The organism is Olsenella sp. An290 (genome assembly GCF_002159535.1).
In the GTDB taxonomy this organism is placed as follows: domain Bacteria; phylum Actinomycetota; class Coriobacteriia; order Coriobacteriales; family Atopobiaceae; genus Thermophilibacter.
In genome coordinates, this window is the sequence record NZ_NFIU01000001.1 from 57,672 (window position 1) to 169,459 (window position 111,788).

The 111,788-nt window shown below is 67.3% G+C and carries 112 protein-coding genes and 5 tRNA genes (2 of these 117 cut by a window edge); 106 read left to right on the top strand and 11 right to left on the bottom strand.

Translation table 11 applies throughout. The features are described 5' to 3' along the window. The 20 genes from ispD to B5F84_RS00345 form a co-directional block, all read left to right on the top strand. Positions 1-305, top strand: partial view of a 2-C-methyl-D-erythritol 4-phosphate cytidylyltransferase gene (gene ispD, locus B5F84_RS00250; protein ID WP_087319538.1) — the 3' portion only. The gene continues 466 nt to the left of window position 1, outside the view; only the last 305 of its 771 coding nucleotides appear in the window; the start codon falls outside the window, past its left edge; it ends in the stop codon at positions 303-305. A gap of 13 nt (positions 306-318) precedes the next feature. Beyond that, positions 319-795, top strand: a complete 477-nt coding sequence (gene ispF / locus B5F84_RS00255) for a 2-C-methyl-D-erythritol 2,4-cyclodiphosphate synthase (RefSeq protein WP_087319540.1) — start codon at positions 319-321, stop codon at positions 793-795. A gap of 131 nt (positions 796-926) precedes the next feature. Beyond that, positions 927-2,405 (top strand): cysteine--tRNA ligase, encoded by a 1,479-nt coding sequence (gene cysS / locus B5F84_RS00260; RefSeq protein WP_087319542.1) that lies wholly within the window; start codon positions 927-929, stop codon positions 2,403-2,405. A 2-nt stretch (positions 2,406-2,407) separates the two neighbouring features. Then, positions 2,408-3,337 carry a 23S rRNA (guanosine(2251)-2'-O)-methyltransferase RlmB gene (rlmB, locus tag B5F84_RS00265; protein ID WP_087319543.1) on the top strand — a complete coding sequence of 310 codons (930 nt, stop codon included), beginning with the start codon at positions 2,408-2,410 and terminating at the stop codon, positions 3,335-3,337. Next, positions 3,330-3,875 (top strand): NYN domain-containing protein, encoded by a 546-nt coding sequence (locus tag B5F84_RS00270; protein WP_087319545.1) that lies wholly within the window; start codon positions 3,330-3,332, stop codon positions 3,873-3,875. The genes rlmB and B5F84_RS00270 overlap by 8 nt, the downstream gene beginning before the upstream one ends. Before the next feature lie 106 nt (positions 3,876-3,981). After that, positions 3,982-4,056, top strand: a tRNA-Thr gene (locus B5F84_RS00275). Positions 4,057-4,276: 220 nt separating this feature from the next. Beyond that, positions 4,277-4,360 (top strand) — tRNA-Tyr (locus B5F84_RS00280). Positions 4,361-4,363: 3 nt separating this feature from the next. Continuing rightward, positions 4,364-4,439: transfer RNA gene (locus B5F84_RS00285), tRNA-Thr, on the top strand. A gap of 27 nt (positions 4,440-4,466) precedes the next feature. Continuing rightward, positions 4,467-4,543: transfer RNA gene (locus tag B5F84_RS00290), tRNA-Met, on the top strand. A gap of 92 nt (positions 4,544-4,635) precedes the next feature. Continuing rightward, positions 4,636-5,841: an elongation factor Tu gene (tuf, locus tag B5F84_RS00295; RefSeq protein ID WP_087319547.1), complete on the top strand. Its 1,206-nt coding sequence runs from the start codon at positions 4,636-4,638 to the stop codon at positions 5,839-5,841. Between the two features lie 207 nt (positions 5,842-6,048). Further along, positions 6,049-6,198, top strand: a complete 150-nt coding sequence (rpmG, locus tag B5F84_RS00300; protein WP_072374082.1) for a 50S ribosomal protein L33 — start codon at positions 6,049-6,051, stop codon at positions 6,196-6,198. A 20-nt stretch (positions 6,199-6,218) separates the two neighbouring features. Beyond that, positions 6,219-6,294: transfer RNA gene (locus B5F84_RS00305), tRNA-Trp, on the top strand. Between the two features lie 70 nt (positions 6,295-6,364). Beyond that, positions 6,365-6,730 carry a preprotein translocase subunit SecE gene (secE, locus tag B5F84_RS00310; RefSeq protein ID WP_087319549.1) on the top strand — a complete coding sequence of 122 codons (366 nt, stop codon included), beginning with the start codon at positions 6,365-6,367 and terminating at the stop codon, positions 6,728-6,730. Between the two features lie 3 nt (positions 6,731-6,733). After that, positions 6,734-7,282, top strand: a complete 549-nt coding sequence (gene nusG, locus B5F84_RS00315; RefSeq protein ID WP_087319551.1) for a transcription termination/antitermination protein NusG — start codon at positions 6,734-6,736, stop codon at positions 7,280-7,282. A gap of 92 nt (positions 7,283-7,374) precedes the next feature. Beyond that, on the top strand, positions 7,375-7,803 hold the full coding sequence (gene rplK, locus B5F84_RS00320) for a 50S ribosomal protein L11 (RefSeq protein ID WP_087319553.1): 429 nt from the start codon (positions 7,375-7,377) through the stop codon (positions 7,801-7,803). A 119-nt stretch (positions 7,804-7,922) separates the two neighbouring features. Further along, complete coding sequence (gene rplA / locus B5F84_RS00325; RefSeq protein ID WP_087319555.1) at positions 7,923-8,630, top strand: 50S ribosomal protein L1; 708 nt, start codon at positions 7,923-7,925, stop codon at positions 8,628-8,630. Positions 8,631-9,017: 387 nt separating this feature from the next. After that, the gene (gene rplJ / locus B5F84_RS00330; protein WP_087319557.1) at positions 9,018-9,539 is read left to right on the top strand and encodes a 50S ribosomal protein L10; all 522 of its coding nucleotides are present in this window, start codon (positions 9,018-9,020) and stop codon (positions 9,537-9,539) included. Positions 9,540-9,638: 99 nt separating this feature from the next. Beyond that, a complete protein-coding gene (gene rplL / locus B5F84_RS00335) occupies positions 9,639-10,019 on the top strand; it encodes a 50S ribosomal protein L7/L12 (RefSeq protein ID WP_087319559.1) in 381 nt (126 codons plus the stop codon). Positions 10,020-10,558: 539 nt separating this feature from the next. Then, the gene (locus tag B5F84_RS00340; RefSeq protein ID WP_204205471.1) at positions 10,559-14,080 is read left to right on the top strand and encodes a DNA-directed RNA polymerase subunit beta; all 3,522 of its coding nucleotides are present in this window, start codon (positions 10,559-10,561) and stop codon (positions 14,078-14,080) included. Between the two features lie 5 nt (positions 14,081-14,085). Continuing rightward, positions 14,086-18,525, top strand: a complete 4,440-nt coding sequence (locus tag B5F84_RS00345; RefSeq protein WP_087319563.1) for a DNA-directed RNA polymerase subunit beta' — start codon at positions 14,086-14,088, stop codon at positions 18,523-18,525. 98 nt (positions 18,526-18,623) lie between these two features. On the opposite strand, the gene B5F84_RS00350 is transcribed toward B5F84_RS00345, so the two are convergent. Continuing rightward, on the bottom strand, positions 18,624-19,385 hold the full coding sequence (locus B5F84_RS00350; protein ID WP_087319565.1) for a biotin--[acetyl-CoA-carboxylase] ligase: 762 nt from the start codon (positions 19,383-19,385) through the stop codon (positions 18,624-18,626). A 180-nt stretch (positions 19,386-19,565) separates the two neighbouring features. Here B5F84_RS00350 and B5F84_RS00355 point away from each other — a divergent pair, with 180 nt between their 5' ends. The 52 genes from B5F84_RS00355 to B5F84_RS00610 all read left to right on the top strand — a co-directional run bounded on the left by B5F84_RS00355 (position 19,566) and on the right by B5F84_RS00610 (position 56,536). Beyond that, positions 19,566-20,525: a beta-ketoacyl-ACP synthase III gene (locus B5F84_RS00355; RefSeq protein ID WP_087319566.1), complete on the top strand. Its 960-nt coding sequence runs from the start codon at positions 19,566-19,568 to the stop codon at positions 20,523-20,525. 52 nt (positions 20,526-20,577) lie between these two features. Continuing rightward, positions 20,578-20,814 carry a phosphopantetheine-binding protein gene (locus B5F84_RS00360; protein ID WP_087319568.1) on the top strand — a complete coding sequence of 79 codons (237 nt, stop codon included), beginning with the start codon at positions 20,578-20,580 and terminating at the stop codon, positions 20,812-20,814. Positions 20,815-20,816: 2 nt separating this feature from the next. Then, positions 20,817-21,761 (top strand): enoyl-[acyl-carrier-protein] reductase FabK, encoded by a 945-nt coding sequence (fabK, locus tag B5F84_RS00365; protein WP_087319569.1) that lies wholly within the window; start codon positions 20,817-20,819, stop codon positions 21,759-21,761. Beyond that, positions 21,749-22,684, top strand: coding sequence for an ACP S-malonyltransferase (locus B5F84_RS00370; RefSeq protein ID WP_087319571.1), 936 nt, complete (start codon positions 21,749-21,751; stop codon positions 22,682-22,684). The genes fabK and B5F84_RS00370 overlap by 13 nt, the downstream gene beginning before the upstream one ends. Before the next feature lie 2 nt (positions 22,685-22,686). Next, positions 22,687-23,466: a 3-oxoacyl-[acyl-carrier-protein] reductase gene (gene fabG, locus B5F84_RS00375; RefSeq protein WP_087319572.1), complete on the top strand. Its 780-nt coding sequence runs from the start codon at positions 22,687-22,689 to the stop codon at positions 23,464-23,466. 88 nt (positions 23,467-23,554) lie between these two features. Beyond that, entirely contained in the window at positions 23,555-24,802 is a 1,248-nt protein-coding gene (fabF, locus tag B5F84_RS00380; protein WP_087319574.1) for a beta-ketoacyl-ACP synthase II, read from the top strand. 2 nt (positions 24,803-24,804) lie between these two features. After that, a complete protein-coding gene (gene accB, locus B5F84_RS00385) occupies positions 24,805-25,272 on the top strand; it encodes an acetyl-CoA carboxylase biotin carboxyl carrier protein (protein ID WP_087319576.1) in 468 nt (155 codons plus the stop codon). Between the two features lie 10 nt (positions 25,273-25,282). After that, positions 25,283-25,696: a 3-hydroxyacyl-ACP dehydratase FabZ gene (fabZ, locus tag B5F84_RS00390; protein WP_087319578.1), complete on the top strand. Its 414-nt coding sequence runs from the start codon at positions 25,283-25,285 to the stop codon at positions 25,694-25,696. A 108-nt stretch (positions 25,697-25,804) separates the two neighbouring features. Then, positions 25,805-27,142, top strand: coding sequence for an acetyl-CoA carboxylase biotin carboxylase subunit (gene accC, locus B5F84_RS00395; protein WP_087319579.1), 1,338 nt, complete (start codon positions 25,805-25,807; stop codon positions 27,140-27,142). Beyond that, positions 27,135-28,859 carry an acetyl-CoA carboxylase, carboxyltransferase subunit beta gene (gene accD, locus B5F84_RS00400; protein WP_087319580.1) on the top strand — a complete coding sequence of 575 codons (1,725 nt, stop codon included), beginning with the start codon at positions 27,135-27,137 and terminating at the stop codon, positions 28,857-28,859. The genes accC and accD overlap by 8 nt, the downstream gene beginning before the upstream one ends. Beyond that, the gene (locus B5F84_RS00405; protein ID WP_087319582.1) at positions 28,844-29,668 is read left to right on the top strand and encodes a DegV family protein; all 825 of its coding nucleotides are present in this window, start codon (positions 28,844-28,846) and stop codon (positions 29,666-29,668) included. The genes accD and B5F84_RS00405 overlap by 16 nt, the downstream gene beginning before the upstream one ends. A gap of 425 nt (positions 29,669-30,093) precedes the next feature. Continuing rightward, the gene (gene rpsL, locus B5F84_RS00410) at positions 30,094-30,465 is read left to right on the top strand and encodes a 30S ribosomal protein S12 (RefSeq protein ID WP_072374142.1); all 372 of its coding nucleotides are present in this window, start codon (positions 30,094-30,096) and stop codon (positions 30,463-30,465) included. Between the two features lie 43 nt (positions 30,466-30,508). Continuing rightward, positions 30,509-30,979 (top strand): 30S ribosomal protein S7, encoded by a 471-nt coding sequence (gene rpsG / locus B5F84_RS00415; RefSeq protein ID WP_087319584.1) that lies wholly within the window; start codon positions 30,509-30,511, stop codon positions 30,977-30,979. A gap of 24 nt (positions 30,980-31,003) precedes the next feature. Continuing rightward, positions 31,004-33,100: an elongation factor G gene (gene fusA, locus B5F84_RS00420; protein ID WP_087319586.1), complete on the top strand. Its 2,097-nt coding sequence runs from the start codon at positions 31,004-31,006 to the stop codon at positions 33,098-33,100. 37 nt (positions 33,101-33,137) lie between these two features. Continuing rightward, positions 33,138-33,446: a 30S ribosomal protein S10 gene (gene rpsJ, locus B5F84_RS00425; protein WP_075575844.1), complete on the top strand. Its 309-nt coding sequence runs from the start codon at positions 33,138-33,140 to the stop codon at positions 33,444-33,446. A gap of 120 nt (positions 33,447-33,566) precedes the next feature. Then, entirely contained in the window at positions 33,567-34,184 is a 618-nt protein-coding gene (locus B5F84_RS00430; protein ID WP_087319587.1) for a histidine phosphatase family protein, read from the top strand. 222 nt (positions 34,185-34,406) lie between these two features. Then, a complete protein-coding gene (rplC, locus tag B5F84_RS00435) occupies positions 34,407-35,027 on the top strand; it encodes a 50S ribosomal protein L3 (RefSeq protein WP_087319589.1) in 621 nt (206 codons plus the stop codon). 37 nt (positions 35,028-35,064) lie between these two features. After that, on the top strand, positions 35,065-35,691 hold the full coding sequence (gene rplD, locus B5F84_RS00440) for a 50S ribosomal protein L4 (RefSeq protein ID WP_087319591.1): 627 nt from the start codon (positions 35,065-35,067) through the stop codon (positions 35,689-35,691). Beyond that, entirely contained in the window at positions 35,691-35,993 is a 303-nt protein-coding gene (gene rplW, locus B5F84_RS00445; RefSeq protein ID WP_087319592.1) for a 50S ribosomal protein L23, read from the top strand. The genes rplD and rplW overlap by 1 nt, the downstream gene beginning before the upstream one ends. A 138-nt stretch (positions 35,994-36,131) precedes the next feature. Further along, positions 36,132-36,968, top strand: a complete 837-nt coding sequence (gene rplB / locus B5F84_RS00450) for a 50S ribosomal protein L2 (protein ID WP_087319594.1) — start codon at positions 36,132-36,134, stop codon at positions 36,966-36,968. 30 nt (positions 36,969-36,998) lie between these two features. Further along, entirely contained in the window at positions 36,999-37,259 is a 261-nt protein-coding gene (gene rpsS, locus B5F84_RS00455) for a 30S ribosomal protein S19 (protein ID WP_072374173.1), read from the top strand. Between the two features lie 16 nt (positions 37,260-37,275). Next, positions 37,276-37,638 carry a 50S ribosomal protein L22 gene (gene rplV, locus B5F84_RS00460; RefSeq protein ID WP_087319597.1) on the top strand — a complete coding sequence of 121 codons (363 nt, stop codon included), beginning with the start codon at positions 37,276-37,278 and terminating at the stop codon, positions 37,636-37,638. A gap of 6 nt (positions 37,639-37,644) precedes the next feature. Then, positions 37,645-38,355 carry a 30S ribosomal protein S3 gene (rpsC, locus tag B5F84_RS00465; protein WP_087319599.1) on the top strand — a complete coding sequence of 237 codons (711 nt, stop codon included), beginning with the start codon at positions 37,645-37,647 and terminating at the stop codon, positions 38,353-38,355. Continuing rightward, a complete protein-coding gene (rplP, locus tag B5F84_RS00470; protein ID WP_072374182.1) occupies positions 38,355-38,780 on the top strand; it encodes a 50S ribosomal protein L16 in 426 nt (141 codons plus the stop codon). The genes rpsC and rplP overlap by 1 nt, the downstream gene beginning before the upstream one ends. Positions 38,781-38,783: 3 nt before the next feature. Further along, positions 38,784-38,999: a 50S ribosomal protein L29 gene (gene rpmC, locus B5F84_RS00475; protein WP_087319600.1), complete on the top strand. Its 216-nt coding sequence runs from the start codon at positions 38,784-38,786 to the stop codon at positions 38,997-38,999. A 17-nt stretch (positions 39,000-39,016) separates the two neighbouring features. Continuing rightward, positions 39,017-39,283 carry a 30S ribosomal protein S17 gene (rpsQ, locus tag B5F84_RS00480; RefSeq protein ID WP_087319602.1) on the top strand — a complete coding sequence of 89 codons (267 nt, stop codon included), beginning with the start codon at positions 39,017-39,019 and terminating at the stop codon, positions 39,281-39,283. 76 nt (positions 39,284-39,359) lie between these two features. Beyond that, positions 39,360-39,728, top strand: a complete 369-nt coding sequence (gene rplN, locus B5F84_RS00485; protein WP_087319604.1) for a 50S ribosomal protein L14 — start codon at positions 39,360-39,362, stop codon at positions 39,726-39,728. A 13-nt stretch (positions 39,729-39,741) separates the two neighbouring features. Continuing rightward, positions 39,742-40,059 carry a 50S ribosomal protein L24 gene (gene rplX / locus B5F84_RS00490; RefSeq protein WP_087319606.1) on the top strand — a complete coding sequence of 106 codons (318 nt, stop codon included), beginning with the start codon at positions 39,742-39,744 and terminating at the stop codon, positions 40,057-40,059. A 605-nt stretch (positions 40,060-40,664) separates the two neighbouring features. Then, complete coding sequence (rplE, locus tag B5F84_RS00495) at positions 40,665-41,225, top strand: 50S ribosomal protein L5 (RefSeq protein WP_087319608.1); 561 nt, start codon at positions 40,665-40,667, stop codon at positions 41,223-41,225. A gap of 64 nt (positions 41,226-41,289) precedes the next feature. Continuing rightward, positions 41,290-41,475: a type Z 30S ribosomal protein S14 gene (locus B5F84_RS00500; RefSeq protein WP_087319609.1), complete on the top strand. Its 186-nt coding sequence runs from the start codon at positions 41,290-41,292 to the stop codon at positions 41,473-41,475. A gap of 88 nt (positions 41,476-41,563) precedes the next feature. Continuing rightward, on the top strand, positions 41,564-41,962 hold the full coding sequence (gene rpsH / locus B5F84_RS00505; protein WP_087319611.1) for a 30S ribosomal protein S8: 399 nt from the start codon (positions 41,564-41,566) through the stop codon (positions 41,960-41,962). Between the two features lie 28 nt (positions 41,963-41,990). After that, a complete protein-coding gene (gene rplF, locus B5F84_RS00510) occupies positions 41,991-42,527 on the top strand; it encodes a 50S ribosomal protein L6 (protein WP_087319613.1) in 537 nt (178 codons plus the stop codon). Between the two features lie 59 nt (positions 42,528-42,586). Further along, a complete protein-coding gene (gene rplR, locus B5F84_RS00515; protein WP_087319616.1) occupies positions 42,587-42,955 on the top strand; it encodes a 50S ribosomal protein L18 in 369 nt (122 codons plus the stop codon). A gap of 9 nt (positions 42,956-42,964) precedes the next feature. Beyond that, a complete protein-coding gene (gene rpsE / locus B5F84_RS00520; RefSeq protein ID WP_087319618.1) occupies positions 42,965-43,486 on the top strand; it encodes a 30S ribosomal protein S5 in 522 nt (173 codons plus the stop codon). A gap of 2 nt (positions 43,487-43,488) precedes the next feature. Then, a complete protein-coding gene (rpmD, locus tag B5F84_RS00525) occupies positions 43,489-43,674 on the top strand; it encodes a 50S ribosomal protein L30 (protein ID WP_087319621.1) in 186 nt (61 codons plus the stop codon). A gap of 9 nt (positions 43,675-43,683) precedes the next feature. Beyond that, positions 43,684-44,133 carry a 50S ribosomal protein L15 gene (rplO, locus tag B5F84_RS00530; protein WP_087319623.1) on the top strand — a complete coding sequence of 150 codons (450 nt, stop codon included), beginning with the start codon at positions 43,684-43,686 and terminating at the stop codon, positions 44,131-44,133. Beyond that, positions 44,127-45,404 carry a preprotein translocase subunit SecY gene (secY, locus tag B5F84_RS00535; protein WP_087319625.1) on the top strand — a complete coding sequence of 426 codons (1,278 nt, stop codon included), beginning with the start codon at positions 44,127-44,129 and terminating at the stop codon, positions 45,402-45,404. Before rplO ends, secY begins: the two co-directional genes overlap by 7 nt. 50 nt (positions 45,405-45,454) lie before the next feature. After that, positions 45,455-46,081 carry an adenylate kinase gene (locus B5F84_RS00540; protein ID WP_087319627.1) on the top strand — a complete coding sequence of 209 codons (627 nt, stop codon included), beginning with the start codon at positions 45,455-45,457 and terminating at the stop codon, positions 46,079-46,081. Then, on the top strand, positions 46,078-46,869 hold the full coding sequence (gene map / locus B5F84_RS00545; RefSeq protein ID WP_087319629.1) for a type I methionyl aminopeptidase: 792 nt from the start codon (positions 46,078-46,080) through the stop codon (positions 46,867-46,869). Before B5F84_RS00540 ends, map begins: the two co-directional genes overlap by 4 nt. Positions 46,870-46,975: 106 nt before the next feature. Then, positions 46,976-47,194 (top strand): translation initiation factor IF-1, encoded by a 219-nt coding sequence (gene infA / locus B5F84_RS00550; RefSeq protein WP_059052948.1) that lies wholly within the window; start codon positions 46,976-46,978, stop codon positions 47,192-47,194. 84 nt (positions 47,195-47,278) lie between these two features. Further along, the gene (gene rpmJ, locus B5F84_RS00555; protein WP_002563183.1) at positions 47,279-47,392 is read left to right on the top strand and encodes a 50S ribosomal protein L36; all 114 of its coding nucleotides are present in this window, start codon (positions 47,279-47,281) and stop codon (positions 47,390-47,392) included. Positions 47,393-47,407: 15 nt separating this feature from the next. After that, positions 47,408-47,779, top strand: coding sequence for a 30S ribosomal protein S13 (gene rpsM / locus B5F84_RS00560; protein WP_087319631.1), 372 nt, complete (start codon positions 47,408-47,410; stop codon positions 47,777-47,779). A gap of 10 nt (positions 47,780-47,789) precedes the next feature. Next, the gene (gene rpsK / locus B5F84_RS00565) at positions 47,790-48,191 is read left to right on the top strand and encodes a 30S ribosomal protein S11 (protein WP_075279274.1); all 402 of its coding nucleotides are present in this window, start codon (positions 47,790-47,792) and stop codon (positions 48,189-48,191) included. A gap of 15 nt (positions 48,192-48,206) precedes the next feature. After that, entirely contained in the window at positions 48,207-48,800 is a 594-nt protein-coding gene (gene rpsD, locus B5F84_RS00570) for a 30S ribosomal protein S4 (RefSeq protein WP_087319633.1), read from the top strand. 24 nt (positions 48,801-48,824) lie between these two features. Continuing rightward, positions 48,825-49,769 carry a DNA-directed RNA polymerase subunit alpha gene (gene rpoA / locus B5F84_RS00575; protein ID WP_087319635.1) on the top strand — a complete coding sequence of 315 codons (945 nt, stop codon included), beginning with the start codon at positions 48,825-48,827 and terminating at the stop codon, positions 49,767-49,769. A gap of 30 nt (positions 49,770-49,799) precedes the next feature. Then, positions 49,800-50,282, top strand: a complete 483-nt coding sequence (rplQ, locus tag B5F84_RS00580) for a 50S ribosomal protein L17 (protein WP_087319638.1) — start codon at positions 49,800-49,802, stop codon at positions 50,280-50,282. A gap of 71 nt (positions 50,283-50,353) precedes the next feature. Continuing rightward, on the top strand, positions 50,354-51,943 hold the full coding sequence (locus tag B5F84_RS00585) for an ABC transporter ATP-binding protein (RefSeq protein WP_087319640.1): 1,590 nt from the start codon (positions 50,354-50,356) through the stop codon (positions 51,941-51,943). Further along, the gene (locus B5F84_RS00590) at positions 51,936-52,697 is read left to right on the top strand and encodes an energy-coupling factor transporter transmembrane protein EcfT (protein ID WP_158094448.1); all 762 of its coding nucleotides are present in this window, start codon (positions 51,936-51,938) and stop codon (positions 52,695-52,697) included. The genes B5F84_RS00585 and B5F84_RS00590 overlap by 8 nt, the downstream gene beginning before the upstream one ends. Before the next feature lie 37 nt (positions 52,698-52,734). Beyond that, a complete protein-coding gene (gene truA / locus B5F84_RS00595) occupies positions 52,735-53,529 on the top strand; it encodes a tRNA pseudouridine(38-40) synthase TruA (RefSeq protein ID WP_087319642.1) in 795 nt (264 codons plus the stop codon). Between the two features lie 31 nt (positions 53,530-53,560). Then, a complete protein-coding gene (locus B5F84_RS00600) occupies positions 53,561-54,490 on the top strand; it encodes a putative manganese transporter (protein ID WP_087319644.1) in 930 nt (309 codons plus the stop codon). 25 nt (positions 54,491-54,515) lie between these two features. After that, positions 54,516-55,304 (top strand): hypothetical protein, encoded by a 789-nt coding sequence (locus B5F84_RS00605; protein ID WP_087319645.1) that lies wholly within the window; start codon positions 54,516-54,518, stop codon positions 55,302-55,304. A gap of 164 nt (positions 55,305-55,468) precedes the next feature. Beyond that, a complete protein-coding gene (locus B5F84_RS00610) occupies positions 55,469-56,536 on the top strand; it encodes a glycosyltransferase family 2 protein (RefSeq protein ID WP_087319647.1) in 1,068 nt (355 codons plus the stop codon). A gap of 40 nt (positions 56,537-56,576) precedes the next feature. Here B5F84_RS00610 and B5F84_RS00615 read toward each other — a convergent pair whose 3' ends face one another. Then, positions 56,577-57,701 carry a glycosyltransferase gene (locus tag B5F84_RS00615; protein ID WP_087319648.1) on the bottom strand — a complete coding sequence of 375 codons (1,125 nt, stop codon included), beginning with the start codon at positions 57,699-57,701 and terminating at the stop codon, positions 56,577-56,579. Between the two features lie 80 nt (positions 57,702-57,781). On the opposite strand from B5F84_RS00615, the gene B5F84_RS00620 reads away from it, so the two are divergent. The 8 genes from B5F84_RS00620 to B5F84_RS00650 all read left to right on the top strand — a co-directional run bounded on the left by B5F84_RS00620 (position 57,782) and on the right by B5F84_RS00650 (position 68,559). Then, positions 57,782-58,774 (top strand): glycosyltransferase, encoded by a 993-nt coding sequence (locus B5F84_RS00620; protein ID WP_087319650.1) that lies wholly within the window; start codon positions 57,782-57,784, stop codon positions 58,772-58,774. 99 nt (positions 58,775-58,873) lie between these two features. Then, on the top strand, positions 58,874-60,211 hold the full coding sequence (locus tag B5F84_RS00625) for a 4Fe-4S dicluster domain-containing protein (RefSeq protein WP_143786018.1): 1,338 nt from the start codon (positions 58,874-58,876) through the stop codon (positions 60,209-60,211). A 10-nt stretch (positions 60,212-60,221) separates the two neighbouring features. Further along, complete coding sequence (gene ychF / locus B5F84_RS00630) at positions 60,222-61,298, top strand: redox-regulated ATPase YchF (RefSeq protein WP_087319651.1); 1,077 nt, start codon at positions 60,222-60,224, stop codon at positions 61,296-61,298. A 12-nt stretch (positions 61,299-61,310) separates the two neighbouring features. Beyond that, positions 61,311-62,732, top strand: a complete 1,422-nt coding sequence (locus B5F84_RS00635) for a toll/interleukin-1 receptor domain-containing protein (RefSeq protein ID WP_087319653.1) — start codon at positions 61,311-61,313, stop codon at positions 62,730-62,732. Next, a complete protein-coding gene (locus tag B5F84_RS00640) occupies positions 62,722-63,399 on the top strand; it encodes a YdcF family protein (RefSeq protein WP_158094449.1) in 678 nt (225 codons plus the stop codon). The genes B5F84_RS00635 and B5F84_RS00640 overlap by 11 nt, the downstream gene beginning before the upstream one ends. A gap of 290 nt (positions 63,400-63,689) precedes the next feature. Then, positions 63,690-67,757, top strand: coding sequence for a DUF4062 domain-containing protein (locus B5F84_RS00645; RefSeq protein WP_087319657.1), 4,068 nt, complete (start codon positions 63,690-63,692; stop codon positions 67,755-67,757). A 146-nt stretch (positions 67,758-67,903) separates the two neighbouring features. Beyond that, positions 67,904-68,026, top strand: a complete 123-nt coding sequence (locus B5F84_RS09720; RefSeq protein WP_255375228.1) for a hypothetical protein — start codon at positions 67,904-67,906, stop codon at positions 68,024-68,026. Positions 68,027-68,220: 194 nt separating this feature from the next. Beyond that, the gene (locus tag B5F84_RS00650; RefSeq protein ID WP_087319658.1) at positions 68,221-68,559 is read left to right on the top strand and encodes a hypothetical protein; all 339 of its coding nucleotides are present in this window, start codon (positions 68,221-68,223) and stop codon (positions 68,557-68,559) included. Between the two features lie 89 nt (positions 68,560-68,648). Here the strand turns inward: B5F84_RS00650 and B5F84_RS00655 are convergent, their stop codons facing one another. Next, complete coding sequence (locus B5F84_RS00655) at positions 68,649-69,146, bottom strand: toll/interleukin-1 receptor domain-containing protein (RefSeq protein ID WP_087319660.1); 498 nt, start codon at positions 69,144-69,146, stop codon at positions 68,649-68,651. Between the two features lie 221 nt (positions 69,147-69,367). Here B5F84_RS00655 and B5F84_RS00660 point away from each other — a divergent pair, with 221 nt between their 5' ends. Then, a complete protein-coding gene (locus B5F84_RS00660; protein WP_158094450.1) occupies positions 69,368-70,528 on the top strand; it encodes an AAA family ATPase in 1,161 nt (386 codons plus the stop codon). A 1,049-nt stretch (positions 70,529-71,577) separates the two neighbouring features. Here the strand turns inward: B5F84_RS00660 and B5F84_RS00670 are convergent. Further along, positions 71,578-72,846 (bottom strand): hypothetical protein, encoded by a 1,269-nt coding sequence (locus tag B5F84_RS00670; protein ID WP_087319667.1) that lies wholly within the window; start codon positions 72,844-72,846, stop codon positions 71,578-71,580. Between the two features lie 144 nt (positions 72,847-72,990). Here B5F84_RS00670 and B5F84_RS00675 point away from each other — a divergent pair, with 144 nt between their 5' ends. The 13 genes from B5F84_RS00675 (at position 72,991) to B5F84_RS00735 (ending at position 94,322) form a co-directional block, all read left to right on the top strand. Further along, positions 72,991-73,725, top strand: a complete 735-nt coding sequence (locus tag B5F84_RS00675) for a VWA domain-containing protein (RefSeq protein ID WP_087319669.1) — start codon at positions 72,991-72,993, stop codon at positions 73,723-73,725. A 62-nt stretch (positions 73,726-73,787) separates the two neighbouring features. Then, positions 73,788-75,041: a PP2C family serine/threonine-protein phosphatase gene (locus B5F84_RS00680; protein WP_087319671.1), complete on the top strand. Its 1,254-nt coding sequence runs from the start codon at positions 73,788-73,790 to the stop codon at positions 75,039-75,041. Between the two features lie 92 nt (positions 75,042-75,133). After that, positions 75,134-76,633: a hypothetical protein gene (locus B5F84_RS00685; RefSeq protein WP_087319673.1), complete on the top strand. Its 1,500-nt coding sequence runs from the start codon at positions 75,134-75,136 to the stop codon at positions 76,631-76,633. A 55-nt stretch (positions 76,634-76,688) separates the two neighbouring features. After that, complete coding sequence (locus tag B5F84_RS00690) at positions 76,689-76,997, top strand: hypothetical protein (protein ID WP_087319674.1); 309 nt, start codon at positions 76,689-76,691, stop codon at positions 76,995-76,997. 5 nt (positions 76,998-77,002) lie between these two features. Next, entirely contained in the window at positions 77,003-77,779 is a 777-nt protein-coding gene (locus B5F84_RS00695) for a hypothetical protein (RefSeq protein ID WP_087319675.1), read from the top strand. 25 nt (positions 77,780-77,804) lie between these two features. Further along, positions 77,805-79,088, top strand: coding sequence for a type IV secretion system DNA-binding domain-containing protein (locus B5F84_RS00700; protein ID WP_087319677.1), 1,284 nt, complete (start codon positions 77,805-77,807; stop codon positions 79,086-79,088). Position 79,089: 1 nt separating this feature from the next. Then, entirely contained in the window at positions 79,090-80,361 is a 1,272-nt protein-coding gene (locus tag B5F84_RS00705; protein ID WP_087319679.1) for a hypothetical protein, read from the top strand. A gap of 6 nt (positions 80,362-80,367) precedes the next feature. Beyond that, positions 80,368-81,435, top strand: coding sequence for a transglutaminase domain-containing protein (locus B5F84_RS00710; protein WP_087319681.1), 1,068 nt, complete (start codon positions 80,368-80,370; stop codon positions 81,433-81,435). Then, positions 81,432-82,124 (top strand): hypothetical protein, encoded by a 693-nt coding sequence (locus tag B5F84_RS00715; RefSeq protein WP_087319683.1) that lies wholly within the window; start codon positions 81,432-81,434, stop codon positions 82,122-82,124. Before B5F84_RS00710 ends, B5F84_RS00715 begins: the two co-directional genes overlap by 4 nt. Positions 82,125-82,171: 47 nt before the next feature. Continuing rightward, complete coding sequence (locus B5F84_RS00720; protein ID WP_143786019.1) at positions 82,172-84,613, top strand: FHA domain-containing protein; 2,442 nt, start codon at positions 82,172-82,174, stop codon at positions 84,611-84,613. Then, positions 84,610-86,136, top strand: coding sequence for a RyR domain-containing protein (locus B5F84_RS00725; protein WP_087319687.1), 1,527 nt, complete (start codon positions 84,610-84,612; stop codon positions 86,134-86,136). Before B5F84_RS00720 ends, B5F84_RS00725 begins: the two co-directional genes overlap by 4 nt. 63 nt (positions 86,137-86,199) lie before the next feature. Further along, the gene (locus B5F84_RS00730) at positions 86,200-93,060 is read left to right on the top strand and encodes a hypothetical protein (RefSeq protein ID WP_087319689.1); all 6,861 of its coding nucleotides are present in this window, start codon (positions 86,200-86,202) and stop codon (positions 93,058-93,060) included. Further along, positions 93,057-94,322 carry a hypothetical protein gene (locus B5F84_RS00735; RefSeq protein WP_087319691.1) on the top strand — a complete coding sequence of 422 codons (1,266 nt, stop codon included), beginning with the start codon at positions 93,057-93,059 and terminating at the stop codon, positions 94,320-94,322. Before B5F84_RS00730 ends, B5F84_RS00735 begins: the two co-directional genes overlap by 4 nt. 188 nt (positions 94,323-94,510) lie before the next feature. On the opposite strand, the gene B5F84_RS00740 is transcribed toward B5F84_RS00735, so the two are convergent. Beyond that, entirely contained in the window at positions 94,511-96,034 is a 1,524-nt protein-coding gene (locus tag B5F84_RS00740; RefSeq protein ID WP_143786020.1) for an LCP family protein, read from the bottom strand. 187 nt (positions 96,035-96,221) lie between these two features. On the opposite strand from B5F84_RS00740, the gene guaA (B5F84_RS00745) reads away from it, so the two are divergent. Beyond that, positions 96,222-97,811 carry a glutamine-hydrolyzing GMP synthase gene (gene guaA, locus B5F84_RS00745; RefSeq protein WP_087319695.1) on the top strand — a complete coding sequence of 530 codons (1,590 nt, stop codon included), beginning with the start codon at positions 96,222-96,224 and terminating at the stop codon, positions 97,809-97,811. Between the two features lie 94 nt (positions 97,812-97,905). Here guaA (B5F84_RS00745) and B5F84_RS00750 read toward each other — a convergent pair whose 3' ends face one another. Both B5F84_RS00750 and B5F84_RS00755 read right to left on the bottom strand, forming a co-directional pair. Then, a complete protein-coding gene (locus tag B5F84_RS00750) occupies positions 97,906-98,682 on the bottom strand; it encodes a tyrosine-protein phosphatase (RefSeq protein ID WP_087319697.1) in 777 nt (258 codons plus the stop codon). 79 nt (positions 98,683-98,761) lie between these two features. Continuing rightward, positions 98,762-100,135: a hypothetical protein gene (locus B5F84_RS00755; protein ID WP_239378151.1), complete on the bottom strand. Its 1,374-nt coding sequence runs from the start codon at positions 100,133-100,135 to the stop codon at positions 98,762-98,764. A gap of 165 nt (positions 100,136-100,300) precedes the next feature. Here B5F84_RS00755 and B5F84_RS00760 point away from each other — a divergent pair, with 165 nt between their 5' ends. The 4 genes from B5F84_RS00760 to B5F84_RS00775 all read left to right on the top strand — a co-directional run bounded on the left by B5F84_RS00760 (position 100,301) and on the right by B5F84_RS00775 (position 103,802). Continuing rightward, positions 100,301-102,469, top strand: coding sequence for a Tex family protein (locus B5F84_RS00760; protein WP_087319699.1), 2,169 nt, complete (start codon positions 100,301-100,303; stop codon positions 102,467-102,469). Next, positions 102,466-102,807: an ArsC/Spx/MgsR family protein gene (locus B5F84_RS00765; protein ID WP_087319700.1), complete on the top strand. Its 342-nt coding sequence runs from the start codon at positions 102,466-102,468 to the stop codon at positions 102,805-102,807. The genes B5F84_RS00760 and B5F84_RS00765 overlap by 4 nt, the downstream gene beginning before the upstream one ends. A gap of 96 nt (positions 102,808-102,903) precedes the next feature. Beyond that, positions 102,904-103,197 carry a LysO family transporter gene (locus tag B5F84_RS00770; RefSeq protein WP_087319701.1) on the top strand — a complete coding sequence of 98 codons (294 nt, stop codon included), beginning with the start codon at positions 102,904-102,906 and terminating at the stop codon, positions 103,195-103,197. Between the two features lie 2 nt (positions 103,198-103,199). Then, complete coding sequence (locus B5F84_RS00775) at positions 103,200-103,802, top strand: lysine exporter LysO family protein (RefSeq protein ID WP_087319703.1); 603 nt, start codon at positions 103,200-103,202, stop codon at positions 103,800-103,802. Here B5F84_RS00775 and B5F84_RS00780 read toward each other — a convergent pair. Then, positions 103,799-104,491: a YoaK family protein gene (locus B5F84_RS00780; protein WP_087319705.1), complete on the bottom strand. Its 693-nt coding sequence runs from the start codon at positions 104,489-104,491 to the stop codon at positions 103,799-103,801. The genes B5F84_RS00775 and B5F84_RS00780 overlap by 4 nt on opposite strands. 69 nt (positions 104,492-104,560) lie before the next feature. Here B5F84_RS00780 and B5F84_RS00785 point away from each other — a divergent pair, with 69 nt between their 5' ends. The 6 genes from B5F84_RS00785 to B5F84_RS00810 all read left to right on the top strand — a co-directional run bounded on the left by B5F84_RS00785 (position 104,561) and on the right by B5F84_RS00810 (position 108,825). After that, positions 104,561-105,271: a class I SAM-dependent methyltransferase gene (locus tag B5F84_RS00785; RefSeq protein WP_239378153.1), complete on the top strand. Its 711-nt coding sequence runs from the start codon at positions 104,561-104,563 to the stop codon at positions 105,269-105,271. A 37-nt stretch (positions 105,272-105,308) separates the two neighbouring features. Beyond that, positions 105,309-106,295, top strand: a complete 987-nt coding sequence (gene guaA, locus B5F84_RS00790) for a glutamine-hydrolyzing GMP synthase (protein WP_087319708.1) — start codon at positions 105,309-105,311, stop codon at positions 106,293-106,295. A gap of 78 nt (positions 106,296-106,373) precedes the next feature. Continuing rightward, positions 106,374-107,000 carry a sugar O-acetyltransferase gene (locus B5F84_RS00795; RefSeq protein WP_087319710.1) on the top strand — a complete coding sequence of 209 codons (627 nt, stop codon included), beginning with the start codon at positions 106,374-106,376 and terminating at the stop codon, positions 106,998-107,000. After that, a complete protein-coding gene (locus B5F84_RS00800; RefSeq protein WP_239378154.1) occupies positions 106,993-107,574 on the top strand; it encodes a class I SAM-dependent methyltransferase in 582 nt (193 codons plus the stop codon). Before B5F84_RS00795 ends, B5F84_RS00800 begins: the two co-directional genes overlap by 8 nt. A gap of 376 nt (positions 107,575-107,950) precedes the next feature. Then, complete coding sequence (locus B5F84_RS00805; protein WP_087319713.1) at positions 107,951-108,397, top strand: Rrf2 family transcriptional regulator; 447 nt, start codon at positions 107,951-107,953, stop codon at positions 108,395-108,397. A 77-nt stretch (positions 108,398-108,474) separates the two neighbouring features. Continuing rightward, a complete protein-coding gene (locus B5F84_RS00810) occupies positions 108,475-108,825 on the top strand; it encodes a cupin domain-containing protein (protein ID WP_087319716.1) in 351 nt (116 codons plus the stop codon). Between the two features lie 81 nt (positions 108,826-108,906). On the opposite strand, the gene B5F84_RS00815 is transcribed toward B5F84_RS00810, so the two are convergent. Next, entirely contained in the window at positions 108,907-109,818 is a 912-nt protein-coding gene (locus B5F84_RS00815; RefSeq protein WP_087319718.1) for a LysR family transcriptional regulator, read from the bottom strand. A 110-nt stretch (positions 109,819-109,928) separates the two neighbouring features. On the opposite strand from B5F84_RS00815, the gene B5F84_RS00820 reads away from it, so the two are divergent. Then, complete coding sequence (locus B5F84_RS00820) at positions 109,929-110,963, top strand: YeiH family protein (RefSeq protein ID WP_087319720.1); 1,035 nt, start codon at positions 109,929-109,931, stop codon at positions 110,961-110,963. 119 nt (positions 110,964-111,082) lie between these two features. On the opposite strand, the gene B5F84_RS00825 is transcribed toward B5F84_RS00820, so the two are convergent. Beyond that, complete coding sequence (locus B5F84_RS00825) at positions 111,083-111,781, bottom strand: DUF6198 family protein (protein ID WP_239378155.1); 699 nt, start codon at positions 111,779-111,781, stop codon at positions 111,083-111,085. Beyond that, a protein-coding gene (locus tag B5F84_RS00830) for a MarR family transcriptional regulator (RefSeq protein WP_087319722.1) crosses the window boundary here: on the bottom strand, positions 111,774-111,788 show its end. Its footprint extends 429 nt past the window's final position; the window shows 15 of its 444 coding nt (coding positions 430-444); the start codon falls outside the window, past its right edge; the stop codon is at positions 111,774-111,776. Before B5F84_RS00830 ends, B5F84_RS00825 begins: the two co-directional genes overlap by 8 nt.

Genomic DNA, 111,788 nt, shown 5'->3' on the forward strand with positions numbered 1-111,788 from the left:
CCATCCTGGCCACGCGCTGCACCGATACGCTCAAGCTCGTCGAGGGCGACACGATCGTCGCCACGCCGGACCGCTCCTTCTACTGGGCGGCCCAGACGCCGCAGGTCTTCCGCCGGCGCACGCTGCTCGCCGCGCACAAGGCCGCCGCGCATGACGAGTACCAGGGCACCGACGACGCCTCGCTCGTGGAGCGCGTGGGCGGGCGCGTCCGCGTGGTGGAGTCCACGCGCGACAACATCAAGGTGACCCTGCCCGAGGACCTGGCCCTTGCCGAGGCCACCCTCGAGCGGCGTCTGCTCGGCTGAGAAGGGACCCCGCATGCTAAGAATTGGACACGGCTTTGACGTGCACGCCTTTGCGGAGGGGCGCCGGCTCGTTCTGGGCGGCGTCGACGTGCCGAGCGAGCGCGGCCTCGCGGGCCACTCGGACGCGGACGTCGTCGCGCACGCGCTCATGGACGCCGTGCTCGGTGCCCTGCGCGAGGGGGACATCGGCAGGCTCTTCCCGGACACCGACCCCGCCTACGAGGGCGCCGACTCGCTCGCGCTGATGCGCCGCGTGGCGGGGCTCGCCTGCGAGCGCGGCTGGCGCGTGGCAGACGCCGACTGCACCATCGCCGCGCAGGCGCCCAAGCTCGCGCCGTACCGCGAGGAGATGCGCGCCAACATGGCCGCGGCCCTCGGCGTCCCCGTCGAGGCGGTGGGCGTCAAGGCCACCACCACGGAGCGCCTCGGCTTCGTGGGCCGCGAGGAGGGCATCGCCGCCTGGGCCGTGGTCCTGCTGGAGCGCGCGTAGGGCGCCCCCGCGCGACCTCGCGTCCCGCGGGCCGGCCCGGGGTCCCGCGCCGCGGCGACCCGACGGTTCTTGTCGCCCGCCGGCGCTATACTGGTCGGACGACACGACACCAGAGACGCCAAGGAGCACCCATGCTCGTCTACAACAGTCAGACGCACAAGAAGGAGGAGCTCGAGCCCATCGAGCCCGGCAAGATCCGGATGTACGTCTGCGGCCCCACGGTCTATGACCAGATTCACATTGGCAACGCGCGGACGTTCCTTGCGTTCGACGTGATTCGTCGCTACCTCATGTACAAGGGCTACGCCGTCACGTTTGCCCAGAACCTCACGGACGTGGACGACAAGATCATCAACCGCGCCAACGAGGAGGGCAAGACCGCGGCCGAGGTGGCCGAGGAGTGCTCGGCCGCGTTCATCGAGCAGATGCACCGCTTCGGCGTGCTCGACCCGGACATCCGCCCGCGCGCCACGCGCGAGATCGAGGCCATGCAGGAGATGATCTCCCTGCTCATCGAGGGCGGCCACGCCTACCCGGTCCCCTCCGGCGACGTCTACTTCTCCGTGCGCTCCGACACGAGCTACGGCATCCTCTCCGGCCGCGACCTCGACCAGATGCGCGCCGGCGAGCGCGTTGAGGTCAACGACGAGAAGCGCGACCCCTTTGACTTTGCGCTCTGGAAGGCCGCCAAGCCCGGCGAGCCGAGCTGGCCCTCCCCGTGGGGAGACGGCCGCCCCGGCTGGCACACCGAGTGCTGCGCGATGATCCACCGCTACCTGGGCACCCCGATCGACATCCACGGCGGCGGCGCCGACCTCGTCTTCCCGCACCACGAGAACGAGACCGCCCAGGCCATGTGCGCCTGGGACACGGCGCTCGCCAACACCTGGATGCACACCGGGATGCTTCGCGTGGACGGCGAGAAGATGTCCAAGAGCCTCGGCAACTTCTACACGCTCAAGGAGGTGCTCGACAAGTACCCCGCCGACGCCGTGCGCCTGCTCATGCTGCAGACGCACTACCGCGCGCCGCTCGACTTCTCCTTCGAGCGCCTGGAGGGCGTGCGCGGCACGCTCGAGCGCCTGGTCACCTGCGTCAAGAACCTTCGCTGGGCCGCCGAGCGCGCCCCGCAGGACGGCGAGCTCAACGACGCCGACCGCACGCTCGGCCACCAGATCGACGAGGCGCGCGCCGAGTTCTGCCGCCAGATGGACGACGACTTCAACACCGCCGGCGGCCTCGCCGCGATCTTTGGCCTGGTGACGGCCTCCAACACCTATCTCGCCGACGCGGCCGACGACACCTCGACCCCGGTCACGCTGCGCGCGGCGGACATGCTGTGCGAGCTCGCCGAGGTCATGGGCATCTCGCTGCCGCGAACCGCAGACGCCGACGAGCTTCCCGCGGGCCTCGTCGACCTGGCGCGCGAGCACGCGGGCCTTGCGGACGGGACGCCCGCCGAGGCCGCCGAGGTCCTTCTCGCCGCGCGCCAGCAGGCCCGTGCCGAGAAGAACTGGGCGGTCGCCGACGCCATCCGTGACGGCATCGCCGCGCTCGGCCTGGTGCTCGAGGACACGGCCGCGGGCGCACGCCTGCGCCGCAAGGAGTAGCCATGGCGCGCAACCAGTCACGCACGCCCGGGCGCGACCCGCGCCCGGGGAAGGGACGCGCCGCCCGTCCGGCCACGGGAAGGGGCGCGCGGGGCACTAAGGGCCGTGCGGTCGGGCCCCGCCCGGGCGGTCGGGGCGGAGCGCGTCCCGGCGCCGCCCCGCGCCGCGACGCCCGCGAGCGCGGCGACCTCATCGAGGGGCGTCGCGCCGTCGAGGAGGCGCTGGCCTGCGGGATGCCGCTGCGCTCGGCGCTCGTGCAGGAGCGCTCCGGCGAGCGCGACCAGACGCTCGAGGCCCTGGCCCGTCGCCTCGACGAGGCCGGGGTGCCCGTGGAGCGCGTGCCGCGCGCCCGTCTTGACGCGCTCTCGAGCCATGGCGCCCACCAGGGCGTGGTCGTGCGCACGCGCCCGTTCGAGTACGCCGAGCTCTCCGACGTGATCGCCGCGGCGGGAGAGGGGCCGGCCCTCGTGGTGGTGCTCGATCACGTGACCGATCAGGGAAACTTTGGCGCCATCGTGCGCACGGCCGAGGTCGTGGGCGCGGCGGGCGTCGTCGTGGCCAAGGCGCGCTCGGCCTCGGTGGGGGCGGGCGCGTACAAGACCTCCGCAGGTGCTGTCATGCACCTGCCCATCGCCCAGGTGCCCAACCTTGCCCGGGCGCTCGAGCAGCTCAAGCAGGCGGGGTTTTGGGCCTGCGCCGCCACGGAGCACGCGCGCGAGGACGTCTGGCACGCGCCTCTGGGCGGGCGCCTGGCGCTTGTGATGGGCTCGGAGGGGGAGGGCATCTCGCGCCTTGTGGCCGAGACCTGCGACTTCTCGTGCCGCCTGCCGCAGCGTGGGCGGGTGGAGTCGCTCAACGTGGCCCAGGCCACGACGGTGCTCTGCTACGAGTGGCTGCGCCGCGTCGAGCTGGGGGACGGAAGCGATGCCTAGCGCCCCCTCGACGCGCGAGCTTCTGGTGGTGGACGGCTACAACGTGCTCCACAAGTCCGCGCGCTACCTTGCCCGCGCGGACGAGACCTCCGAGGGCGACCCCTTCGAGCAGGCTCGCGAGCTCCTGATCTCCGACGTGGCGGCCTATGCCAAGGGGCGGTTCAACCCGGTCGTCGTCTTTGACGCGGCGGGAAACGTCTCCCCGGAGCGCCCCGACCTCTCGCGGGCGGGCGTGCGCGTGATCTTCTCGGCGGCCGGCGAGTCAGCCGACGCGGTGATCGAGCGCCTGGTGACCGAGGCGCGCCTGGCCCCTCGGGCCGTGACCGTGGTGACCTCGGACCGCACCATCCGGGCCACGGTGGGCGGCGTGCCCGTGACGCGCGTCTCGAGCGACGTGCTCGTGGCGGATGTGGGCGCGCTCGCCGCGGAGTACGAGCGAGAGAACGCCGCGCGGCAGACGCAGCACATGCGTCTTGAGGACCGCATCGACCCCGCCGCCCGCGAGAGGCTCTGGAAGATTCTTCGCGGCGAGTCCTGACGGGGCAAGGGCGGCCGTTACCTTTGCCGGTCCTGTCGGCCCCGCCAAAGAGGGCGGGCGATCGTGCTTCTCGCCCGACGCGGGACACGCTATGATGGGACGACCCGCCGGTATGGCTCAATGGCAGAGCAACGGTTTTGTAAACCGTGGGTTGGGGGTTCGACTCCCTCTACCGGCTCCAGAGGCTTAAGCGAGGCCGCGGCGATGTCGTCGCGGCCTCGCTCTTAGGCCTCCAACTGTCATCCTGCCGAGTTTTACCCCCTGTGAGCTGGGAATGTGTTGGACTCGTGATGATGGATACGCCCGGCGACGGGGTATACGTTGACAAGTTTTTTGACACGTCGTAATCTGTTTTCCGCCCGCGAGGGAGTACGAGCTTCGCAGGTGTCTGAAAACGGAATGGGGATGTGGCACAGCGGCAACTGCGGCGGACTGTAAATCCGCTCCCTCTGGGTTCCTTGGTTCGAGTCCAAGCATCCCCACCATTCGCCCGTGTAGCTCAGTCGGTAGAGCACTTCGTTGGTAACGAAGAGGTCACCGGTTCAAATCCGGTCGCGGGCTCCATCTTCCGTTTCAGGCGCAAGGCACCATGCCGGTGTAGCTCAGTTGGTTAGAGCACGCGGCTCATACCCGCGATGTCACTGGTTCGAGTCCAGTCACCGGTACCAGAGTTCTTGGCGGCGCTTCGGCGCCGCTTGGCATAAGAACGAAGTAAGTCTATGGGTCGGCCGAACAGGTTGGTTCCAAAAGGAGGATGGCAATGGCCAAGGAGAAGTTCGATCGCTCTAAGCCCCACGTAAACATCGGTACGATTGGTCACGTCGACCACGGCAAGACCACCACGACGGCCGCTATCACCAAGGTCCTCTCCGAGACCGAGGGCTGCAAGGCTGACTACACCGCCTTCGAGAACATCGACAAGGCTCCCGAGGAGCGTCAGCGCGGCATTACCATCAACGTTGCCCACATCGAGTACGAGACCTGGGAGCGTCACTACGCTCACGTCGACTGCCCCGGTCACGCCGACTACATCAAGAACATGATTTCCGGCGCGGCTCAGATGGACGGTGCCATCCTCGTCATCGCCGCCACCGACGGCCCCATGGCCCAGACTCGTGAGCACATCCTGCTCGCCCGTCAGGTCGGCGTCCCCTACATCATCGTCTTCCTGAACAAGTGCGACATGGTTGACGACGACGAGCTCATCGACCTCGTCGAGATGGAGACCCGTGACCTCCTCTCCGAGTACGACTTCCCCGGCGACGACCTGCCGATCATCCGCGGCTCCGCCCTCGGCGCCCTCAACGGCGAGCAGAAGTGGGTCGACTCCATCCTCGAGCTCATGCACGCCGTCGACTCCTACATCCCGACGCCGCCGCGTGACAACGACAAGCCCTTCCTCATGGCCATCGAGGACGTCATGACCATCTCCGGTCGTGGTACCGTCGCCACCGGCCGTGTCGAGCGCGGCGAGCTCAAGCTCAACGAGCCGGTCGAGATCATCGGCATCCGTGAGAAGCAGACCTCCGTTGCCACCGGCATCGAGATGTTCCGCAAGACCATGGACTTCTGCGAGGCTGGCGACAACGTCGGCATCCTTCTCCGCGGCATCAAGCGCGAGGACATCGAGCGCGGCCAGGTCATCTGCAAGCCCGGCTCCGTCACCCCGCACCAGAAGTTCACCGGTGAGATCTACGTTCTCACCAAGGAGGAGGGCGGCCGTCACACCCCGTTCTTCGCCGGCTACCGTCCGCAGTTCTACTTCCGCACCACGGACATCACCGGTGACATCTCCGAGCTCACCGACTCCAACGGCAACAAGGTCGAGATGGCCATGCCGGGCGACCACGTGACGGTCACCTGCGAGCTCATCCACGCCATCGCCATGGAGCAGGGCGACAAGTTCGCCATCCGTGAGGGCGGCCACACCGTCGGCGACGGCCGTATCTCCACCATCCTCGACTAACTTCTCCAGAAGCTAGTTTCGGACCCGGCGTCCCCAGGGCGTCGGGTCTTTTTTCTCGCCGGATCCCTTTTGAGACTTTTGGCGATTCTGTGATACTGTCCGAGAGCGAGCGCGGAGGTTGACAAGGCCCAGGGAGGCTGGTAGCGTATACCACCGCGCCACGTTTGAGGGAAACTCCCTCCAACGAGATGTTCTTCAGGAGGATTGATGCGTACTCTAGTTACCCTCGCGTGCACCGAGTGCAAGCGCCGCAACTACACCACGGACAAGAACAAGTCCAACAACCCCGATCGCATGGAGTTGAAGAAGTACTGCCCGTGGTGCCGTAAGCACACGCTTCACAGGGAGACCCGCTAACCAAGGTGGGTTTTCATCACAGGCCAGTAGCTCCAATGGTAGAGCGGCGGTCTCCAAAACCGTTTGTTGAGGGTTCGAGTCCTTCCTGGCCTGCCAGATTTCACCACCGGCTTTCCCTTCGGGGTTAGCCGGTTTCCATGTAAGGGACGTTTTTAGGGAGTCAGGGATGCCGAACAAGGACCGTAACAAGAGGAGCGTCCGCAAGGCACGCGCCGAGGAGCGCGCCCGCGTGGAGGCCGCCCAGGCCGCTTCTGCACCTGCGGGCTCCCCGGAGGCCGCCAAGGCGGTCGCCAAGGCCGAGAAGAAGCCCGAGAAGGCTTCCAACAAGAAGCCCAACGTCTTCCGCTGCCTTGCCAACTATCTCGGCGACGTCCGCTCCGAGATGCGTCGCGTCGTGTGGCCGTCCAAGGGCGAGCTCAAGAGCTACTCCGTTGCCATCGTGGCGATGCTCATCGTCTTTGGCGTCGTGATCTGGCTCCTCGACTCCGGCATTGTTGCCGCGCTCATCGGCTACACGGGTCTCAGGGGGTAGGAGATGGCTAAGCGCTGGTACGTCATCCACACCTACTCCGGCTACGAGAACAAGGTCAAGGCGGACCTCGAGCACCGCATCGAGACCTATGGCCTTGAGGACAAGGTCGTGGACATCCAGATCCCGACCGAGGAGGTCACCGAGCTCAAGGACGGGGGCAAGCGCGAGACCAAGGAGTCCAAGGTCTTCCCGAGCTACGTCCTCGTGCGCATGGAGGTCGACGACAACACCTGGGCCGTCGTGCGCAACACGCCGGGCGTCACCGGCTTCGTGGGCCTTGACGGCAAGCCGACGCCGCTTCGCCGTGACGAGTTCGACAAGATCATGCGTCGTACCGGCACCCGCGGCGGCACCGTCGCCGTTCCCAAGCGCACCGCGACCAACGTCGAGGTCGGCCAGGCCGTCCGCGTGCTCTCCGGCCCGCTTGCGGACTTCGACGGGCAGGTCTCCGAGGTCATGCCCGACTCCGGCAAGGTGAAGGTCATGCTCACCATCTTCGGTCGCGAGACCCCGGTGGAGCTCACCTTGGACCAGATCTCGGTCATCAGCTAGCAGAAACCCCGCCCGCCCGTCATCGGTGAGGATAGCTTCTCGGGTGCGGCGCTTCGATACGTTCACGCTCACGTTTCCCAAAGGAGAGAACCATGGCCAAGAAGAAGGTCACTGCCTTCATCAAGCTTCAGATTCCGGCCGGCGCCGCCAACCCCGCGCCTCCCGTCGGCCCCGCCCTCGGTGCCGCCCAGGTCAACATCATGCAGTTCTGCCAGGCGTTCAACGCCGCCACGGCGGACAAGCAGGGCGACATCATCCCCGTTGAGATCTCCGTCTACGAGGACCGCTCCTTTGACTTCGTCTGCAAGACCCCGCCCGCGGCCCAGCTCATCAAGAAGGAGCTCGGCCTCAAGAGCGGCTCCGCGGTGCCCCAGCGCGACAAGGTCGGCCAGCTGACCCAGGAGCAGCTCACCAAGATCGCCGAGATCAAGCTCCCCGACCTCAACGCCAACGACATCGAGGCCGCCAAGAAGATCGTCGCCGGCACCGCCCGCTCCATGGGCGTCACCATCGCCGAGTAACGCGTACTGTGTGCAAAGGGGACTGTCCCCTTTGCACGTGAGGATGTGCAAAGGGGACAGTCCCCTTTGCACGCGATGTGGGAGGGCGAGAAGCCCGCTGACCACAGGAGGTAAGGCACATGCCCAAGCACGGTAAGAACTACAAGGCCGCGGCCGCCAAGGTCGACAGCACCAAGCTCTACTCCCCGAAGGCCGCCATGGAGCTCGCCAAGGAGCTCGCCCCGGCCAAGTTTGACGAGACCGTCGAGGTCGCCGTCCGTCTGGGCGTCGACACCCGCAAGGCCGACCAGAACGTCCGTGGCTCCATCTCCCTGCCCCACGGCACCGGCAAGACCGTCCGCGTGGCCGTCTTCGCCGAGGGCGAGAAGGCCCGCGAGGCCGAGGCCGCCGGCGCTGACGTCGTGGGCTCCGATGACCTCGTCGCCCAGATTCAGGCCGGCGAGCTGAACTTCGACGCCGCCATCGCCACGCCCAACATGATGGGCAAGGTCGGCCGCCTCGGCAAGATCCTCGGCCCCCGTGGCCTCATGCCCAACCCCAAGCTCGGCACCGTCACCATGGACGTCGCCAAGATGGTCGGCGAGCTCAAGGCCGGCCGCGTCGAGTACCGCGCCGACCGCTACGGCATCTGCCACGTTCCCATGGGCAAGGTCTCCTTTGACACCGAGAAGCTCGTCGAGAACTACGGCGCGCTCCTCACCGAGCTCATCCGCGTGAAGCCGTCCTCCGCGAAGGGCAAGTACGTCAAGTCCGTCGTCGTCTCCACCACGATGGGCCCGGGCGTCAAGGTCGACCCGACCAAGACCCGCAACTTCATGGAGGACTAGGCCCTCGGCCTGCTCCCAAGCGTGAGACAGTCGGCGGGGTCGCACCTCTTGGTGCGGCCCCGCTTTTGCGTGCGGTGCGCCCGTTTGGCCGCACCGTCGCCCCTGTGCAGGTTCTGCGCAGAGGAAAAAGGGATTGACGGCGCCTGCGGCCCGTGACACAATGACCAAGCGCGAGACGTCCGTCTCGTGATACTGATCGCTGCACGTCCGCTGCCAAAGACAGCCGGTGCCGAGAGGCTCAAAGGGGAAACCCGCCTGCCGAGGTGGTCTCAGAGATTGCATCTTCGAGGACCCCGCTTTGGCTGTGCCGAGCGGGGTCTTCTGTGCGAAGGCCCGCCGCGTCGGTGGTTCGTGCCTGTCGCATAGCAAGGGAGGTGTACCGAACACATGCCATCCAAGTCCAATGTCGAGATGCTGGAGAAGGTCGCGAGCTCGCTCGAGGCCTCTGCCGGTGTCTTTGTCGTCGACTACCGCGGCCTCTCCGTCAAGGAGACCCAGCAGGTGCGTCGCGCTCTGCGCGAGGCTGGTGCCGAGATGAAGGTCTACAAGAACAACATCGTCAAGATCGCTCTTGAGAACGCTGGTCTCCCCAGCATCGACGACATGCTCGCCGGCACCTGCGCCTACGTCTTCTACGAGAAGGACCCCGTCGATGCCGCCAAGGTCATCAAGGAGCAGTCCGAGAAGCTCAAGAAGATGCAGTTCGTCGGCGCCATCGCCGACGGCAAGGCCCTCGCGGCCGACGAGGCCAAGGCCTACGCCGACCTGCCCAACCGCGAGCAGCTCATGGGCCAGATCGCCGGCCTCATCAGCGGCTTCGCCCGTGGCATCGCCGTGTGCGTCAACGAGGTCCCGTCGGGTCTCGCCCGCACCATCAGCGCTGTCTCCGAGCAGAAGCCGGCTGCCTAGCAGCCGCCCGCGGACGCGTCCGCACACCCTGGGGCCTCGCGGGCCCCGCACACGAAAACCAGTCCGTGCGCACCGCACGGGACCGAAAGGAAGCACAACATGGCTAAGCTTACCACCGAGGAGATCATTGACGCCCTCAAGGAGATGACCCTTCTCGAGGCCTCCGAGCTCGTGAAGGCCATCGAGGACACCTTCGGCGTCTCCGCCGCCGCCCCCGTCGCCGCCGTGGCCGCCGCTCCCGCCGCTGCCGCCGCCGAGGAGGAGGAGAAGACCAACTTCGACGTCGTGCTCGAGGGCTTCGGCGACAACAAGATCGCCGTCATCAAGGTCGTCCGCGCCCTGACCAGCCTCGGCCTCAAGGAGGCCAAGGAGGTCGTCGAGGGTGCCCCCAAGGCCGTCCTCGAGGGCGCCAAGAAGGAGGACGCCGAGGCCGCCAAGAAGCAGCTCGAGGAGGCCGGCGCCACCGTCACCCTCAAGTAAGTTCGCTTGCTCGGGTAACGCGCTCAGCGCAGACAGGGGTCGGGCCCAAGGGCCCGGCCCCTTTTTCCATGCCGAGAAGATCGAGGTTCTCGGCCGGGGCCTGGCGGTTCTGGCGCCTGCGCCTGATTCGGGGGATGTGTGCGTTCCGCAGCGCACACATCCCCCGAATCAGGCGGCATTTGCGCACACATCCCCGGATTCTGGCGGCCCAAACGCACATATGCGCGCTTTTGGCGCAGCGCGCAGCCGGCATTGGCACGGCGTGAGGCCAGCTTTGGCGCCGGGCGCGGCCGGCCACGACGGCACCGGCCGCGGCTCCGAAAGGCTTGGGCGGCAGGCGAGAAGGACCATGCAACATCGAACCTTCACATCAAGGTTCTTCTTGCGCTTGCATTTATGCAGGTAGATGGGGTGAGCGAGAAAACATACTCGAAACGGAGGTCTAAGTCAAGACTTTTCGTTGACCAAAAGAGGGTGTTTCGGTAACTTATTACGTTGCGACAATTGCCGCCTTCCACCCTTTTTGAAGGAGGAAAAGCCTGGTGTCTACCGTAAAGACTGCTCTTACCAAACCACAAGGCACGACCGGACGCAAGACCTTCAGCAAGATCGACCCCGTGATGGAGCTCCCCAACCTGATCTCCGTCCAGAAGGAGTCTTTCGAGCGGTTCATGGGCGAGGGGCTGCAGGAGTCCTTTGCCGAGTTCTCTCCCATCGAGAACTCCGCCCACACCCTTCAGGTCACCTTTGGGGACCACCAGTTCGGCGACCCGGCGCACACGATCGCCGAGTGCCGTGCCAAGGACATCTCCTACCAGGCCCCCCTCTTCGTTGACGTGCGCTTTGTCAACAAGGAGACCGGCGAGATGAAGGAGCAGCTCGTCTTCATGGGCGACTTCCCGCTCATGACCGAGCGCGGCACCTTCATCATCAACGGCACCGAGCGCGTCGTGGTCTCCCAGCTCGTCCGCTCCCCGGGCGTGTACTTCTCCACGGAGATGGACAACGGCGTGCAGGTCTTCAAGGCGCAGTTCATTCCCGCGCGCGGCGCCTGGCTCGAGTTCGAGGTCGACAAGCGCGGCCACCTCGTGGTCTCGATCGACCGCAAGCGTCGCCAGTCCGCGACGATGTTCCTGCGCGCCCTTGGCATCGCCGAGACGGACGACGAGATCCTCTCGCTCCTCGGCGACTCCGACGTCGTGCGCAACACGCTCGAGCGCGACACCGCCACCACCCGCGAGGACGCCCTGCTCGAGATCTACCGTCGCCAGCGCCCCGGCGAGCCCCCCACCGTGGACTCGGCCCGCTCGCTCATCGACGGCCTCTACTTCAACGAGCAGCGCTACGACCTCGCCCGCGTGGGCCGCTACAAGGTCAACAAGAAGCTCGGCAGCGAGGTCGAGGCCGACGCCCGCGTGCTCACGCACGAGGACATCATCGACGCCCTGCGCTACCTCCTGGCCCTGCACGCCGGCGACGACACCAAGCGCCTCGACGACATCGACCACTTTGGCAACCGTCGCGTCCGCACCGTGGGCGAGCTCGTCCAGAACCAGTTCCGCATCGGCATGAGCCGCATGGAGCGCGTGGTCCGCGAGCGCATGGCCTCCCAGGACGTGGACGACATCACCCCGCAGACGCTCATCAACATTCGCCCGATCGTGGCCGCGATCAAGGAGTTCTTCGGGTCCTCCCAGCTCTCGCAGTTCATGGACCAGGCGAACCCGCTTGCCGGCCTCACCCACAAGCGCCGTCTCTCCGCGCTCGGCCCGGGCGGCCTTGCCGGCCACAAGTCCGGCTCCAGCCGCCGCACCAACGTGCCGACCGCGGTCCGCGACGTCCACAACTCGCACTACTCCCGCATGTGCCCGATCGAGACGCCCGAGGGCCCCAACATCGGCCTCATCGGCTCGCTCGCGCTCTACGCGCACGTGAACGAGTACGGCTTCATCGAGTCCCCCTACCGTCGCGTCGTCGACGGCAAGGTGACCGACCAGATCGACTGGATGACGGCCGACGAGGAGGAGACGCACAACATCGCCCCCGCGAACACGCCGTTTGACCCCAAGACCGGCCGCTTCGTGGAGCTCGACCACAACGGCGAGATCACGCACCCCGAGCGCATCATCGCCCGCACGCGCGACTTTGACGGCTCCTTCGGCGCGCCCGCCCAGGTCAACGTCGAGGACGTCGACTACATGGACGTCTCGCCGCGCCAGCTGCTCTCCGTGGCCGCCAACCTCATCCCGTTCCTCGAGCACGACGACGCCAAGCGTACCCTCATGGGCGCCAACATGCAGCGCCAGGCCGTGCCGCTGATCCGCGCGCACGCCCCCTTCGTGGGCACCGGCATGGAGGAGCGCGCCGCGCTCGACTCCGGCGAGCTCATCTGCGCCGCGCACGCCGGCGTGGTCACCGAGGTCGACGCCGCGCACGTGGTCGTCTACTCCGACGAGCACGGCTCCGAGCGCTACGACCTCCCCAAGTACGAGCGCTCCAACCAGTCCACCTGCATCAACCACCGTCCGATCGTCCACGCGGGCGACAAGGTCGAGGCCGGCCAGCCGCTCGCCGACGGCACCTCGATCGACCACTCCGAGCTCGCCCTTGGTGCCAACCTCACCGTGGCCTACATGCCGTGGGAGGGCTTCAACTACGAGGACGGCATCATCGTCTCCGAGCGCGTGGTGCAGGAGGACCTCCTCACGTCCATCAACATCTCCCGCCACGAGATCGACGCCCGCGACACCAAGCTCGGTCCCGAGGAGATCACCCGCGAGATTCCGAACCTCTCCGAGGACATGCTCGCCAACCTCGACGATGACGGCATCATCCGCATCGGCGCCGAGGTGGGCCCCGGCGACATCCTCGTGGGCAAGGTCACGCCCAAGGGCGAGACGGCCCTCACCGCCGAGGAGCGGCTGCTCCGCGCCATCTTCGGCGCCAAGGCCCACGACGTCCGCGACACGTCCCTCAAGATGCCCCACGGCTCCTACGGCCGCGTCGTCGACGTGGTGCGCTTCAGCCGCGAGGCCGGCGACGACCTGCCCCCGGGCGTCAACGAGCTCGTCCGCGTGTTCGTCGCGCAGCGCCGCAAGATCCAGCAGGGCGACAAGATCGCCGGCCGCCACGGCAACAAGGGCGTCGTCTGCAACGTCCTGCCCGTCGAGGACATGCCCTACATGGCCGACGGCACGCCGGTCGACGTCCTTCTCGACCCCCTGGGCGTCCCCTCGCGTATGAACGTCGGCCAGCTCCTCGAGTGCCACCTCGGCTGGGGCGCCTCCCACGGCTGGGACGACGAGTCGGAGAACTCCGAGCGCTACGTGCCCGGCCCCATCAACGTGGCCACGCCCGTCTTTGACGGCGCCACCGACGAGGAGGTCGCCGAGATTCTGCGCCGCACGAACATCAACCTCATGAACAAGGCCCGCCAGGACTACGGCGAGCACATGCGCGAGGAGTTCGTCCCGCAGCTCAACGAGCTCGGCAAGACCACGCTCTACGACGGCCGTACCGGCGAGGCCTTCAAGAGCCCGATTACCGTGGGCACCTCCTACATCCTGAAGCTCGGCCACATGGTCGACGACAAGATCCACGCCCGCTCGACCGGCCCCTACAGCCTCGTCACCCAGCAGCCGCTCGGCGGCAAGGCCCAGTTCGGCGGCCAGCGCTTCGGCGAGATGGAGGTGTGGGCCCTCTACGCCTACGGCGCGGCCAACGTCCTCCAGGAGATTCTCACGGTCAAGTCCGACGACACTAACGGCCGCGTGAAGACCTACGAGTCCATCGTCAAGGGCGAGAACGTCCCCGCCGCCGGCATCCCCGAGTCCTTCAAGGTCCTCGTCAAGGAGATTCGCTCCCTCGCGCTCGACATCGAGCCGATCTCCTACAAGAAGCGCGCCGAGCGCGTGGCCGACGAGTCCAAGGACGCCGCCGAGAGCGCCGTGGACGTCTTTGCCGACATGCCCGCCGTGGACGACCTCATCGGCTCCGCCGCCGACGAGGCCGCAAACGCCGACGTCGCCCTTGCCGGTGACGTGAAGAGCGAGAAGGAGTAGCGACTGTGGCAGATTTCGACACCACTGACTTCGACGCGATCAAGATCTCCCTTGCCTCCGCCGACCGCATCCGCAGCTGGTCGTGCGGCGAGGTCAAGAAGCCGGAGACCATCAACTACCGCACCCTGAAGCCCGAGAAGGACGGCCTGTTCTGCGAGAAGATCTTTGGCCCGCAGAAGGACTGGGAGTGCGCCTGCGGCAAGTACAAGGGCATCCGCTTCCGCGGCATCGTCTGCGAGCGCTGCGGCGTCGAGGTGACCACCGCCAAGGTGCGCCGCGAGCGCATGGGCCACATCGAGCTCGCCGCGCCCGTGAGCCACATCTGGTACTTCAAGAGCCCGACGAGCTTCCCGCTCGCCCGCCTGCTCGACATCAAGAGCAAGGACCTCGAGAAGGTCCTCTACTTCGCCAGCTACATCATCACCAACGTCGACACCGAGGCCCGCGAGGCCGACGCCGACGACCTCAAGGAGGAGCTGGCCGCCGACCTCGAGGAGCTCGACGCCGAGCGCGACGAGCAGATCGAGCGCCTGAAGGAGCAGGGCGAGGCCTCGGGCGACGAGTTCAGCGACATCGAGCCGCTCTCCGCCGAGGAGATCCGCGCCGGCATCGCCGACCTCGAGGAGGAGTACGAGGAGGAGAAGGCGCTGCGCCGCGACGCCTACGAGAAGTTCATGCAGCTCGAGGAGCGCGAGCTCATCTCCGACGAGGGGCTCTTCTCCGAGCTCAAGCGCTACTACGGCATCTACTTCAAGGGCGGCATGGGCGCCGAGGCCGTGCGCGAGCTGCTGCGCGGCATCGACCTCGAGTCCGAGGCCCAGAGCCTGCGCCAGGTCATCGCCTCCGAGGACGCCCAGAAGCAGAAGCGCGAGAAGGCCATCAAGCGCCTGGAGATCGTCGACGCCTTCCTCAAGGGCGGCAACGACCCGGCCAACATGATCCTCGACGTCATCCCGGTCATCCCGCCCGACCTGCGCCCGATGGTGCAGCTCGACGGCGGCCGCTTCGCCGCGTCGGACCTGAACGACCTCTACCGTCGCGTGATCAACCGCAACAACCGCCTGAAGCGCCTGCTCGACCTCGACGCCCCGGCGATCATCGTCAACAACGAGAAGCGCATGCTCCAGGAGTCCGTGGACGCCCTCTTTGACAACGGCCGCCGCGGCCGTCCCGTCACGGGGCGCGGCGGGCGTCCGCTGAAGTCCCTCGCCGAGGCCCTCAAGGGCAAGCAGGGCCGCTTCCGCCAGAACCTGCTCGGCAAGCGCGTCGACTACTCCGGCCGCTCGGTCATCGTCGTCGACCCGAAGCTCAAGCTCCACCAGTGCGGCCTGCCGTCGCAGATGGCGCTCGAGCTCTTCAAGCCCTTCGTGATGCGCCGCCTCGTCGAGCTCGGCAAGGTGGAGAACATCAAGGGCGCCAAGCGCGCGATCGACCGTCAGATGGCGGCCGTGTGGGACGTGCTCGAGGAGGTCATCCAGGACCGCCTGGTCCTTCTCAACCGCGCACCCACCCTGCACCGCCTCTCCATCCAGGCCTTCGAGCCGGTCCTCGTGGAGGGCAAGGCCATCCACCTGCACCCGCTCGTGTGCGCGCCCTTCAACGCGGACTTCGACGGCGACCAGATGTCGGTGCACGTGCCGCTGTCCACGCAGGCCCAGACCGAGGCCCGCGTGCTCATGCTGTCGTCCAACAACCTGCGCTCGCCTGCCTCCGGCAAGGTGCTGACGGTCCCCTCCCAGGACATGGTCTTCGGCGCCTACTTCCTCACCACCGAGAAGGGCGGCGCCTCCGAGCCCACCGCCGAGATGCCGGTCTACGCCGACTTCGACAGCGCGCTGCTCGCCATTGACATGGACACGACCCTGAGCCTCCAGGAGCCGGTCATCGTGCGCGTCTCCGCCGCCGATGCCAACGTCGTCGAGGGCGGCCGCAAGATCTTCCGCATCCTCACCGCCAAGGGCCAGACCGAGGACCTCGACGTCACCGAGCGCCCCGCGCGCTTTGAGACCACGCCGGGCCGCATCATCTTCAACCGCCAGTGCCTGCCCGCCGACTACCCCTTCATCAACTACAAGATGGTGAAGAGCGACATCAGCGCGCTCGTCAACGACTGCTGCGACCGCTACACCACGGCCGAGGTCGAGCCGATTCTCGACGCCATCAAGTCCACGGGCTTCCACTACGCGACCCTCGCGGGCCTGACCGTCTCCGTCTGGGACGCCGTCATTCCCGAGGACAAGCCGCAGCTGCTCGAGGAGGCGCAGGGCCGCGTCGACGAGATCAACGAGTACTACGAGGACGGCTTCCTGTCCGAGCGCGAGCGTCACGTCGAGGTCGTCAACGCCTGGACCGAGTGCACCGACCTCCTGGCCTCCGAGATGCTCGAGGGCTTTGCCGAGGACAACCCCATCTACATGATGGCCGACTCCGGCGCCCGTGGCTCCAAGACGCAGCTCCGTCAGCTGGCCGGCATGCGAGGCCTCATGGCCGACATGTCCGGCGAGACGATCGACCTGCCGATCAAGGCCAACTTCCGCGAGGGCCTCGAGCCGCTCGAGTACTTCATCTCCACCTACGGCGCCCGCAAGGGCCTCGTCGACACCGCGTCGCACACCTCCGACTCCGGCTACCTGACGCGCCGTCTCGTCGACGTGGCGCAGGACGTCATCGTGCGCGAGGCCGACTGCGGCACCGACGAGGGCGTGACCTACCCGCTCATCAAGCCGGGCCAGACCTCCGTGGACACCGACCTCGTGGGCCGCTGCGCGCTCAACGACATCGTCGACCCCGCCACGGGCGAGGTCCTCATCGCCAAGGACGCCTACGTGGAGTCCAAGGCCGACCTCGAGATGCTCGTCGCGCACGGCCTCAAGAAGGTCGAGCTGCGCGCCCTGCTCACCTGCAAGTCCAAGTACGGCGTCTGCCAGAAGTGCTACGGCTGGGACCTCTCCACGCGTCGTCCGGTCAACATCGGCACGGCCGTCGGCATCATCGCCGCCCAGTCCATCGGCGAGCCGGGCACCCAGCTCACGATGCGCACCATTCACTCCGGCGGCGTCGCCGGCGCCGACGACATCACGCAGGGCCTCCCCACGGTCGCCCGCATGTTCGACGTCGTCGGCAACGTGAACGAGAAGATCCTCGGGCGCGAGGCCGACCTGGCCCCCGTCTCCGGCCTCCTGCGCATCACCCCCGAGCAGGCCGAGTACCTCCTGCGCATCTACGATGCCGAGGACACGACCCGCATCATCGAGGAGTGGCGCGTCCCCGCGTCCGTGCGCTTCATGCCGGGCATCGAGGACAACGTCGAGGTGCGCGCCGGCGACCAGATCACCCGCGGCTTCGTCAACTTCCGCAAGCTCCGTCGCCTCACCGACATCGAGTCGACGATGCACACCTTCGTCGAGTCGGTCAAGGACGTCTACACCTCCCAGGGCGTCGACCTCAACGACAAGCACATCGAGGTCATCGCCCGCCAGATGCTGCGTCGCGTCCAGGTGACCAACCCCGGCGACTCCCAGTACCTGCTCGGCCAGTACGTCGACCGCTACGTCTTCGCGGACACCGTCCGCAACGTGGCGCTCGCTGGCGGCACGCCGCCCGAGGCCGAGCCCGTCATCCTGGGCACGCTCAAGGTGGCAAGCTCCATTGACTCCTGGCTCTCGAGCGCGTCGTTCATCCGCACCGCCGGCGTCCTCACCGAGGCCGCCATCGAGGGCGACGTGGACCACCTGCTCGACCTCAAGTCCAACGTCATCGTGGGCAAGCAGATCCCGGCCGGCACGGGCCTCCCCGCCTACCACGACGTGGAGCTCACCTACCACGGGACCAAGATCGACGGTCCCACGTCGCCGCTCGCCAAGAGCCTGCCCGAGTGGGCGCCCGACGAGCTCAAGGGCATCGAGGAGCAGCTTCCCAAGCAGCTCGACTGGGTCGGCGACGACTACGGCTTCGGTGGCGTGTACTCCAAGAACGGCCGCACGCTCTCCAGCGAGGACGCCAAGCTCTACCTCTTCGACGATCTCGGCGTCTCGCAGCGCTGGACCAACAAGTTCAGCGAGGTGGGCATCGAGACCGTGGGCGACCTTATCGGCAAGACCGAGGACGACCTGCTGCGCATCGACGGCATCGGCGCCAAGGCGATCGAGGAGCTCCGCGACGGCCTCGAGGCCCGCGGCCTGCTCTACATCCTGGAGCCCGACGACTCCGAGGCCGACAGCGAGGACCTCTCCCAGCTCCTGAACATGGTCTTCTCGCCGGACGCCGACGCCGACATCATGCTCGGCACCGCCGCGCCGGCCACGCACCACTTCGACGACGACGAGCTCATCGGCGGCACCGAGAAGCCGTCCGACGACTCCGACGTCATCAACGAGGACCTCGGCTCCCTCGACGACCTCCTCTCCCAGGTGGTCCGCCAGGAGTCCGAGAGCGACGACGAGTAGACGCGCCTCACGCGCGTAGGACGGGCGCCGGCCCCGCAGCTGCGGGGCCGGCGCCCGTTTGTGACAAGGAGGGGCGCTTCTCGCCCGTGGCGAGGGGGCTAGACGGGGCGAAGGGAGGCCTCCTCGGCCGAGAAGAGCCTGGGGCCGCGCGGCGTCTCCAGGCACGCGCGGCCCCAAGCGTCCACGCCGGAGAGCTGCCCGCGGCAGAGCTCGTCGCCCGCGGGCGTGCGGGCGACGACCTTCGAGCCCAGCCAGGCGAGATGCGCGTGATAGTCGGCGAGGATCGGCGCCAGCGGGCCGTCCTGTTTGGGAAGCGCCGCCACGGAGCGGGCCCAGGCGTCCACGCTGGAAACGATCTGATCGCGAAGGGGCTCGGCGAGCGCGGCGGGGGAGGGGGCCGTGGGGTCGAGCTCGGCAAGGGAGACGGCGCCGAGCTCGCGCGGGGCGTGCGCCGCGTTGACGCCGATGCCGCAGACGGCAAAGGTCTCCCCGGCCTCGTCGCGCGCCGCCTCGACGAGGATGCCGGCGAGCTTGCGCCCGCGCGCAAGAAGGTCGTTGGGCCACTTGAGGCTCACCTCACCCGCAAGGCCCGCGGCGGCCAGGCCGCGCACGGCGCCCAGGCCGCAGGCGGCCGCGAGCCCGGCGAGGCGCTCCGGCGCCACAGGGGGGCGCAGCAGCACGGAGAGGTAGAGGTTGCCCGCGGGCGAGGTCCAGGAGTGCCCGCGCCGCCCGCGCCCGGCAACCTGTCGCTCGGCGCGCAGGGCGGCCCCGTGAGGCGCGCCCGCGCGGCCCCACGCCAGGACGTCCTCGTTGGTGGAGCCTGCCGTGGGGACCACGGCGATGGGTGGGAGCGGTGCCATGGTGCCCTCTCTTCCGACGCTGGTCCCCCGATTGTAGGCGAGCCACCGAACGTCGGGTGCGGGTGTGGAGGTGTCGTGGCAAAATGGGACGCGCGGTCAATGACGACGCACCGTCGTTTCCCTTTGACTACGCTACTATGAGATGTTGACGCGTTAACAAGCGACGACGAGAGGGGTTGCGTGGGATTCCGGATTCTGGGAACGGGCTCTGCGCTGCCGGCGCGCTCGGTGGCCAACGACGAGTTCTCGTCCTTCCTCGACACGTCCGACGAGTGGATCTTTCCGCGCACGGGCATCAAGAGCCGCCGCCTGTGCACCACGGAGACCCTGGACGAGCTTGCCAACGCGGCCGCCGAGCGGGCGCTCGCCGCGGCCGGCGTGGACCCCTCGGAGCTTGACCTCATCATCTGCTCAACCACGAGCGGCGACCATCTGATGCCGGCCCAGGCCTGCGCCATCGCCGAGGGAATCGGGGCGAGCTGCCCCGCCTTTGACGTCTCGGCGGCCTGCGCGGGCTTTGTCTTTGCGCTGGACGTGGCGGACGGCTACTTCGCCCGTGGCCGCGTGCGCACGGTCCTTGTGGTCGCGGCGGAGAAGGTGAGCCGCCTTCTCGACTGGACGGACCGCGCCACCTGCGTCCTGTTTGGCGATGGCGCCGCGGCCGCGGTGCTCGGCGCGGACGGCGCCAACCCGCTCGCCGTGAGCGTCTCCACCGAGCCCGGCGTCGACGTCCTCCATGTCCCCGGCGTCCCCGGGACCTCCCCCTACGACGAGACCGAGCGCCCGGAGCCGCACCTCGCCATGGAGGGGCGCCGCGTCTTCAAGTTTGCGGTCGGCACCATCTGCTCCTCCGTGATCGAGCTCGCCCAGCAGGCGGGCGTGAGCGTGGAGGACATCGACCACTTCGTGTTCCACCAGGCCAACGAGCGCATCCTGTCCTCGGCCGTCGCCCGACTCGGCATCGACGACGCCAAGGTGGTCCGCTCGCTCGCCGAGACCGGCAACATCTCGAGCGCCTGCATCCCGCTCGCGCTCGACAGGCTCGCGCGCTCCGGCGGCCTCGCCGAGGGCGACCTCGTGGCCCTCGTGGGCTTTGGGGCGGGCCTCGACACCGGGGCGTGCCTGCTACGCTGGGGCTAGCCCACCCGTCCATTGGCGCGCCCCTCGGGGCGCACGGATAAAGGAGAACATCATGGCAGATCAGAGCACCTTCGACCGCGTCTGCGCGATCGTCCGCGAGCAGGGCGGCCTCGACGACGTCGAGATGACCCCCGAGACCACCCTCGCCGAGGTCGGCCTCGACAGCCTGGCCACCGTTGAGGCCGTCATGGCCTGCGAGGACGAGTTCGGCATCGAGATCGACGCCGAGTCCAACCCCACCACCATCGGCGAGTTCGTCGAGATGGTCGAGTCCCTCCTGGAGAACTAGTCATGCTGCGCACCCCCATCTGCGACCTTCTCGGCATCGAGAAGCCCGTCTTCCAGGGCGGGATGGCCTGGATCGCCGACGCGTCCCTCGCCGCGGCGGTCTCCGAGGCCGGCGGCCTCGGCATCATCGCGGCCATGAACGCCAACGCCGACTGGCTGCGCGAGCAGATTCACGAGCTCCGCAGCAAGACCGACAAGCCCTTCGGCGTGAACGTCATGCTCATGAGCCCGTTTGCCGACGAGGTGGCCCAGGTCGTCATCGACGAGCACGTCCCCGTGGTCGTGACCGGCGCCGGCAACCCGACCAAGTACATGAAGGCCTGGAACGCCGCGGGCATCAAGGTCATCCCCGTGGTGGCCTCCGTTGCCATGGCCAAGCTCGTGCAGCGCGCCGGCGCCGTGGCCGTGGTGGCCGAGGGCACCGAGTCCGGCGGCCACATCGGCGAGACCACCACGATGGCGCTCGTGCCGCAGGTCGTGGACGCCGTGAAGATCCCCGTCATCGCCGCCGGCGGCATCGCCGACGGGCGCGGGGTCGCCGCCGCCCTCATGCTCGGCGCCGTGGGGGTCCAGGTGGGGACGCGCTTCCTCGTGGCCGACGAGTGCACCGTGTCCGAGAAGTACAAGGACATGGTCCTCAAGGCTAACGACATCGCCACGCGCGCCACGGGCCGCTCGACCGGCCACCCGGTCCGCGCCCTCAAGAACCCGTTCTCCAACAAGTACTACCAGCTGGAGTCCGCGGGCGCCTCCGAGGACGAGCTCAACGCCCTCGGCACGGGCGCCCTGCGCAAGGCGGCCAAGGAGGGCGACTACGAGAACGGCAGCTTCCTCTGCGGCCAGATCGCCGGCATGGTGAAGGAGCGCCAGAGCGCGCTCGAGATCGTGGACGACCTCGTGAACGGGGCCGAGAAGGTCCTGGCAGGAGCTATGCAATGGGTAAGGTAGCGTTTCTCTTCGCCGGCCAGGGAGCCCAGCACCCCGGCATGTGCGCCGACCTCATCGAGTCCGAGCCCGCGGCCAAGGCCGTCTTCGACGCCGCCGACGCCGTGCGCCCCGGCACCACCGAGCAGTGCCTCACCGGCACCAAGGAGGAGCTCTCGCAGACCATCAACACGCAGCCCTGCGTGTTTGCCGCCGACCTCGCGTGCGCCCGCGCGCTCGCCGCGCACGGCGTCGCGCCGGACGTGGTGGCGGGCTTCTCGCTCGGCGAGGTCGCCGCGCTCACCTTTGCCGGCGCCTACACCGACGAGCAGGGCTTCGAGCTCGTGTGCCACCGCGCCGAGCTCATGGCCGACGCCGCCGAGAAGAACCCCGGCGCCATGCGCGCCGTCGTGAAGCTCGACGCCGCCACCGTGGAGCGCCTCGCCGCCGAGGCGGGCGACGCCTGGCCCGTGAACTACAACAGCCCGCTCCAGACCGTCGTGGCCGGTACCGAGGAGGCCTGCGAGAAGCTCGATCTTCTCGTCAAGGAGGCCAAGGGCCGCGCGATGAAGGTCGCCGTCTCGGGCGCCTTCCACAGCCCGTTCATGGCCGAGGCCGAGCGCGGCCTTGCGGCCTACCTCGCGGACGGCCACGCCCCTGCCGAGCCCGCCGTCCCCGTGCTCGCCAACCGCACGGGCGAGCCCTACCCGGCCGACGAGGCCGAGCGGGCGACGCTGCTCTCCAGCCAGGTGGCCAACCCCGTGCAGTGGGTCCGCACCCTTGAGAGCATGGCCGCCGACGGCGTGGACACCTTCATCGAGGTGGGCCCGGGCAAGACCCTCACCGGCCTTGTGGGCCGCACCCTCGAGGGCGTCACCGCGCTGCCGTGCGAGACCGCAGATCAGCTCGAGGCGGTTCTCGCCGCCCTTTCCGAGAAGGGGGAGTAGCCATGGCCGAGAAGAACGTGAAGACCGGCACCCTCGAGCGCAGCGCCGAGCGCCGCGTGGCCCTTGTCACCGGCGCGTCGCGCGGCATCGGCCGCGCCGTTGCCGAGGGGCTTGCCGCCGACGGCTTTGACCTCGCGCTCGTCTACGCGGGCAACGAGGCCGCGGCCGCCGAGGCCGTGGCCGCCTGCGAGGCCGCCGGCGCCACCGCGCGGGCCTACCGCTGCGACGTCTCCTCTGCCGACGAGGTCAAGGCGACCGTGGACGCGGTGCTCGCCGACTTCGGGAGCGTCTGGGCGCTCGTCAACAACGCGGGCGTCACGCGCGACGGCCTGCTCGTGCGCATGAGCGACGAGGACTTCTCCCGCGTGATCGACGTCAACCTCAAGGGTGCGTTCCACACCACGCGCGCCCTCGCCCGCGCCTTCATGCGCCAGCGCGGGGGGCGCATCGTCAACATGGCCTCCGTCGTGGGCCTCATGGGCAACGCGGGCCAGGCCAACTATGCCGCCTCCAAGGCGGGCCTGATCGGCCTCACCAAGTCCGTGGCGCGCGAGCTCGCGCCGCGCGGCGTCACGGTGAACGCGATCGCGCCCGGCTTCGTGGAGACGGACATGACGGCCGTCCTCTCCGAGGGCGTGCGCGAGAACTACGAGAAGGAGATTCCGCTCGGCCGCCTGGCGGTGGCCGACGAGGTGGCGTCCGTGGTGCGCTTCCTCGTGAGCGACGGGGCCTCCTACGTGACGGGCGAGGTCATCCGCGTCGACGGCGGCATGGCGATGTAGCGAGCCATGTGGAAAGGGGACCGTCCCCTTTCCACATAAGGAATACGTGGAAAGGGGACGGTCCCCTTTCCACATGTTGGGAGACGAGATGGAACACAGGGTTGCAATCACGGGTATGGGTGCCGTCACGCCGCTCGGCAACAACGCGCGCGATACGTGGGAGGCCATGAAGGAGGGCGTCTGCGGCATCGGCCCCATCACCCACTTCGACACCGAGGCCTTCAAGGTGAAGGTCGCCGCCGAGGTCAAGGGCTTTGACGCGGTGGAGCTCCTCGGCAAGCAGGACGCCGCCCACCAGGACCCCTACGTGCAGTTTGCGCTCGTTGCCTCCGACGAGGCCATGGCCGACTCCGGCCTTGACGCCGAGGGTGCCATCGACCACGAGCGCCTGGGCGTCTACGTGGGTTCGGGCGTGGGCGGCATCCAGGCCTACACCGACAACGTCCACACCATCGCCGCGCGCGGCCCGCGCCGGGCGTCCCCGTTCATGATCACCATGATGATCGCGAACATGGCCTCCGGCTCCATCGCCATCCGTCACAAGGCCCTCGGCCCCACGCTGCCCGTCGTGACCGCGTGCGCGACCTCCGCCCACGCCGTGGGCGAGGCCTTCCGCGCCATCAAGCACGGCTATGCCGACGCGATCCTTGCCGGCGGCGCCGAGGCGGCGATCATGCCCGACTCCATCGCCGGCTTCACGAGCTGCCGCGCCCTCACTACCAACCCCGACCCGGCCACGGCCTGCCGCCCGTTCGACGCGGACCGCGACGGCTTTGTCATGGGCGAGGGCGCCTGCGTGCTCGTCCTCGAGGAGTGGGAGCACGCCGTCGCGCGCGGCGCCCACATCTACGCCGAGGTCGTGGGCTATGGCAACACCGACGACGCCTACCACATCACCTCGCCCGACCCGGAGGCCGGCGGCATCACCCGCGCCATCCGCCAGGCGGTGGAGGAGGGCGGCGTGAGGCCCGAGGAGGGGCTCTACATCAACGCCCACGGCACCTCCACCAAGCTCAACGACGCCACGGAGACCCGCGGCTTCAAGATGGCCCTCGGCGAGGAGGCGGCCCGTGCGGCGCACATCTCCTCGACGAAGTCGATGACCGGTCACATGATCGGTGCCACGGGCGCCGTCGAGGCCATGGCCTGCGCGCTCGCCCTCCAGGAGGGCGTCGTGCCGCCCACCATCAACTACCGCACGCCCGACGAGGCGTGCGACCTCGACTACACGCCCAACGAGGCCGTGGAGTGCCCGCTTGCGTGGGCCCTCTCCACCAACCTCGGCTTTGGCGGACACAACGCGGCGCTCGCCTTCCGCGCCGTCGAGAGGAGCTAGCAATGGACGCTGCGAAGATCTCTGAGATCGCCGACATCATGAGGAGCCACGGGCTCTCGCGCGTGCGCGTGGAGGAGCCTGACGGGTCCGCCGTCGAGCTCGAGTGCGGTGGGACGGCCGCCCCCGCGCCCGCCCCGGTGGCCGCCGCGCCGGCTGCGCCGAGCGCGCCCGTGCCCGCCCCCGCACCGGCGCCTGCGCCGGCACCTGCGCAGGACGAGCCGCTCGACATGTCGCACACCACGGCCGTGCGCGCCCCCATGGTCGGCGTCTTCTACGCCGCCCCCTCGCCCGGCGCCGAGCCCTTCGTGCGCGTGGGCTCCAAGGTGAAGAAGGGCGAGACGCTCTGCGTCATCGAGGCCATGAAGGTCATGAACGAGGTCACGGCCGAGGAGGACGGCGAGATCGTGGACATCTGCGTGCACGACGGCGATCTCGTCGAGTACGGCTGCTGCCTCATGAAGATGTACTAGGGAGGACGCCATGGACAAGGAGGCGCTCAAGGAGCTCCTGCCCCACCGCGAGCCCATGCTCTTGCTCGACGAGGCCGAGGTCGTTGACGGCGAGGCCCACGGCAAGATCACCATCACCGGCGACGAGTTCTTCGTGCAGGGCCACTTCCCCGGCAATCCCGTGGTCCCCGGCGTGATCCAGTGCGAGATGCTCGCGCAGAACTGCTGCGTCCTTCTCGCCGACGACCTGGCGGCCAAGGGGGCGACGCCCTTCTACACGAGCCTCGACAAGGTGCGCTTCAAGCATCCCGTGCACCCCGGCGACACCATCGAGCTCACGTGCCGCATCACCAGGAGCCGCGGGCCCTTCCGCTTTGCCACGGGCGAGGCGCGCGTGAACGGTGAGCTCTGCTGCCAGGCCGAGATGTCCTTCGCCCTCATGTAACGGCGGGCCGTGCAAAGGGGACAGTCACTTTTGCACGGTGCTGGGCATTAGGAGAGAGCGGCGTGCAAAAGCGACTGTCCCCTTTGCACGGCGCGCCAGGAGGCGACGATGTTCGACAAGATCCTCATTGCGAACCGCGGCGAGATCGCGGTCCGCGTGATCAGGGCGTGCAAGGAGATGGGCGTCAAGACCGTCGCCGTCTTCTCGACGGCCGACGCCGAGGCCCTGCACGTGGCCCTCGCCGACGAGGCCTACTGCATCGGTGGCCCGCGTCCCGCGGACAGCTACCTCAACGAGGACGCCATCATCACGGTGGCCCTCCAGTCGGGCGCCAAGGCCATCCACCCCGGCTACGGGTTCTTCTCGGAGAACGCGCACTTCGCGCGCGAGTGCCAGGAGTGCGGCCTCGTCTTCGTGGGCCCCTCGCCCGAGGTCATCGAGCGCATGGGCGACAAGGACAACGCGCGCCGCACCGCGCGCGAGGCCGGCGTGCCCGTGGTCCCGGGCTGCGACCTGCTCAAGGACGCCGACGAGGCGGTGCGCGAGGCCGAGCGCATCGGCTGCCCGGTGCTCATCAAGGCCCGCTCGGGCGGCGGCGGCCGTGGCATCCGCAAGGTGGAGCGCGCCGAGGACGCCGGCCGCGCCTTCACCGAGGCCCACGCCGAGGCCGAGGCCGCCTTCGGCGACGGCGAGTGCTACATGGAGAAGTTCGTCTCGCCCGCGCACCACGTGGAGGTCCAGGTCCTGGCCGACGCCCAGGGCCACGTGGTCTCCCTCGGCGAGCGCGAGTGCTCGGTCCAGCGCCGCAACCAGAAGCTCATCGAGGAGAGCCCGGCGCCGTGCCTGGACGCCCACCCCGGCGTCCGCGAGCGCATGCACAAGGCGGCGCGCGACCTCACGGCCGCCGTGGGCTACGTGGGCGTGGGCACGATCGAGTTCCTCTTTGCCGACGACGGCAGCTTCTACTTCATGGAGATGAACACCCGCCTGCAGGTCGAGCACCCCGTCACGGAGTTCGTGAGCGGCGTGGACCTCGTCAAGTGGCAGCTGCGCGTGGCCGCCGGCGCCGAGCTGCCGTTCACGCAGGACGACATCACGATCCAGAACCACGCGATCGAGTGCCGCATCAACGCGGAGACCCCCGAGTTCCTCCCGTCCTGCGGCGAGGTCACGATGCTCCACGTCCCCGGCGGCCCGCAGGTGCGCTTTGACTCGGCGCTCTACGTGGGCGCCGTGGTGCCGCCCTACTACGACTCGCTCCTCGGCAAGCTCATCGTGTGCTCCTCCACGCGCGAGGAGGCCATCCGCAAGATGCGCTCGGCGCTCGGCGAGCTCGTCGTGGAGGGCGTGGCCGAGAACAGCGAGCTGCACCTCGACATCCTGTCCAACCCCGAGTTCGTCTCCGGCAACTACCACACCAACCTGATGGAGCACCTCTATGAGTAAGCGGGAGAAGAGCGTCAACGCCCTCGAGAGCCCGGTGACCGAGGTCGCCGCGGAGTTTCCCGAGCGCCACGTGCTGATCAAGTGCCCCGGGTGCCGTCGCGTGATCGACCAGTCCAAGCTGGAGGAGAACCTCGACGTGTGCCCGCGCTGCGGCCGTCACCTGCGCGTCTCCGGGCGCAAGCGCATGCGCATCACGGTGGACGCCGGCAGCTTCGAGGAATGGGACCGCGAGCTCGCGGCCACGGACTTCCTGGAGTTCCCCGGCTACCCGGAGAAGCTCGACGCCGCGCGCGAGAAGAGCCACGAGAACGACGCCGTGCTCTGCGGCCGCGGCAGGATCGGCGGGCGCGACTGCGCCCTCTTCTTCATGAACGCCGAGTTCATGATGGGCTCGATGGGTGCGGTCGTGGGCGAGAAGATCACGCGTACCTTTGAGCGCGCGACCGAGCTTGGCCTGCCCGTCGTGGGCTTCACCGTCTCCGGCGGTGCCCGCATGCAGGAGGGTACGACCTCGCTCATGCAGATGGCCAAGATCTCCGCGGCGGTGCGCCGCCACGCCGAGGCGGGGCTCCTCTACCTGACGGTGCTCACCGACCCCACCACGGGCGGCGTCACCGCGAGCTTTGCCATGGAGGGCGACGTCATTCTCGCCGAGCCGGGCGCGCTCGTGGGCTTTGCCGGGCCGCGCGTGGTGGAGCAGACCACCCACAAGAAGCTCCCCGCGGGGTTCCAGCGCTCCGAGTTCCTGCTCGAGCACGGCTTCTGCGACCTCATCGTCGAGCGCTCCCAGATGGCGGCGACGATCGCCGAGCTCCTGGCGCTGCACGCCGGCGAGGCCCCTGCCCCGGGCGCCCCGCACGCGCTTGCGTACGAGGAGCCGCGCGGCAAGCGCGGCGGCCGGCCCAGGCGCGCGGTCGAGCCCCAGGGCGCCTACGACATCGTCAAGCTCACCCGCTCGGCCGACCGCGCCACGGCGCTCGAGCTCATCGAGCGCTCGCTCGACGGCTTCGTCGAGCTCCACGGAGACCGCCTCTTCGCCGACGACGCTGCCGTGGTGGCGGGCATCGGCTGGCGCGGCGGCCGCGTGCTCACGGTGATCGCCATCGAGCGCGGCCACACCACCAAGGAGCGCATGCGCCGCAACTTTGGCATGGCGCACCCGGAGGGGTACCGCAAGGCGCTGCGCCTCATGCGCCAGGCCGAGAAGTTCGGCCGTCCCGTGCTCTGCCTCGTGGACACCTCCGGCGCCTACTGCGGCATCGGGGCGGAGGAGCGCGGCCAGGGCGAGGCCATCGCCACCAACCTCGTGGAGATGAGCGGCCTGACCGTCCCCGTCGTGAGCGCCATCGTGGGCGAGGGCGGCTCGGGCGGCGCGCTCGGCCTTGCCGTCGCCGACCGAGTCCTCATGCTCGGGAGCTCCGCCTACTCGGTGGTGAGCCCGGAGGGCTGCGCCTCGATTCTCTGGAAGGACCCCAAGCGCGCGGCGGACGCGGCCGAGGCGCTGCACATCACCGCGGAGGACCTCCGCGCGCTCGGCCTTGTCGACGCCGTCGTGCCGGACGCCGGGCTCTCCGCCACCGAGGTCGCCCACGACCTCATGCGCGAGGTCGAGCTCTGCCTTGACGAGCTTGAGGGCCTCAGCGCCGAGGAGCTCGTGGGCCGCCGCTACGACAAGTTCCGTGCGATGGGAGGCGACCACCTATGCTCGCGCTTGTAACCGATTCCACCTGCGGCCTTACCAAGGTCGAGGCCGAGGAGCTGGGCGTCGAGACGGTCCCTGTCGCCTACGTCGTGGACGGCGTGCGCCGCGAGGAGGGCTTTGTGGGGCAGAACGGCGAGTACGCCCGCGACCTGCTGGCCTGCCGGCGCGCCGAGACCGAGGCCGCCCACCCGAGCGCCTTCGAGCGCGCGTTCCGCGCCCGCAGGGCGCAGGGCGAGGACGTGCTCTGCCTCACGATCTCCTCTCGCCTCTCCGGGACCTTCCGCAGCGCCGAGGAGGCCGCGCGGGCCGTTGACCCGACCGGCGAGCACGTGCGCGTCGTGGACTCCTGGGCCACGGCCGGCGCGCTCGAGTTTCTCGTGCGCCGTGCCCACGCGCTCGCCGAGAGCGGCGCGACCCTCGACGAGGCCGCGCGTGCGCTCACGCAGGCCCGCGCGGACCAGCGCATCCTCTTCACGGTGCCCGACGTGCGCGTCCTCCACCGAAGCGGTCGGCTGGGTGCCTTCAGTCGCGCGGTCATGAGCAAGCTCAACCGCTACCCGGTGATGGAGCTCTCCGAGGGGGCCATCGTCGAGGTGGGGCAGGGCCGCGGCGCCCACGGCATGGCGCGCGCCCTCGTGGCCGAGGTGCCGGCCGGCGCGCGGGAGTTCGTGCTCTCGCACTTCGGCCCGCGCGGCTCCGAGGCCCGCGAGGTTTTTCTCGCCGTGCGCAAGCGCTTCCCCGACGCCCGCGTCCGCGTGAAGGACGGCGGCCCCGTCCTCGCGCAGAACCTCGGCATGGGATCTGTGGGGCTCTCCTGGGCCTAGGGCCCGCTCCGCGTCCCGCGCGCGGGGACGCGTAATCTCAGATTTCGGAAATCCGGGTTTGCGCGTCGTAAAAGTGAAACTATCGGATACGTAGCTCGGGGATTGCCGTCCATTTGGTCGGTAATCCCCGAATACGTATGGCGAGAAGAACGCGCAAAGCGGGATTTCCGAAAAAGCGGAGTTACGCATGGGGGTCGGGGCCGGCGGCCGTGCCGGCCCGCGAAGCTGCACCGACCTGCGACGCCCCGGCCACCGCCCCCGGCCGTGAACATCCCGTGAAGGATGGATACGCCCGGCTCCGTGGCGTTTTGACAACAGCGGAGGCCCGGCGTAAAGTTCATCGTCGCGTCAATCCGGGGCAGAGGTGCTGCTCGGCCCTTGAATACAACAAACAGGCACGTCGATAGGTATAGAAGGAGAGAGCTTTGCCTACTATCAACCAGCTCGTTCGCAACGGGCGCGTGAGCGTCAAGTCGAAGTCCAAGAACGCAGCCCTGCAGCACAACCCCCAGAAGCGCGGCGTGTGCACCCGCGTCTTCACCACCACCCCCAAGAAGCCGAACTCCGCCCTTCGTAAGGTCGCCCGTGTGCGCCTCGTGAACGGCATCGAGGTCACCGCCTACATCCCCGGCGAGGGCCACAACCTCCAGGAGCACTCCATCGTCCTCATCCGCGGCGGCCGCGTGCGCGACCTCCCCGGTGTTCGCTACAAGATCATCCGTGGCGCCTACGACTGCGCGGCCGTCCAGAACCGCCAGAAGGCGCGCTCCCGCTACGGCACCAAGCGCCCGAAGTAGTTCCAACGCCACGTAATCGTCACCAGTTCTGAGGAGATACAACATGCCGCGTCGTGCAGCAGCCGTGCGTCGTGAGGTCCAGCCTGACGCCGTCTACAACAACCGTCTCGTGACCCAGCTCATCAACAAGGTCCTTCTCGATGGCAAGAAGGCCACCGCCGAGCGCATCGTCTACGGTGCCTTCGACCTCGTGGCCCAGAAGTCCGGCGAGGACGCCCTCTCCGTCTTCAAGAAGGCCATGGACAACATCCGCCCGACCCTCGAGGTCAAGCCCAAGCGCGTCGGTGGCGCCACCTACCAGGTGCCCATGGAGGTCAACTCCCGTCGCGCCACCACCCTTGCCATCCGCTGGATGGTCAACTTCTCCCGCGCCCGCAAGGAGAAGACCATGGCCGAGCGTCTCGCCAACGAGATCCTCGACGCCTCCAACGGCGTCGGCGCCTCCGTCAAGCGTCGTGAGGACCTCTTCAAGATGGCCGAGGCCAACCGCGCGTTCTCTCACTACCGCTTCTAGTTCGCCGGATCGAGGAGAAGCCACATGGCAAAGGTTAAGTACAAGCTCGAGGACCTCCGCAACATCGGCATCATGGCTCACATCGACGCCGGCAAGACCACCACGACGGAGCGCATCCTCTACTACACCGGCAAGACCCACAAGATCGGCGAGGTGCACGACGGCGCCGCCACCATGGACTGGATGGTCCAGGAGCAGGAGCGCGGCGTGACCATCACCTCCGCGGCCACCACGTGCTTCTGGAAGGACCACGTCATCCAGATCATCGACACCCCGGGCCACGTTGACTTCACGTCCGAGGTCGAGCGGTGCCTGCGCGTCCTCGACGGTGCCGTCGCGGTCTTCGACGCCGTCGCCGGCGTCCAGCCGCAGTCCGAGACCGTCTGGCGTCAGGCCACCACGTACGGCGTCCCCCGTATCGCGTTCATCAACAAGTATGACCGCATCGGCGCCGACTTCTTCCACGCCATCGACACCATGAAGGACCGCCTGCACGCCAACGCCGTCGCGGCCCAGATCCCGATGGGCGCGGAGAACAACTTCTGGGGTCTCGTGGACCTGGTCACCATGACCGCCTGGGACTTCAAGGAGGACGCCAAGGGCATGATCTACCCCGAGCCCATGGACGCCATCCCCGCCGAGTTCGTCGAGCTCGCCCAGGAGAAGCGCGAGGAGCTGCTCGACGCCGCCTCCAACTTCTCCGACGAGATCATGGAGGCCGTCCTCGAGGAGGCCGAGATCGACGTCGACGTCCTCAAGGCGGCCCTGCGCAAGGGCGTCATCGACGGCGAGCTCAACCTCGTCTTCGTGGGCTCCGCCTACAAGAACAAGGGCATCCAGGAGCTCCTCGACGCCGTCGTGGACTACCTGCCGAGCCCGCTCGACGTCACCGAGATCGACGGCACCAACCTCAAGGGTGAGCCCGAGGTCCGTCACGCCGACCCGAAGGAGCCCTTCGCGGCCCTCGCCTTCAAGATCATGACCGACCCCTACGTGGGCAAGCTCACCTACATCCGCGTGTACTCCGGCCAGGCCGAGGCGGGCTCCTACGTCTACAACTCGGTCAAGGACAACCGCGAGCGTCTCGGCCGCATCCTCGAGATGAACGCCAACGAGCGCGTCGACCGTGACAACTGCTCCGCCGGCGACATCGTCGCCTGCGTCGGCCTCAAGAACACCACCACGGGCGAGACCCTCTGCGACGAGAAGCACCCGATCATCCTCGAGTCCATCGAGTTCGCGACCCCGGTCATCTCCGTCGCCGTTGAGCCCAAGACCAAGGCCGAGCAGGACAAGATGTCCGTGGGCCTGGCCAAGCTCGCCGAGGAGGACCCGACCTTCCAGGTCCACACCGACCACGAGACCGGCCAGACCATCATCTCCGGCATGGGCGAGCTGCACCTCGAGATCATCGTCGACCGCCTGCGCCGCGAGTTCAAGGTCGACGCCAACGTCGGCAAGCCGCAGGTCGCCTACCGTGAGACCGCCGGCAAGGCCGTCTCGCACGCCGAGGGCAAGTTCGTCCGCCAGTCCGGTGGCCGCGGCCAGTACGGCCACGCCATCATCGACATGGAGCCCAACGAGGAGGGCAAGGGCTACGAGTTCGAGAACGCCATCGTCGGTGGCGTCATCCCGAAGGAGTACATCCCCTCGATCGACAAGGGCATCCAGGAGGCGCTCGAGAGCGGCGTGATCGCCGGCTACCCGGTCGTCGACATCAAGGTCAAGCTCATCGACGGCTCCTACCACGAGGTCGACTCCTCCGAGGCCGCCTTCAAGATCGCCGGCTCCATGGCCATCAAGGACGCCCTCAAGAAGTCCAACCCCGTCCTTCTTGAGCCCGTCGAGGCCGTCGAGGTCGAGACCCCCGAGCAGTACATGGGCGACGTCATGGGCAACCTCTCCTCCCGCCGCGGCAAGATCGAGGGCATGGAGGACCGTCGCGACACCAAGGTCATTCGCGCCAAGGTGCCCCTGGGCGAGATGTTCGGCTACGCCACCGACCTTCGCTCCCAGACCCAGGGCCGTGCGTCCTACACCATGCAGTTTGACTCGTACGAGCCCGTGCCGAAGGCCGTCCGTGACGAGATCGTCGCCAAGAACGGCGGCAACGCTTCCTAGTTAACGACCCGAGCTCGAGCTCATTGGAGGTACCACAGTGTCAAGCCAGAAGATCAGGATTCGCCTCAAGGGCTACGACCACGAGGTCGTCGACCAGTCCGCGAAGCTCATCGTGGACACCGCCCAGAAGACGGGCGCCCGCGTGTCCGGCCCCATCCCCCTGCCCACCGAGCGCAACCTCTACACGGTCATCCGCTCGCCGCACAAGGACAAGGACTCTCGCGAGCAGTTCGAGATGCGCACCCACAAGCGCCTCATCGACATCCTCGACCCCGCCGCCGCGACCGTCGACTCGCTCATGCGCCTCGACCTCCCCGCGGGCGTCGACATCGAGATCAAGCTCTAGTCCGAGCTGACCTGACTCATCTGGCCCCCGCTCTCCCCTTGGGAGGGCGGGGGTCGTCGCGTGCCGTGGGCACGCCCGGCGGGAGGGGTCGTATCATGGGTGGGGGAGAAGGGAGTGCCAATGGCGACGCTCTACCTCATGCGTCACGGGCAGACCGCGTACAACCTGGAGCATCGCGTGCAGGGGCGCTGCGACTCGCCGCTCACGCCGCTGGGCGTCGAGCAGGCGCGCGTCGCGGGGCGCTGGCTTGCCGCACGTGGCGTGCGCTTTGACCGGCTGTGCTCGTCTCCGCTCGGTCGTGCCGCCTCGACCCTTGCGCTCGTCCGCGAGGAGCTTGCCGCCACGGGCGAGAAGGACCTGCCCTCGATCGAGCTCATCGACGGCCTTGTCGAGCGCAGCTACGGCCCCTTTGAGGGCGGCCCCGTCGCCGACGTGCCGGCCGAGCTCTGGGACCCCGGGGAGGCGCTCGTCCCCTTTGGCGGGGAGGGGAGCGCGGCGCTGCGCCGTCGCATGGTGGCAACGCTCACGGAGCTCATGGAGGCCCCCGGCGCAGGGACGGTGCTCGCGGTAAGCCACGGGTCGGCGTCGCTTCAGTTCAAGCGTGCCTGGGAGGATCGCGCCCGCTGCCCGCAGGACGTCGCGCTGGGCAACTGCTGCGTGCTCGTGTACGAGTTCGACCGTTCTTCTCGTGCGTTCTTCTGCCAGAGCATCTGGAACCCCTGCGAGGCCGCCCTATAGATACGCCCGGCGGCGCGGAAAACGCAGCCGCAGCTCAGAGGGCACGAGAATTTTACGGAGACCTTGTGAAGCCCCGGTCACGCGTGTAGACTAGACAGGCTGCTCAAATGGGGACACGTGTGTCGCGCCCCCACAAGAGCGCAGATACAGGACGTGGTCCGCTGGGGACGGGCGCAAGGGGCGCCCGACGTAGCCCATGACCACCGGAGGTTAGGAAAGAGCATGGTCAGCACGATCCTTGGCCGCAAGCTTGGGATGACGCAGATCTGGGACGAGAACGACAACGTCGTGCCCGTCACCGTCATCCAGGCTGGCCCCTGCACCGTCTCGCAGGTCAAGACGAAGGCGACCGACGGCTACGACGCCGTCCAGATCGGCTTCGGAGACATCTCCGCCAAGCACGTCAACAAGCCCATGGCCGGCCACTTCAAGGCCGCCGGCGTCGAGCCGATGCGCTACCTGCGCGAGGTTCGCGTTGAGAACGGCGAGGAGCACAAGACCGGCGACGTCGTCACCGTTGCCGACTTCGCCGAGGTCAAGGCCGTCGACGTCATCGGCACCTCCAAGGGCAAGGGCTTCCAGGGCACCGTCAAGCGCTGGAACTTCTCCCGCGGCCCCATGACCCACGGCTCCCGCAACCAGCGTCGCCCGGGCTCCATCGGCCAGTGCGCCTACCCCGCGCGCGTCCGCAAGGGCCTGCACATGTACGGTCACATGGGCGACGAGCGCGTGACGGTCAAGAACCTCAAGCTCGTCCGCATTGACGCCGAGCAGAACCTCATGCTCGTCAAGGGCGCTGTCCCCGGCGGCAAGAACGCCCTCGTCCAGGTCCGCATGGCCTAAGTGCCAGGAAATCTCTTAGGCTAACAAGGAGGACAGAATGTCCAAGTACGCTATCAAGAACGTCGAGGGGGCTCAGGTCGCAGAGGCCGAGCTCGCCGACGGCGTCTTCGGCATCGAGCCGAACATCCCCGTCATCCACCAGGTCGTGGTCTGCCAGGACGCCTGCAGGCGCCAGGGCACCCACTCCGTGAAGAACCGTCACGAGGTCTCCGGCGGCGGCATCAAGCCGTACCGTCAGAAGGGCACCGGCCGCGCCCGCCAGGGCTCCATCCGCGCCGCCCAGTGGACCGGCGGCGGCGTCGTCTTTGGCCCCACCCCGCGCAGCCACGCCAAGCGCATCAACAGCAAGATGGTCAAGCTCGCCATGCGCTCCGTGCTCTCCGGCAAGGTCGCTGACAACGAGCTCGTCCTCGTCGAGGCCCTCTCCTTTGAGAAGCCCTCCACCAAGCAGGCCAAGGCCGTTCTCGGCGCTCTTGGCATCGAGGGCAAGCGCGTGACCATCGTGGTCCCCGACGACGACGTCAACACCTACCTCTCCTTCCGCAACCTCTCGACGGTCAACGTGATCGGCGTCTCCGAGGCCTCCACCCGCACCCTCATCGATAACGGCGCGCTCGTCATGACCGCCGAGATCGCCAAGCAGCTCGAGGAGGTGCTCGCATAATGAACTCCGTCTACAACGTCATCATTCGCCCCGTTGTCTCCGAGCGTTCCTTCGACCTCATGGAGCAGGGCAAGTACACGTTCGAGGTCGCCAAGGCCGCTCCCAAGGAGGAGATCGCCGCTGCCGTCGAGAAGCTCTTCGGCGTGCACGTGGTCAAGGTCAACACCATGAACGTCTCCGGCAAGAAGAAGCGCGTTCGCTACCAGACCCCTGGCACCACGCGCTCCTGGAAGAAGGCCGTCGTGACCCTCGCCGCCGGCGAGACGATCGAGATCTTCGGCGCCCAGCAGGCCGCCGAGTAGCAGGTACCCCGCCCGCGCCCCCTCGGGGGCCGGGCTTTCATGCCGCACGTGATGGATACGCGCGGTACCGTGGTAATCCGGTGTCGCCCCGCCACTCCCTGAGCGGGACGGCCAACGGAAGAAGAAGGGAAAGAGTCAATGGCAGTCAAGCACCTCAAGCCTACGAGCGCAGGCCGGCGTTTCCAGACGGTCTCGGACTTCGCCGAGATCACCTGCACCACGCCCGAGAAGTCGCTTCTCGAGCCCCTGCCCAAGAAGGCCGGCCGCAACAACAACGGCCGCATCACCACCCGTCACCAGGGTGGCGGCCACAAGCGCCAGTACCGCAAGATCGACTTCAAGCGCCGCAAGGACGACGTGCCGGCCAAGGTCGCCACGATCGAGTACGACCCCAACCGCTCCGCCCGCATTGCGCTGCTCCACTACGTTGACGGCGCCAAGGCCTACATCCTGTGCCCCGAGGGCCTGCACGTGGGCGACATGGTCGTCTCCGGCGTGAAGGACGTCGACATCAAGCCCGGCAACTGCATGCCGCTCTCCGAGATTCCCGTCGGTACGCTCGTGCACGCCGTCGAGTTCCAGCCGGGCAAGGGCGCCGCTATGGCCCGTGCCGCCGGCACCTCCGTCCAGCTCATGGGCAAGGACAACGGCTACGCCGTCCTGCGCATGCCCTCCTCCGAGCTGCGTCGCGTTCTGCTCACCTGCCGCGCCACGATCGGTGAGGTCGGCAACGCCGAGCACTCCAACATCGTGATCGGCAAGGCCGGCCGCAGCCGCTGGGCCGGCGTCCGCCCGACCGTCCGTGGTACCGTTATGAACCCGGTCGACCACCCGCACGGCGGCGGCGAGGGCAAGAACCACACCTCCGGCCGTCCGTCCGTGACGCCGTGGGGCAAGCCGACGAAGGGTTACAAGACGCGCGACCCGAAGAAGGCCTCCAACCGCCTCATCATCCGTCGTCGCAAGTCCAAGTAGTCGGAACACGAGTAGTAGGAGATAGAAAGCATGAGCAGAAGTCTCAAGAAGGGCCCGTTCGTGGAGACTCGCCTCCTCGCGCGTGTCGCCGCTCAGAACGAGGCCGGCACCAAGGAGGTCATCAAGACCTGGTCGCGCTCCTCGACCATCTTCCCCGAGATGGTCGGTCACACGATCGCCGTCCACGACGGCCGCAAGCACGTGCCCGTGTACGTCACCGAGTCCATGGTCGGGCACAAGCTGGGCGAGTTCGCCCCCACCCGCACGTTCCGTGGCCACAAGGAAAAGTAGGGGGTAGGTAGTTAACATGCCTCAGAACACCAACACCAACGAGGTCCGCGCGACGGCCAAGTACGTCCGCATCGCCCCGCGCAAGGCCCGCGCCGTCGTTGCGCTGATCCGCAACCTCCCCGTGGCCAAGGCCCTCGAGGTCCTGCAGTTCTCGACCCGCGCCGCCTCCGTCGACGTGGCCAAGGTCCTGCGCTCCGCGATCGCCAACGCCGAGAACAACAACGGCCTGCGTGGCGACAACCTCTACGTCAAGCTTGCCTACGTTGACGAGGGCCCCACGCTCAAGCGCATCCGCCCGCGCGCCAAGGGCTCCGCGTCGCGCATCAACAAGCGCATGAGCCACATCACCGTCGTCGTCGCTCCGCGAAAGGAGGCGTAAGCGAGCATGGGTCACAAGGTTCAGCCGACTGGCTTCCGTCTCGGCATCACCGAGGATTGGCGCTCCCGCTGGTACGCCGATAAGAACTACGCCGAGAACCTCGGCAACGATCTCGCCATCCGCTCCTTCCTCGAGAAGCGCCTCGCCAAGGCGGCGCTCTCCCGCGTTGACATCGAGCGCGCCGGCGACAAGGTGAAGGTCACCATCTACACCGCCCGCCCCGGCATCGTGATCGGCAAGAAGGGCGCCGACATCGACGTCCTGCGCTCCGACCTCGAGAAGGTCGCCAAGGTCGGCAAGGGCCAGATCGCCGTCGACGTCGTCGAGATCAAGCGCCCCGAGCTCGACGCCAACCTCGTCGCGCAGTCCGTCGCCGAGCAGCTCGAGCAGCGCGTCGCCTTCCGTCGCGCCATGCGCAAGGCCGTCCAGTCCGCCCGCAAGGCCGGCGCCAAGGGCATCCGCATCCAGTGCTCCGGCCGCCTCAACGGCGCCGAGATGGGCCGTCGCGAGTGGTACCGCGAGGGTCGCGTGCCCCTGCACACCCTTCGTGCCGTGATCGACTACGGCCAGTCCACCGCCCGCACCACCATGGGTGCCTGCGGCATCAAGGTTTGGATCTACTTCGGCGAGAAGCTGCCCGGCCAGGCCACGCCCCGTCCGGCGCTCGAGGGCTCCTCGCGTCCTCGCCGCGGTCGCAATGAGAGGAGGGCTCGCTAATGCTCGCTCCTAAGCGCGTTCTTCACCGCAAGGTTCAGCGCGGCTCCATGAAGGGCCACGCCAAGGGCAACACCGAGCTGCACTTTGGTTCCTATGGCATCCAGGCGCTCGAGGCCCACTGGATCACCAACCGCCAGATCGAGGCCTGCCGTGTCGCCATGACCCGCTACATGAAGCGTGGCGGCAAGGTCTGGATCACCATCTTCCCGGACAAGCCCATCACCAAGAAGCCGGCCGAGACCCGCATGGGCTCCGGCAAGGGCAACCCCGAGGAGTGGGTGGCCGTCGTCAAGCCGGGCCGCATCATGTTCGAGATCGACGGCGTCGCCGACGAGATCGCCCGTGAGGCCCTCCGTCTTGCCCAGCACAAGCTGCCCATCAAGACCAAGATCGTCACCCGCACCGAGCAGGACGGGGAGGAATAGTCAATGAAGTACACCGAGATCAAGGCCATGAGCGACGCCGAGCTCGCCAAGAAGCTGGAGGAGGGCCGCGCCGAGCTCTTCAACCTCCGCTTCCAGATGGCCACGAGCCAGCTTGACAACACGGCCCGCGTCAAGACCGTCAAGAAGGACATCGCGCGCGTTCTCACCGAGCAGCGCGCCCGCCAGATCGCCGCGGAGAAGTCCGCCGCGCAGAACTAGACCGCAGGAGAATGACAATGGCTGAGACCGAGAAGAGGAACGCGCGCAAGGTCGTCACCGGGACCGTCGTCTCCATTTCTGGCGACAAGTCCATCACGGTGAAGATCGACTACCGCAAGCGCCACCCCAAGTACGGCAAGATGATGACCATCTCGAAGAAGCTGCACGCCCACGACGAGAAGAACGAGTCTGGCGTCGGCGACCTCGTGACCATCATGGAGACTCGCCCGCTCTCCAAGACCAAGCGCTGGCGCCTGGTCGAGATCGTCGAGCGCGCCAAGTAAGCAACCATGACCCGTCCTCCCATGTGCGCCGCGCGTGTGGGCGCACCTCTGGAGGGACAGCAACGGAGGAGCAAAAATGATTCAGATGCAGACCATGCTCACCGTCGCCGACAACTCCGGCGCCAAGACGGTGAGGTGCATCAAGGTCCTGGGTGGCTCCAAGCGCCGCTACGCGGGCCTCGGTGATGTGATCATCGGCGCGGTCCAGGAGGCCACTCCTGGTGCCGGCGTCAAGAAGAAGGACGTCGTGCGCTGCGTCATCGTTCGTACCAAGAAGGAGACGCGCCGCAAGGACGGCAGCTACATTCGCTTTGACCAGAACGCCTGCGTCATCGTGAACAAGGAGGGCGAGCCCAAGGGCACCCGTATCTTCGGGCCCGTCGCCCGCGAGCTGCGCGACCGCAAGTACATGAAGATCGTCTCGCTCGCGCCTGAGACGCTCTAGGGAGTGAGGACGAATGGCTAAGATGCATGTGAAGAAGGGCGACAAGGTCGTCGTTCTCTCCGGTAAGGACAAGGGCAAGGAGGGCACCATCCTTCGCGCCAAGCCCGCCGAGGGCAAGGTCGTCGTGGAGGGTGTCGCCATCGCCAAGAAGGCCGTGCGCCCCAACGCCCAGAACCAGCAGGGTGGCATCGTCGAGCAGGAGGCCGCCATCGACGCCTCCAACGTGATGGTCGTCTGCCCCAAGTGCGGCAAGCCCACGCGCGTCGGCCACGGCGTTGACGACAAGGGCAAGAAGGTCCGCGTGTGCAAGAAGTGCGGCGCCCAGTTCTAGGAGCCTGACCGCACCTGCATGGGGGAGCCCCCGGCATTCCATGGAGTAGAGCGCAACGCAGCGTTCTCTCCCCGGAGTGCCGGGGGCTCCTCTTGTGCCGAGGAACGCCCGCGCGAAGGGGCTCTTCTCGGCAATCTAGTCTTGGTAGCTCGTCATATGTCACGCTTTGGGCGGCCGTTGCGTGACTTTGAGCGAGCTAACTCTTGTGACTCACCCGAAGTCACGGTAATCGCCTGGAAGCGTGACTTTCAACGAGCTTTCTTGATCACCTCACGCTAAGTCACGGAAACCCCGCCGAAAACGTTACTTATGATGAGCTGTCGCGCTTATCTCGCTCATAGTCACGCGACGGCGCATGTTTCGTGACTTCAAGTGAGCTCAGAAGCGGGCGAGAAGAACCCGCGTCCCTGACGAATGTGCAGGAACGGTGCCGGATAGTTCCTCGTTTCCTTTTGTGGAGAAAGGGCGTAATATGTTTCCTTGCGTCTCTAGATAGGGAGAGTTCTATCTCGGGCGCAGGACATATGGCTCCCGGCCGTGCCAGGGCTGGGAGGTACGAGGTTGGAAACCCCGTGCTGAGAACCCCATGAGTTGAAGGAGTGAACATGGCAGACAAGAGCTACACCCCGCGTCTCAAGGAGCAGTACTTCGCCACCGTGCGTGACGAGCTCCAGAAGCAGTTCGGGTACAAGAACGTGCACCAGATTCCGAAGATCGAGAAGATCGTCGTGAACATGGGCGTCGGCGAGGCCGCCACGGACGCCAAGGCCATCGACGGCGCCGTGGCCGACCTGCGCGCCATCACTGGCCAGCAGCCGCTCGTGACCCACGCCCGCAAGTCCATCGCCACCTTCCACCTGCGTGCCGGCATGCCGATCGGCGCCAAGGTGACCCTGCGCGGCGACCGCATGTGGGAGTTCCTGGACCGCCTCATCGCCGTGGCCATCCCGCGCATCCGCGACTTCCGCGGCATCTCCCCGAAGAGCTTTGACGGCCGTGGCAACTTCTCCATGGGCGTCACCGAGCAGCTCATCTTCCCCGAGATCGACTACGACAAGATCGACCACACCCGCGGCATGGACATCACCATCGTGACCACCGCTCAGACCGACGAGGAGGGCAAGGCGCTGCTCAAGGCCTTCCACTTCCCGTTCAAGGCTGAGTAGGTCGAATACCAACAAGGACCGACCGGGCCATCCGGCGGCCGAGATGCACTTTGAAGGAGGATTTGTGGCTAAGACTTCGATGATCGTCAAGGCTTCGCGCGAGCCGAAGTTCTCGACGCGCAAGCAGAACCGCTGCCAGCGTTGTGGGCGTCCCCACTCCGTCTATCGCAAGTTCGGCCTGTGCCGCGTCTGCTTCCGCGAGCTTGCGAGCAAGGGCGAGCTTCCTGGCGTCCGCAAGGCGAGCTGGTAGGACCCAGGGCTCTGGCGTCCAGGCGCTTGTGCCATGGGTGCAGGCGAACCGGACACGCAGGTTCATCATTACCTAAGGAGAAGAATCAATGAAGATTACTGATCCCATCTCTGACATGCTGACGCGCATCCGCAACGCGAACGCCGCCAACAAGGCCGAGGTCTCCATGCCCTCGACCAAGGTGCTCGTTGAGGTTGCCCGCGTCATCTGCGAGGAGGGCTACATCGCAGGGTACGAGGTCGAGGACACGACCCCGCAGAAGACCCTGCACATCACCCTCAAGTACGGCGCTCGTCACGCCAAGGTGATTCGCGGCATTCGCCGCATCTCCAAGCCGGGCCTTCGCATCTACTCCACCGCGGACAAGCTCCCGCGCGTGCTCGGTGGCCTCGGCACCGCCGTCATCTCCACCTCCAAGGGCATGATGTGCGACCGCGACGCCCGCAAGCTCGGCGTCGGCGGCGAGGTCATCGCCTACATCTGGTAACTCTCGACAGGAATGAAAGGAGACAACCGTGTCTCGAATTGGTAAGCAGCCTGTCCAGGTTCCCGCCGGAGTCACTGTGACAGTTGATGGCACCACCGTTACCGTCAAGGGCGGCAAGGGCGAGCTCACCCGCACCTTCTCCGATCTGATCACGATCGAGCATGAGGGCGAGGAGCTCCGCGTCGTGCGCAACGACGAGTCCACCGCCTCCAACGCCCAGCAGGGCCTCACCCGCACCCTTCTCCACAACATGGTCATCGGCGTCTCCGAGGGCTTCGAGAAGAAGCTCGAGCTCACCGGCGTCGGCTACCGTGCTGCGCTCAAGGGCAAGGATCTTGATCTCTCCCTTGGCTACTCCCACCCCGTGATCTACGTCGCTCCCGAGAACATCACGTTCGAGGTGCCCGACAACACGCACATCAACGTCAAGGGCATCTCCAAGGAGCAGGTCGGCCAGGTTGCCGCCGAGATCCGCATGAAGCGTCCTCCCGAGCCGTACAAGGGCAAGGGCATCCACTACGTGGGCGAGCACATCCGCAGGAAGCTCGGCAAGGCTGCCAAGTAGCCATAAGGCCAGCGAAAGACCATCACCCCGTCAGGTGATGGCACGTCTAAGGAGAAGGAATGAACAAGCAGCAGGCGAAGAAGGCCGGTCTCAAGCGCCGCGAGCGCCGCGTCCGCGCCAAGATCTTCGGTACCGCTGAGCGTCCCCGCCTCAGCGTGCACCGCACGAACGCCAACATCTACGCCCAGGTCATCGACGATGCCGACGGCAAGACCATCTGCTCTGCCTCGACCCTCGACCCTGAGTTCCGCGCCACGGGCAAGCTCGGCTCCAACAAGGAGGCCGCCGCGTTCGTGGGCGAGCTCGTGGGCAAGCGCGCCGTCGAGAAGGGCGTCACCACGGTCACCTTTGACCGCGGCGGTCGCATCTATCACGGCCGTGTCAAGGCTCTGGCAGACGGTGCCCGCAACGCGGGCCTGAAGTTCTAGGAGGATTCAATGGCACGTGATCGTAAGCGCCAGCAGGACACGGATCTTCAGGAGCGCGTCGTCTACATCCACCGCGTCTCCAAGACCGTCAAGGGCGGCCGTCGCATGTCCCTCGTGGCCCTCGTGGTCGTCGGTGACGGCAAGGGCAACGTTGGCCTCGGCATGGGCAAGTCCGCCGAGGTGCCCCTGGCCATCCAGAAGGGCGTCGAGGACGCCAAGAAGAACATGTTCAAGGTGCCCGTGACCGAGCACGGCACCGTTCCGCACGCCGTCGAGGGCCACTACGGCGCCGGCCGCGTTCTCATCATGCCGGCCATCGAGGGTACCGGCGTCATCGCCGGCGGCCCCGTGCGCCCGCTCTTCGAGCTTGCCGGCATCACCAACGTGCTTTCCAAGTCTCTCGGCACCAACAACGCGATGAACATCATCAAGGCCGCCGCCGAGGGCTTGAAGCAGCTCTCCAGCCCCGCTGAGACCGCCGAGCGTCGCGGCATGACCGTGGGCGAGATGTTCTGCGGGAAGGAGAACTAACCATGGCCCAGTCCCTCAAGATCAAGCTCGTGCGCAGCGCCGTTGCCTCCGTCAAGAAGGACCAGACGGCCACCTGCCGAGCCCTCGGCCTCCGCAAGATCGGCGATATCGTCGAGCGCCCGGACAACCCGAGCATCCGTGGAATGATCTTCAAGGTCAAGCACCTTGTTGTCGTGGAAGAGAACTAGGAGTCACTCATGCAGCTCAACGATCTGCGTCCCGCCGAGGGCTCGCGTAAGAACCGCAAGCGCATCGGCCGCGGCAACTCGTCCGGCCACGGCACCACGGCCGGCCGCGGCACCAAGGGCCAGCTCTCCCGCTCCGGCGGCGGCAAGGGCAAGGGCTTCGAGGGCGGCCAGCAGCCGCTCGCGATGCGCCTCCCCAAGCTCCCTGGCTTCACCAACCACAACCGCGTCGAGTACGCCCCGGTGAACGTTGCCCGTCTCGACGTGCTGTTCGCCGACGGGGAGACCGTCGACGCCGATTCCCTGGTTGCCAAGGGCGTCATCAAGCACAACTATATTCCCGTGAAGGTCCTCGGCGACGGTGAGCTCACCAAGAAGCTCACGGTCAAGGTGGACAAGGTCTCCGCCTCTGCCAAGGCTAAGATCGAGGCGGCCGGAGGAAAGGTCGAGCAGGCGTGCTAAAGGGAATCGCCAATGCGTTTCGCATTCCGGAGCTGAGGCATAAGCTGCTGCTGACGGCAGGCATTCTCCTGCTGTACCGCATCGGCGCCTATCTGCCCGTTCCGGGCGCTCCGTTCCAGGACCTGCTCGGTGCCTACCAGAGCGGTCTCTCCTCGAACGGCGCCATGGCCGTGCTCAACCTGTTCTCGGGCGGAGCTCTTTCCCGCATGTCTGTCTTCAGCCTCGGAATCATGCCCTACATCACGGCGCAGATCATCATGCAGCTGCTCCAGGCCGTGATTCCGACGCTCGGCGAGCTTGCCAAGGAGGGCGAGGCCGGTCAGCGCAAGGTCACGCAGTACACGCGCTACCTCACGATCGGCCTTGCCCTGCTCAACGCCATCGGCTACCTGTTCCTCTTCAGGACCTATGGCGTGAGCTTTGCCAACATCGCTGCTCCCGAGCTGCTGATCGACGTGCTCGTCGTGTTCACCATGGTGGTCGGTGCGATGGTCATCATGTGGCTCGGCGAGATCATCACCCAGAACGGCGTGGGCAACGGCATGTCGCTCATCATCTTTACGAACATTATGTCCGGCATCCCCACCGCGCTCATCTCGTCCGTCACGAGCGCCGGGAACATCATCCTCACCGTGATCACGCTCCTCGTGGTCATTGTGATCATCCCGATCATCGTGTACGTGGAGCGCGGTCAGAGGCGCATTCCGATTCAGTACGCGAAGCGCGTCGTGGGTCGTCGCATGATGGGCGGTCAGTCCACCTATCTTCCGATCAAGGTGAACACCGCCGGCGTCGTGCCGATCATCTTTGCCTCGGCCATCCTTTACCTTCCCGCCCAGCTTGCCGTCTTCTTCCCGACGGTTGACTGGGTCCAGGCGGTCGCCTCGGCGCTCTCCTCGGGCTGGCTCAACTGGGTCCTGTCCGTCCTGCTGATCGTGGCCTTTGCCTACTTCTACTCCTCGATGGTCTTCAACCCCACCGAGACGGCCGACCAGCTGCGCAAGCAGGGTGGCTTCATCCCGGGCGTTCGTCCGGGCGCCGCCACGGCCGCGTTCATCAAGAGCACGATCGACCACGTCACGCTTCCGGGCGCCCTGTTCATGGCCGTCCTCGCGGTCGTGCCGACGATTATCTTCTCCTTCACCAACAACCCGCTCATCCAGGCGTTTGGCGGGACGTCGGTGCTCATCATGGTCAGCGTTGCCATGGACACGCTCTCCTCCATCGAGAGCCAGCTCAAGATGCACAACTACGATGGCTTCTTCAAGTAGGGGCCTCGTAGCAGGGTAGGAGTAACGGTTAGGGAAAGGCGGTCGGCATCATGAACATCGTTCTTCTCGGCGCCCCGGGCGCTGGTAAGGGGACGCAGGCCCAGAAGCTTGTTGCCGAGTTCGGGTTTGCCCACATCTCCACGGGCGATCTGCTCCGTGCGGCGATCAAGGCGGGCACCAAGCTCGGAAAGAAGGCCAAGGGATACATGGATGCCGGCAAGCTCGTTCCCGACGAGCTCGTCATTGACCTGGTGAAGGAGCGTCTCGAGTCCGACGACGCCCAGGCGGGCTTCATTCTCGACGGGTTCCCCCGCAACACGGCACAGGCGGTCACGCTCGACTCCGAGCTCGCCGCCATGGGTCGCACGCTTGACGCGGCCCTGCTGGTTGCGGTGGAGCCCGCCGTCATCGTGGAGCGCCTGAGCTCGCGCCGCACCTGCCGCTCCTGCGGCTACACCGCCCCGGCCGGCGTGGACGTGTGCCCGCGCTGCGGCGGCGAGATGTACCAGCGTGACGACGACAGGCCGGACACCATCCAGCACCGCCTCGACGTCTACGAGACCCAGACGGCTCCGCTCGTCGAGTACTACAAGGGACACTCCATTCTCAGGGAGGTAGACGGAGATCGTCCGGTCGACGAGGTCTACGCCGACGTCAAGACGCTCCTCAATCTATGATTAACATCAAGTCACCCATTGAGATCGAGCAGATGAAGGCCGCCGGGGCTCTGTCCAAGGCGGCCCTTCGTCGTGCCGGGGCCCAGGTTCGCCCCGGCGTCACCACAAAGGAGATCGACCAGGTCGTGGAGGGCTTCATCCGCCTTCACGGCGCCACGCCCACCTTCAAGGGCTACGGCGGCTTCCCGGCAAGCATCTGCTCCTCGGTCAACGAGCAGGTGGTCCACGGCATCCCGTCGCCGGTCACCGTCCTCCAGGAGGGCGACATCATCTCCATTGACACCGGCGCCACCTACCGCGGCTGGGTCGGGGACAACGCCTGGACGTTCTACGTGGGCGAGCCCCCCGAGGCCTGGCGCGCGCTCTGCGAGTGCACGCGCGACTGCCTCAAGGCCGCGATCGAGCAGGCCGTCCCCGGCAACCACCTCGGCGACATCGGCGCCGCGGTGCAGGAGCTCGCCGAGGGCAACGGCTACGGCGTGGTCCGCGACTACGTGGGCCACGGCGTCGGTCGCGTCATGCACGAGGACCCCGAGGTCAGAAACTACGGGCGTCGCGGCCGTGGCGTGAAGCTCCAGGCCGGCATGGTCATCGCCATCGAGCCCATGATCACCCTCGGCACCTATGAGTGCCGCACGCTGCCCAACGGCTGGACCGTCGTCACCCGCGACGGCCTTCCCGCCGCGCACTACGAGAACACCGTTGCCGTCACCGAGGACGGCCCGGTGATTCTCACCCAGGACGAGAAGGGCCCCTGGTGCCCCATGCAGGGCGGCTCCGAGGCGTAGCTGCCAGGGAGGTCCACGCTGCTTTGTGTTTGTCTGGTGCAGCGTGGACCTCTCTGTGTGTTTTAGGTATGATTATTGGTCGCTGTCTAAGAGTGGAGGATGAGCTTTGAGCAAGCAGGACGCAATCGAGCTGGAGGGCAAGGTCATCGAGCCCCTGCCCAACGCAATGTTCAATGTTGAGCTTGAGAACGGCAAGACCATCCTCTGCACCATCTCCGGCAAGATCAGGATGAACTACATCCGCATCCTGCCGGGCGACAAGGTCGTGGTGGAGATTTCCCCGTACGACCTGACCAGGGGTCGCATCACCTACCGCTACAAGTAGGGAGCGACCCTCAGCTGTGGATATTCACGCCAGCGGCTGGGCGAGTAGATAGGTTCGTGTCAGAGCTACCGGAAGGAAAGACTCATGAAGGTACGTCCTTCGGTCAAGAAGATGTGCGACAAGTGCAAGGTCATTCGTCGCCACGGCAAGGTCTACGTCATTTGCGAGAACCCGCGCCACAAGCAGCGTCAGGGCTAAGGAAGGAGCTTCAAGTTGGCCCGTATCAACGGCGTCGACCTGCCGCGCGAGAAGCGCGTTGAGGTCGGACTCACCTACATCTACGGCATCGGTCAGACCAGCGCCACCAAGATCTGCGCTGAGACCGGTGTTAACCCGGACACCCGCGTCAAGGATCTGACCGAGGACGAGGTCACCAAGATCCGCGACTTCATTGACGCCAACTTCACCACCGAGGGCGACCTCCGTCGTGAGGTTCGTCAGAACACCGCCCGCCTGATGGAGATCGGCTGCTACCGCGGCCTCCGTCACCGCAAGGGCCTCCCTGTCCACGGCCAGCGCACCCACACCAACGCTCGCACCCGCAAGGGCAAGAAGCGTCAGATCGGTGCCAAGAAGAGGGGCTAGGGAGTAAACAATGCCGCAGAAGAAGAACCAGCGCACCACCCGCGTGCGCCGCTCCGAGCGCAAGAACATCGCCGTGGGCCAGGCCCACATCAAGAGCACGTTCAACAACACGATCGTGTCCATCACCGACCCGCAGGGCAACGTCATCTCCTGGCAGTCCGGTGGCACCGTCGGCTTCAAGGGCTCCCGTAAGTCCACCCCCTTCGCGGCCCAGCTCGCCGCGGAGGCCGCCGCTAAGGCGGCCATGGAGCACGGCCTGCACAAGGTGGCCGTCTTCGTGAAGGGTCCCGGCTCCGGCCGTGAGACCGCCATCCGTTCCCTCCAGGCCGCCGGCCTCGAGGTTTCGGGCATTCAGGACAAGACCCCCATCGCGCACAACGGTTGCCGTCTGAGCAAGCGTCGCCGCGTGTAGCTAGGAGGAGTATCAATGGCTATCGATAGGACCCCGGTCCTCAAGAGGTGCCGTCAGCTCGGCATCGACCCCGTTGTGATGGGCATCAACAAGACTTCCAACCGCGAGCCCAAGCGTCGTCGTCGCCAGGAGAGCGAGTACGGCATGCAGCTCCGCGAGAAGCAGAAGGCCAAGTTCATCTACGGCGTTCTCGAGAAGCAGTTCCACGGCTACTACGAGAAGGCCATGAAGTACGAGGGCATCACCGGTGACATCCTGATGTCGCTGCTCGAGCGTCGCCTCGACAACGTCGTCTTCCGTCTCGGCTTTGCCCGCACCCGCAAGGAGGCCCGCCAGACCGTCCGTCACGGCCACATCACCGTGAACGGCAAGCGCGTCGACATCCCCTCCTTCCAGGTGAAGGCCGGCGACGTCGTCGCCGTGGCCGACAAGGCCAAAGATCTCCTCCCCATCAAGGAGGCCCTCATCTCCTCCGAGCACATGGCCGTTCCCGCCTGGCTCGAGGTTGACATTGAGAAGCTCAAGGGCACCGTCCTCCAGCTCCCGACGCGCGATCAGATCGACCTCGACATCGACGCGCAGCTGATCGTCGAGCTCTACTCCAAGTAAGCCCGACTAGGTTTGGAGGTAGCAATGTCCGAATTCATCCGTCCGCAGGTGTCGGTCGAGGAGATCAGCGACACGCTCGCCCGTGTGAGCGCCGAGCCCCTCGAGCGCGGCTACGGCGACACGCTGGGTAACTCCCTGCGTCGCGTGCTGCTGTCCTCCCTGTCCGGCGCGGCCGTCGAGGCCATCCAGATCGATGGCGTCCAGGACGAGTTCACGACCGTCGAGGGCGTCTATGAGGATGTCACCGACATCGTCCTGAACGTGAAGGGCCTGGTGTACCGCTCGCTCGGCACCGCCGACGAGGCCGAGGTCCGCGTCAACATTGACGGCCCCGCCACGGTCACCGGCAAGGACTTCGAGGGTGCCGAGGGCGAGTTCGAGCTCGTCAACCCCGAGCACCACATCTGCACGCTCGGCGCCGGCGCCCACCTCACCATGAGGATGCGCATCGGCGTGGGCCGCGGGTACGTCTCCGGTGACGACAACGAGCGCGAGGGCGATCCCATCGGGATCATCCACGTGGACTCCCTCTACTCGCCCGTCCGTCGCTGCGCCAAGGCCGTCGAGGCCTGCCGCGTCGGCCGTCACACGGACTATGATCGTCTCGTTCTCGAGGTCGAGACCAACGGCGCGATCGCCCCGCGCGACGCCGTGGTGGAGGCCGCCAACATCATCAACCAGCACATGGCCGCGTTCATGAGCCTGGCCGATGAGGACGAGCCCGCCGAGGATGCCTCCATCTTCGCCACGGGCACGGTGGAGGACAACGTCGAGCTCGACAAGCAGATCGAGGACCTGGACCTCTCCGTCCGCTCCTACAACTGCCTCAAGCGCGCCGGCATCCACTCCGTGCGCCAGCTCGTCGAGTTCTCCGAGAACGACCTGCTCAACATCAGAAACTTTGGCGTCAAGTCCATCGAGGAAGTCAAGGACAAGCTCGAGACCATGGGCCTGTCCCTCAAGGCCTAGGCGCGCCGCCGGATTTAGGAGTAGCAAGAAATGCGACACAACAAGAAGAGGGGCATGAAGCTTGGCACCGATGCCAGCCACACCAAGGCCATGAAGAAGAGCCTTATCCGTGCCCTGTTTGAGAACGACCGCATCAAGACCCTCGACTCCCGCGCCAAGGCCGTCCGCGGCGAGGTCGACCGTGTCATCACCTGGGCCAAGAAGGGCGACCTCGCGAGCCGCCGTCTGGCCATCGCCAAGGTGGGCGACAAGGAGCTCGTCCGCGAGGTCTTCGAGAAGGCCGCGCAGGGCATGTGGGCCGACCGCAACGGCGGCTACACCCGCACCATGAAGCTCGGCCCCCGCAAGGGCGACGCCGCCGAGGTGGTCATTCTCGAGCTCGTGACCGAGCCCGTGGCCCCCAAGGCCAAGAAGGCCGCCCCGAAGGCCAAGGTCACCAAGGTCGAGGCCGCTCCCGTCGAGGAGCCCAAGGCGGACGAGCCCGCCGCCGAGGCCGAGAAGGACGCCGAGTAGCACGTCTTCTCGCACCGTACGTACCGAGCCCCGGACCCCCGGGGCTCTTTCTTTTTTTGGAGGTGGGACGCATGCTCGAGGCGCGCGGGGTCTGGGCGGGCTATGGTGCCGAGCCCGTAGTGCGCGGGGCCTCCCTCTGCGTGGCGCCGGGCGAGCGCGTGGTGCTCGTGGGCAGGAACGGCTCGGGCAAGTCCACGCTCGCACGGGTCCTCAACGGCTCGGTGCGCCCGCGACGGGGGACGCTCGTCCTTGACGGCGCGGCAGGACCCGTCCGCACGGAGCTGGCTCGCGCCGTGGGGTTCGTCCGTCAGGACCCCCGCAACCAGATCGTGAGCGCGCTCGTCGAGGACGAGGTCGCCTTTGGCCCGCGCAACCTCGGCCTTGCCCGCGAGGAGGTCTCAGAGCGCGTCCGCGAGGCACTCGCGGCAACGGGCCTCTCGTCTCTTGGGGGCCGGATGACCTCGGAGCTCTCCGGCGGGCAGCAGCAGCTCCTTGCCGTGGCCGGCGTCCTTGCCATGCGCCCGCGCTACCTCGTCCTCGACGAGGCGGGCTCGCAGCTTGACGAGGCCACGCGCGCCCGTCTTGCCGACATCGTCGATGCGCTGCTTGCCCGGGGGGTGGGCGTGCTCGAGGTGGCGCACGCCCCGGAGGCGGTCTTCGGCGCGACCCGCGTGCTCGTCATGAGCGAGGGGACGCCCGTCTGCGCGGGCGCCCCCCGGGACTTCCTGGGGTCCGAGGAGTTGCTCGTGCGCTCCGGCCTGTCCGATGACGCGCTTGCGTGGGCCGTCCACGAGGGCGTGCGCTCGGGCTACGTCCCCGGGCGCCGCCTCGATGCCGGGGCCCTTGCCGAGCACCTTTCGGGTGAGGCAGATCTGGAGGGGCGCGACGGCTTCTTTGCGCCTCGCGCCGTCGCGTGCGCGCCGGCGGGCCCCTCCGTTGACCTGCGCGACGTCTCTGTCACGTACGGGGACGTTCGGGCGCTCGCGGACGTGAGCCTTGCCGTCTCGGGCGTCACGCTCCTTCTGGGGGTATCCGGCTCGGGCAAGACGACGGCGGGGCGCGTGCTGGCGGGCGTGCAGGAGCCCGACGAGGGCGAGGCGGCCCTTGACGGGCGCCCCGTCGTGCCCGGGGACGTGGGTCTTGCCTTCCAGCGCCCTGAGGACCAGCTCTTTGCGGACACGGTCCTTGACGACATAGCCTATGGCCCCCTCATGCGCACGGGAGACGCCGAGCGGGCGCATGAGGCGGCACGCCGCGCCGCCGAGACGCTCGGCGTGGGGGAGGAGCTCTTCGAGCAATCGCCCTTCGAGCTCTCGGGCGGCCAGATGCGCCGCGTCGCCCTTGCGGGGGTCGCGGCGGCGGAACCCGCCGCCTACGTCTTCGACGAGCCGACGGCGGGCCTCGACGCGCCTTCGCGCCGGGCGCTTCTCGAGCTGGTGCGCGCCCTTGCGTCAGGTGGCGCCGCGGTCGCCGTGATCACGCACGACGCGGGCGAGTGGCTGAGCGCCGCGGACCGCGTGGTCTTTCTGCGGCAGGGCTCGGTCACCGCCGAGGCGCCCGCTGCACGGGCGCTTGCCGCCCCCGAGCTCTTTCGCGAGACGGGGCTCCGCCCTCCCGCGCTCGTTGAGCTGCGCGCCCTGGTGGGGAGGGACCGTGACTAGGCCGGGCGCGCTGGGCGGCTACGTGCGCGGGGACACCCCCGTCCACGCGCTCGACGCCCGGGCAAAGGTGGCGGCCCTCATCCTGGCTACGGTCGGCTCCTTTGGCGCCCGCTCGTGGGCGGGGCTTGCCCTGATGGGGCTTCTGCTTGCCGGCGCGCTCGCGGCAAGCCGCACGACGCCGCGAGCGGTCCTGCGCGGGCTGAGGCCGGCCCTCGTGATCTTGTCCTTCTCGCTTCTTGCCAACGCCGTCGTCCTGGTGGGGCAGCCGGGGATCTCGTGGGAGGGGCTCCTGCGGGGCGCCCGCGCCGTCGTGCGCATTGCGCTGGTCGTGGGCCTTGCGCTCGTGGTCTCCTCCACGACGACGCCCCCGGCCCTGGCGGAGGGCCTCGCCGCCGTGATGGCGCCGCTGCGCGTCGTGGGGGTGCCCGTGGGCGGGGTGTCCACGGCGCTCTCCGTGGCGCTGCGCTCCATCCCGCTCACCATGGAGGAGATAGAGCGCATCAGGTGCGCGCAGCTCGCGCGCGGCGCGCGCCTTGACGCGGGGGGCGTCGTGGGGCGCCTCAGGGGCTGGGGCCAGGTGCTCGTGCCGCTCATCGTGGGGCTCTTCCGCCGCGCCGACGAGCTCGCTCGGGCCATGTCCGACCGCTGCTACACGGGCGAGCAGACCTCGATGGCGGGCCCGCTCGCGCTGCGCGACGGCCTCGTGATCGCGCTCTTTGCCGTGGGCGCGGCCCTTGCCCTCGTCCTTTGGTGAGGGCACCATGGTAGGCACGAACGACGAAGGAGGAGGCATGTCGGAGAGCGGAACGCTCGTCATCAGGCTGGGGTATCGCGGCGCGGGGTTCGCCGGGTTCGCGGAGCAGCCCGGCACGCGCACCGTGGCCGGCGAGCTCCGCCGCGCGCTGGAGACGGCGCTGCGCCGCCCCTGCGAGCTCACCTGCGCCGGCCGCACGGACGCGGGCGTCCACGCCATCGCGCAGTACGTGAGCGTGCCCGTGGAGGGAGACGAGCTCCGGCTCCCTGCGCGCCGCCTCATGCGAAGCCTTGTGGCGCTCACCCCCGACGACCTCTCCGTGCAGGCGCTCTACCGCGCCCCCGCGGGCTTCTCGGCCCGCTTTGACGCAATCTCACGCAGCTATCGCTACCGCATCGTCGCCTCCGACGCCCGCCCGGTCCTCTCCTGGGACCACGCCTGGTGGTATCGGGGCGACCTCGACGTCAGGGCCATGGACGAGGCCGCCCGCGCGCTGATCGGCGAGCATGACTTCAAGAGCTTCTGCAAGGCCTCCTCGGCGGTCGACAAGCCGACCTGCCGCTTCGTGGGCTCCCTTGGGGTGTCGCGCGTCGTCGAGGCGGGGGAGGAGCTCGTGGCGATCGACGTGACGGGCAACGCCTTCCTGCACAACATGGTGCGCACCATCGCGGGCACGCTGGTCGAGGTGGGACGCGGCCACCGCAAGCCCGCGTGGGTGGCGGACGTCCTCGCGGCGCGCGACCGGACCGCCGCGGGCCCGTGCGCCCCCGCGAAAGGCCTCACCTTCGTCGGGGTAGAATACCCTAGGCTAACTCTTGCCCCCTGGGAATAGACGCCGAGAAGAACCTCTGGGAGGATGATTCGTGGAACTCCTGCTCCACGTCCTCGAGCACAGCCTCGAGGACACGATCAAGCTCGTGCCCTTTCTATTTGTGACCTACCTGGCCATGGAGGCGCTCGAGCATTCGGCGGGCGAGCGCGTGCAGGCCGTCGTCGAGCGCTCGGGCAAGGCGGGGCCCGTGGTGGGGTCCCTGCTCGGGGCGCTGCCGCAGTGTGGCTTCTCCGCCATGGCCGCGACCCTTTACGCGGGGCGCGTGGTCACCGTGGGCACGCTCGTGGCGGTGATCCTCTCCACCTCCGACGAGATGGTGCCGGTCTTCCTGGCGCACCAGGAGCCGCCCGCGCACCTGCTCGCCATCATGGCGGTGAAGATCGTGGTGGGCGTGGCCGTGGGCTTTGCCGTGGACGCCGCCCTGCGCGCCGCGCGCCGCGCGGGCGACGGCCGGGTGCACATCCACGAGCTCTGCGAGCGAGCCCACTGCCACTGTGACGACGAGCCGGCCGATCACGGCCATGGGCACGGCCACGACCACTCCCACGCCCACGGGCGCTGGGCGATCGTGCGCTCGGCCGCGGTCCATACCGTCCAGGTGGGCGTCTGGATCCTTGCGATCACCTTTGCCTTTGGCCTCCTGATAGAGCTCGTGGGCACCGAGGCCCTCGCCGCCGCGCTGGCCAACCACCCGGTGCGCGCCACCTTCGTCGCGGCCCTCGTGGGGCTCATCCCCAACTGCGGCGCGAGCGTCGCCATCACCGAGCTCTACCTCGAGGGCGTCCTCACGACGGGCCCCATGCTCGCGGGCCTGCTCGCCTCGGGCGGCGTGGGCCTGCTCGTCCTGTGGCGCACCAACGCCAGCGCCCGCCAGAACGTCGCGATCACCGGCTTTGTCTATGCCGTCGCCGTGGCGGTGGGGCTTGTCTTTGCCGCCCTCGGTGTGGGACAGTTGGGCTGAGGGTAACGGGCGTGCTTGGGAGGCGATGGCGGTGCGGCAGCGCGAGAGGTTCGAGCGGATCGACGTTCCCAGGGAGACCCCGTACCGCAACGTGATCGGCGGGGTCGTCTGCGCGGTGGTCCTGGTGATTGCGGCCATCGTGGTGGGCGCCGTGTGGAACCGCGTGCAGCTGGAGAGCCGCCTGGGCGACACGGGCCTCACGGGCGCGCTCGAGGGCCAGGGGGCGACGGGCCTCGCCGAGGGCGGCGGGTACGTGGCCTCGGCCGACGAGCACACGACCGTGCTCTTTCTCACCGCGCAGAGCCTCGACGCCGGCGCGGCCCTCGACGAGGCGCGCGTGCTCTCCCTCAACACGACCCAGGGCACGGCGGCCCTCGTCAGCATTTCCCCCACGGTCCGGCTGACCGTTGACGACGCGCCCACGACGCTGGCCGACCTCTATGCCGCCCAGGGCTCCGCGGCCTGCGTGGCGCCCCTCGCGGCCGCGGCGGGCGTCACCTTTGACCACGTGGTCGTGGCGACCGGCGACGTGATCGAGGAGGCCGCCGCGCTCTCCGGCTCGGACGTCTCGACGCTCGCGGCGTCGGCCTCGGACCTGCTCTCCAAGATTCGCACGGACATGGATCCCCAGGAGCTCCTCTCCCTTGCCGAGGCACTCTCCTCCGTGGGCCTTGCCAACCTTGCCGTGTCCGAGGCCCCGACCCAGGCGGAGACCGTCACGGACGAGTCCGGCGCCGTCTCCGAGACGGGCCATGTCCTTCTCGACGCCGTCCAGCTCAACGTTGCGCTGGGGCTTCTGGTCCCGGCCGCGTAGCGTTCGAGCGAGGCTTGTGGGGCGCCCCGTCCCGCTTGGCGCGGGCCTGGCCACTGTGCGCATTTTGCCAAGAGCGACCCTCTGGCCCCGGGGGTCCCGGCGCTGCTGATACCCTAGTCAGCAGATAATCCGCGTGTTGCCGGGGTAGGAGAGGAACGCGGGGCATGCCGCACTACACGCCCACATCGCCCGTCGTATCGGTGCTCATGGCCGTCCATGACGCCGAGAAGACCGTGCGGCGCGCCGTGGAGAGCCTCCAGAACCAGACCCTCGCAAACTTTGAGCTCATCGTCGTGGACAGGGGCTCGGCGGATGGCACGACCCGCGCCCTCGACGCCCTGGCCGAGCGCGACATGCGCCTCGAGCTGCTCCGCGCGGAGCGCTGCGGGCGGCAGGAGGCCCTGAACCTCGCCCTTGCCCGGGCCCGGGGCACCTACCTGACCGTCATGGACGCCGACGCCTGGGCCGACCCCACCCTGCTCGCCCGCCTTGTGGGGGCTGCCGATCAGGGGGCCCTCGAGCTTGTGGTCGGCGGCTTCTCCCTTGCCCTCGTGAGCGGGAGCGGTCGGGTCACCCAGTCCGACGTCTCCTCGGCGCCCATGCGCTACCCCACCCAGCATGACTTCCGCGCGGATGCCTGGCGGCTGCTGGCCTCCGGCCAGCTGCTCCCCACGGGCGGCAAGCTCTTCTCGCGCTCGCGCGTCGAGGAGCTGGGCCTGCGCTTCTCGCCCGCGCGCGGCACGGACCACTCCTTCGTGATGGACTACCTCGCGGACGTGGAGCGCGTGGCCGTGCTCGAGGGGGTGGGCTACCACGTGATGCGGCCCGTCTCCACGACGCGCCGGACGGCGGCCCTCGAGAACTACGCCGTTCTCGAGGAGGAGCACGCGGAGCTCCTGGCGCTCTTCCGCCACTGGGGGCTCGACGGCGACGCCGCGAGCGTCGAGGCGCTCCAGGGCCGCTACCTCGAGCAGCTCGTGGAGTGCGTTGACGAGGTCTGCGGCTGGCGAAGCCGGCTCCCCTCCTCCGAGCAGCGTCGCATCGTGGCCAAGATGATCGACACCGACCGCGCCCAGCTTGCCGCCAGCGTGGCGCATCCGCAGGGCAACGCCGCGCGCAGCCTGCTCGCGCCCATCCGCGCGCGCAACGCCGCGCTCGTGTGCGTGCAGACGAGGCTCGTCTCGCTCTTCCGGCGCGGCGTCGCCGACCTTGCCCCGGACGCCTTCATCTGAGACGGCCCGGCCGGCCTTTTGGCCCTTCTCGCGAGAGGGCCTAGACGCGCCCGCCCGCGCGACGGCTCCGCAGGGTCTCCAGCGTAAAGCGGAGCCCGTTGGTGCGCGCGCGGTAGAGCGCCTCGCGAGCGAGGTGCAGGTAGTAGGGGGCGGCCGAGACCTTGGGCTCGCCAAGGCCGCGCGCCCGCGCAAAGAGGCGCTTGCCCGCCGGGCTGATGGCGGGGCTGCCCATGACGAGGTCCTCGTCAAGCCGCTCCATGGAGCTCCTCACGAGCTCCTGGACGCCCGGGGCGTCCGGCCCCGCGGCGCCCACGGTGATGAGGGCGTAGGTGACGCCGCGCACGGCGAGGGCCGAGCGCACGCGCTCGTCCTCCACCCCGGCGAGGGCCGCGGCGTCCATCATGTCGTTCCAGCGCTCGAGCGGGGTGAGCGGCGAGCGCGCGGCGAAGGACTCCGCCTCGTTGAGGTCGCGCTCGCGGTAGCAGTAGCCCGGCTCGTCCGTGTAGACGATGCGCTCCGTGCGGCAGAGGGTCTCCACCATGAAGGGGTTGTCGGTCCAGCCCGCGCCCGGGACCTCGAGGAAGCGGATGCGCCTGTCCTGGAGGTAGCCGCGACGGTAGAGCGCCGACCAGATGGCGGGGTGGTGCAGCATGAGCTCGATGCCCTCGCCCACGGGGAAGGGCTGGCGGCGCGGCCGGACGCGGCCCCGGTACGGGCAGCTCACGCGCTGCGTCCCGCCGCCTTGCGCGGGCAGGATGCGCCAGTAGGGCGCCTTGACCACGTCGACGCCCGCGGCGCCCCCGTAGCGCGCGGCACAGGACAGGAGACCCTCGATCCAGCGGGGCTCCACCACGTCGTCGGGCTCGACGATGGCGACCCAGGTCCCCCGGGCGAGCGCGATGCCGCGGTTGCAGGTGGCCCCATAGCCCTCGTTGGCCTTCTCGACCACGATGACGCGCCCGTCGCGGGCCGCGTGGGCGCGCGCGATGGCGGAGGTCCCGTCCGTCGGGCCGTCGAGCAGGCAGATGACCTCAAGGGCGCGATGGGTCTGCGCCTCGATGCTGCGGAGGCACTCGTCGAGCGTGGCCTCCACGTTGTACGCGGGCACGACAACGGAGACGAGGTCGCCCGTCGCGTCCTGGGCAGCTGTGGTGGATTCGCTCATGCGCCCCTCCCTTTGGGCTTGGTGAGAACGTACCCTATACTATACGGCGCTGGGCGGAGGCTCGAGACAGGGGGGCGGGAATGAGGCGACCGGCAATCGTCATCGTGACGTTCAAGCGGCAGCAGATGCTCGCCGACCTGCTCGACTCGATCCTCTCCCTCACGGTGGCGCCCTGGCGCGTCGTGGTGGTGGACAACGAGAACTCCCCGCAGACGGCCTCGATCGTGGAGGGCTTTGCCGCGCGCGCTCGCGCGCTCTGGGGCCCGACGGACGACGACCCCGACGCGGAGGGCGGCACGGAGCGTGCCGTCTACGATCCCATGGCGGAGAACACGGGCGGCTCGGGCGGCTTTTCCGAGGGCGTGCGCCGCGCCTTCGAGCTGGGCGCGGAGTGGTTCTGGGTCATGGACGATGACGTGGCGGTGGCCCCGGACGGCCTTGAGGTGCTCGGGCGCTGGTCGCAGGAGGCCGAGGCCGTGATGGGGCAGCGCCGGGACTTTGACGGGGGGCACTTCTTCTGGCAGCATCGCTTCTGGCCGCGCCTGGCCATCTACAACCCGCTCTCGCGCGACGGCTGGCGTGCGGGCGAGCGCTACAAGCTCTGCAACGCCCTCTGCTTTGAGGGCGGCTTCTTCAGCCGGCACGTGGTGGAGCGGATCGGCCTGCCCGACGCGCGCTTCTTCATCTATCTGGACGACGCCCTCTACGGGTACCTTGCGAGCAAGGTCACGGACGTCTACTACGTCCCGGACTACGTGCTCTCGCGCCGCCGCGAGGTGGCAAACCAGGGAATCGGCTCGGTCCGTCAGCTCAACTCGACCTCTGACATGACGCGCTACTACATCACGCGCAACCGCGGCTACCTGGCCCGCTACTTCATGCTCTACGGGGAGTACAGCCCGGTGGGCTTTGCCGTGGGCACGGCGCTCACCTTTGCCAAGGAGCTCTGCCGCATCCTCGTGGTGGACCGCGCGCACCTCTCCTCGGGCATGCGCCGGCTTGTCGCGGGGCACCGTGACGCGAGGAGGATCCTCCACGACCCCTCCTGGGAGCCGATGCCGCCGCTCGCGTAGACGGCCCGCGGCCCCGTGCTTCGGCCCGCGGCCCGAGGTCCTTCTCGGCCGCGCGCGGTACAATGGGAGGTCGCCGAACTAGAGGAGAGGGGTTGGCACGTGGCTGAGAAGCGCGACTTCCTGGATGAGCTCATTGACCTGCAGAGTGACTGGCGGGCCCTTTCCGACCTGCCGAGCTCCATGGTGAGCTCGCTCACCGGTGACGAGGTCAAGGTATTCAATCCGGCGGACTACAAGGAGAAGCCCTTTGCCAACTCCAACCGCTGCCTGCGCGGGGCGTCGGGGCGCGCGGACGTGTGCTCGCGGTGCCTGGACGTCTGCCCGGTGAACGCCATCACCATCCACAACCAGTCGGTGCTGGTGGGGGAGGACTGCCGCAAGTGCGGCCTGTGCGCCGCGGTGTGCCCAACCGAGACCTTCTCCACGCGCCGCCACACCCCGCGCCAGCTCTACGACCGGATCGCCCGTGCCGCCTCGGCCTACGAGCAGTGCTACGTCACGTGCACCCGCGCCCTGAAGCGCCTGCCCAAGGACAACGAGATCGTCCTGGCGTGCGTGGGGGCAATCTCGCGCGACCTCTGGTTCTCCCTCATGGCCGACTATGACAACATCAGCGTGTACCTGCCGCTGGGCATCTGCGACCGCTGCCGCACCACGACGGGCGAGCAGGCCTACACCGACGCCATCGCGGAGGCCGAGGAGTGGGCCGACGCCGCCTTGGGCCTTGAGGTCGACCAGGCGGACCTGACCCACGAGCTCACGCGTGCCTACAAGCGCAGCCAGTTTGTGAGCGGGGCCATCCACTCCGCGGAGCGCCTGGTGAGCCGTACCAACCCGGCGCTCGCCGGCGCCCAGGCCGTGGCCAAGAAGATCTCCGACCACACCAAGCGCCTCGACCAGCTGCAGCGCGACCTCGAGGCGGCGGTGGGCGGGCGCACCTCCACGAGCCGCCAGCGCCTGCTCACGCAGGGGCGCAAGCTCATGATGGGCGCGCTCCAGCACGCCGAGGACCTTGCGGACAACGTCAGGCTCGAGGTGCCCGTCTGCGACTCCGCGCTCTGCACCATGTGCGGGGACTGCGCGCGGGCCTGCACCACCCGCGCGCTCGAGCTTGACCGCGCGGGGCACGTCACGGTGCGCAGCGCCTACTGCGTGAGCTGCGGCGCCTGTGCGAAGGTCTGCGGGGAGGGCGCCCTTGCCATGGAGCCCATGGACGTGCGCGAGCTCATCGTCCCCGACAAGGCCGCCGAGGAGCTCGCGCGCAAGAAGGCCGAGGCCAAGGCGCGCGCCGCCGAATACGTGGAGAAGGGCAAGCAGCAGCTGGGTCGCGTGGCGGACGCGCTCGAGAGGCTGGACGACGAGGGCGCCGACGCGCCCGGCCCCGCCGCGCGGCCCGCGCGCGAGGAATCCACCACCGCAAAGCCCACACGGAAGTAAGGAGAAGAACGTGTCGCTTTCCATTGGCATCGTGGGCCTGCCCAACGTGGGCAAGTCGACGCTTTTCACCGCGCTCACCAAGAAGGGTGGCCTCGCGGCCAACTACCCCTTCGCCACGATCGACCCCAACGTGGGAATTGTGGACGTGCCGGACGAGCGTCTCGGCAAGCTGGCCGAGATCGTGCACCCCGGGCGCATCGTGCCGGCGACGGTCGAGTTCGTGGACATCGCAGGCCTGGTCAAGGGTGCCAACGAGGGCGAGGGCCTCGGCAACCAGTTTTTGGCCAACATCCGCGAGACGGACGCCATCTGCGAGGTGGTGCGCTACTTCACCGACCCCAACGTCATGCGCGAGGTGGGTCGCGTGGGCGAGTTCGTGGACCCCGCGGGCGACGCCGACACCATCATGACCGAGCTCATCCTCGCGGACATCCAGAGCCTGGAGAAGCAGCTCCCGCGCCTGGAGAAGGACGCCAAGCGCGACAAGGAGCTCGCGGCCAAGGCCGACGTGGCGCGCCGCCTTCTGGCATGGCTGAACGAGGGCAACCGCGCCGCCACGATGGAGATGACCGACGAGGAGCGCGCCGAGGCCAAGGGCCTCTTCCTTCTCACGATGAAGCCGATTCTCTACGTGGCCAACGTGGACGAGGACGACCTGGGGGCCGAGCTTGCCCCCATCGACGGCGTGACGCCGATTCCCATCTGCGCCAAGGTCGAGGCCGAGCTCTCCGAGCTGGACCCCGAGGAGGCGGCCGAGTACCTGGCGGACCTGGGCCTTGAGAAGAGCGGCCTGGAGACGCTCGCGCAGGCGGCCTACCGCCTGCTGGGCCTCCAGAGCTACTTCACGGCGGGTGAGATGGAGGTCAAGGCCTGGACCGTGCGCATTGGCGCCAAGGCCCCCGAGGCCGCGGGCGTGATTCACTCCGACTTCGAGCGCGGCTTCATCAAGGCCGAGGTCGCGAGCTACGAGGACTACGTCGCGCTGGGCGGCGAGGCTGGCTGCAAGAACGCGGGCAAGCTCCGCATCGAGGGCAAGGACTACGTGGTGCAGGACGGCGACGTCATGCACTTCCGGTTCAACGTGTAGGACGGGGCAACAATGAACCATCTCGTCTTCATTAGCCATAGCAGCAGGGATGATGACCTCGCCTTACGAATTTGCGATCGCCTTGAGGCGATGGGAGTTCGCTGCTGGCTCGATCGCAAGGACCTTGATGGTAACGCACTCGAGGGGGTTGACTATGCGCGCGCCATCGTGCGGGCCATCGACCATTCCTCGATTTTCGTCTCGATTCTCACGGATACCGCCGAACTTTCAGAGAACGTTAAAAACGAAACCGAGCTCGCTCATCGCAAACGGGCTCAGGGGATGGTCATCCTTCCCTTGCGTCTCTCACAAGAGGATCTTGCCGAGGAGTTCAGGTACTACTTTTGTCGGACCAACATGTTCGACGGAACTCTTCCACCACTTGAAGAGCGCATCCGCGCCTTTTGCGAGGTTGTGAAGAGCGCGGTCGATAACCTCATCGGGTTCGAGCATACTCCCGCGGCCGACCAGGCTCGACTCAAGCTGCTTGACAGGGGAGCTTCCCTTGAGGAACGAGCGATTGTTGATAACTTTATTGCACGGACTAGTCCCGTCAGGATAAGCAGAGTGCTGGCGCATTGTGTCAAAGACCTTGACACGCACTACCGGGATATCGTCGATCCCTACGAGCATTATCGCTTCTACAACACGTACGAGACCGAAGGCTGTCGGCTTAGGGTGCTTGTCGACACGCTCTATGCGCGCGGAATCTTCTCCATTGCCTTGGGTGACGTATACGAGAACGTGAGTTACGCGCTTATCAACAGTGGAAAGATAGCCTACGTTCAGGATGCGCGTCGCTTCCTTGATTGTGCGCTGAGCGTTTACGAGCACATGATGGACAAAAGCCCAGATAGCGCGGAACGTCTGACTGAGAGCATCATTCTTTGCCAGTGGCTTCTCTCTATCACGCATAAGATTGAGCGAAACTACGGCATGAGCGAACAAATTCTCCTGGGTCTTCTTAGGTACGCCGAGGAGCAGCGCGAGGAGCTCGGTTTGCCCTACGCAAAGAGCGTTCTGCTTCCCAAGCGTGAGCTAGCAATCATCAACGAAGATCGAGAGGCGTTCATCTCGTTGGTGAACGAGATGGGACTTATCGAGGACTCAAAGGAGCTGTTTTACACGTACCGTCGTGCCTTTGAGTTCTTCTGCTCGGAGGATGACGAGGAGTGGGCGGATGCCCTGCGCGACCCGATGATTGATGCCTTCAATGCCTGTCGTGACGAGCTATATGGCGTCTACTATTACGCGATGATGTACAACGTCTATCTCTTCTACGCCCGCTTTGGTCGCGTCGAGGAAGCCGTGAAGCTCTACGACGAGTTGATGCCAGAGCTCGAGAATAACCATTTCGAGCGCTATGCGACCCACCTTAAGGCGGCACACAAGCGTTTACTTGCGGGAAGAAAGGTGGCTGGGTATGTCCGATAGCACGCTCGATGGCGCTGTTCTTGCCGACGCCAAGACGCTCTTCTCGTACGAGAGGGTCGACGACAGCCTGGAGCGCAGAGAGATTGCCATCGGCTTTGGCAACCATAGTGAGTACGTGGCGCGCCGAGCGGCGGAGCTCTATCTAGATGGTTGGGTTCAGAAGGTTCTCTTTACGGGCGGATTTGGTCGCATCACCAAGGGGATTTGGAATGTGCCCGAGGCGGAACAGTTCGCTCGGATCGCACAGGGACTTGGGGTTCCCGAGCGAGACATCCTGCTCGACGTTACGGCGACGAATACGGGAGAGAACATCGCCCACTCAAGGCGGCTGCTTGCTGGGGCGGGGATGACCGGCGTGCGAGCCATTGTGGTTGAGGTCCCTTTTAGGGGGAGAAGAACGCGCTCTGCGCTTGAGGTGCAGTGGCCCGAGCTGGATTTCATCATGACCTCTCCGACGCTCTCCTTTGAGGAGTTTGTTGCGGTCTATGGAAATGAGGGCCCGATAACCGTTGAGGAGTTCTTCTCGGTGCTCGTGGGGGACATCCAGCGTATCGTTGAATATGGACGTCGTGGTTGGCAGACGCCGCAGGACGTTCCCGCGGACGTGACGGCAGCATTCGAGCGGCTCGTTGAACGCGGCTTTACCTCTCAGATGATTAACGGTTAAGGCCTCTCTGGTCGGGGCCCCACCTTTCCGCAGGGCGGGGCAAGCCCGACTCGTACGTCGCGCCATTTTCAACATCCTCTTCCTTTTTCGCGATGGCTAGAATCCTTCAGTCGAGACGCCCATACTGCCTTGGATAGGCGTTTCGGGGCGCTTGGGCAAGGCGCCGACATTGCGACGGGGGGCGCCCTGGGGCCTCCAGTTGAGTGATGCGGGCCATACGGTGAAGCCGAATCTACGCCCGCCGATTATCCCCGCGCCTGCGTGCGTGATGATGTTAGCGTCTTCATCGGATGCCCCTTGAGTATGTGGAGGCGTTTATGAGCGATTGTGCCGTTATTGAGCCAGGAGCTCGTCTTCCCAAGATTCCGGCCGACGTCTCAGTATTTGTGTCGAGCACGTTCAGGGATATGCAGGACGAGCGTGACGCACTGCGGGACCTGGTGCTTCCGGGTCTGCGCGAGACCGTCAGCGAATATGGCGTCGGGGCGGACTTCGTGGACCTTCGCTGGGGAGTGGACACGAGCGACGTCTCGGAGAGCGAGCAGGATGCCAAGGTTCTCAAGACATGCTTTGAGGAGATAGACCGATGCGAGCCCTTCTTCCTCCTTCTGTTGGGGGATCGTTATGGCTACGTCCCCGGCGACGGCGGCCCGAGTGTGACCGGGCGAGAAGTCGAGTACGCTCTCTCGCACGCGAAGGCTGGAAGGCTACTCTTCTGCTTCCGCTCCATTGAAAACAAGGGCTCTCTGACTCCTGAGCAGCGAAAGGCATTTCTTGACCCCTCAGGCGAGCAGGCGCTGCAAGCGCTCAAAATGCGCCTTCGTTCAACTTACCCAGACTCGGTCTTAGACTATCGTGTGCGTATATTGGAAGACGGCTCCTACGATCTTGCTGAGTTCTGCGCGGGTGCGCTCTCCGCACTACGCGAGCTTGTCCACAAGGAGCTGGGAGAGCCTCCCGCAAGACGGTTTTCTCCGCTTGACGTTGAGCGGGCATACCACAGACGATACGCCCACGAGCTTTCCTCCTCCTTCGTGGGGCGAGAGGCGATTGTTGCCAATCTGGCCGAGTTCTGCATGAGGAGGGAACCGCGCCTCCTCCTCATCCAGGGAGAGCCGGGCGTGGGAAAGACCGCCCTTCTCGCTCGCGTTGCCTGTCAACTTGAGGCGAGCTGTCTCACGGTGCCCGTGTTCTGCGGAATGGGACTAGAGACAGCGGATGACCTTGGCGTTCTTCGCTACCTCGTCCGCTCGCTCGACGCGGGGGTTGACCTCAATGCCCTTTACCGCATGGACTACCCCTCACTCTGCGAAGCCTTTTCCATTGCCCTGAGGAATCGAGCAACTGAGGGTCAAGTAGCGGTGATCGTGGACGGGCTCGATCAGCTGCTCTGCTCCGGGCACGAGCCGTTGGGCTGGGTTCCCGACCCGCTCCCTGAGGGCTGTCGGATTCTATGCACTTCCATTCCCGTGGAGCGCGGCGTAGACGCGGGGCGTGTTGACTGGAGAACGCGGTCCCTGGAGGGGATGAGCGAGCGCGACGCGAGGCGGGTGGTCACCGCCATCTGCACCGCGAGCCATAAGCCAGAGCTTCCCGAACCGGTCGTTGCGCTCCTTATGGCAAAGGCACTGCGCTCGGAATTGGCGAGTCCGCTGTACCTCTCCCTAGTGGTGCGGTACCTGCTCACTTTGAGCAAGAGAGACTACGACGAGATCGAGAGGGAGAGGAGCCTCATGGGCAGCTCCCCCATGCAGGCCCAGATCTCCGTGATGACTTCGCTTCTTGCCGAGCTTCCCGTTGACTGCGAGGGAATGTACGAGGAACTCGTTCGCAGGATATCAGAGGCAATGAGGCTAAGCGGCTATCCGCAGTTTCTTTTTGCCTTGGCGGCGAGCCGCCATGGCCTGCGCATTGAGGACCTGGCGGGCACGCTTGGGAACTCCTTTGACCCTGCGACATTTGCACGTTTTCGCCAGATGCTCCCCGGCAACTTCATTCAGCGCACAAGGATGGAGTGGGACTTCGCGCACCAGAGCTTCCGCAGAATGCTTTGGGCTCGTCACCGTGACGAGGTACTCTCGATGAATCGCAACGTGTTGGCACCATACCTATTCCGTCGAGCTTGGTTTGTCGGAGAGCCTCTTCCCGGATGCGGGGCCCCAGTTTACGCAGCTTCATCTCGAGATGCCTTCATCGACGATGAGGTCATGTATCACCTTTATCTTGCTGACGACGCCGGGACGGCAGCTGACTTGCTGTGCAGGAGAGACTTGGTGGAGAGACCGAGCGGTCGGCGGAAAGTGGACGTGTTCCATGATGAGATCGGCTGGTTGCCAGTTGCCAGGTGCATTCTTGAGGGATTTGCGGACATCTACTCTCTTGAGGCAAAGAAGCCTTTTGAGGACACCTTTGCGTACAAAACAATTTGTGCGATGCGTGGACGTTCGCCCGAGGACTGGTACATGCTGTGCCTCATGGTTGATCGAACCGGACTCTATTGGTTTCCCCAGACGCATGGAGTCAACCCGGGGCGCGCCTTGCAACTCTATGAGGTGATGCTGGCAGAGGTTGAGTCGAGTCTGCCGCAGAGCGACACGGGTCTGGCGGTTCGAGCAATGCTCTATTGTGAGGCTGCGAACATTCTTAACATGAATCCGGAGGCGCTCGGAAGGGATGTTCCTGACCGCCAGCAGAAGACTATTGCGTATGCCGAGAGGGCCCTGCGGCTATGGCGAAGCTACGATCAGCATGTCGTGACGGAGCGGCTCGGGGGGTTTGGGGTCAACATTTCCCCGCGCGCCAGCCACACTCTTTCTAGCATGTACCTCGAGGTGTGCCGCTATGAGGATGCGCTCAGGTGTGCGAAGGACTACCTCACATATACGCTCAACGACGAGAGGCGTGACCAGACGTCTCTTGGGTATCGCATGGATCTTATCTCGGGGTATTCCGTGGCGTGCGATGCCCTTCTGCGTGCAGGAAGAGGGAAAGAGGCCGCAGGATATCGAGATGAACTGACGAGAATCCTTCTCGATATTGACGGGGCAGAGCTAACAGACGCGTTTTGCATGTCAAACGTTCAAGCCGGCTGGTATGTGGCCTTTGCAACTAGTGAGACAATTGGAGAATTGGCAGAAGCGCGAGCGTATGGATACAAATCATTCCAGCTTTTAATGAAAATCCATCGTCTTTGGCCAAACTACCTGGAACCTTCTCAACTGATGCTTCGCGCGCTTTCAGTAACTGGTGCATTTGGCGCGATTGTGGAGCTCGATAAGGAAAGCAGAAAGCAGCTGGAGAGATGCTACCTGTCCTACGTGGCCAACATGGGCGAGGCTATTCGTAACGCACGCTTCCTCCTTGGAGGACAAGCTCTGACGGAGCGATTCATCGAACTTGGTCTGTCCGAGGATGTCGTCGGAATTGCATACCGGAGCGAGTGCTTCATGCCGTCCGCCCACAAGCATGTGATCGGAGAAGACGTCGACAGGCTCGAAAAGAGGGACCATCTGGACCTTCTCTATGCCTCCTACGAGGAGTTTAGGAGCCGATACGAGGTAAGTGACGAGATTCTTGGCAGCCTGGAGAGAAGCCTGGAGTATCGCATCGACTCTCCTATGGGAAGCATCGTGAATTATCGCCTCCCATGGGAGGAGCGCCTGAAGATGGTAAGGGAGGTAAAGCCGGCAAGAGCGCATGCAATCGAGGTTGGTGTTTTTGATGATGAGACACCGGTGGAAGACAGAACGGATGCCAGACTTGCTGAGATTGCCGCCGCCAACAAGGAGCTAAGGCGCGTTTATGCCAACTTGACCGGGCGCTATGACTATCTTGAGGAGCGTGAGACCGGTCTCCTGAAGAGGTACCTGCGCGTTTCTCGCGAGCTCAAGAAGAGGTCTTCCCAATACTTTGATGCCAGAGAGCATGCACGTGCCTGCCTACTCATCGGCTCACAGGACCAGAGAAGAGTGTGCGAAGTCGAAACGTATAAGGCATTGCTGAGGGGTCATGAGATTCTTCCTGTCAACAAGGAGCTTGCAGAGGACATGAAGCTGCTTGCGGAGGGGGAGGAGGCCGCCCGAATGATGGAGGAGGGTGATGAACGGAACAGGCTGAGAGCGCTATGCTATGGATGCATAGCGGATATATGTAGCGTGTTCCCCCTTGAGGACAACCCGGAGAAGAAGAGGTTCGTGCTTGATACCTTGGGACGCGCCATGGTGGGAATTCACCTGATCAAAGAGAAAACCGACGAGGACAGGAAGTTCTCTCGTCGTGTCGAGAGTCGCTATCGTCAGCTGAAGGGACATTCTGGTGCAGAGGTGCAAGCCGTCGATGGTTCTTGCAATCAGGGATAGGCTGTCGGTCAGCGATAGGTATGTTGTGCGGTCCGTTACGCCCGCCTCTTCCGGCGACCGCTCCGTTGCGCAACGTGCGCACGCCTGACAGGGCACCCTTCAATCAAGCGCCTGAGAGGGCGAAGCCCCAAGGAAGGGAGAGTGCCATGGCGGAGGACAAGCAGGGCGAGCGCGTGGAGATCGACTGCCCGGAGTGCGGCTCGAAGGCATACTACGGGAACGGCGGCATAGCCTGCACCAACCCGGACTGCAAGCACTACGGCGCCTAGCAGCTCCGGCAGGAACGAAGAGGGGTCGGGGTTCCGACCCCTCTTTTCTGTTGCCTTTCGTCGTATCTCACCTCCGTGGTCCGGCTTGTTGCGCAACGGACCGATTGTCCGTAGGGAACCGTAATTTGTGACGGGCGCGGAGCGGGTCCGCAGGCCCGGAGGAAGCCAAGGAGGATCGCAACGGGTCGGTGTCGATGGTGCTGACCGACGGATGGATCACGGATGACGGCGGCAACTCCTGCGCGTTCCCGAGCGAACTCGAGCAGCAGATCGGCGAGCTGTCCGCGAGCCGGGCCGTGTCGAGCATCGCTATCGGCATCGGTGGGAGCGACCGGGACCTCCTCAGGAAGATCGCGCCTCCCACCAAGAGGAAGGGCAGGATCATCGCCAATGCCCTGCAGCTCACGGGGTCAATCGACGAGCTCGACTGGGACGCCCTCATCTACTTCATGGCGGAGGGGTCGTCCAAGTCCGCGCACGGTGGGTTCCAGCAGGAGGGCCGCGTCGTGCACAACGGCGTCATGGTGAGCTAGGGGGCGGAGATGAGGGAGTACGTCTTCCAGGCAACGGGGGTGACCCACGAGCTCTTTGGCGAGGGGCTCGAGGACAGGGTCGCGCTCGCCTACTGCACGGGCTCGCCGTCGCTCTTCTCGGTTATTGACATGAGTAGCGGCGGGAACGACTCGGCCGGCTCCCCGTCCGCGAGGGCGAGAAGAACCCGGTCCCGTCCGTGGTAGGCCGAGAAGAGCTCGACCTCGCGGGCGACCCAGAGGCTCTCGCACATGCGGGGACTGCAGATCACGATGAGGAAGCGCGAGCGCCCGAGCGCGTCCCCGATGAGGTTGGGGAGGGAGTCGCTGGTGGGCAGCTCGTCCTCGTCCCGGAAGCACTTGCCGAGGCGCGTTCTACCGTCTTGTCGGAGCTCCCGGGGGACGCGGTGTCCCTCGATGCGCCGCTGGATGCGCCGAGCGAGCGCGCGGTCCTCGGGCGTGTGGCGATACGAAATGAAGGCCTCGTAGGCGTAGTCGCCGCATTCCGCGGCGCCGCCTGTGGCGTGCGCGCAGCGCGGGCAGAAGGCGGCGGCCTCGGGCAGCTCGCGGCCGCAGACGGCGCAGTTCATGGGGCCTCCTCTCGGCGTGCGGGGACGAGTGAATTATCGGCCACGCGCGTTCTTCTCGCCCCGGCGAATCGGCGAGAGCGCCTCGCGCGATGCCGCCCGCTCGTCCGGGTGGCTCCGTCCCCCGCGCTAGCCGTTGCGAGTGCCGCACGCGTTGCGCAACGCGTGCACGCGGCCTCTGCCTCAATGTCTCCACGCAGCGGAGCGCGGAGCGAGGAGGCAGCATGTTCAAGGAGTTCATCTGCGGGGTTCTTACGGTAAGCGAGCTGGGCGAGCCCGACTGGGGCGAGGTCGCGGCGCGCCTGGGGCTGACCCAGCAGCTCATGGAGGAGGACGCGACCTTCAAGTTCATGAGCGCCATCAAGAACGACGAGGGCGCTTGGCAGGTGCCGTTTCTCGCCTACGGCTCGGTGAGCCCCGAGTTCGTCAAGGACCCGATCAGCCGGTTCTGCCCCTATGAGCTCGCGCGCGTGAGCACCGTGCGCCCGGGGCGCATGCCGCTCGACCGCCTCGAGGACCTTCGCGAGCTCGTCAAGGGCGCGATGGGTCCCGTGAGCGCGTCCGACCTCGCCGGCCGCGCCGCCGCCTGCCCCCGTCCCGAGGGCGGCGAGGAGGTCTTCTCCGGCCTCGTGGGCATGGAGGAGCAGCGCCTCATGCTCATGAAGCTCGGGACCGCCGTGGCCAAGCACGGCCGCGGCGCGGTGGACTGCCTCCACTTTGTCTTCGAGGGCAACCCGGGCACGGGCAAGACCGAGCTCGCGAGCCGTCTGGTCTCCTACCTCGACCGCGTCGGCGTGACCGACGGCACCCACAGGATGGTGCAGGTGGGCGGCAACGACCTCATGGCCCCCTACGCCGGCCAGACCACCCCCAAGGTCAAGAAGATCGTCGAGTCCGCCCGCGGCGGGATGCTCTTCATCGACGAGTTTTACTCGCTCATGACGTCGGGGCTCGGTTATGGCCGCGAGGCCATCGACACCCTGACCGAGCAGCTGGATCGCTGCCGCGACGACCTCGTCTGCGTGATTGCGGGCTACCCGGCCGAGGTCCGGGAGACCCTCGACCTCAACCCCGGCCTGCGCGACCGCTTTGGCTATCGCATCGAGTTCCCCGACTACTCGACCGACCAGCTCGTGCAGATCTTCTGCCGCATGGCGGGGGATCGCGGCTTCACCGTCGCGTGCGTCGACGCACTCCCCGGCGCCATGGAGGCGCTGCACCGCTCCGCGGGCTTCTCCAACGCCCGCACGGCGCGCAAGCTCGTGGACCACGCCGTGGTGGAGGCGTCCTGGGCTCGCGACGAGGCCGTCATCACCGCGGACGACCTCGAGTGCGCCCTGCCCCAGTGCCTCGGCGCCCCGGCGCGCCGCCCCGCGGGGTTCTAGGCGTCGAGGGTGCCCCGGGGCCTGCGCGGCCCCGGGGCCAGGCCCCGGCCCGACGCTGATCCCGTTTCCACCTGAGCCGCGGTTCCGTTGTCGCGCTGGTTGCGGGTCCGACCCCGTTCCTGCTCGGGCTGCGGCCCTCAACAGCGACGCAGCATACATTCCACGCGGTTCTTCTCGTAAAACGCCTGTTGGCAAGAAGAACATCGCGTGGAATGTATGTTGCGTATGGCCTTCGGGCCCACCCAACACCACCGCTCGCAGGCAAAGTCGTGTGACTCACAGAATCGATAATGCAACGCTACAATTAATCAGTAATTGTTCTGTATAGCGTATAGATATTATCTATTTAATCAACATCGCCGGAGCCAACATGCGCCTTGCCGCGAATAAGATGAGCGCGCTCAGCGTCCTGCGCTCCATTCGGTCTACGCGGGGCAGGCTGGGCGCCCGCTGCGAGCTTCCCGTCCCGGACTCCTCCCCGAGGAAGCGCCTGTCCGCAGCGACCCTGCCGCTCCGGGCCCTCGCGCTTGAGACGCCTCCTGACCGTCGGCACCCGCTGCACGTTGCCGTGCCGTCTCGCGACGCTCGCGTGCAGGCGTCCTTTGCCGCCTGCACCGTGTACTCGACGGGTCTCCCTCCACGTGCGTTTGCCGAGGTGGCGGACGGTGTCGTCATTCCCTGTCCGGAGCTCTTGTTCCTTGAGCTCGCCCCGCTCATGATGCCCGCCGTGCACGCGCTCCTAGGCTACGAGCTGTGCGGCTCGTATGCGCGCGATCCCGCGGACCCGAGAACGGGCCCGTCTCCTTTGACGTGTCGCCCGTGACCACGGTCGAGCGAATCGCGCGATTTCTCGACGCGTGCCATGGCGTCCGCGGGCTCGAGGTGGCTCGGAGAAACCTTGCCTACGTCGCAAACAACGCCTGGTCACCCACGGAGTCCATCGTTTCCGCGCTTGCGGCCCTGGGTTGCCTGCGCGCCCCGGTGTATCCCGAGCCACGTCCTGCCTCTGCAACATACATTCCACGCGGTTCTTCTCGCCAACAGGCGTTTTACGAGAAGAACCGCGTGGAATGTATGTTAGCCGCAGGGAGGTCGTGCGCCTCCGTGCCCTCGAGGGACCGGAGCGCCCCCATGCCGACGACCTCCGCGAGGGCGACGCACGTCACGGTGAGCGAAATCAGGCCGGTCGCGCTCGAGGAGAGGAACGGGAAGGGGAGCGAGGGCACCGGCAGGACGTGGAAGACGTAGGCCAGGTTGCCGAGGGCGCATCCCACGAGGATGGTGCCAAGCGCCACGGCGAGGGCCTGCTCGGAGGGGTCAAGGACGGGAAGCGCTCGGACGGTCGTTGCCGCGACGCTTGCCACGCAGAGTACGGGCAGCGCGATGCCTGGCACGCCAAAGGCCGAGACCGCCTGTCCGAGCGTGTAGATGACGGGGAAGTCCGAGGTGAGCAGCGTCCCGACGTCGGGCACGCCCGTTCCTAGGGGCGTCACGCTCCTGAGGACCTCGTAGAAGAGGTTCAGGTCAAACCCGCTGCCGTAGACGTCTCGTGGAGCGGAGAGCCAGACGAGGAAACGGTACTCCATGAGGTCGATGCCCAGGAGCCCGATCATGGCCGCCCCGGCAACGACGACCAGGAGGGCATGCCCGCGACGCGGCGAATTCAGCACGTAGAGCGCCGCAATCACGGCGAGCAGCAGACAGAGCTCCGCGTATGACTTCGTGAGCACGAGGACCGCGGCGGACGCGCCAAGAGCGACGACGAGGTCCCCGCGCTCGGCGCCACTTGCACGGAACGCCCCCGTCGCCCCGACCGCAAGCAGCGGCAGGGCGAGAAGTGCGGCGTCGAGGCCCCAGCCCAAGACGCGAATCCACCCCGTTCCGCCGACGAAGCCCAGGGCCAGGATGCCAACGCCCACCGTTGCCGCGTCGAGACGGGGCGCCCTTGTGAGGAGCTCCCTTCCCGCGATGAGGTAGAGCCCGAGCACGAGCCCCAGGAGGGCGAGCAGCTCGAGCGTGCCGCTGCCGACGGGAACGCAGCGCAGGTAGATGCCCATCGAGGCAAGGATGACGAGCGGTCCCAGCGGAGCCCCTCGCATCCAGGGCACACGCGCGAGGGCGAGCATGGCCGCGGCGAGCGCGACGACGAGGCAGCAGACGGTGCCCGCCAAGCTGTCGACCTCGTGGGCGAGCAGGGCGAGAAGTGCCGCGGCGAGGCTCCCCGCGAGCAGGGACGCTCCTCCCCTCCGGATGACGGCGAGTGCGCACGAGGCGGCTCCGAGCAGCGAAAACGCGAGGACGATCAGCTGGGCTTGCATGGCTCTCCTTTCTTTCTGGCCATCCCAAACGATGAAAAGGCAGACCCGGCCGTGTTGCGCAACACGCGGTCGGGCCGTCGGGAACGCTCGTTTACAACACGGGGCGCCAGGCGGGCCGCCCCGATCCGAGAGAAGGGAACCGCAATGTTCAACGAGACCCCGCGCTTTGGCAGCCAGCCCCCCGTCGCCACGGACAAGGACCACATGTCCGTGCTCATCGCGGTGGACACCTCCGGGTCCGTGGAGGGCGACGCCATCCGTAACATCAACGCCAACCTCAACAACTTCAAGAGGATCGTCTGCGAGGACCCCGTCGCGGCCAAGTGCGTCGACGTCTGCGTCATCGCCTTCGACGACAAGGTGCGCGTGATCCAGGACTGGTGCCCCATCAGGGACATGCAGAGCTTCGAGCTCTCCTGCGGCGGCTGCACCGACCTCAACGGCGCCGTCCTCACGGGCATCCAGAAGATCCGCGAGCGCAGCCGCGAGTACGTGGAGCGCGGCATCGTGGAGCGCAAGCCGTACCTGATCGTCATGACCGACGGCTTCGACACCGTGACCGGCAGCGTGGACGAGGCGGCCGACCTGGCCTACCAGCGCATCACCGGGAACAAGATGAAGCTCTGGTTCCTCGGCTTCGGCCCCTACGACAAGGAGACGGCCTCCAAGCTCTGCCGCGCCAACGGCAACTGGTGCTTCGAGGTCAAGAACGGCGACTTCAACTTCAACGACTTCTTCGACTTCGCCGCCAACAGCGTCAAGGCCGTGAGCGTCTCCGCCCCCGGCCAGGACGTGCAGGTGGACACCAACGTGGGCACCCCGCAGAGCAACGTGGCCATGACGCCGCTGCCCACCGCCAACGCCTGGCTGAACGGCTAGAATCCCCGTCCCTCACGCCGGCGCGCCGCGCGCCGGCATCCTCTCTCGAAAGGAGTCCTGCCATGCTGCACGCCTATGGCGCTAGCGTCGCCGGTCCGTGGCATGCCAAGGCCGGCATCCCCTGCCAGGACGCCCACGCGTCCTGGGTCGCCGACGACGGCGCCCTTGCCGTGGCGGCCGCGAGCGACGGCCTGGGAAGCGAGCGCTTCTCGCACGTGGGGAGCGCGACTGCGGTCGAGGCGGCCGTCGCGCACTGCCGCGACCACGCGGTCGCCGGCTCCGCGCCCGAGGAGACCCTCAAGGTCCTGCGCGCCGCGTACGGGGCGGCGTACGCGGCCGTCCTCGACGAGGCGGACGAGATGAGCGAGTCCCCGGGGGAGTTCGACTCCACGCTCTGTCTGGCCCTGCTCGACGGGAACCGCCTCTTCTGGGGCCACTCCGGCGACTCGGGGCTGGTGGTGGGCATGGATGACGGCACGTATCGGCTGGTCACGACCATGCAGCGCGACGAGGAGGGCCGGGTGTTCCCCCTCTGCTTCGACGACCACTGGGAGTTCGGCGTGCTCGAGGGCGTCTCCACGGTCCTTCTCTGCACGGACGGCGTGCTCGAGGGCATGATCGCGCCGCCGATCCTGGGCGCCAACACGGACTGCCCGCTCGACCGCTCCAAGGCGCACATGTTCCTGCACCCCCTCGAGGATGACGCCGAGCACCTCGCCGAGGTCGAGCGCCAGGCCGCCGCCTACCTCGAGGCGTACCCGCGCGAGCTCATCGACGACGACAAGACCGTCGTCGTGATCTTCGATGACGCGCGCCTTCCCGCCAGCCAGCCCGACGCCTACTACGCCGAGCCCGACTGGGAGGACGTTCGCGCCCGGGCGTACGCGGGCCTCTACGCCTCTCGTCGGGAGGGGCAGACGCCCCAGGCGGCATGCGCCGACAAGCCCGATGACGCAGTGCGGCAAAGCTCCGCCACGGGCGAGAAGAACCCTCCCTCCGTTACCGCGGCACCCCCTCGTCCCGTCTCGTCGTCCCGTCCTCGCCCCGCCTCGCCTCGGCCGCAGGTCGTCCCGAACGCGTGCCCGAATCCGGATGCGGCGCGGACCATCTGCCGCATGGGGATCGCGGTCTCGAGTTCGGTCCGCTCCTCCTCGCCCGCCCTCAGGCGTGCGGCGGCGGCCACGTTAGAGGCGGGCGCGGCGGTCGGGCGCGGGTGCGTGAGGGCGGCGACCGAGATGGCTCGCGCCGTCGACGAGTGGCTGAGCGCGCCCGACGGCACGCCTCCCGGCCCTCCGTCCGCCCCGCCGCGTGACTAGCCCCGTCCGCCCGGACGTGCCCGTTGCGCAACGCGCCCACCCGGCGCGGCGGACGCTGTTCCCGTCACGCGCCGACGAAAGGAGATCGCGAGATGATCGTCTACGACCAGAGCGGGACCAAGCTCGAGCTCACGACCAAGCTCGGCGGAGGTGGCGAGGGCAGCGTCTACGCCATCGCGGGCCACCCCAAGTTCGTGGCCAAGGTCTACTCCGCGGACGCGTCCGCGCACCGCGAGAAGATCGAGGCGATGGTCTCCATGGCCGACCAGGTGGGGAGGATCCCCGCCCTCGGCACCGTCGCCTGGCCGATGGCGGCCCTCTACTCGGACGCCGCCCGCACCGCGTTCGTGGGCTTTGGCATGTGCTGCGTCAAGACCAGGCACCGGCTCGAGGAGCTCCACGAGTACCCGGCGCCCGCTGGCATGCGGGTCACGCAGGACCAGAAGGTCGACTTCCTGATCGAGCTCTGTGACATCCTCGCGGCGCTGCACCAGATCGGCCAGATCGTGGGCGACTTCAACAACGAGAACGTCATCATGTGCGAGAGCGGCCGGCCCGCGCTCGTGGACGCGGACTCGTTCTGCGCCCGCGTCGGCGGGCGGACCTATCGCTGCGAGGTCTTCAACGACGCGATCGTGGCACCGGAGATCAGCCGCGCCGCCCGCGCGGCCGGTGGCGGCTACGCGAGCTGCCCCGAGGGCGTGTTCACGAGCCACGCCGATGACTACGCCCTCGCCGTGCACGTCTTTCGCCTGCTCATGAACGGCGTCCACCCCTTCACGTGCGCGGCCGTCCCGCTGCCCAACGGCTCGGTCCCCGCGCCGGTGAAGACGCTCGTGCGCGTGGAGCGCGGCGAGACGCCGTTCTTCAAGAAGGTTCCCGGCGTGCGGGTGAGCCCCATGGCCCCCGACCTCAAGGCGTTCCCGCCCTACCTGGTCGAGCTCTTCCGACGTGCCTTCGTGGACGGCCACGCCAACCCCTCCTCCCGTCCCACGGCGACGGAGTGGAAGGCCGCCCTCACGCGCTACCGCGGCGAGCTCGTGCGCTGCCCGCACGGCCACTGGCACTGGAAGGACGCCTCCTCGTGCCCGTACTGCGAGGCTGACGCCCGCAACGCCAAGGCCTCCAAGGCCGTCGCCAAGCGACCCTTTGTCCCCAGCCAGACGCCTCCGCCCTTCCGCGGCTCCAACCCCGCCGCGCGAGCGGCCAACGGCGTCGCCGCCGCGGTTCAGGCGCCCTCGGCCGCGCAGGCGGCCGGCCTTGGCCTGCCGTACTGGGCGGCGACGCTGCTCATCGGCGCGTGCGTGTTCACGCTCCTTGGCGTGGTGCTGCCGGTCTGCGAGGCGCTCGGCGTCTCCCTTGGCCTCGGGTACCCCGACTGGCTGCAGGTGGCCTTCCTCGTCTCCGCGCTCGCCGGCGTCGTCGCCTACAACCTGCTGTTCGTCGAGCGCGTGGAGACCAAGAACTACTTCATCGCGGGGGCTGCCTCCGCGGGCGGCATGGCAGCGCTGGTCGCCGTGTTCATCGCCCTTGCCATCGCGCTCGTGCTCTTCGTCGTCGGCCTCCTCATCTCCGTGCTCTGCGACTCCTAGCAACGAGGCCGCCCGAGGGGGTGACGTCCCCCTCGGGCGGCCGGAAGGGAACCTCATGAACGTCAACGTCACCGAAGAGGGCATCGCGAGGATCCTCTCCCGCGAGTACGGCTACTCCGCCCGCGCCGCCGAGCAGACGGCGCATGACCTCACGCACTTCGTCTGCGCCGACCACGCCGACCTCGACGAGGCCGTCGTCCGCTGGGCGCGCGACCGCGATGACCAGACGGACGTCCGCATGGGCGCTCGGAGCGTGCGTGACCTCGTCGAGCAGGGGCTCTCCTACCCCGGCGCCCTCGTCTTCGCGGACTGGTACCGCAGCGATCCCGAGACGGCCGCACGCGCGCTCGCCGAGCGGATGTGAGCGCGATGACCTACGAGACCGCGCTTCGCCTGACCGACCGGGAGGCCTGGTCCCACCTCACCGAGGAGGGCAAGGTCGAGGTGCTCCAGGCCATCGAGGACCAGGCCGCCGCGGAGTCCGGACGCCTTGCGCGACCCGTCGCGAGCGAGGCTCTCTACGTCGGGGACGACGGGGTCGAGCTGGGCTGCTACCGGCACGACCAGCAGACCATCTACGTCAACGCCTACCAGCTGGGGGAGGGTTCGCTCTACGGGGACAACCCGGACAAGCTGGCCGAGGTCGTCCTCCACGAGGGCCGTCATGCCTTCCAGCACGACGTCGCTGAGGGCAAGGTCCCCTACGACGACGAGGTGGCCGAGGCATGGGCAAAGAACCTCGAGCCGGGCGGGTACGTCTCGTTCCACGAGAACCCGCGCGCCTACTACGAGCAGCCCGTCGAGGCGGACGCCAGGAGCTTTGCGGCCAGCCGCCTCGCGCAGCTCCAGCAGGAGCGCACGGCGCTTGCGGAACGCGACGCGGCCAAGGAGGCCCAGGAGTCGGGTCAGGAAGCGCAGGGCCAGGGAGGCGAGAAGAACGCCCCCTCCCAGGGCCCGGGCGAGTCCGGGGGCCTCGGCGGGACTGCCGGCCCGGGGGAGTCCGACGGGCTCTCGGACGGCGGCCGGGGAGGCGCCGGGCAGGCGGGCGGAGACGGGCACGACGACGCCCGCGCGGCCTTCGAGGCCGCCGGAGAGGGCGCGCCCGGCGTTGCGCAACGCCACTCCCGCGGCCTTCGCATGATGTAGGGGAACGACGAGAAGGAGGGGAGACGTGGCGACCCGACGCACGACGATTGAGGGGCACGACTGGAGGAGGGCCCTGCCCGAGGCCTCCCCGGACGCGGTCGTCCGGCTTGCCGGCACGGTCGCGGGCGCGCCCGCGCGGCTCGAGCTCTCGCGGGACGACCTCGCGACGCACGTGCTCATGCTCGGCCCCTCGGGCACGGGCAAGACCAACGTGCTGCGCGAGGCGCTCCGTCAGGTGAAGGCCTCGCTGCGCCCCGGCGACACGATGTGCGTTTTCGACCCCAAGGGCGACTTCCTCCCGCTGCTCGACCCCGCGCGCGACCTTGCCGTCCCCGGTGGGGCCGACGCGTGGAACGTCTTTGGTGACGTGGTGGCGGACGGCTGGGACGAGGAGAGCGTCGCCGCCAACGCGCGGGAGATCGCGCAGACGGTCTTCGCCGACGCGATCGAGCGCTCCTCGAGCCCGTTCTTTCCCAAGGCGGCGCGCGACCTCTTCGCGGACGTCCTGGGCGCCCTCAGCGTCTGTTCCGAGAAGGACCGTGCCTTCAGGGAGAGGAACCTCAACAACCGGGCGCTGCGCGACTACCTGCTCGGCGCCACGACACCCGGGCTCACCGACTTCCTGAGCAGGGAGCGACGCTTCTCGGGCTCGCTCAAATACCTCGGCGACGGTGCGTCCGAGCAGGCGCTCGGCGTGCTCGCCGAGCTCCAGGAGGCCACCTCCGCGCTCTTTGCGGACGGCTTCGCCGGTCGCGGGGGCTTCTCCTCTCGCCAGTTCCACCGCGCGGGCACGGGCTCGCTCTTCGTGGAGTACGACATCGCGCGCATGGCCACGCCCGCCTACCAGGTGATCATTGACTCCCTCCTCAAGGAGGCCCTGACAGGGAGGCGCTCGGGCGCGAGCACCTACGTGGTGATCGACGAGCTCCCCATGCTCCCGCACCTGCTCTTCCTGGAGCGCGCCCTCTCATTTGGGCGGAGCCAGGGCGTGAAGGTCATCGCCGCGGCCCAGAGCGTGGAGCAGCTCTATGGCGCCTACGGTCGCGACGCCGGCGCGGCCCTGGTCTCGGGCTTCCAGACGCTCGTGTGCTTCCGGCCGAGCGACGAGGCCACGCGCGCCTGCGCGCGGGAGCGCTGCGGCGGGCGCCTCGAGGAGCTCTCCTACCTCTCCGCCTCGGGCCGGGCGAGCTTTGAGCTGCGCGAGGCGCACGTGGTGGAGGACTGGGACCTCGCCGCGCTCGGTCGCGGGGAGGCCTTCGTCTTTCGCCCGTTCTCCGGTCCGCTGAGGTTCTCGTTTGGGAGGTACTAGTATGGCAAGCCTTCTGGGCATGGGTACGGGCCTCGCCGTATGGGCGGGCAACGCCGCGATGCGGGGAGGGGCCCTCAGGAAGGCGCGTCGCGAGAACGACGCAGCGCGCGGTCTCGTGCGCTATGGGGAGGTTCCGGCGGCGGACCTGCTCGTGGGCTCGTCGCATGCTCTCGTCCTGGGTGCCGACCGCGGGGTGAGGGACGCCGCCCTGGCGGGCTTTGCGCTCGAGTCTGCGTCGCGCGGGGTTCCCGTGGCCGTCGTCGCCGAGGGAGGGCGCTCGATCGAGGCGGCGCTTGTGGGGGCGGGCTGCCCGGGCGTGACCGTCCTCGACGCCGCCCATCCCTCCTACGAGCCCCTCGCCGGTCTCGGGCCGGACGCCGCCTCCGAGCTCTTGGCGCGTGCCCTCTCGCTCCTGCCGGACGCCCCTCCCGAGGGCGTCGCCTACCTCGACGCGCTCGTGCGCGTGCTTCATCGCAAGGGGCTTCCCTCCTCCGTCCGCCTGCTCGAGGAGTGCCCTCACAACCGGATGCACGAGGTCATCGACCGCCTCGAGCTTGCCGGGGCAGTCGACGTCGCTGAGGCGGCCGACCTCAGGTCCTCCCTCGACGTCCCTCCCGCGTGCCGCTCCTTCGTCCAAGGGTTCTTCCGGGACGTCGTGGCGGAGGGGGCGCTCCTCGCCGACCCTCGGGCGGTTCCCGCCTCCGCGACGACCTCGATCCTGGGGCGGGCCCTCGCCCGGACGCCCGGGACGATCGTGCTCGACGTGGGCTCGGGGCAGGCGCGCTCCCTGCTCTCCCTCGTGTTCGCGGAGGTGGGGCTGTGTCTGCGCCGGTTCGCCCCGGTGACGGTCGTCGTCTGCGTGCGGACGGTCGCGGGCTGGGAGTCGTTCGGCCGTGCCCTCAGGGGCACGGGGCAGGCCGGGTGGGTCGTCGCGACGGACGAGGCGCTCGAGTTCTTCTCGTCCGAGGAGGAGCTCAGGCGCTGGGTGGCGTCGTCCGACCGCGTGCTCTGCTTCTCGCAGGGGCACGCCTCGGCTGAGCTGGCGTCGCCCGTCTTTGGCGAGTACGACAAGGTGGACGTCTCGTTCACGCGTTCGGGCGGCGGAGGCTTTGGGACGTTCGGCATCAACTTCTCCAACGGAAGGAGCGCCACCCGCTCCATCAAACGGGAGCGGGTGGTCAAGCCCGAGGAGCTGCGCTCGCTCGCGCGGGACGAGTTCTTCGTCCTCGAGGACGGCCAGCCCGGCGCTGGCACGGGAATCGCAAAGAGGTGAGGGGTCATGAAGGAAATCAGGGACTACGTGGCGCAGGGGCAGTTTCGCCCGCACCGGCCAAGGAGCGGGGCGCGCGCGGACGCCTACGACGCGCTCGTCGACGGGCTGCTGGGCTACGAGCGGCGCATCCGCTTTCCCGCCGGCGTGGCGATGCACGACGTCGACGGACTGCTCGACCTCGTCAAGATCGACGTGCCCGAGCTCTTCTACGTCGGTCCCGGCAACGTGATGTGCGTGGGGCCTCAGGGGCGCCCGCTCTCCCTCACGCTCTACCCGACGTATCGCCTGGGCGAGAAGGACGCGATCGCCCTGCTCGACGCCATGGGGCGCGAGGCCGAGGAGCTCGTGCGCAGGGCGGATGAACTGGACATGCTGCACCCCTGCCATCCCGGCGCCCGCTGCGGGCTTGACCCCTTTGACATGCTGCTGCCGATACACGACTGGCTCGTCCGGCGCTTCTCGTACGAGGACGCCGGCCAGCCGCACGCGCATGAGGCTCCCGGTCCCCTGGTCTACGGGAGGGGCGTCTGCGAGGGGGTGGCCAAGGCGATGAAGTACCTGTGCGACCGCTGCAGACTCGCCTGCGCGGTGGTCTCGGGTGTGGCCCGGGACTCGGGTGACGGCTCGACGGGGCCTCATGCCTGGAACCTGGTTCATGCGGGGCCGGGCGGCACGGGCTACTGGACCAACGTGGACGTGACGTTTGACGCCGCGCTCTCCCACGGCTTTGTCCGGCACGACTACTTTGGGCGCTCCGATGCCGAGCTCTCGGTGAGCCACCGGCGAGACGAGCCGAGCCCCCTGCCCCTCGGCGACGGCTCGCTGCGCTACTACGAACGAGAGAGCCTCATGGCGACCTCGGCGTCCTGTCTCGGCAAGATCGTCGACTGGCACCTCCCCAGGGCGGGCGGGGTCGAGTTCGTCATGCCCTCTCTGTGGGAGGGGCGCTCCGAGCTCGACGCCGCCGTCCACCACGGCGTGGGCAAGAGCGCGGAGCTCATGGCACGCGGCGGCGCGTACACGCTCTGCCCCAACTACGACCTCTTGGTCTTTGGCCTGGAGGTGGCGTCGTGAGCGGGGCCGTTGTCGCGCCCGAGGCTCGCACGATGCGCACGCGGGACTTCGAGATGGCCTTCGCCACGCGGCGGGGCTCGCGGCGCACGGTCAACCAGGACCGGGCGCGCCTGTGCGAGCACGGGCTCTGCGTCATCGACGGCATGGGCGGCGGCGAGGCGGGGGAGGTCTTCGCCGAGCTCGCGGCCAACCGGGTGGAGAGGTCGCTTGCGCTGGGCGAGGGGCCCGAGGGCTCCCTCGCGGGGGCGAGCGCCGACCTCGCGACGCTGCGGCGGGCGGTCCTCCGGGCGCCCGGTGGGGCGACGGGGTGCGTCTGCGCGTTTGACGAGGGGGGCTCCTGCCAGCTTGCGGCGCTCGGTGACGTGCGCGCCTTCCTCGTGGGGGAGGATGACGTCGAGGAGGTCTGCGAGCTAGGCAGCTCCTCGCGGGGCTACCTGGGCGACGGCCGTGCCTGCGCGCCTCGCTCCTGCGTCCTTGCCGAGAAGGGCCTGGGCTCGCGGGTTCTTCTCGTGTGCTCGGACGGGTTCTGGCGTTACGTGACGGCACGCGAGCTCGTGAGAATCGTGCGTGCGGCCCCTTCCCTCGAGGCTGCGGCCGTGCGCCTCGTGGGACTTGCCCGGTCGTGCGCCTCCCCGGACGACGTGACCGTGGCGCTCTGCCGACCGCTTGCCGAGCTGCCGAAAGACTGATGGGGCGCGTGCTCTACAGTGAGGTGAACCGTGGGGAGGAGTCGCGCATGGCAGCAAAGAATCACATCGCCCTGTATTACGCGAGCGATTCGCTGGGAAAGTTTCTGAGCAGCAGCTACGGCAAGCGCGATCCTAAGAAGTCCGGGCCCGTCAAGAACGTCTGGGAGATGGTGGGCGTGCGCCCGAGCGAGGGCATGGGTCTCTCCGACCAGATGCTCACCAACGGCAACTACTTCACCTGCTACGCCTGTGCGGACGCGTATGCACTGCTCAGCGCCGAGCGAGAGGATGTCCCTGAGGCCTGGGGCACCCTGGAGGAAAGGAGGCGCGCCTACGCCGATCTCCTGAACAAGGCCAAAGGCAACTTCTCCCTCGCGATGTACAGGAAGGCGGAAGGTGCCTCTCCCAAGAAGCGCGACCAGTCGGGGCGGTTCAAGTACGACAAGCTTGACCTGGAGCGGATTGACGAGAAGTTCAGCAACGAGTGGATCTTCCCCAGGCTCTCTAAAGATGCGGTAAAGGAGTTGGGCGAAGCCGTTGAACGAGGTGCGGAGGCTGAGCAAGGTTCCGTCGATGCGGCGCTCGGCCGCATCGCCGAGCGGATTCTGGACGAGGCGAAGTTCTACGAAGACCTCTACGAGAATCGCGTCCCACTGGTAGAAGAGGCTTTTGGCGAGGATAGCGATGAAAGAAGGAGGCTCGACTGCTTCCGTACGCTGCTTCCCATCTGGGTTTACACCCAGTGCCTTCACGCCAACTCTTCCGACAATGGACTGCCGCTCAATCTCTACAACGTTGACTTCTGGGACTACGAGGATGACGTTCGGAGCCTTGTCGACGAGCTCTGCAAGCGTTTTGAGGATGACAAGGTTTCCGGCGGTAGGCGCGTGGAGGAATTTAAAACGCGGGCACTGGAGCTCGCGAAGAGCTGCGCGTTCGACATGGAGAAGATCGAACGGGCCTTTAGGAGCGGGCGTCAGGCGAAAACCCCGACAATCCGAGAGCTCTTCGAGGGGGGCCTAAACGGCAAGCTCCGCGTGCCCGACTGGGCGGAGAGGCGTGGGGAGCTCATCTGGCTCATCGTCGTCTCCTGCTGCGTGAGCATTGAGCGAGCGCTGGAGGTCATGGATCGCAAAACCTCTGACTGCCTTGAGGGGGACGAGTCACTGCTTGACTCCAACGAGCTCGGCCGCGGTTCTGGCAGTCTCCCGCTGCACGTCAGCGAAGGGAATCGCGACCTTCCCTCCGCGAACCTCAGGCTCGCGGCCGATGCTCCCGAGGACGAGATCCTTTGCGTGCTCGGACACGCCTACGAATCTCGCTTCTGGGAGGTTGTGTGGCTGGAAAGCGCACACAGGCTTCTGGAGGACTTCTTCATGCCCGAGGTGCACCTTGGCTCTAGGGAAGAGGTCGAGGTCGGAGAGCCGAGGGCCCTTCTCGCCCGTCTCTGGGAGACGGCGGAGTCGTTTGGACGGCGCCCGGTTGGTCGGACCAGTCCTCTTCGCGGCCTTTCGCGCGTCGAGGCGGTTGCCTCGGGGAGATTGGACGTGGTGGGTGAGCTGCGCTCAGCCCTCGCCTCGAGGCTCTTTGACTGCCTCGAGAGGTCCTTCTCGCGAGACGAGGGGGCGGGACACGGGCCCGAACTCGTCCTGGGCCCCTCTAGAGGGAGTGGGGGTGAGGGCACGCTCATCGGGGCCGTGTGTGCCGCGGTCGACGATGTCTGTGAGCTAATCTCCGATGCGTGGAAGATGCAGATGGAGCGTGAGCTTGCGGAGGAGCGGGAGCGCATCGCGCAGATGGACGTTTCCGCGGAAGAGCGTTGGGAGCTCGAGAAAGCCGCTGAGAGCCGGAGCAAGCGGAGGTCTCCCAACGTGAGGAGCGCCATGCTCAAGCGCCTCTTGAGAGACACGCGCGGGTATTTCGAGGAGCAGGGCGTGTTGGGCTGGGGCTCCGAGCGGGTGGGAGGGGAGCCCTCACAGCTCGAGACTCTTTTCCGTCAGTTGGAACGGGTGTATGAGGAGAAGTACGGATGCGATCCGTCCATGCGTTTCGCCCTTGCGCGGGTGAGGAGGGAGCTGAGCGGGAGGCTGAAAAAGGCCATTCGTCTCGATGACGTGTGGGATGTCGTGGGGAGGGTCCTCGCGAGCGTCGCCGATGCGGAGAAGGAGGCCTTCCTCCCGCTGTCCCTGCCTGACGTTTCCGCTCGCCATGCGGTCCTCTACCTCGAGGGTGGCAGGCTGATGGTCGCGGATGCCGGCTCGCTGAACGGCACCGTCGTGATTCGCCGGCCGTCCGACGGAACGACGGTGAGTGATGAGCCTCGCCGTTTTGTCCTCAGGGGTGCCGAGCGCACGAAGGCCGAGCGGGTCGTTGAGGCGACGGACGGGCTGGGGGGTGTTCCGGAGCCGGCCGACGCGCTCCGGCTCCGCAGGGGTGACGTCATCCGGCTTGCCGGTCGTACGGCAATCGGGGTGGGGAATCGCCTATGACCGAGGACCTTATCGACGGCGGTCCCGTGAGCTTGGCCCCTGCGCACTCCGTCTCCTTCGATGGCGGCTACTTCCTCTTTGCCGAGCCTCTTCCGTCCCGTGGGCAGGCGCGGTCGAGTTCGGGGAAGAAGTACGTGTATCGCGGCGTTTACGTGCGCACGTCGGGTGCGCGCGAGATTCGTACGCCCGCGTGCGCGGTGTATTTTGCGCGCGAGACGGGAGGGATTGACTATGCGCGGGAGCGCCTGGGACTTGCCTTGGGCGGTGCTCTGGGAGTGGGCCCCCGCACGCTGGAGGCGGACGCGCGGCGTCGGCTGCCGGATGCGGGGGACGGCGAGGAGCCGCTTGCGCTCCTGATCGAAGAGGATGTGGGCGTGAGCCTGGAAGACGCCTTGCGCGGTGCGCCAATCCCGCTGTTCTCCGAGGGGCGCGAGCATGACGGGATTCCGCTTCCCGACCCTTCCACTCCGGAGGGCGAGCGGGTGGCGCACAAGATTCTCTTTGACGTGCTATCCCAGGTGCAGGTTCTTCAGGGGCAGGGGCTCTACCACCGGGACCTGCGCTCCGCCAACATTGCCCTACGCTCGTGGGGGCCTGGCGCGGAGGGCATCCGCGCAACCTTGCTCGACCTCGAGTTTCTTACGGGGGAGCATCGTGGGTGGGTGCATAGCGCGGGCTACTACGACCGACTCTTCGGTGAGGGTGGGCTTGTCCCTTTGGGTCGTGAGCCCACACTGCTCGAGCAGGACCAGGGGTATCTCGCCGTCGTAGCGGCGGAGGTCCTGAGCGGGCACCCCGTTGAGGAGCTCCCCGATGATACCGTGCTCTCCATATTGAGCTCGGCCCGTGCGCCCTTGAGAGTGGGGCCGGGCGGCGTCTTCGTGCGGAGGCTCGTGTTGCGCGACGTGTGGCAGGAGGCGCGCCTTGCGGGCCTTGCCACGGCGCGGGAGACGTACGGACACCTTTCGGAGTGGGCCGTCTCGCTGACGGACTACCAGACTCGTCATGCAGGTTACGTAGACACGCTGGATAGGATTAGACTTGAGGGGAGCGTCGAAATGATTTTGGAGCAGAGCACGGTGGAGCGCCTTTCGCGTGCCATCTTCGAGAACTATCGGGAGCACCTTCGCCGTGACGGCAAGGAAGTCAAGTACGAGCGCTACGACGATCAGCCGGAAGACTACAAGGAGTCCTGTTTCGCGCAGGCTCGCTCGTACTACGACAAGGTTCGTCTCCTGGGCTACGAGATCGTTCGCGAGGAGGAGTGCGACGAGGCGCGTCGCGTGAGGGCGTTCACCGACGACGAGGTTGAGTTCCTTGCGCACGAGGAGCACGACCGCTGGGTCGAGGAGCGCGTGCGCGCCGGCTGGGTGTACGGCCCGGTGAAAGACGAGGAACGGAAGGTCTCCCCGTACCTGGCTCCCTGGTCCGAGCTTGACGATGGCATTCGCGAGTACGACCGTGACCCCGTGCGGGAGATGATCGGGCTCGTGGAGTCTGCGGGACTCGCGATTATTCGTTAGGGCCCACGCGCCATCGAGTCGTTCCACCTGCTTTTCCGCCGGGCCCGGAGAAGGGACTTTCTGATGAGCAAGACCACGACGAGCTACGGCCTGACGGCCGACTTCTCCCGCTGCGCCTGGGAGCTGCGCGACCGGATGCACGACAAGGGCATCCAGGTCATCCAGCTCACCAACCTGGTGGGCGCGGACGGTCTCTGCGGGCCGGGGACGTACTTCTCGGACCGCTACAAGTCGGCCAAGATGCTCGGTCGCAAGCTCTCGCTCTTCCTCGAGGACGTCATCGACGCTTCCGAGGACGACATCCTGTGCGTGGGATATTGGGAGACGCCTGCGCGGACGAGGGTCTATGCGCTCTTTGCCTACGAGGGGGCCGAGGATCCGGGCAGGGAGCTCCTGAGCAGCCTGGGGAGGGTCCTCGCGTGTACGGCCGAGAGGACGACGAGTGCGCTCTCGCTCGAGGGACTCTCCGAGTCGTCTGAGGTAAGTTCGGTGCTGGGCGGTCTTTACGCGTACTTCTCGGGGGACTGGGGAAAGGTCGCCCAGGCGATCTCCTCGATGGGCGCGGTGGGCATCGAGGCGCAGCAGTCCGGAGGCGCCGTTCGTCACGTGGTGAGACCTCTGGGTGAGGGGGGGCCTTCTGCGGTGGAGCACGTGGCAAAGCCCGCGCCCGCGCCCCCGAGCGTCTCCTCGAGCGGAATGGCGAACGTGGGCGGCGTCATGATACCGGGGTATCCGCCGCACGCGTTCGTGAGCGAGTCGTCGGCGGCGGTCAGGCGCCGGGTGACCGAGCTCACGTCGCGGCTGCGCGTGGAGGACTGGCCCCGTCGCTGCGAGGAGCTTCGCTCCCTCACCGGCCACGAAGGGGCGAAGGAGGAGGCGTGGCTCGCCATCGTGGCGAAGCAGATCTCGGAGTCGCGAGTGGTTGAGCCCGGCCCCGGCGTCCCCGGCTACGTCCGGCTCCCCCTGCTCTTCGACCGCGGTGGTCGCCCGCTCTTTGCCATCCTCAGGGCGTCATCAGATCCCGCGGACGTGCGCCCCTCCCTCGTGGCGATCATGGACCACGAGGGTGCCGCCGCCAACGTTCCCATCGGCGTGGCACCGACGTTCGACCCGACCTTTCACGTGCTCGACCATCTCTCCTATCTGAACAACCGGGCGTCACGTCTTGCGCGCTCCGTGGGGAGGGACGACCTCGAGGCCCTCGCCGCGTGCGTGGCCGAGGGCCGGCCCATTGCCGCGGACGCGCTGGAGAGGATCTCCGAATACGCGCGGACGTGGTCCGAGATGCGCAGCGCGCTCGAGGGGGTCGGCCGACCCGACGCTCTGACCCTCGATAAGGTGGGGGAGCTGGTCGACGACTGGTTCGCAAAGGCGTCAAGGCGGCTCGACTATCGCGAGGCGGTGCGCGAGGTGGTCGAGGAGTGCTCGGAGCGCTTCAAGGCGGTCGTCCCCTGGGGACACCCGGTGATCGTTGCCGACCTGGCACGGCTCGACGACCCGGATGACCTCAGCGAGCAGGGCGTCAGAGAGCTCGAGGGTGTCTACGAGGCGCTCGTTGACGAGATGGCGCGCGACGACCCCTACGAGAGCCGGGGCCTGCAGCTCGAGAAGGTGGAGAAGCACCTTGGTCCCCTGGGCGCCATGTTCGAGATGCTGCGCGCCGCGTTCGCAGCCAATCCGGTGAGCTTGGGACGACTCAGGCACGCAAACGCTCCGTGTCCTGCCGCTGTGGGTGACGCGCCCGTCGCGCCGGAGCCGGAAGACGAGCCTGCGGACGACTTCGCCGATTTCGCGGAGCGCGTCGAGCGAGAGGTGGGGGCAGCCACGGAGCTTGCCCCGGAGAGCCAGCCCATCGTTCCTCTCGCCGTTTCGGCGTCCACCCTCGACGAGGCACCCCTTCTCGACGAGGTGCCCTCGTTCCGACCCGATACGCCTGCGCAGCCGCAGGAGCTCGAGGCTGACGAGCTCATCCAGATCGAGACATTCGCCGCCTCGGCGGCGATTCCTTCGCCAATCGCGGAAGAGGAGGTCTCCTCCGATTCCGAGCCGGATGCCGGCCTGCGAGATCGGTTCCCCGGCGAGTATCGCGAGGGACGCGAGACGGGGGTCGCCTGCAACTTCTCCCTTCTCTTCGAGCTCGGCTCGAGGAGGGTCTGGCCCCGCCTGGCGCCGCGCGAGGGAACGGACGTGTTCTCGCGGTGCGCGCTCATGGGTTCCCGTGACGTCGCCGACGTGCTCGACTGCGCGGAGGAGGCGCTGCGCGACGGCGTGAGGCCCGCCCATGCGTATCGCATCCTTGATCCCGTCCGCGGATCTGTGCCCGACGACCCGTCGGCCCGGGACTACCAGAGGTTCTGGTTTCTCGCCGCGCTCGCCGATCGCCTGGGCTTCGCCGCGGGCGAGGTCTCGTCCTCCCAGCTGCTCGAGGACTGCGAGTACCTCATGCTCTGTGACGCGCCGCTCTCCCTGGGGCCGGGAGCCGCCGCGCTTCTCGCCGAGGCGTTCCTGACCGCGGTCACGCATCACCTCTCCGGCAGGACCGTGGGGATGTTCCGATCCCTTCTCGACCTTCTTGACGAGAAGGACGTCCAGAGAGCGGCTCTCCAGGGGCTCTCTTCCGGCCTCGGGAAGCTCCTCTCCGAGCTCGAGAAGAACTTCGCCTACAACCCCACGACCGACTACTCGGCCATGACGCTCCCTGCCCTTGGGGCCACGCGCGTGCGGGAGCAGCTCGACGCGCTCTCCCGCGAGGCTGTTCGAAAGCGCGACATGCCTCCTTCGACCAACTACCTGCCCGCGAAGATCTTCTGGACGGGCATGGCGAGCAGGGAGGAACCGGAGTCCCGCCTCAAGGTGGGCGTTCTTCTGGCAGACATGGCGAGCGGGGGCACGAGCGCCCGCGTCGACCGTCGTGGGCTCAGGGCGCTCAGGGATGACCTTGACGACTCCCTCGACTCCGACCATAAGAACCTGTTCTGGACGGCGCAGGGGCACGGAGCCTACGAGCGGATCGTGGGCCAGGCTCGCCAGGCGCTCATCTCGTCCATACGCGAGGTGTACGACCTCTACGAGCGCTATCTCGGCCTCCTTGACGAGGGCGCGACCAAAACGCTGCCCGGTGCGAGCGCGTCGGTCGCCGCGGAGCTCGCCGGCGTGGACAGGGACGTGCTCAGCTCCCTGCGAGGCCTCAACGCAGAGCGAAGGGGCGGGTGGGACGCCCTCGTCGAGCTCGTGCTGAGCCTGCAGGCGGACTACCCCTTCGAGCGCCTTTCCGACGACGAGCCGCTTCCCGCGGACTTCTCGGGAGACGCGCTTCCCGCCGACCTGCGGACGGAGCCGGGGCGCGCCCTCGTCGAGATCATGCTCCATGCGTCCCTGAGGCGGTCCGATGGGAGGCTCGAGGTTCCGAACTCCGGGCAGCTGGTCGAGCGGGTCGAGAATGAGCACGAGGCCCTTGCCCGCGCGTTCACGTTCAACGCGGTCGGCGAGAGGCTCTACGGTCTCCTCAGCGCGACGCTCGCCCGGACGCTTGGTGTGGCGGACTCCGTCGGCGGTGCCCCGCAGGGTCGGGATGCGACCAGCGCCGTGCTTGCGGGTTGGACGCTCGACCTGGTGGGCTCTCGGGTCGACGCGCTTGGCCGTGAGCTCATCTCGCGCGCGGCACGCCTGCTCGAGGAGGGGTCGGGGCTTGATCCCGCGGCGCGCTCGCTCCTGGAGGACGCGGTCTCGAGCGGTGACCTGGCGCGCGTCTTTGCCTACGCGGACTACGAGGTCGACAATGCGGTCCTCTCCCTCTCGGACCCTCCGAGGAGCTACGAGGACGAGTTCTACGGCGGCGCGGACGGCTCGCTCGGCCTCATCGACCCTATCTGTCGCGGGCTGAGCGTCAACCCAAGGCAGTTTGGCTATCGCAACCTCCCGTTCGATCCCGAGCTGACCAATCCCTATGGGGAAGACCGCGCCGACCTCGCCCTCTCTGTCTTCAACGAGCTTCGACGGGCCCTCAGCAGCCTCAAGGCCTGCGCGAGGGAGCATCGCCTTCCGCTGGACGGAGCCTCCGTCGTCACGGCGGGCGAGGGGGTCTCGCACTCGACGGTGCAGGCACTGGACGCCTTCTCCCGCCACCTTCGCACGCTCTTCTCGGTTCTTGGTTTCGAGGATGCCGAGGTGGTCCCCTTCGTCAGCCATGCCGACGTCGCGGCGCCGGTCTCCTCGTGGCGCCTGCGATTCTTTGCCCGTCCCTCCGAGACGGACTCGCGCGGGGAGCTGGTGTGCCCGCTTCGGGAGTTCGTCACCCTTGTCGACCCGCAAGACGGCGTCGGTCCGGCGCGCGTGGAGTACGAGGTCGAGGTGTTCACCAGCTATGACGCGCTCGAGCGCGCCTTCCTGAGGGAGATGCCGGACGGTGGCGCCAAGCGCCTCGCCCTCCATCTCGCCCTTTCCGAGTCCGACCTGCTCACCCCGCAGGGCAGACGCGACCTCATGCCCGCCCGGAGGACTCCGAGGAGCCTGAGGGCGACGGGCATGCTCCTGTTGGACGAGGTTCTTATCGCCTATCTGGCGAGCGTGCCAAGGACGCGCAGGAGCAACGACCGTCTCTCCGCGTTCTTCCGCTGCGCGCTGCCCTTCACGGCTCCCCATCCCTATGGCGACGACGTTCGCAAGAGCGCGTCGTCGGGCTTCCGGGGTGGGGCGGGCGCGTGGCAGCCGCCCCTGTTCTACGGGCGCGGGACCATCTTGCAGCAGCTCAGGACCAGGACCGGAACCACCTTCATCTACGGTGCCCGTCGCATGGGCAAGACGTCGATCCTCCGCGAGCTCGCCGCCGAGGAGCGGGCGAGCCTGCATGATCCGCAGCAAGCGTCAGGCGAGCGCGTCTGCGTCTCCTACGTCGATGCGATGGGCTTTGCCGGTATCGACCTCGACAACTTCTGGATTCAGTTCGTGGGACGCGGGTTTGTTCGCGACGTTCCCCAGTTCGAGAGCGCTCGGAGCGCGGACGAGGTGCGAAGGGTCCTGACCGAGGCCTCGGCGGAGGCGCGCTTCTACCTGCTCATAGACGAGGCCGACGACCTCCTGCGCTATGACTCGTTCCTGCGCGTGGGCCATCCGCGCAACGCCATCATGAACAGCCTCGTCGAGTACATGCAGGAGAACGAGAAGTTCCGCGTCATCCTGGGCGGACTTCACGCCACGATGCGCTACGCTGACGAGCGGGCGCGTTCCAACCAGACGAGGGGGCAGCTCGGGCATGCGGTGGTCGTGGGGCCGCTCTGGGAGGGTGGTGCTTACGAGGACGCCGTGCGTCTCGTGCGCGAGCCGCTCAAGACGATGGGCTACGTCCTGCGCGACGAGGACGTCCTCAAGATCCTGAGCAAGGCCTGCTACTTCCCCAACCTCATCAACATCGTCTGCGAGCAGCTGCTCGTCACCCTTCGACAGCAGCGTCGCCCCAGCTCTCCCGGAACGTTCGTGCAGGTCCCCGGAACCACCGTCGACACGGTCCTGCGCGAGGCGTCCGGAGCGCTTGCCGAGAAGTTCCAGCTCACGATCGAGCTCGACCCGGGCTACGACGTGGCAATCTCCTCCCTCATGTCCCTGGAGGCCGACAGCGCCGCCCAGGGCGCCTGCCGTCGCGCGTTCACGGGGGATGAGCTCCTACGGCAGGTCGTCGACGTGTGCGTGAGCAAGGACGGCGGCGGCTCCGTGACGGAGCGAGACCTCGCCGACTCCGGCCTGCCGGATGGCCTGGGGGGTGACGTCGACGAGCTCGTGCGCTTTGGGATACTCAAGAAGGTCGACGGGCTCGTCATGCTGCGGGATGGCTCCATGCGCGCCCTCGTGGGTCGGCAGCTGGAGCCCGAGAGCGCCCGCATGGCGCTTCTGGCGGCATGTCGGCGCTACCTCGACCGCGACGTGCTCGAGGGCCGCTTCGATGATGCCGAGGCAAGAAACGTCGTCCCTGTGGATGGCGTGACGATCTACTCGCCCGTCAACGCCCGTGACGTCGGGGCCATCGAGCGGGCTCTTAGCGCCTTTGGCCACTGCGTGCTCTCCCTCGGTGACGTTGCGGGAGCCGACCTTCTGGTTGGCAGGTTTGACGAGCTGCTCCCAGGACTCTGTCATGGGTCGCGTCCCACGGTCATCGATGGCTCCGAGCTTGGGGCTCTTCTTGATGCCGGCCTCACCGAGGGGCTCGTGGTCGCCACAGATGGCTGGGGGGCGGATGATCTGCGCGCGCTTCGAGAGAGGGGAAGCTCGCCTCTCGTCGGGTCCGGCGTGTTGCTCGTGGCGTCGCCGCGCACCGTCTGGGAGCTCAGGAGCGAACTTACGGACGCCGATGACGTCGTGTCTCCCACCGCTTGGAGCGACTGGACCTGCCTTGCGTGGGTGCGCAGCTACACCGAGCACTTCGAGAGGAGCACCGCGGGCACCATCCAGCCGCGCGCGCAGCGCTCCCTGGCGGCGCTGCTGAAGGACTACTGCGGCGGACAGGCCGGTGCGGTCGCGCGGGTCGTCCGGGGCATGTCCGGGGGCGGCTCGTCCTTCTCGCTGCGAGAGGAGATGAGGTCCTTCTCGCAAAGCGCGCTTGACGGGGGCGACTTTGCCTGGGCGCTCGACGGGTCGCTTGCCGGGGCTCGGGCGATCAGGCTCGTCTGGGAGCAGCTCGCGGGATTCGCGGACCCTGGGGCGGAGCATCCACTCGACGCGTGCTACGGCGTGTGCGACTGGCTCGGGCTCATGGGCCCCGAGACCGGGCTTTCAGAGTCCGACCTGTCTGCCGTGCTCGACTGGATGGCCCAAACGGGGCTCGCGCGACGTGTTGCCTCGGATGCGGGCGACCTCTTTGAGATGCGTGACTGGTTCATGCGCGCGCTTCTCGCCCGCATGGCAGGCGGCGAAGAGGAGGGGGAGGCGTCATGATTGGCTCCCCGAATCCCTTCCTCTCGGTGCCGACGCTGCTGACGTTTGCGCGCGAGGTGGCATCCGACCTTGCCGCGGGCACTCGTGTGCTCGCGGTGCTGGGACCCTACCGTCCCCAGCAGTTTCTTCGAGCCGTCTCGAGGCTGACCTCCATCGACGATGCGAGTGTCCCGATCCTCGAGAGCACCGAGCTCGTGCGCGGGGCATCGGGGGTCGACTCCGCCCGCCTCGTGGTGGCGAGTTCCCTCCACGTCTGCCCCGAGCTCTACGCAGGACGCGGATGCGAGGGCTGGTACGGCTCCGTGCGCATCTGCCCGATGGGCCTCACGCGCACAGAGCTCCGCAACCTCGCCTTCTCCATGATTGCCGGAGAGCGGATGTCGGGCGCTTTTCGCACCATGGTGATTGACTTCTGCTGCGAGCTCTGTGCCGGTAGCGTTGAGGCCCTCGCGGACGCGCTCGAGGTGTGCCTGCGGGGGGAGTACCGTCCTCCAAACGCCTTCGTTCACCCCAACGTGGTTGCGGAAGAGTGCGCCCAGAGACAGGTGGCGCGTCTTCAGGCCGGCGCGCTCCCCAGCGAGGGCTTCGGTGCCCCATCTGCCCTCGTCGCGCGCTTCAGGCGCACTCTCATGGGAAGCCTTTCCGCTGCGGACGCGCTCCAGGGCGCGGCGGATTCCTCGGCGCGCTCTGTCCGGCTCGACCTTATGTGGTGGCTCAACTGGTCCTACGGCCTCTGCGCCCGCCTCGATGGGGTCTGGTGTCCCAGCTGGGGCGTCCTCATGGTCGGAGAGCGTGCCTGGGAGCCCGCCGACGATGCGACGGCCTCCTTCGACGCGTGTCGGGCGTCCACGGTCTTCGCGGACGTGGTCAAATGCCGCGAGGCGAGCGCGATGCAGGTCGCGTTCGGTCCCGTCTGGGAGCGATACAAGGCCCATGCGGTCGCACGGCTGCTGGACTCCGCGGGGCGGCCCGACGAAGACCTCGGTCGGTTCCAGTACAACGGCGAATCCCGCGTCGTCCGTCGCTTCAGCGACATGCCCCAGGTGGGAGAGCTCGCGCAGCAGGACTCGGAGCGATGGGACCGCGCCAATGACGACGGCGTGAACTTCCGCCTCGTCAAAGAGCTTCGCAACAACGTGAGCCACGGTCAGGTCGACCGCGTTGGGTGGCGTGACCTCAAGGCGCTCGGGGAGATGCTCGCCGAGCTGGAGCGACACGAGTCGAACCCCGCCGCCCCGCGCTACCGGCGCTGCTTCTGCTAGCTTGCGGCTGGCGCGAAGCCGGCGCGCTAAATAACGGACCTTTTCACGATTGCGTCTGACACTCAACTGGGATTTCGTCAGAGGCAATCGTCATAATGTCCGTTATTCAGGATGCGGGGTGACCCGCGTCACGAAATGCCCCGCGCCGCGGCGTGCGACGCGGGGCCCGCGCGTTCTTCTCGCCAACGCTAGGCCTGGTCGGCCCCCAGGATCACCACGACGTCGTAGGCGGTGGTGTAGCCCCCGGTGTTCTCCGCGACGTTGGACTCGTCCACGCCGAGGATCTGGGCGACGCCGAGGGCTGTCGCCTCCTTGCCGGCGTTGTAGTAGACCTTGCTCGTGGTGACGCCGCTCTCCTGGGCGTTGTCGGCCGTGGCGGTGAAGCCGGCGCCCTTGAGCTCCGTTGCCTTGCTGCCCGCAAGGCCGCTCACGCCGGCACCGTTGAGGGCGAGGACGCTGCCCTCAAAGACGGGCTCGACGGCCTGCGCGTCATCGGTGGCGTCGCCGTCCGCATCACCTCCCTGGCCACCGTTGCCCACGGAGCCCGCGATGCCGGCCGTGAAGTCCTGGCTCGGGTCGGAGTAGGGGGTCTTGCCGGCCTCGACGCGCTCCATCATCTCCTTCCAGGCCGCCTCGTCAGGTAGCTCGTACCAGATGCCGCTGATCTGCTCGGAGATGGTGGGCGTCTGGCCGGAGTAGATGTCGTTGTCCGTGTCGAGGTTCATGAACTGGCCAGCGAGGCTCAGGATGTCCGTGACGCTGAGGTCGGTGGTGACGCTGCCCGCGAGCTCGGAGATGGTCCCGGTGATGGAGAAGGGGTCGAGCTTCAGGACCTTCTTCACGATGGAGGCGATGACCATGCGCTGGTTGGCGGCGCGGAAGAAGTCGCCGCCACCGTACTCGTCATAGGCGTGGCGCGCGCGGCACAGGCCCAGGGCCTGGGCGCCGTTGATGACCTGCGTGCCCGCCGGAAGGTCGATCTCGGCGAGCTCGTCGTGGACGGCCTTGGGAAGGGTGACCTCCACGCCCCCGATGGTGTCGACAATCGAGGTGAACTGCTCGAAGTCAATCTCGGCGTAGTGGGAGATCTCGACGCCGGCAAAGTCGGAGACCACCTCGGTCATGTAGGAGGGGCCACCAAAGGAATAGGCGGAGTTGATCTTCTGCTCGCCGTGCTCGCCCATGTCGACGAGGGTGTCGCGTGGAATGGAGACCAGGGTGACCTTCTGCGCGGGAGGGTCGACGCGCGTGAGGATGATCGTGTCGGAGCGGAAGTTGGCGTAGCTGTCCCCCCACTCGCCCGAGCGCCCCTCGCTCTTGTCGACGCCCAGAAGCAGCATGTAGAAGGGCTTCTGGGGCTCTACGGCCACGAGCTTCTGGCGCAGGTCCTCGGGGACCTCGCCGCTCAGGCGGCTGTTGATGTCCGCAAGGTAGAGTCCCGCCGCGGTGCCGACGCCCGCCAGGACCAGGAGAAGCGAGACAAGGACGACGCGCAGGACGCGGCCGCGGCTCTTCTTGCGGCGGCGCTTGGAGTAGGCCTCGACGCCCTCGGCGCGCGAGTGGCGCGCGGGAGCGTGGGACCCGCTCGCGCGGCGCGCGGCGCGCGTGTCGGGGGCAATGCGGTCGCTGGCGGCTCCGGCGCCGTAGCGACTTTCGGAGAGGCGTGCCTGCTCGGCGCTGGACATGCGCCTGTGGGTTTTTCTGTCGGCCACGACGACCCCTTCTGTCGTTGGGGGCAGTACCCCGCAAGCGGCTCAGATACAATCGGAGCATGATACGAGAGCGAGATGTAATGCGCATGAAGGCCCAAGAAATGGCCGTCATTCTTACGAAAATGCAATAATGGTACGGATTTGTGCAAAGCGCGCCGAGGCGCGTGGCGAGAAGACCGGAGGATGTATGAGCGAGGCTATGCCCAAGCAGTTCGTGGCGGTTCTGGACTTCGGCGCCCAGTACGGGCAGCTGATCGCGCGGCGCGTGCGCGACCTGTGCGTGTACTCGGAGATCGTCCCGTGCGACATCTCCGCGGACGAGCTCGCCGCGATGGGCCCCTCGGCGCTGATTCTCTCCGGCGGCCCGGCGAGCGTGTACGCCGAGGACGCGCCGAGCGTGGACCCCGCGATCTTTGAGCTGGGCCTGCCCGTGCTGGGCTTCTGCTACGGCCACCAGATCATGGCCGTGACGCTGGGCGGCGAGGTCGCGCACTCCGAGGTGGGCGAGTACGGCCCGGCGCGCATCACGCGCGACGGCGAGTCCGCGCTGTTTGCGGGCACACCCGACGAGCAGACCGTGTGGATGAGCCACCGCGACGCCGTGAGCCGCGCACCGGAGGGGTTTGTCGTCACGTCGTCGACCGACGTCTGCCCCGTGGCCTCCATGGAGGATCCGGCGCGCCGGTTCTTCTCGACGCAGTTCCACCCGGAGGTGCGTCACACCGAGTTTGGCAGCAAGCTGCTTGAGAACTTCCTCTTTGGCATCTGCGGGCTTGCCGCCAGCTGGACCATGGACAACATCATTGACGAGAAGGTCGCGGAGATTCGCGCTCAGGTGGGGGACCGCAAGGTGATCCTGGCGCTCTCCGGCGGCGTGGACTCCTCCGTGGTGGCCGCGCTCGTGCACCGCGCGATCGGCGACCAGCTCACGTGCGTCTTCGTGAACCACGGGATGCTCCGCAAGGGCGAGCCCGAGATGGTGGAGGAGGTCTTCCGCGGCCAGTTCCAGGTGCCGCTCGTGCACGTGCACGCCGAGGAGCGCTATGCGGCGCTGCTCGCGGGCGTGACCGAGCCGGAGGAGAAGCGCCGCCGCATCGGCACGGAGTTCTGGAAGGTCTTCTTTGACGAGGCGCAGAAGATCGGCGGCGTTGAGATGCTCGCGCAGGGCACCATCTACCCCGACATCATCGAGTCCGGCGCGCGCAAGACCGGGGGCAAGGCGGCCACGATCAAGAGCCACCACAACCTGATCCCGTTCCCCGAGGGCGTGCACTTTGACCTTATCGAGCCGCTCGACCACTTCTTCAAGGACGAGGTGCGCGAGCTGGGCGTGGCGCTCGGCCTGCCCGACAAGATGGTCTACCGCCAGCCCTTCCCGGGCCCGGGTCTTGCCATCCGCATCATCGGCGAGGTGACGCCGGAGAAGCTGGAGATCCTGAAGAATGCCGATGCCATCGTGCGCGAGGAGCTGGACGCCTACAACGAGCGCCTCTTCGAGGAGACGGGCGAGCGTAACTCCGAGCACAGCTGCTGGCAGTACTTTGCCGTGCTGCCCGACATCCGCTCCGTGGGCGTGATGGGCGACGAGCGCACCTACGCGCGTCCGGTGATCGTGCGCGCCGTGGAGTCGAGCGACGCGATGACCGCAGACTGGGCGAAGCTGCCCTACGACGTGCTGGGCCGCATCTCCAGCCGCATCGTGGCCGAGGTCCCCGGCGTGAACCGCGTCGTGTACGACGTCACGCCTAAGCCTCCGGCGACGATCGAGTGGGAATAGCAACTTCCGCCTGATTCTCTCCAATAATGGCTTTATTACGGCCTTGTTTTCGCCAGCTAATGCGAAAACAAGGCCGTGTTCATTATCTCCAGGCCTACGCCGCGACGAACTTGCGGCGCAGCTCGGAGCGGGCCGCCTCGTCGACGCCGAGCGCTTCGGCGAGATACGCGTCGAGCGAGCCGTACGCCTTGTCGATCGCATCAAGCGCCGCGCGGAGATAGCGGGCGTCCACGCCGCCGACGTCGAACATGTTCTGCGCCGCGCCCTTCGCCTCGATCAGTTCGTTCGTGGCGAGATAGTCCTTCTCGATGAGGTCCCAGGGGACGCCAAGCGCCGTCTCCACCAGCACGGAGGCCATGCCGCAGCGGTCCTTGCCGGCGGAGCAGTGCCAGAGCGCCGCTCCCTCCTCGAGGCAAAGGAGCTCACGGAAGAGGCCGTGGTAGGCGGCGATTCCGTCCTCGCCGAGCACGAAGCGCGGGTAGAGGTCGGCGAACAGGTCGGCGATGTCCAGCTCGCCGCTCTTGAGCTTCTCGCCCAGCGTCCTTATCGCCTCCTGCGCGTCTCCGCCGCCCGGCGCCCGGAACACGGGCAGGCGGACGAGGCGTGCTCCCGGGAGGAGCTCCATGGGGTCGGGCCAGCGCCCCGCCTCCTCGTCGGTGCGAAGGTCTATGACGAGACGAACGTCATAGACGTCTCGCAGCACCCTCGTGTCCTCGGTCGTTGCCGGCCCGAGCATCCCGGAGCGCAGCAGGCGGCGCGGCAGGATGTGCGCGCCGCCCGCGGGAAGCCCTCCCAGGTCGCGGGTGTTGTGCAACCCCTCGAGGGCGATCTTCCCGTAGTTGGACCCATATGGCTCGACGATGTCCCGCATGTGATGCCCCTTCAGCTCGTCTCACGTCACCGTGGGTTCTTATTCCCCGCGCGCGTCCGGCGCACGCGGGGCCGGGCGCCTACATCCTGACGAGCAGCATCGGCTCCTCCTCGTACAGGACGTTCGTACCGTACTGGAAGCCGTTTGCCAGCGTCTCCGGTCGCATCCGCACCACTTCGAGGGGCGGTGCGCCCTCGAAGTCCTCGGCGGCGGCGTTCTTCTCGACCGTGTACAGGGAGGGGTCGAGCGTGCCGGGCGTTATGCCGAGGCGCTCCAGCCCCGTTTCCGGGTCCGTGTTGTCATAGGCGAGCCTGACGCTGAACCATCCCTTGTCGCGTACGTCAGGTGACGATTCGAAGAGACCGGGGGCCGCCCTGAGCTCGTATGACTCGAAGGCGGCGGGAGAGGGGCTGCGGCCCTCGATCTCTGCGAGGTCCCCGTCTGCCCAGAGCTCGTCGTAGGAATACGGGTCATCGACCACCTCCAGCGTCACGTCGCCGGAGCGCAGACGTACGCCGCACTCGTCGGAGGTGACGTAGGCCCCCTTGCCCACGGGGACCCAGTCGACGATGAGCCAGCTTCCGGTCTCGCCCGCGTCGCGGAAGGGGTCGAGCTCTCCGAGCTTCCCATCCTCCGCTCCGGCGATGGCCGTGTCCGGTGGGAACGCCTGGTAGACGGCGACCTTTGTGGCGGGGTCTCCGCCGGTCAGCGGGAGGAGCGACCGGCAGGTCGCGTCGACGGGCTCGACCCACGAGGGGCGCTCGGGAACATTTGTTGGGAAGGCGTCGGCGTAGTCCGCGTCCGGTCCGGATATGTCGATCTCGACGTCGCACATGCCAAGCCTGACGCGGGACGCCTCCTCCTCGAAGAACCGGTCGTCCCCCGTGTAGAGCGCATGGAAGAACGACCCGCTCTCTCGCTCGGCCTCGTCCTTCTCGCCCCACTCGTATGTCGAGATGCATCCGTCGAAGAACCCGTCCTCGGCGGGAGAGACGCCGTTGATCAGCACGAGCGTGACGGTATAGCCGGCGTCCTCGAGACGCCGCCGCCCGCGCCCGAGCTCCTCGCGGAAGCGCCGCTCGTATGCGGCCGTGATTTCGTCCTGCTGCCTGTTGTCGCCGACAACGCCCTCCTCGAAGTCGACGAGCACCGTGGTGCCGTCGTCCATGGTGCAGAAGGCCATGTCCGTCGACTGATAGCCGAACAGGACGTACGAGCGCCCCTCCCAGATGTCGACCACCTCGGCGTCTGCGCCGTACTTCTCGACGTAGTAGCCCTCTGCCTGGCGCGCGACCGAGCGCTCGTCATAGTTCCCGAGGTCGGAGCACCCCACGACCAGAAGCGAGGCAAGGCAGGCGTACAGAATGCAGAGCGCGCGCGACAAGGGCGGGTGCGGCTTCGCGCCCGTCGCGGGGCAGGGGCGCGCGGGCGCCCGGTCGGTCGTCTGGGGCATGCGATCATCTCCCTCGGCTGATGCCGTGCCTCCCATTTTCGTCGAGCGCGGGGTGCCGCTCAACGGGCGGCGGCATGGCGCGGGGGTCGGCGGCGCCTTGTTCCCGCCCGAGCGGGCGGGTATGCTAGGTGGCTCTTGCACGCAACCGTTTGGAGCTACAGACACATGGACATCATCGCCACGCTTGCCGAGGAGCTCGGCCTCAAGGCCGAGGCCGTCGAGGCGGCCGTCAAGCTCATCGACGAGGGCAGCACGATCCCCTTCATCGCCCGCTACCGCAAGGAGGCCACGGGCGGCATGGACGACGTGGCCCTGCGCGCGCTCAGCGATCGCCTGGCCTACCTGCGCAACCTTGAGCAGCGCAAGGAGGACGTCATCCTGCTCATCGGCGCCCAGGGCAAGCTCACCCCGGAGCTCGAGGCCGAGATTCGTTCCGCCACGCAGCTCCAGCGCGTGGAGGACCTCTACAAGCCCTATCGCAAGAAGCGCATGACGCGAGCGCAGAAGGCACGCGAGGCGGGCCTGGAGCCGCTTGCCAACATGATTATCATGCAGGTCACGACCAAGGGGTCGGCGCTCGACGAGGCGGCGCGCTTTGTGACGCCGGAGGCTGCCGAGGCGGGCTTCGACACGCCGGAGCGGGCCCTTGCGGGCGCCTCGGACATCGTGGCCGAGACCGTTGCCGAGGACGCCGAGAACGTCGCCGACCTGCGCGACTTCACCATGGCCACGGCCGAGATCGTCTCGGTGGCAACGAACCCGGACGAGAAGACCCCCTACGAGCCCTACTACGACTTCGCCGAGCCCGTGTCCAAGATCCCCAACCACCGCGTGCTGGCCATCGACCGCGGCGAGCGCGAGGAGAAGCTCCGCGTTCGCGTGCGCGTCGACGCGGAGGCGGCCGTGGCGCGTCTGGGATCGCGCTGGCCGCGCCGCCAGGGCGTCTTTGCCCCGGTCTTTGACGCCGCCATCGCCGACGGCTACCGCCGCCTCATGGCGCCCTCGCTCGAGCGCGAGGCTCGCGCCAAGCTGACGGCGCGCGCGCAGATGGACGCCATCAAGGTGTTTGCCAAGAACGCGGAGAGCCTGCTCTCCGCCCGCCCGGTGCGCGGCGCGCGCATCATCGCGCTCGACCCGGGCTTTCGTACGGGCTGCAAGCTGGCGGTGCTCGACGAGACGGGCAAGCTCCTCGACCACGGCGTGGTCTACCCCACGGTTCCGCGCCGTGACGTGGCGGGCACCAAGCGCACGCTCTCCCGCCTGGTCGAGAAGTACCACGTCAACACCATCGTCATCGGCAACGGCACGGCCAGCCGCGAGACCGAGGAGGTCGTCTCCGAGTTCATTGCCGAGTCCGCGCCGGACCTGCGCTACACGATCGTCAACGAGGCGGGCGCCTCGGTCTACTCGGCCTCCGAGCTCGCGAGCCAGGAGTACCCGGACCTTGACGTCACCACGCGCGGCGCCATGAGCCTGGGCCGTCGCCTCCAGGACCCGCTCGCCGAGCTCGTCAAGATTCCGCCCCAGTCCATCGGCGTGGGGCAGTACCAGCACGACCTTGATCAGACCGAGCTTGCCTACGCGCTCGGCAACGTGGTCGAGGACGTGGTCAACCGCGTGGGCGTGGACGTCAACACGGCAAGCGCGAGCCTTCTGGGCTACGTCTCGGGCATCACGTCCACCGTGGCCAAGAACATCGTCTCGTACCGCGAGGAGCACGGCGCCTTTACCGACCGCCGGGAGCTCAAGAAGGTGCCCCAGCTCGGCCCCAAGGCCTTCCTCAACAGCGCGGGCTTCCTGCGCATCACGGGCGGCGCCAACCCGCTCGACGCCACGAGCGTCCACCCGGAGAGCTACGCCGTCGCAACGGCCGTGCTCGAGCGCGCGGGCGTGACCGCCGACGAGCTCACCCGTGGCGGCGTGCCGGACATCGAGCGCCGCGTGGGGAGCGTCGCGACCCTCGCCGGCGAGCTCGACTGCGGCATCATGACCCTCATCGACATTGTGCACGAGCTCGAGAAGCCCGGTCGGGACCCGCGCGACGACGCGCCCGAGGTGGTCTTTAGCCGCGCGGCGCTCTCCATCGACGACCTCCAGCCGGGCATGGAGCTCACGGGCACCGTCCGCAACGTCGTTGACTTTGGCGCCTTCGTGGACGTGGGCGTGCACCAGGACGGTCTCGTGCACATCTCAAAGCTGGCGCGACGCTTTGTCAGGCACCCGTCCGACGTGGTCGCCGTGGGCGATACCGTGAAGGTGTGGGTCGAGAAGGTCGACCGCGACCGCGGCAAGATCTCGCTCACCATGGTCAAGAGCGGGGAGGGGCGCTCGTGAACGTTCAGGTCTTTGGCACCCGGAAGAGCTTCGACACCAAGAAGGCGCAGCGTTGGTTCAAGGAGCGCCGGATTCGCTTCCAGTTCGTCGACCTTAAGGAGAAGGGGATGAGCCGGGGAGAGCTCCAGAGCGTCATGCGCGCCGTCGGCGGGCTCGAGGTCCTTCTCGACCCCAAGGCCAAGGACCAGGACACCCTTGCGCTCGTCTCCCACCTTGCCGAGTCGCAGCGCTTTGACAAGCTGCTCGAGAACCAGCAGGTGCTCCGCGAGCCGATCGTGCGCAACGGCCGTCAGGCAACCGTCGGCTACGCGCCCGAGACCTGGCAGACCTGGGAGTAGCCGCCTCGCCTGCCGCTCCCGCGGACTTTCCCCTTGCGTTCAGGTCCCCGACCCGGTACACCTCTATGGGGCACCTGCGGACGAGAGGGGGAGGGCATGCTTACGATGGCCCTGATGTGCCTGGGCGCGGTGGTGGGAAGGTTCGTGCTGCCGCACTGGTGGGCGCGCGCCAACAGCCGCGTCCAGCTGGTCCTGACCGTCCTTTTGATCTTCACGATGGGCGTGAGCATTGGGAGGAACGAGGACCTGCTGCACAACCTCGGCACCATCGGCCTTGACAGCGCCCTCTTCTGCCTGATTCCCATGGCCGTCTCCATTGCCCTGGCGCACCTGCTCGCCAAGCGAGTCTTCGGCGCGGGAGAGGGTGCGGGAGAGGGCGAGGGGGAGTAGCCATGGTGTTTCTCGCGTTTGGGGCGCTTGCCCTGGGGGTCCTCTGTGGGCGGCTCGGCTCGGGCCTTGCCGCGGTGGACGTGCTCCTCTCCTCGAGCGACCTCATCCTCAACCTGCTCATGGTCTCGGTGGGCGTGGGCATTGGGATGCAGCGCGGCATCGTGCGCAAGATCTGCCAGTACCACCTCAAGGCCCTCGTCATTCCCCTGGGCGTCACGGTTGGCTCGATCCTGGGAGGGGCGGCCTGCTCGCTCGTCACGGGCTACCCCCTCGCCGAGGGCGTCTCCATCGCCGGGTGCATGGGGTGGTACAGCCTCGGCGGCGTGACGATCGGCGCCCTCTCGGGCGGCGTCTATGGCGGCGTGGCGTTTCTCAGCAACCTCATGCGGGAGATGCTCTCGTTCTTCTGCATCCCGCTGCTCGCGCGCTACCTGGGGCCCGCCGCCTGCATCGCGGCCGCCGGCGCCACGAGCGAGGACACCACCCTGCCCATGATGATGAAGTACACCAACGAGGAGAGCGTGGTGCTCTCGGTGCTCAACGGGGCCACCTGCTCCGCTCTCGTCCCCGTGCTCATCTCGCTCAGCTACCAGCTCCTTGGCTAGGGGCGGGCCGACTGGGCGCGGGGCTCGGTCTCGGTCACGTAGCGCAGCGACAGGATGAAGAGCGCACTGATCGCGAGGCTTGCCCAGCCGCCCGCGACGTCAATGAGCAGCTTGCAGCAGACGGCCCCGACGCAGAACGAGAGAATGAGGGCTGCGTAGCGCGCCGAGCGGTGGAGCTCGTGTCGGTTGCCGGCGATGAGGCCGTCGTAGAGGGTCTCGCCGAGCGAGCGGAGGTTGCCCGTGCAGAAGACGCTCGCATACGCCGACTTGGTGCCGAAGGTGCGGAAGTTCTCAAAGGAGAGCGCCGCACAGAAGGAAATCGCGCAGTTGACGGGCAGGTCGGGCACGCCTGGGGGCAGCAGCGCCATGAGGGCAAAGACCAGGGCCTCAAAGACGGCGACCGTGCGCTGCATGCGGTGGCTGCTGCCGTTGTGGACGCGCACCAGCACGTGCTTGGAGAGGACGATGCCCGTGACAAAGGCGAGGATCGACGCCAGGTAGTGGAGGACCCCGAGCCAGGCCCCATCGGCGAGGTTCAGGCACAGGAGCACGATGTTGCCGGTCTGCCCCGTGGCAAATACCTTGCCGTGGAGGAGGTAGGAGTAGGCGTCCATGAAGCCGCCCGCGCAGATGACGGTGAGGCCCAGCCTCACGGGCACCTTGGTTCTTGCTGCCGTCCCCTGCTCCATGCGCGCCTCCCTGCTCGACTCTGCGCGGGCCACGTGTCATGCTAGTGCACATGGGCGAGAAGAACGGCGGTGAGCGAGGCGTTGACAGAAGTTTCTGAAGAGGCGATGCTCGCGGCCTCGGCAGCCGGGCTCGAGCTGCGGCGCGATGACGGGGGGCTTGCGCTCGTGGGGGACGGCATGGTGCTGCGGGCCGACCTCGCGCGCCTGCTGCCGCGCCTGCGGCCGGACCGGCTGGGCCGCGAGCTCCTCGTGCGGGCGGCACGGGTGCGCGGCGTCCCCGCGCCCACGGCCGTGGACGCGACGGCAGGGCTCGGCGAGGATGCGCTGCTGCTGGCCGCGGCCGGGTTCACGGTCACGCTGTTCGAGAAGGACCCGGTGATCGCGGCGCTCCTGCGCGACGCGCTCGAGCGGGCCGCGGGCGAGCCGCAGCTTGCGGGCATCGTTTCACGGATGGAGCTCGTGGAGGGCGACTCCGTTGCGGGGCTGCACGCGCTGGGGCTGCGCGACCACGCGCCCGACGTGGTGTTTCTTGACCCGATGTTTCCCGAGCGCACCAAGAGCGCGGCCGTGAAGAAGAAGTTCCAGCTCCTGCACCATCTCGAGCGGCCCTGCGAGGACGAGGCGCGGCTTCTGGATGCGGCGCGCGCCGCGCGTCCGCGCAAGATCGTGGTCAAGCGGCCGCCCAAGGGGCCGTGGCTCGCGGGCGCCAAGCCGAGCCACTCGCTTGCCGGAAAGGCCGTTCGCTACGACGTCCTCGTGCCGCCGCCCAGCTCACGATAGAATCGGGGGTGTTGATTCCCCGTTCAAAGGAGCTGGCATGGACCTCCCGAACAAGCGCCCCGACGACATGGCGCGCATCACCACTCCCGAGCTCGCGCAGGCCTTCATTGAGGAGCAGGTCGCGGCCGTGCGCGCGCAGGTCGGCGACAAGAAGGTGCTGCTGGCCCTCTCTGGCGGCGTGGACTCCTCCGTGGTTGCCGCGCTGCTCATCAAGGCCATCGGCAGGCAGCTCATCTGCGTGCACGTGAACCACGGCCTCATGCGCAAGGGCGAGTCCGAGCAGGTCGTCGACGTCTTCAAGAACCAGATGGACGCCAACCTCGTCTACGTGGACGCCACGGACCGCTTCCTCGACCTCTTGGCCGGCGTGGCCGAGCCCGAGCGCAAGCGCAAGATCATCGGCGCCGAGTTCATCCGCGTCTTTGAGGAGGAGGCGCGCAAGGTCGCCGACGACGTGGACTTCCTCGCGCAGGGCACCATCTACCCGGACATCGTGGAGTCCGACGGCGTGAAGGCGCACCACAACGTGGGCGGCCTGCCCGACGACCTGCAGTTCGAGCTCGTCGAGCCCGTGCGCCTGCTCTTCAAGGACGAGGTTCGCGTGGTGGGCCGCGCGCTGGGGCTCCCCGAGGGCATGGTCGAGCGCCAGCCGTTTCCGGGCCCGGGCCTGGGCGTGCGCTGCCTCGGCGCGATCACCCGCGACCGCCTGGAGGCGCTGCGCGAGGCGGATGCCATCCTGCGCGAGGAGTTTGCGGAGGCCGGGCTTGCCGGCAAGGTGTGGCAGTACTTCGTCGTGGTGCCCGACATGCGCGCGACCGGCGTGCGCGACGGCAAGCGCGCCTACGACTGGCCAGCCATCATCCGCGCCGTAAACACCGTCGACGCCATGACCGCCACGGTGCCCGAGCTCGACTGGGCGCTCTTGAAGCGCGTCACCGACCGCATCCTCGCCGAGGTTCCGGGCATCTGCCGCGTGACGTACGACCTGACGCCCAAGCCTGTCGGCACGATCGAGTGGGAATAAGAAATTAAACCAAATTCTGAGCGTCCGCCGTCTCTGTGCGGCGGGCGCTCGCTTGTCTGGCAAGAAGAAGGGGGCTCGATGGACCTCGCGGAAGTGCGGCGGCGCATGGCCGACGGCCGGCTCTACGCGTGCAACAGCCCGGAGCTCTTTGCCGAGCAGGAGCGCCGGCGTGACGTGCTGGACGCCTACAACGCCCTGCCGTTCAGCAGCTCGGAGGAGCGCGGCGCGCTTCTCGCAAGGCTCGTGGCCGAGGTGGGCGAGGGCTGCATGATCGAGTCGCCCCTCCATGCCAACTGGGGCGGCGCCAACCTGCACCTGGGCAGCAACGTCTACGCCAACATGGGCCTCACGCTGGTAGACGACGCGGACATCTTCATCGAGGACGACGTCATGATCGGCCCCAACGTCACCATCTGTACGGCGTCGCATCCCGTCTCGCCGCGTCTGCGCGCCAAGGGCCTGCAGTACAACAAGCCCGTTCGCATCTGCAGGGGTGCCTGGCTCGGTGCTGGGTGCGTGGTGCTGCCGGGCGTGACGGTGGGAGCCGGTTCGGTGGTGGGTGCGGGCAGCGTGGTCACGCGCGACGTGCCTGCCGGTGTGGTGGCCGCGGGCAACCCGTGCCGCGTGCTTCGCTCGATTGACGAGCAAGATGATCGCGTCTACGACCACGACAGGCCGGTCGAGGAGTTCTGGCTCGATGCCTGACGCTGACCTGCTGCGCGATCTGGCCGTTGCCGGCCGCTCGCTCGAGCGCGCCGAGAGGACCCGCCATGCCGCGGCAGGCGCCCATGACCCCACGGCCACGCCCTACTTTGTGCTCGAGGACCTCCTTGGCGGGCTGGGCCTCGACGCGGACTCTCACCTGCTCGACGTGGGCTGCGGAGCCGGTCGCGTGCTTGCATACTTCGTGGGTGCGGGGCTGCCCGGGCGCGCGACGGGCGTAGAGCTGGATCCGGCGCTCGCGGCGGAGGCTGCCGCGTGGTCGGCGCGCTACCCCAACGTGCACGTTGTTGCTGGCAGCGCGCTCGACCTGCCGCTTGCCGGCTTCACGCACGTCTACCTGTTCAACCCGTTTGATACTCCGGTGCTCACAGCGTTTCTCGACAAGCTTGAGCGCGAGGCCGCGGGACCCGTGACGCTCGTGCACATGTCGGACAACGGCGAGTGGCTCGCCTATGCGGGACGAGAGCGCTGGACCGTTCTGCGCGAGGGCGCCTTCAACCTGCCGGGCGAGGAGGGCGATTGTCCGCAGCACTTCACCATCAGAAGGCTTGGGTAAATGGGGGTCTCCCGGCGCGCGCTCGTGGCGCTGAGTCCGATTGCGCGTCCGGCCGAGGCGTTACGCTCCCTGGGCAGACGTAAATCGAGGCCTGCGCAAAGGTTGTGCACTTTTTTGGCTCCCCTCGAAGTACTACTGACGAGGTGCCATTTTTCTACCTGCGATTCTGCGAGACCACTGCTGCGGACTACTTGGCGGCCATGTGAAAAAGTGCACAACACTTGGGATTGCGCCGCCATGGCGCCTGTCATTTGCGCAAGCGCGCCCTTGTCCCCTGGCACGACGTCACGTGTTGGGCCATCCTGCTTGGGCTATAGTCCACGTGTGCGGGGGTGCTTTGACCTCGTAGTTCGAGCCATTGAGGGTTGGGAGGCCCATGCACGCTTCGTCAAAGTTCACCATGGCCGTTCACCTGCTGGCCTGCGTGGAGGTTTTTTCTGACCATAGGGTGACCAGCGACCTCATCGCCAGCAGCATCGGCACCAACCCGGTGGTCGTACGCCGGCTCCTGCAACGTCTCAAGGCGGCGAACATCGTAGAGGTGGCTCGAGGGGCGAGGGGCATCACCCTTTCGCGCCCGGCCGACCAAATCACCCTGCTCGACATTTATCGCGCCGTAGAAGAGGGGGCGGAGGGGACCCTCTTCCGCTTTCACGAGAACCCCAACCCGGCATGTCCCGTTGGGCGCGCCATCCACCAGGCGCTCGACCCCCAACTTGGGCGCGCGCAGAAGGCGTTTGAGCGGGAGCTTGCGTCGTCGACCCTGACGGACGTGCTCTCCGGCATCACACGGGAGGCGGGTGGGCAAGATTCCGATGAATAGTCGGTGACGAGGCCCGCAGGCCACGTCTCATGCTATGATGTAACAATACTGGTTACAATAAATCGGAAGGGGCCCATATGAGCACGTACAGCATCACCCACGTCGGTACAGACGCTCGCACCGAGCTTCATGATGTCCTCGGGCTCACGGGCGCGGAGATCAGCATCAACAACCTGCCTGCCGGCGCGAGCGTGCCCTTCGTGCACGCGCACAAGAAGAACGAGGAGATTTACGGCGTGCTTGCCGGCAGCGGTCGCGTGGTTATCGATGGCGAGTCCGTCGAGCTTTCCACCGGCGATTGGGTGCGCATTGCCCCCGAGGGCAAGCGCCAGTTCTTTGCGGCCGTGGACGAGGGCATCACCTATGTCTGCGTCCAGGTGAGGGCCGGCTCGCTGGAGGAGTATACGGCCGCCGATGCGCTTGCGTAGCGCCAGGACGATTCGAAAGCGCTGACGAGAAGACCTGTCGTGCCGCGGGGAGCACGCATGGCCCCGCGGCATCGCCGCGCATTATGCCGGGGGCGCTGATTCCGGCGCGGTTGGGCGGCCCGCGCGCCAGGCACGGGCGAGCGCGCGATATCGATTCGCGTAGCGGCTGCCGCGCTGCCAGACGAGGGAGAAGTCGTGGGTGATGGCGCAGTCGGCAGGCGTGACGTCCACGAGCGTGCCCGCCGCGAGCTCGCGCTCCACCGCCACGCGGTAGAGAAAGCTCACGCCCGCGCCGGCGGCCACGCACGCCTTGATCGCAGGTATGCTGGCGAGCTCGATGACCCCTGCGAAGTCGCTCACGGAGAGCTCGCGCGCCGCAAGGTGCCGCTCGAGGATTTCCCTCGTGCCCGATCCCGGCTCGCGCAGTACGAGGTGCCGATCGAGAAGGTCGGTGACGCTCGCGGCGCGCTCTCCGGCTGCCGCCACCGCCACGAACGGCTCGCGCGAGAGGGTCTCGCTCTCGAAGGCGCGTCGGTCGAACGAGCCCTCCATCAGGGCAAAGTCAATCTCCCCGGCATCCATGAGCGTTACGAGCTCGGTTGTGTTTCCGGTTCGCATGAGGACGTGCTCGTCGGGGTGGCGGCTGAGGTGCGCCGCCAGCAGACGTGGTGCCACGTAGTCCGCTATCGTGCGCGTGCAGCCAAAGCGCAGCGGAGGGCGCGCGTTCTTCTCGGCCGTATGCGCGTCAAGCTCTGACCGTAGTCGGGCCTCGTCATTCTCGGCGGCGCAAAGCGCCTGGTAGAGAAGTTGTCCCGCCTCCGTGGGCTCCACGCCGCGACCGCTCTTCGCAAAGAGCGCGCAGCCGTAGTGCACCTCCAGCTGCCGGATGTGCTGCGAGACGGCCGGCTGGGTCACGTGCAGCTCCGTGGCGGCGCGCGTGTAGCTACCGGTGCGGCAGACGGTCAGGAACGTGTGCGTGCGATAGTCGAGCATGCGACCTTCTTGGCAAACAAATACTTATGAGTAGATAACTAATTCATCAGAATAGATTATAGCAGCGAAGCGTAGCCTACCCCTTGATACGCGCGAGAGGGGAAGGTCGCATGGAACTCATCAAGGACTTTGGCAAGATGTGGAAGGGCGTGCTGTTTGCGCTGGTCGTCGCCGTGCCGGCGTGGCTTCTGGGCAAGCGGTTCGAGGTCGTGGGCGGACCGGTGTTCGCCATTCTCATCGGCATGGTGCTGGCGCTTGCGGTGCCGGCCGAGAAGGGCGCGCCGCTTGCCGCCGGCATCAAGTTCACGTCCAAGAAGGTGCTCCAGTGGGCGGTGATTCTCCTGGGCTTTGGCCTCAACCTTGCGCAGATCGCGCAGGTGGGCACCATGTCGCTGCCGATCATCCTCTCCACCATCACGACGTCGCTCGTAGTGTCCTATGTGCTCTGCCGTGCGCTCAACATCCCGGGCAAGATCTCCACGCTCATTGGCGTGGGCTCTTCCATCTGCGGCGGCTCGGCCATCGCGGCTACCGCGCCCGTGATCGAGGCGGAGGACGAGGAGGTGGCCCAGGCCATCAGCGTGATTTTCCTCTTCAACGTGATCGCGGCGCTCGTGTTTCCCACGCTCGGCGGCATGCTCGGCCTCACCAACGAGGGCTTTGGTCTCTTTGCGGGCACGGCGGTGAACGACACCTCCTCCGTCACGGCCGCGGCGGCCGCGTGGGACGGCATGCACCCCGGCGCCAACACGCTCGACGCCGCCACGATCGTCAAGCTTACGCGCACGCTGGCCATCATCCCCATCACTCTGGCGCTTGCGTTCTGGCAGGTCCGCCAGGCCCGCCGTGCGGGCGGCGAGGCGAGAAACACCTTCAGCCTGCGGCGCGCCTTCCCGTTCTTTATCGTGTTCTTCGTGCTGGCAAGCGTGGTGACCACGGTATTTTCGCTGCCGGCCGCCGTGACTGCGCCGATCAAGGAGCTCTCCAAGTTCTTCATCGTCATGGCGATGGCGGCCATTGGCTTTAATACCAACGTCGTCAAGCTGGTGCGCACGGGCGGCAAGCCGATCCTCATGGGCCTTTGCTGCTGGGTGGCCATTGCGGCCGTGAGCCTTGGCATGCAGCACCTGCTCGGCATCTGGTAATTGGGGACGGGTTATTTCTCTCAGAGCTTTTGGGACAGGCCCGCCCGGACGCTGGAATGGCGTCCGGGCGGGCCTGTCCCAAAAGCTCTGAGAGAAATAACCCGTCCCCAATTACACAATTACAGGCGGCGGATGGCGGCGATGAGGGGGAGACGCGCGTTGAAGACGTTCACGATGGGGCCAACGGCGAGCGCGGAGATTACGGTGCCCACGCCCAGGCCATTGAGATAGCCAAAGAACAGCACGGAAAGCGCGCAGGCAATGGCCACGAGCGAGCCGTCAAAGCAGAGCTTGCAGGTGCCAAACGGCTTATCCAGCACGGAAGAGATTGCGCGCACCACGCCCTCGCCGGGCACCACGATCACGTTGGGAGCCACCTCCACGGAGATGCCGAACCCCAGGATGCAGCAGCCCAGCAGCAGCGACGCCGCGCACGCGAGGACGCTCGTGGGGCTCAGCCACCACAGCAGCCCCATGCTCACGTCGATGAACGCGCTGAAGATGAGGTTGGCCACCACCTGTAGCAGCTGAATCGGCTGGAAGTCCTTTCTCAGCAGCACGACCTGCGCCACGATGTAGACCATGTTGAGCACAAAGGTGAACTCGCCAAAGGTCGGCTGAAATCGCAGGTCAAGCACATAGGGAATGCTCGAGATGGGGGAGGTGCCAAGCGCTGCCTTAGTGATGAAGGCCACGCCGAACGAGTTGATTAGCAGTCCCGTGACAAAGCAGAGGTAGCGCAGGGCCATCCTGTCCATACCGCGCGCCCCGTCCTCACCGACGACCGTCCACCGCAGCTTTGCGACCAGCTCACTCATGCGCATC

Coding starts and splice junctions, on each gene's coding strand:
- ispF (WP_087319540.1), top strand. CDS start 319: ATGCTAAGAATTGGACACGGCTTTGACGTGCACGCCTTTGCGGAGGGG.
- cysS (WP_087319542.1), top strand. CDS start 927: ATGCTCGTCTACAACAGTCAGACGCACAAGAAGGAGGAGCTCGAGCCC.
- rlmB (WP_087319543.1), top strand. CDS start 2,408: ATGGCGCGCAACCAGTCACGCACGCCCGGGCGCGACCCGCGCCCGGGG.
- B5F84_RS00270 (WP_087319545.1), top strand. CDS start 3,330: ATGCCTAGCGCCCCCTCGACGCGCGAGCTTCTGGTGGTGGACGGCTAC.
- tuf (WP_087319547.1), top strand. CDS start 4,636: ATGGCCAAGGAGAAGTTCGATCGCTCTAAGCCCCACGTAAACATCGGT.
- rpmG (WP_072374082.1), top strand. CDS start 6,049: ATGCGTACTCTAGTTACCCTCGCGTGCACCGAGTGCAAGCGCCGCAAC.
- secE (WP_087319549.1), top strand. CDS start 6,365: ATGCCGAACAAGGACCGTAACAAGAGGAGCGTCCGCAAGGCACGCGCC.
- nusG (WP_087319551.1), top strand. CDS start 6,734: ATGGCTAAGCGCTGGTACGTCATCCACACCTACTCCGGCTACGAGAAC.
- rplK (WP_087319553.1), top strand. CDS start 7,375: ATGGCCAAGAAGAAGGTCACTGCCTTCATCAAGCTTCAGATTCCGGCC.
- rplA (WP_087319555.1), top strand. CDS start 7,923: ATGCCCAAGCACGGTAAGAACTACAAGGCCGCGGCCGCCAAGGTCGAC.
- rplJ (WP_087319557.1), top strand. CDS start 9,018: ATGCCATCCAAGTCCAATGTCGAGATGCTGGAGAAGGTCGCGAGCTCG.
- rplL (WP_087319559.1), top strand. CDS start 9,639: ATGGCTAAGCTTACCACCGAGGAGATCATTGACGCCCTCAAGGAGATG.
- B5F84_RS00350 (WP_087319565.1), bottom strand. CDS start 19,385: ATGGCACCGCTCCCACCCATCGCCGTGGTCCCCACGGCAGGCTCCACC.
- B5F84_RS00360 (WP_087319568.1), top strand. CDS start 20,578: ATGGCAGATCAGAGCACCTTCGACCGCGTCTGCGCGATCGTCCGCGAG.
- fabK (WP_087319569.1), top strand. CDS start 20,817: ATGCTGCGCACCCCCATCTGCGACCTTCTCGGCATCGAGAAGCCCGTC.
- B5F84_RS00370 (WP_087319571.1), top strand. CDS start 21,749: ATGGGTAAGGTAGCGTTTCTCTTCGCCGGCCAGGGAGCCCAGCACCCC.
- fabG (WP_087319572.1), top strand. CDS start 22,687: ATGGCCGAGAAGAACGTGAAGACCGGCACCCTCGAGCGCAGCGCCGAG.
- fabF (WP_087319574.1), top strand. CDS start 23,555: ATGGAACACAGGGTTGCAATCACGGGTATGGGTGCCGTCACGCCGCTC.
- accB (WP_087319576.1), top strand. CDS start 24,805: ATGGACGCTGCGAAGATCTCTGAGATCGCCGACATCATGAGGAGCCAC.
- fabZ (WP_087319578.1), top strand. CDS start 25,283: ATGGACAAGGAGGCGCTCAAGGAGCTCCTGCCCCACCGCGAGCCCATG.
- accC (WP_087319579.1), top strand. CDS start 25,805: ATGTTCGACAAGATCCTCATTGCGAACCGCGGCGAGATCGCGGTCCGC.
- accD (WP_087319580.1), top strand. CDS start 27,135: ATGAGTAAGCGGGAGAAGAGCGTCAACGCCCTCGAGAGCCCGGTGACC.
- B5F84_RS00405 (WP_087319582.1), top strand. CDS start 28,844: ATGCTCGCGCTTGTAACCGATTCCACCTGCGGCCTTACCAAGGTCGAG.
- rpsG (WP_087319584.1), top strand. CDS start 30,509: ATGCCGCGTCGTGCAGCAGCCGTGCGTCGTGAGGTCCAGCCTGACGCC.
- fusA (WP_087319586.1), top strand. CDS start 31,004: ATGGCAAAGGTTAAGTACAAGCTCGAGGACCTCCGCAACATCGGCATC.
- B5F84_RS00430 (WP_087319587.1), top strand. CDS start 33,567: ATGGCGACGCTCTACCTCATGCGTCACGGGCAGACCGCGTACAACCTG.
- rplC (WP_087319589.1), top strand. CDS start 34,407: ATGGTCAGCACGATCCTTGGCCGCAAGCTTGGGATGACGCAGATCTGG.
- rplD (WP_087319591.1), top strand. CDS start 35,065: ATGTCCAAGTACGCTATCAAGAACGTCGAGGGGGCTCAGGTCGCAGAG.
- rplW (WP_087319592.1), top strand. CDS start 35,691: ATGAACTCCGTCTACAACGTCATCATTCGCCCCGTTGTCTCCGAGCGT.
- rplB (WP_087319594.1), top strand. CDS start 36,132: ATGGCAGTCAAGCACCTCAAGCCTACGAGCGCAGGCCGGCGTTTCCAG.
- rpsS (WP_072374173.1), top strand. CDS start 36,999: ATGAGCAGAAGTCTCAAGAAGGGCCCGTTCGTGGAGACTCGCCTCCTC.
- rplV (WP_087319597.1), top strand. CDS start 37,276: ATGCCTCAGAACACCAACACCAACGAGGTCCGCGCGACGGCCAAGTAC.
- rpsC (WP_087319599.1), top strand. CDS start 37,645: ATGGGTCACAAGGTTCAGCCGACTGGCTTCCGTCTCGGCATCACCGAG.
- rplP (WP_072374182.1), top strand. CDS start 38,355: ATGCTCGCTCCTAAGCGCGTTCTTCACCGCAAGGTTCAGCGCGGCTCC.
- rpmC (WP_087319600.1), top strand. CDS start 38,784: ATGAAGTACACCGAGATCAAGGCCATGAGCGACGCCGAGCTCGCCAAG.
- rpsQ (WP_087319602.1), top strand. CDS start 39,017: ATGGCTGAGACCGAGAAGAGGAACGCGCGCAAGGTCGTCACCGGGACC.
- rplN (WP_087319604.1), top strand. CDS start 39,360: ATGATTCAGATGCAGACCATGCTCACCGTCGCCGACAACTCCGGCGCC.
- rplX (WP_087319606.1), top strand. CDS start 39,742: ATGGCTAAGATGCATGTGAAGAAGGGCGACAAGGTCGTCGTTCTCTCC.
- rplE (WP_087319608.1), top strand. CDS start 40,665: ATGGCAGACAAGAGCTACACCCCGCGTCTCAAGGAGCAGTACTTCGCC.
- rpsH (WP_087319611.1), top strand. CDS start 41,564: ATGAAGATTACTGATCCCATCTCTGACATGCTGACGCGCATCCGCAAC.
- rplR (WP_087319616.1), top strand. CDS start 42,587: ATGAACAAGCAGCAGGCGAAGAAGGCCGGTCTCAAGCGCCGCGAGCGC.
- rpsE (WP_087319618.1), top strand. CDS start 42,965: ATGGCACGTGATCGTAAGCGCCAGCAGGACACGGATCTTCAGGAGCGC.
- rpmD (WP_087319621.1), top strand. CDS start 43,489: ATGGCCCAGTCCCTCAAGATCAAGCTCGTGCGCAGCGCCGTTGCCTCC.
- rplO (WP_087319623.1), top strand. CDS start 43,684: ATGCAGCTCAACGATCTGCGTCCCGCCGAGGGCTCGCGTAAGAACCGC.
- B5F84_RS00540 (WP_087319627.1), top strand. CDS start 45,455: ATGAACATCGTTCTTCTCGGCGCCCCGGGCGCTGGTAAGGGGACGCAG.
- map (WP_087319629.1), top strand. CDS start 46,078: ATGATTAACATCAAGTCACCCATTGAGATCGAGCAGATGAAGGCCGCC.
- rpmJ (WP_002563183.1), top strand. CDS start 47,279: ATGAAGGTACGTCCTTCGGTCAAGAAGATGTGCGACAAGTGCAAGGTC.
- rpsK (WP_075279274.1), top strand. CDS start 47,790: ATGCCGCAGAAGAAGAACCAGCGCACCACCCGCGTGCGCCGCTCCGAG.
- rpsD (WP_087319633.1), top strand. CDS start 48,207: ATGGCTATCGATAGGACCCCGGTCCTCAAGAGGTGCCGTCAGCTCGGC.
- rpoA (WP_087319635.1), top strand. CDS start 48,825: ATGTCCGAATTCATCCGTCCGCAGGTGTCGGTCGAGGAGATCAGCGAC.
- rplQ (WP_087319638.1), top strand. CDS start 49,800: ATGCGACACAACAAGAAGAGGGGCATGAAGCTTGGCACCGATGCCAGC.
- B5F84_RS00585 (WP_087319640.1), top strand. CDS start 50,354: ATGCTCGAGGCGCGCGGGGTCTGGGCGGGCTATGGTGCCGAGCCCGTA.
- truA (WP_087319642.1), top strand. CDS start 52,735: ATGTCGGAGAGCGGAACGCTCGTCATCAGGCTGGGGTATCGCGGCGCG.
- B5F84_RS00605 (WP_087319645.1), top strand. CDS start 54,516: ATGGCGGTGCGGCAGCGCGAGAGGTTCGAGCGGATCGACGTTCCCAGG.
- B5F84_RS00610 (WP_087319647.1), top strand. CDS start 55,469: ATGCCGCACTACACGCCCACATCGCCCGTCGTATCGGTGCTCATGGCC.
- B5F84_RS00615 (WP_087319648.1), bottom strand. CDS start 57,701: ATGAGCGAATCCACCACAGCTGCCCAGGACGCGACGGGCGACCTCGTC.
- B5F84_RS00620 (WP_087319650.1), top strand. CDS start 57,782: ATGAGGCGACCGGCAATCGTCATCGTGACGTTCAAGCGGCAGCAGATG.
- B5F84_RS00635 (WP_087319653.1), top strand. CDS start 61,311: ATGAACCATCTCGTCTTCATTAGCCATAGCAGCAGGGATGATGACCTC.
- B5F84_RS00640 (WP_158094449.1), top strand. CDS start 62,722: ATGTCCGATAGCACGCTCGATGGCGCTGTTCTTGCCGACGCCAAGACG.
- B5F84_RS00645 (WP_087319657.1), top strand. CDS start 63,690: ATGCCCCTTGAGTATGTGGAGGCGTTTATGAGCGATTGTGCCGTTATT.
- B5F84_RS09720 (WP_255375228.1), top strand. CDS start 67,904: ATGGCGGAGGACAAGCAGGGCGAGCGCGTGGAGATCGACTGCCCGGAG.
- B5F84_RS00650 (WP_087319658.1), top strand. CDS start 68,221: ATGGTGCTGACCGACGGATGGATCACGGATGACGGCGGCAACTCCTGC.
- B5F84_RS00655 (WP_087319660.1), bottom strand. CDS start 69,146: ATGAACTGCGCCGTCTGCGGCCGCGAGCTGCCCGAGGCCGCCGCCTTC.
- B5F84_RS00660 (WP_158094450.1), top strand. CDS start 69,368: ATGTTCAAGGAGTTCATCTGCGGGGTTCTTACGGTAAGCGAGCTGGGC.
- B5F84_RS00670 (WP_087319667.1), bottom strand. CDS start 72,846: ATGCAAGCCCAGCTGATCGTCCTCGCGTTTTCGCTGCTCGGAGCCGCC.
- B5F84_RS00675 (WP_087319669.1), top strand. CDS start 72,991: ATGTTCAACGAGACCCCGCGCTTTGGCAGCCAGCCCCCCGTCGCCACG.
- B5F84_RS00680 (WP_087319671.1), top strand. CDS start 73,788: ATGCTGCACGCCTATGGCGCTAGCGTCGCCGGTCCGTGGCATGCCAAG.
- B5F84_RS00685 (WP_087319673.1), top strand. CDS start 75,134: ATGATCGTCTACGACCAGAGCGGGACCAAGCTCGAGCTCACGACCAAG.
- B5F84_RS00690 (WP_087319674.1), top strand. CDS start 76,689: ATGAACGTCAACGTCACCGAAGAGGGCATCGCGAGGATCCTCTCCCGC.
- B5F84_RS00695 (WP_087319675.1), top strand. CDS start 77,003: ATGACCTACGAGACCGCGCTTCGCCTGACCGACCGGGAGGCCTGGTCC.
- B5F84_RS00705 (WP_087319679.1), top strand. CDS start 79,090: ATGGCAAGCCTTCTGGGCATGGGTACGGGCCTCGCCGTATGGGCGGGC.
- B5F84_RS00710 (WP_087319681.1), top strand. CDS start 80,368: ATGAAGGAAATCAGGGACTACGTGGCGCAGGGGCAGTTTCGCCCGCAC.
- B5F84_RS00720 (WP_143786019.1), top strand. CDS start 82,172: ATGGCAGCAAAGAATCACATCGCCCTGTATTACGCGAGCGATTCGCTG.
- B5F84_RS00725 (WP_087319687.1), top strand. CDS start 84,610: ATGACCGAGGACCTTATCGACGGCGGTCCCGTGAGCTTGGCCCCTGCG.
- B5F84_RS00730 (WP_087319689.1), top strand. CDS start 86,200: ATGAGCAAGACCACGACGAGCTACGGCCTGACGGCCGACTTCTCCCGC.
- B5F84_RS00735 (WP_087319691.1), top strand. CDS start 93,057: ATGATTGGCTCCCCGAATCCCTTCCTCTCGGTGCCGACGCTGCTGACG.
- guaA (WP_087319695.1), top strand. CDS start 96,222: ATGAGCGAGGCTATGCCCAAGCAGTTCGTGGCGGTTCTGGACTTCGGC.
- B5F84_RS00750 (WP_087319697.1), bottom strand. CDS start 98,682: ATGCGGGACATCGTCGAGCCATATGGGTCCAACTACGGGAAGATCGCC.
- B5F84_RS00755 (WP_239378151.1), bottom strand. CDS start 100,135: ATGCCCCAGACGACCGACCGGGCGCCCGCGCGCCCCTGCCCCGCGACG.
- B5F84_RS00760 (WP_087319699.1), top strand. CDS start 100,301: ATGGACATCATCGCCACGCTTGCCGAGGAGCTCGGCCTCAAGGCCGAG.
- B5F84_RS00770 (WP_087319701.1), top strand. CDS start 102,904: ATGCTTACGATGGCCCTGATGTGCCTGGGCGCGGTGGTGGGAAGGTTC.
- B5F84_RS00775 (WP_087319703.1), top strand. CDS start 103,200: ATGGTGTTTCTCGCGTTTGGGGCGCTTGCCCTGGGGGTCCTCTGTGGG.
- B5F84_RS00780 (WP_087319705.1), bottom strand. CDS start 104,491: ATGGAGCAGGGGACGGCAGCAAGAACCAAGGTGCCCGTGAGGCTGGGC.
- guaA (WP_087319708.1), top strand. CDS start 105,309: ATGGACCTCCCGAACAAGCGCCCCGACGACATGGCGCGCATCACCACT.
- B5F84_RS00795 (WP_087319710.1), top strand. CDS start 106,374: ATGGACCTCGCGGAAGTGCGGCGGCGCATGGCCGACGGCCGGCTCTAC.
- B5F84_RS00800 (WP_239378154.1), top strand. CDS start 106,993: ATGCCTGACGCTGACCTGCTGCGCGATCTGGCCGTTGCCGGCCGCTCG.
- B5F84_RS00805 (WP_087319713.1), top strand. CDS start 107,951: ATGCACGCTTCGTCAAAGTTCACCATGGCCGTTCACCTGCTGGCCTGC.
- B5F84_RS00810 (WP_087319716.1), top strand. CDS start 108,475: ATGAGCACGTACAGCATCACCCACGTCGGTACAGACGCTCGCACCGAG.
- B5F84_RS00815 (WP_087319718.1), bottom strand. CDS start 109,818: ATGCTCGACTATCGCACGCACACGTTCCTGACCGTCTGCCGCACCGGT.
- B5F84_RS00820 (WP_087319720.1), top strand. CDS start 109,929: ATGGAACTCATCAAGGACTTTGGCAAGATGTGGAAGGGCGTGCTGTTT.
- B5F84_RS00825 (WP_239378155.1), bottom strand. CDS start 111,781: ATGAGTGAGCTGGTCGCAAAGCTGCGGTGGACGGTCGTCGGTGAGGAC.